General features: G+C 68.5%; 102 protein-coding genes and 2 pseudogenes (1 of these 104 cut by a window edge). 67 read left to right on the top strand and 37 right to left on the bottom strand.

The genetic code is table 11. From position 1 onward, the window contains the following. Positions 1-293: 293 nt before the first annotated feature. Positions 294-443, bottom strand: a complete 150-nt coding sequence (locus tag QZM67_RS03270) for a hypothetical protein (protein WP_235996186.1) — start codon at positions 441-443, stop codon at positions 294-296. Positions 444-633: 190 nt separating this feature from the next. Between QZM67_RS03270 and QZM67_RS03265 the strand changes: the two genes are divergently transcribed. After that, on the top strand, positions 634-1,845 hold the full coding sequence (locus tag QZM67_RS03265; RefSeq protein ID WP_301800757.1) for a CynX/NimT family MFS transporter: 1,212 nt from the start codon (positions 634-636) through the stop codon (positions 1,843-1,845). Between the two features lie 38 nt (positions 1,846-1,883). Continuing rightward, entirely contained in the window at positions 1,884-2,363 is a 480-nt protein-coding gene (locus QZM67_RS03260) for a DUF3331 domain-containing protein (RefSeq protein ID WP_301800756.1), read from the top strand. Positions 2,364-2,387: 24 nt separating this feature from the next. Here QZM67_RS03260 and QZM67_RS03255 read toward each other — a convergent pair whose 3' ends face one another. Continuing rightward, positions 2,388-3,590, bottom strand: coding sequence for a GNAT family N-acetyltransferase (locus QZM67_RS03255; protein WP_301800755.1), 1,203 nt, complete (start codon positions 3,588-3,590; stop codon positions 2,388-2,390). A 202-nt stretch (positions 3,591-3,792) separates the two neighbouring features. On the opposite strand from QZM67_RS03255, the gene QZM67_RS03250 reads away from it, so the two are divergent. Then, on the top strand, positions 3,793-5,265 hold the full coding sequence (locus QZM67_RS03250) for a PLP-dependent aminotransferase family protein (RefSeq protein ID WP_043184444.1): 1,473 nt from the start codon (positions 3,793-3,795) through the stop codon (positions 5,263-5,265). A gap of 89 nt (positions 5,266-5,354) precedes the next feature. After that, on the top strand, positions 5,355-5,759 hold the full coding sequence (locus QZM67_RS03245; protein ID WP_301800754.1) for a hypothetical protein: 405 nt from the start codon (positions 5,355-5,357) through the stop codon (positions 5,757-5,759). Positions 5,760-5,777: 18 nt separating this feature from the next. Here the strand turns inward: QZM67_RS03245 and QZM67_RS03240 are convergent, their stop codons facing one another. Beyond that, complete coding sequence (locus QZM67_RS03240; RefSeq protein ID WP_043191096.1) at positions 5,778-6,335, bottom strand: sugar O-acetyltransferase; 558 nt, start codon at positions 6,333-6,335, stop codon at positions 5,778-5,780. 369 nt (positions 6,336-6,704) lie between these two features. Between QZM67_RS03240 and QZM67_RS03235 the strand changes: the two genes are divergently transcribed. The 5 genes from QZM67_RS03235 to QZM67_RS03215 all read left to right on the top strand — a co-directional run bounded on the left by QZM67_RS03235 (position 6,705) and on the right by QZM67_RS03215 (position 12,092). After that, positions 6,705-7,295, top strand: a complete 591-nt coding sequence (locus QZM67_RS03235; RefSeq protein WP_301800753.1) for a DUF3304 domain-containing protein — start codon at positions 6,705-6,707, stop codon at positions 7,293-7,295. A gap of 53 nt (positions 7,296-7,348) precedes the next feature. After that, complete coding sequence (locus QZM67_RS03230) at positions 7,349-8,056, top strand: hypothetical protein (protein WP_301800752.1); 708 nt, start codon at positions 7,349-7,351, stop codon at positions 8,054-8,056. Between the two features lie 324 nt (positions 8,057-8,380). Then, positions 8,381-9,952, top strand: coding sequence for a trypsin-like peptidase domain-containing protein (locus QZM67_RS03225; RefSeq protein WP_301800751.1), 1,572 nt, complete (start codon positions 8,381-8,383; stop codon positions 9,950-9,952). A 227-nt stretch (positions 9,953-10,179) separates the two neighbouring features. Next, a complete protein-coding gene (locus QZM67_RS03220; RefSeq protein WP_301800750.1) occupies positions 10,180-11,391 on the top strand; it encodes an MFS transporter in 1,212 nt (403 codons plus the stop codon). A 161-nt stretch (positions 11,392-11,552) separates the two neighbouring features. Beyond that, positions 11,553-12,092 (top strand): DUF4303 domain-containing protein, encoded by a 540-nt coding sequence (locus tag QZM67_RS03215; protein WP_301800749.1) that lies wholly within the window; start codon positions 11,553-11,555, stop codon positions 12,090-12,092. A gap of 67 nt (positions 12,093-12,159) precedes the next feature. Here the strand turns inward: QZM67_RS03215 and QZM67_RS03210 are convergent, their stop codons facing one another. The 6 genes from QZM67_RS03210 to cobA form a co-directional block, all read right to left on the bottom strand. Continuing rightward, positions 12,160-12,858 (bottom strand): fumarylacetoacetate hydrolase family protein, encoded by a 699-nt coding sequence (locus QZM67_RS03210; protein ID WP_301800748.1) that lies wholly within the window; start codon positions 12,856-12,858, stop codon positions 12,160-12,162. Between the two features lie 125 nt (positions 12,859-12,983). Next, positions 12,984-13,925: a helix-turn-helix transcriptional regulator gene (locus tag QZM67_RS03205; protein WP_043191084.1), complete on the bottom strand. Its 942-nt coding sequence runs from the start codon at positions 13,923-13,925 to the stop codon at positions 12,984-12,986. 277 nt (positions 13,926-14,202) lie between these two features. Beyond that, positions 14,203-14,802: a uracil-DNA glycosylase family protein gene (locus tag QZM67_RS03200; RefSeq protein WP_301800747.1), complete on the bottom strand. Its 600-nt coding sequence runs from the start codon at positions 14,800-14,802 to the stop codon at positions 14,203-14,205. 121 nt (positions 14,803-14,923) lie between these two features. After that, positions 14,924-15,976: a CmpA/NrtA family ABC transporter substrate-binding protein gene (locus QZM67_RS03195; protein WP_301800746.1), complete on the bottom strand. Its 1,053-nt coding sequence runs from the start codon at positions 15,974-15,976 to the stop codon at positions 14,924-14,926. 5 nt (positions 15,977-15,981) lie between these two features. Next, positions 15,982-16,578, bottom strand: coding sequence for an ANTAR domain-containing response regulator (locus QZM67_RS03190; protein WP_043191078.1), 597 nt, complete (start codon positions 16,576-16,578; stop codon positions 15,982-15,984). 156 nt (positions 16,579-16,734) lie between these two features. After that, positions 16,735-17,505 (bottom strand): uroporphyrinogen-III C-methyltransferase, encoded by a 771-nt coding sequence (gene cobA, locus QZM67_RS03185; RefSeq protein ID WP_043191113.1) that lies wholly within the window; start codon positions 17,503-17,505, stop codon positions 16,735-16,737. A gap of 665 nt (positions 17,506-18,170) precedes the next feature. Here cobA and QZM67_RS03180 point away from each other — a divergent pair. From QZM67_RS03180 to QZM67_RS03165, 4 genes are read left to right on the top strand one after another with little or no spacing between them, the layout of a single operon-like run. Next, positions 18,171-19,496 carry an MFS transporter gene (locus tag QZM67_RS03180; RefSeq protein WP_175025145.1) on the top strand — a complete coding sequence of 442 codons (1,326 nt, stop codon included), beginning with the start codon at positions 18,171-18,173 and terminating at the stop codon, positions 19,494-19,496. 21 nt (positions 19,497-19,517) lie between these two features. Next, a complete protein-coding gene (gene nirB, locus QZM67_RS03175) occupies positions 19,518-22,106 on the top strand; it encodes a nitrite reductase large subunit NirB (protein WP_301800744.1) in 2,589 nt (862 codons plus the stop codon). Positions 22,107-22,144: 38 nt separating this feature from the next. Beyond that, positions 22,145-22,492 (top strand): nitrite reductase small subunit NirD, encoded by a 348-nt coding sequence (nirD, locus tag QZM67_RS03170; RefSeq protein WP_011354949.1) that lies wholly within the window; start codon positions 22,145-22,147, stop codon positions 22,490-22,492. Positions 22,493-22,508: 16 nt separating this feature from the next. Next, the gene (locus QZM67_RS03165; RefSeq protein ID WP_301800743.1) at positions 22,509-26,696 is read left to right on the top strand and encodes a bifunctional nitrate reductase/sulfite reductase flavoprotein subunit alpha; all 4,188 of its coding nucleotides are present in this window, start codon (positions 22,509-22,511) and stop codon (positions 26,694-26,696) included. A gap of 42 nt (positions 26,697-26,738) precedes the next feature. Here the strand turns inward: QZM67_RS03165 and QZM67_RS03160 are convergent, their stop codons facing one another. Continuing rightward, the gene (locus tag QZM67_RS03160) at positions 26,739-27,515 is read right to left on the bottom strand and encodes an SDR family oxidoreductase (protein WP_301800742.1); all 777 of its coding nucleotides are present in this window, start codon (positions 27,513-27,515) and stop codon (positions 26,739-26,741) included. A gap of 4 nt (positions 27,516-27,519) precedes the next feature. Beyond that, entirely contained in the window at positions 27,520-27,957 is a 438-nt protein-coding gene (locus QZM67_RS03155) for a heme-binding protein (protein ID WP_301800741.1), read from the bottom strand. 95 nt (positions 27,958-28,052) lie between these two features. Here QZM67_RS03155 and QZM67_RS03150 point away from each other — a divergent pair, with 95 nt between their 5' ends. The 3 genes from QZM67_RS03150 (at position 28,053) to QZM67_RS03140 (ending at position 33,275) form a co-directional block, all read left to right on the top strand. Continuing rightward, entirely contained in the window at positions 28,053-28,967 is a 915-nt protein-coding gene (locus QZM67_RS03150) for a LysR family transcriptional regulator (RefSeq protein WP_175025179.1), read from the top strand. Between the two features lie 436 nt (positions 28,968-29,403). After that, complete coding sequence (mprF, locus tag QZM67_RS03145; RefSeq protein WP_301800740.1) at positions 29,404-31,998, top strand: bifunctional lysylphosphatidylglycerol flippase/synthetase MprF; 2,595 nt, start codon at positions 29,404-29,406, stop codon at positions 31,996-31,998. Next, the gene (locus QZM67_RS03140) at positions 31,995-33,275 is read left to right on the top strand and encodes a virulence factor family protein (protein WP_301800739.1); all 1,281 of its coding nucleotides are present in this window, start codon (positions 31,995-31,997) and stop codon (positions 33,273-33,275) included. The genes mprF and QZM67_RS03140 overlap by 4 nt, the downstream gene beginning before the upstream one ends. A gap of 78 nt (positions 33,276-33,353) precedes the next feature. On the opposite strand, the gene QZM67_RS03135 is transcribed toward QZM67_RS03140, so the two are convergent. The 6 genes from QZM67_RS03135 to uxuA all read right to left on the bottom strand — a co-directional run bounded on the left by QZM67_RS03135 (position 33,354) and on the right by uxuA (position 40,249). Then, positions 33,354-33,785: a DUF934 domain-containing protein gene (locus QZM67_RS03135; protein ID WP_175025151.1), complete on the bottom strand. Its 432-nt coding sequence runs from the start codon at positions 33,783-33,785 to the stop codon at positions 33,354-33,356. Beyond that, on the bottom strand, positions 33,782-35,566 hold the full coding sequence (locus QZM67_RS03130) for a nitrite/sulfite reductase (RefSeq protein ID WP_301800738.1): 1,785 nt from the start codon (positions 35,564-35,566) through the stop codon (positions 33,782-33,784). The genes QZM67_RS03135 and QZM67_RS03130 overlap by 4 nt, the downstream gene beginning before the upstream one ends. Positions 35,567-35,763: 197 nt before the next feature. Beyond that, positions 35,764-36,159 (bottom strand): hypothetical protein, encoded by a 396-nt coding sequence (locus QZM67_RS03125; protein WP_175025152.1) that lies wholly within the window; start codon positions 36,157-36,159, stop codon positions 35,764-35,766. Between the two features lie 80 nt (positions 36,160-36,239). Further along, the gene (locus QZM67_RS03120; RefSeq protein WP_301800736.1) at positions 36,240-37,673 is read right to left on the bottom strand and encodes a PLP-dependent aminotransferase family protein; all 1,434 of its coding nucleotides are present in this window, start codon (positions 37,671-37,673) and stop codon (positions 36,240-36,242) included. A gap of 129 nt (positions 37,674-37,802) precedes the next feature. Then, positions 37,803-39,113 (bottom strand): MFS transporter, encoded by a 1,311-nt coding sequence (locus tag QZM67_RS03115; RefSeq protein WP_175025154.1) that lies wholly within the window; start codon positions 39,111-39,113, stop codon positions 37,803-37,805. Between the two features lie 71 nt (positions 39,114-39,184). Beyond that, entirely contained in the window at positions 39,185-40,249 is a 1,065-nt protein-coding gene (uxuA, locus tag QZM67_RS03110; protein WP_301800735.1) for a mannonate dehydratase, read from the bottom strand. Positions 40,250-40,516: 267 nt separating this feature from the next. Between uxuA and QZM67_RS03105 the strand changes: the two genes are divergently transcribed. Then, a complete protein-coding gene (locus QZM67_RS03105; protein ID WP_301800734.1) occupies positions 40,517-41,239 on the top strand; it encodes a FadR/GntR family transcriptional regulator in 723 nt (240 codons plus the stop codon). A gap of 39 nt (positions 41,240-41,278) precedes the next feature. Here the strand turns inward: QZM67_RS03105 and QZM67_RS03100 are convergent, their stop codons facing one another. Continuing rightward, on the bottom strand, positions 41,279-42,010 hold the full coding sequence (locus QZM67_RS03100) for a GntR family transcriptional regulator (protein ID WP_051890403.1): 732 nt from the start codon (positions 42,008-42,010) through the stop codon (positions 41,279-41,281). 232 nt (positions 42,011-42,242) lie between these two features. Here QZM67_RS03100 and QZM67_RS03095 point away from each other — a divergent pair, with 232 nt between their 5' ends. The 6 genes from QZM67_RS03095 to QZM67_RS03070 all read left to right on the top strand — a co-directional run bounded on the left by QZM67_RS03095 (position 42,243) and on the right by QZM67_RS03070 (position 50,919). Continuing rightward, on the top strand, positions 42,243-43,556 hold the full coding sequence (locus QZM67_RS03095) for an MFS transporter (RefSeq protein ID WP_175025157.1): 1,314 nt from the start codon (positions 42,243-42,245) through the stop codon (positions 43,554-43,556). A gap of 32 nt (positions 43,557-43,588) precedes the next feature. After that, positions 43,589-45,163 (top strand): UxaA family hydrolase, encoded by a 1,575-nt coding sequence (locus QZM67_RS03090; RefSeq protein ID WP_175025158.1) that lies wholly within the window; start codon positions 43,589-43,591, stop codon positions 45,161-45,163. Between the two features lie 31 nt (positions 45,164-45,194). Next, positions 45,195-46,127 (top strand): dihydrodipicolinate synthase family protein, encoded by a 933-nt coding sequence (locus QZM67_RS03085; RefSeq protein WP_175025159.1) that lies wholly within the window; start codon positions 45,195-45,197, stop codon positions 46,125-46,127. A gap of 84 nt (positions 46,128-46,211) precedes the next feature. Beyond that, positions 46,212-47,798 carry an aldehyde dehydrogenase (NADP(+)) gene (locus tag QZM67_RS03080; protein WP_301800733.1) on the top strand — a complete coding sequence of 529 codons (1,587 nt, stop codon included), beginning with the start codon at positions 46,212-46,214 and terminating at the stop codon, positions 47,796-47,798. 203 nt (positions 47,799-48,001) lie between these two features. Beyond that, on the top strand, positions 48,002-49,132 hold the full coding sequence (locus tag QZM67_RS03075) for an extracellular solute-binding protein (RefSeq protein ID WP_301800732.1): 1,131 nt from the start codon (positions 48,002-48,004) through the stop codon (positions 49,130-49,132). Continuing rightward, positions 49,129-50,919 carry a GGDEF domain-containing protein gene (locus tag QZM67_RS03070; RefSeq protein WP_301800731.1) on the top strand — a complete coding sequence of 597 codons (1,791 nt, stop codon included), beginning with the start codon at positions 49,129-49,131 and terminating at the stop codon, positions 50,917-50,919. The genes QZM67_RS03075 and QZM67_RS03070 overlap by 4 nt, the downstream gene beginning before the upstream one ends. A gap of 99 nt (positions 50,920-51,018) precedes the next feature. On the opposite strand, the gene QZM67_RS03065 is transcribed toward QZM67_RS03070, so the two are convergent. From QZM67_RS03065 to QZM67_RS03055, 3 genes are all read right to left on the bottom strand, one after another. Further along, entirely contained in the window at positions 51,019-51,318 is a 300-nt protein-coding gene (locus QZM67_RS03065; protein ID WP_175025163.1) for a DUF4148 domain-containing protein, read from the bottom strand. Between the two features lie 284 nt (positions 51,319-51,602). Continuing rightward, the gene (locus tag QZM67_RS03060; RefSeq protein WP_027791787.1) at positions 51,603-51,857 is read right to left on the bottom strand and encodes a hypothetical protein; all 255 of its coding nucleotides are present in this window, start codon (positions 51,855-51,857) and stop codon (positions 51,603-51,605) included. Positions 51,858-51,910: 53 nt separating this feature from the next. Then, on the bottom strand, positions 51,911-53,251 hold the full coding sequence (locus QZM67_RS03055; protein WP_301800729.1) for a D-serine ammonia-lyase: 1,341 nt from the start codon (positions 53,249-53,251) through the stop codon (positions 51,911-51,913). 88 nt (positions 53,252-53,339) lie between these two features. Between QZM67_RS03055 and QZM67_RS03050 the strand changes: the two genes are divergently transcribed. Beyond that, a complete protein-coding gene (locus QZM67_RS03050) occupies positions 53,340-54,296 on the top strand; it encodes a LysR substrate-binding domain-containing protein (RefSeq protein ID WP_301801400.1) in 957 nt (318 codons plus the stop codon). A 387-nt stretch (positions 54,297-54,683) separates the two neighbouring features. Here QZM67_RS03050 and QZM67_RS03045 read toward each other — a convergent pair whose 3' ends face one another. Continuing rightward, positions 54,684-55,532 carry a sulfite exporter TauE/SafE family protein gene (locus QZM67_RS03045; RefSeq protein WP_089452786.1) on the bottom strand — a complete coding sequence of 283 codons (849 nt, stop codon included), beginning with the start codon at positions 55,530-55,532 and terminating at the stop codon, positions 54,684-54,686. 320 nt (positions 55,533-55,852) lie between these two features. On the opposite strand from QZM67_RS03045, the gene QZM67_RS03040 reads away from it, so the two are divergent. Together QZM67_RS03040 and QZM67_RS03035 are read left to right on the top strand one after the other, a co-directional pair. Next, positions 55,853-56,749, top strand: a complete 897-nt coding sequence (locus QZM67_RS03040) for a LysR family transcriptional regulator (RefSeq protein ID WP_301800728.1) — start codon at positions 55,853-55,855, stop codon at positions 56,747-56,749. Between the two features lie 123 nt (positions 56,750-56,872). Further along, positions 56,873-57,502 carry a LysE family translocator gene (locus QZM67_RS03035; protein ID WP_175025167.1) on the top strand — a complete coding sequence of 210 codons (630 nt, stop codon included), beginning with the start codon at positions 56,873-56,875 and terminating at the stop codon, positions 57,500-57,502. Positions 57,503-57,574: 72 nt separating this feature from the next. On the opposite strand, the gene yddG is transcribed toward QZM67_RS03035, so the two are convergent. From yddG to QZM67_RS03000, 7 genes are all read right to left on the bottom strand, one after another. Continuing rightward, positions 57,575-58,519 (bottom strand): aromatic amino acid DMT transporter YddG, encoded by a 945-nt coding sequence (gene yddG / locus QZM67_RS03030; protein WP_301800726.1) that lies wholly within the window; start codon positions 58,517-58,519, stop codon positions 57,575-57,577. Positions 58,520-58,656: 137 nt separating this feature from the next. Further along, positions 58,657-60,159 (bottom strand): aldehyde dehydrogenase, encoded by a 1,503-nt coding sequence (locus QZM67_RS03025; protein ID WP_175025169.1) that lies wholly within the window; start codon positions 60,157-60,159, stop codon positions 58,657-58,659. Then, positions 60,159-61,067, bottom strand: coding sequence for a dihydrodipicolinate synthase family protein (locus tag QZM67_RS03020; protein WP_301800723.1), 909 nt, complete (start codon positions 61,065-61,067; stop codon positions 60,159-60,161). Before QZM67_RS03020 ends, QZM67_RS03025 begins: the two co-directional genes overlap by 1 nt. 76 nt (positions 61,068-61,143) lie before the next feature. Further along, the gene (locus QZM67_RS03015) at positions 61,144-62,475 is read right to left on the bottom strand and encodes an MFS transporter (RefSeq protein ID WP_301800720.1); all 1,332 of its coding nucleotides are present in this window, start codon (positions 62,473-62,475) and stop codon (positions 61,144-61,146) included. A 134-nt stretch (positions 62,476-62,609) separates the two neighbouring features. After that, a complete protein-coding gene (locus QZM67_RS03010) occupies positions 62,610-63,929 on the bottom strand; it encodes an FAD-binding oxidoreductase (RefSeq protein WP_301800719.1) in 1,320 nt (439 codons plus the stop codon). 85 nt (positions 63,930-64,014) lie between these two features. Next, positions 64,015-64,746 (bottom strand): GntR family transcriptional regulator, encoded by a 732-nt coding sequence (locus QZM67_RS03005; protein WP_175025173.1) that lies wholly within the window; start codon positions 64,744-64,746, stop codon positions 64,015-64,017. Positions 64,747-64,982: 236 nt separating this feature from the next. After that, positions 64,983-65,270 (bottom strand): hypothetical protein, encoded by a 288-nt coding sequence (locus QZM67_RS03000; protein ID WP_301800718.1) that lies wholly within the window; start codon positions 65,268-65,270, stop codon positions 64,983-64,985. A 150-nt stretch (positions 65,271-65,420) separates the two neighbouring features. Between QZM67_RS03000 and QZM67_RS02995 the strand changes: the two genes are divergently transcribed. After that, positions 65,421-65,774, top strand: a complete 354-nt coding sequence (locus QZM67_RS02995) for an energy transducer TonB (protein WP_301800716.1) — start codon at positions 65,421-65,423, stop codon at positions 65,772-65,774. 36 nt (positions 65,775-65,810) lie between these two features. After that, on the top strand, positions 65,811-66,422 hold the full coding sequence (locus QZM67_RS02990) for a hypothetical protein (protein WP_175025176.1): 612 nt from the start codon (positions 65,811-65,813) through the stop codon (positions 66,420-66,422). A 66-nt stretch (positions 66,423-66,488) separates the two neighbouring features. On the opposite strand, the gene QZM67_RS02985 is transcribed toward QZM67_RS02990, so the two are convergent. Continuing rightward, complete coding sequence (locus QZM67_RS02985) at positions 66,489-68,174, bottom strand: metallophosphoesterase family protein (protein ID WP_043190994.1); 1,686 nt, start codon at positions 68,172-68,174, stop codon at positions 66,489-66,491. 331 nt (positions 68,175-68,505) lie between these two features. On the opposite strand from QZM67_RS02985, the gene QZM67_RS02980 reads away from it, so the two are divergent. The 4 genes from QZM67_RS02980 to QZM67_RS02965 all read left to right on the top strand — a co-directional run bounded on the left by QZM67_RS02980 (position 68,506) and on the right by QZM67_RS02965 (position 70,730). Then, positions 68,506-68,805 carry a YXWGXW repeat-containing protein gene (locus QZM67_RS02980; protein ID WP_205821941.1) on the top strand — a complete coding sequence of 100 codons (300 nt, stop codon included), beginning with the start codon at positions 68,506-68,508 and terminating at the stop codon, positions 68,803-68,805. A 247-nt stretch (positions 68,806-69,052) separates the two neighbouring features. Then, on the top strand, positions 69,053-69,817 hold the full coding sequence (locus QZM67_RS02975) for an RNA polymerase sigma factor (protein ID WP_175025177.1): 765 nt from the start codon (positions 69,053-69,055) through the stop codon (positions 69,815-69,817). Beyond that, positions 69,814-70,230 (top strand): hypothetical protein, encoded by a 417-nt coding sequence (locus QZM67_RS02970; RefSeq protein WP_085037458.1) that lies wholly within the window; start codon positions 69,814-69,816, stop codon positions 70,228-70,230. Before QZM67_RS02975 ends, QZM67_RS02970 begins: the two co-directional genes overlap by 4 nt. Then, a complete protein-coding gene (locus tag QZM67_RS02965; protein ID WP_301800714.1) occupies positions 70,227-70,730 on the top strand; it encodes a periplasmic heavy metal sensor in 504 nt (167 codons plus the stop codon). Before QZM67_RS02970 ends, QZM67_RS02965 begins: the two co-directional genes overlap by 4 nt. Before the next feature lie 147 nt (positions 70,731-70,877). Here the strand turns inward: QZM67_RS02965 and QZM67_RS02960 are convergent, their stop codons facing one another. Together QZM67_RS02960 and QZM67_RS02955 are read right to left on the bottom strand one after the other, a co-directional pair. Further along, complete coding sequence (locus tag QZM67_RS02960; protein WP_301800713.1) at positions 70,878-71,879, bottom strand: alpha/beta hydrolase; 1,002 nt, start codon at positions 71,877-71,879, stop codon at positions 70,878-70,880. Continuing rightward, on the bottom strand, positions 71,876-72,241 hold the full coding sequence (locus QZM67_RS02955; RefSeq protein ID WP_301800712.1) for a hypothetical protein: 366 nt from the start codon (positions 72,239-72,241) through the stop codon (positions 71,876-71,878). Before QZM67_RS02955 ends, QZM67_RS02960 begins: the two co-directional genes overlap by 4 nt. 445 nt (positions 72,242-72,686) lie before the next feature. Between QZM67_RS02955 and QZM67_RS02950 the strand changes: the two genes are divergently transcribed. The 4 genes from QZM67_RS02950 to QZM67_RS02935 all read left to right on the top strand — a co-directional run bounded on the left by QZM67_RS02950 (position 72,687) and on the right by QZM67_RS02935 (position 76,113). Then, positions 72,687-74,081: a DUF1800 family protein gene (locus QZM67_RS02950; RefSeq protein ID WP_301800711.1), complete on the top strand. Its 1,395-nt coding sequence runs from the start codon at positions 72,687-72,689 to the stop codon at positions 74,079-74,081. Then, on the top strand, positions 74,078-75,241 hold the full coding sequence (locus QZM67_RS02945) for a DUF1501 domain-containing protein (RefSeq protein WP_301800710.1): 1,164 nt from the start codon (positions 74,078-74,080) through the stop codon (positions 75,239-75,241). The genes QZM67_RS02950 and QZM67_RS02945 overlap by 4 nt, the downstream gene beginning before the upstream one ends. Before the next feature lie 62 nt (positions 75,242-75,303). Further along, complete coding sequence (locus tag QZM67_RS02940) at positions 75,304-75,522, top strand: hypothetical protein (RefSeq protein ID WP_301801399.1); 219 nt, start codon at positions 75,304-75,306, stop codon at positions 75,520-75,522. 192 nt (positions 75,523-75,714) lie between these two features. Then, entirely contained in the window at positions 75,715-76,113 is a 399-nt protein-coding gene (locus QZM67_RS02935) for a lysozyme inhibitor LprI family protein (RefSeq protein ID WP_175023210.1), read from the top strand. A 46-nt stretch (positions 76,114-76,159) separates the two neighbouring features. On the opposite strand, the gene QZM67_RS02930 is transcribed toward QZM67_RS02935, so the two are convergent. Further along, positions 76,160-77,353: a tyrosine-type recombinase/integrase gene (locus QZM67_RS02930; protein ID WP_175023212.1), complete on the bottom strand. Its 1,194-nt coding sequence runs from the start codon at positions 77,351-77,353 to the stop codon at positions 76,160-76,162. Positions 77,354-77,738: 385 nt separating this feature from the next. Between QZM67_RS02930 and QZM67_RS02925 the strand changes: the two genes are divergently transcribed. Further along, the gene (locus tag QZM67_RS02925) at positions 77,739-78,119 is read left to right on the top strand and encodes a DUF4377 domain-containing protein (RefSeq protein WP_301800708.1); all 381 of its coding nucleotides are present in this window, start codon (positions 77,739-77,741) and stop codon (positions 78,117-78,119) included. Between the two features lie 9 nt (positions 78,120-78,128). On the opposite strand, the gene QZM67_RS02920 is transcribed toward QZM67_RS02925, so the two are convergent. Continuing rightward, positions 78,129-79,517, bottom strand: coding sequence for a DHA2 family efflux MFS transporter permease subunit (locus tag QZM67_RS02920; RefSeq protein ID WP_301800707.1), 1,389 nt, complete (start codon positions 79,515-79,517; stop codon positions 78,129-78,131). A gap of 158 nt (positions 79,518-79,675) precedes the next feature. On the opposite strand from QZM67_RS02920, the gene QZM67_RS02915 reads away from it, so the two are divergent. Continuing rightward, positions 79,676-80,536, top strand: coding sequence for a LysR family transcriptional regulator (locus tag QZM67_RS02915; protein WP_301800706.1), 861 nt, complete (start codon positions 79,676-79,678; stop codon positions 80,534-80,536). 94 nt (positions 80,537-80,630) lie between these two features. Here the strand turns inward: QZM67_RS02915 and QZM67_RS02910 are convergent, their stop codons facing one another. Next, on the bottom strand, positions 80,631-80,981 hold the full coding sequence (locus QZM67_RS02910) for a VOC family protein (RefSeq protein WP_301800704.1): 351 nt from the start codon (positions 80,979-80,981) through the stop codon (positions 80,631-80,633). Positions 80,982-81,239: 258 nt separating this feature from the next. Between QZM67_RS02910 and QZM67_RS02905 the strand changes: the two genes are divergently transcribed. The 7 genes from QZM67_RS02905 to QZM67_RS02875 all read left to right on the top strand — a co-directional run bounded on the left by QZM67_RS02905 (position 81,240) and on the right by QZM67_RS02875 (position 89,520). Beyond that, complete coding sequence (locus QZM67_RS02905; RefSeq protein ID WP_069252948.1) at positions 81,240-82,379, top strand: LLM class flavin-dependent oxidoreductase; 1,140 nt, start codon at positions 81,240-81,242, stop codon at positions 82,377-82,379. A 163-nt stretch (positions 82,380-82,542) separates the two neighbouring features. Beyond that, positions 82,543-83,736: an acyl-CoA dehydrogenase family protein gene (locus tag QZM67_RS02900; protein ID WP_301800701.1), complete on the top strand. Its 1,194-nt coding sequence runs from the start codon at positions 82,543-82,545 to the stop codon at positions 83,734-83,736. Positions 83,737-83,746: 10 nt separating this feature from the next. Then, on the top strand, positions 83,747-85,507 hold the full coding sequence (locus tag QZM67_RS02895) for an FAD-dependent oxidoreductase (RefSeq protein WP_301800699.1): 1,761 nt from the start codon (positions 83,747-83,749) through the stop codon (positions 85,505-85,507). Continuing rightward, positions 85,504-86,022 (top strand): flavin reductase family protein, encoded by a 519-nt coding sequence (locus QZM67_RS02890; RefSeq protein WP_122949524.1) that lies wholly within the window; start codon positions 85,504-85,506, stop codon positions 86,020-86,022. Before QZM67_RS02895 ends, QZM67_RS02890 begins: the two co-directional genes overlap by 4 nt. Before the next feature lie 15 nt (positions 86,023-86,037). Then, positions 86,038-87,087, top strand: coding sequence for a ferredoxin--NADP reductase (locus tag QZM67_RS02885; protein WP_301800698.1), 1,050 nt, complete (start codon positions 86,038-86,040; stop codon positions 87,085-87,087). A 40-nt stretch (positions 87,088-87,127) separates the two neighbouring features. Then, on the top strand, positions 87,128-88,714 hold the full coding sequence (locus QZM67_RS02880; RefSeq protein WP_301800696.1) for a FadD3 family acyl-CoA ligase: 1,587 nt from the start codon (positions 87,128-87,130) through the stop codon (positions 88,712-88,714). A 32-nt stretch (positions 88,715-88,746) separates the two neighbouring features. Next, the gene (locus tag QZM67_RS02875; RefSeq protein ID WP_301800695.1) at positions 88,747-89,520 is read left to right on the top strand and encodes an SDR family NAD(P)-dependent oxidoreductase; all 774 of its coding nucleotides are present in this window, start codon (positions 88,747-88,749) and stop codon (positions 89,518-89,520) included. A gap of 174 nt (positions 89,521-89,694) precedes the next feature. Here the strand turns inward: QZM67_RS02875 and QZM67_RS02870 are convergent, their stop codons facing one another. Both QZM67_RS02870 and QZM67_RS02865 read right to left on the bottom strand, forming a co-directional pair. Beyond that, complete coding sequence (locus QZM67_RS02870; protein WP_301800694.1) at positions 89,695-91,014, bottom strand: WD40 repeat domain-containing protein; 1,320 nt, start codon at positions 91,012-91,014, stop codon at positions 89,695-89,697. Positions 91,015-91,290: 276 nt separating this feature from the next. After that, on the bottom strand, positions 91,291-91,788 hold the full coding sequence (locus tag QZM67_RS02865; RefSeq protein ID WP_301800692.1) for a hypothetical protein: 498 nt from the start codon (positions 91,786-91,788) through the stop codon (positions 91,291-91,293). Positions 91,789-91,987: 199 nt separating this feature from the next. Here QZM67_RS02865 and QZM67_RS02860 point away from each other — a divergent pair, with 199 nt between their 5' ends. From QZM67_RS02860 to QZM67_RS02760, 22 genes and pseudogenes are all read left to right on the top strand, one after another. Further along, positions 91,988-92,665, top strand: a complete 678-nt coding sequence (locus QZM67_RS02860) for a hypothetical protein (RefSeq protein ID WP_367620415.1) — start codon at positions 91,988-91,990, stop codon at positions 92,663-92,665. Positions 92,666-93,046: 381 nt separating this feature from the next. After that, positions 93,047-93,167, top strand: a pseudogene (locus QZM67_RS39875) (DNA-binding protein); the annotation flags it as partial. A 552-nt stretch (positions 93,168-93,719) separates the two neighbouring features. Further along, complete coding sequence (locus tag QZM67_RS02855; protein ID WP_301800688.1) at positions 93,720-95,276, top strand: glycosyl hydrolase family 28-related protein; 1,557 nt, start codon at positions 93,720-93,722, stop codon at positions 95,274-95,276. 38 nt (positions 95,277-95,314) lie between these two features. Further along, positions 95,315-95,455: pseudogene (locus QZM67_RS02850) on the top strand (VapC toxin family PIN domain ribonuclease); the annotation flags it as partial. 115 nt (positions 95,456-95,570) lie between these two features. Further along, on the top strand, positions 95,571-96,368 hold the full coding sequence (locus QZM67_RS02845) for an FkbM family methyltransferase (RefSeq protein WP_301800686.1): 798 nt from the start codon (positions 95,571-95,573) through the stop codon (positions 96,366-96,368). A 357-nt stretch (positions 96,369-96,725) separates the two neighbouring features. Then, the gene (locus tag QZM67_RS02840; RefSeq protein WP_301800684.1) at positions 96,726-97,622 is read left to right on the top strand and encodes a VOC family protein; all 897 of its coding nucleotides are present in this window, start codon (positions 96,726-96,728) and stop codon (positions 97,620-97,622) included. 9 nt (positions 97,623-97,631) lie between these two features. Next, positions 97,632-98,525: a CoA transferase subunit A gene (locus tag QZM67_RS02835; protein WP_301800682.1), complete on the top strand. Its 894-nt coding sequence runs from the start codon at positions 97,632-97,634 to the stop codon at positions 98,523-98,525. 11 nt (positions 98,526-98,536) lie between these two features. Further along, the gene (locus tag QZM67_RS02830; protein WP_301800679.1) at positions 98,537-99,334 is read left to right on the top strand and encodes a CoA-transferase subunit beta; all 798 of its coding nucleotides are present in this window, start codon (positions 98,537-98,539) and stop codon (positions 99,332-99,334) included. A gap of 8 nt (positions 99,335-99,342) precedes the next feature. Continuing rightward, positions 99,343-100,275, top strand: coding sequence for an enoyl-CoA hydratase (locus QZM67_RS02825; RefSeq protein ID WP_301800677.1), 933 nt, complete (start codon positions 99,343-99,345; stop codon positions 100,273-100,275). Then, positions 100,272-101,360 (top strand): nitronate monooxygenase family protein, encoded by a 1,089-nt coding sequence (locus QZM67_RS02820; protein WP_301800676.1) that lies wholly within the window; start codon positions 100,272-100,274, stop codon positions 101,358-101,360. Before QZM67_RS02825 ends, QZM67_RS02820 begins: the two co-directional genes overlap by 4 nt. A 25-nt stretch (positions 101,361-101,385) precedes the next feature. After that, entirely contained in the window at positions 101,386-102,195 is an 810-nt protein-coding gene (locus tag QZM67_RS02815) for an enoyl-CoA hydratase family protein (RefSeq protein ID WP_301800675.1), read from the top strand. Further along, a complete protein-coding gene (locus QZM67_RS02810) occupies positions 102,192-103,361 on the top strand; it encodes an acyl-CoA dehydrogenase family protein (protein ID WP_301800673.1) in 1,170 nt (389 codons plus the stop codon). The genes QZM67_RS02815 and QZM67_RS02810 overlap by 4 nt, the downstream gene beginning before the upstream one ends. A gap of 35 nt (positions 103,362-103,396) precedes the next feature. Beyond that, positions 103,397-104,464 (top strand): acyl-CoA dehydrogenase family protein, encoded by a 1,068-nt coding sequence (locus tag QZM67_RS02805; RefSeq protein WP_301800672.1) that lies wholly within the window; start codon positions 103,397-103,399, stop codon positions 104,462-104,464. Beyond that, positions 104,464-105,615 carry an acetyl-CoA C-acetyltransferase gene (locus tag QZM67_RS02800; RefSeq protein ID WP_301800670.1) on the top strand — a complete coding sequence of 384 codons (1,152 nt, stop codon included), beginning with the start codon at positions 104,464-104,466 and terminating at the stop codon, positions 105,613-105,615. Before QZM67_RS02805 ends, QZM67_RS02800 begins: the two co-directional genes overlap by 1 nt. Positions 105,616-105,647: 32 nt before the next feature. Next, a complete protein-coding gene (locus tag QZM67_RS02795) occupies positions 105,648-106,526 on the top strand; it encodes an SDR family oxidoreductase (protein ID WP_301800669.1) in 879 nt (292 codons plus the stop codon). Between the two features lie 3 nt (positions 106,527-106,529). Next, a complete protein-coding gene (locus QZM67_RS02790; RefSeq protein ID WP_301800668.1) occupies positions 106,530-107,768 on the top strand; it encodes an acyl-CoA dehydrogenase family protein in 1,239 nt (412 codons plus the stop codon). Next, on the top strand, positions 107,765-108,964 hold the full coding sequence (locus tag QZM67_RS02785; RefSeq protein ID WP_301800667.1) for an acyl-CoA dehydrogenase family protein: 1,200 nt from the start codon (positions 107,765-107,767) through the stop codon (positions 108,962-108,964). Before QZM67_RS02790 ends, QZM67_RS02785 begins: the two co-directional genes overlap by 4 nt. Next, a complete protein-coding gene (locus QZM67_RS02780; protein WP_301800666.1) occupies positions 108,961-109,761 on the top strand; it encodes an SDR family oxidoreductase in 801 nt (266 codons plus the stop codon). Before QZM67_RS02785 ends, QZM67_RS02780 begins: the two co-directional genes overlap by 4 nt. Then, positions 109,761-110,246, top strand: coding sequence for a MaoC family dehydratase (locus QZM67_RS02775; RefSeq protein ID WP_301801398.1), 486 nt, complete (start codon positions 109,761-109,763; stop codon positions 110,244-110,246). Before QZM67_RS02780 ends, QZM67_RS02775 begins: the two co-directional genes overlap by 1 nt. Positions 110,247-110,264: 18 nt before the next feature. Next, positions 110,265-111,470, top strand: coding sequence for an acetyl-CoA C-acyltransferase (locus tag QZM67_RS02770; RefSeq protein WP_301800665.1), 1,206 nt, complete (start codon positions 110,265-110,267; stop codon positions 111,468-111,470). A 150-nt stretch (positions 111,471-111,620) separates the two neighbouring features. Then, the gene (locus QZM67_RS02765; RefSeq protein ID WP_301800664.1) at positions 111,621-112,592 is read left to right on the top strand and encodes a sialidase; all 972 of its coding nucleotides are present in this window, start codon (positions 111,621-111,623) and stop codon (positions 112,590-112,592) included. Positions 112,593-112,657: 65 nt separating this feature from the next. Further along, positions 112,658-113,783: the 5' end (the start) of an RND family transporter gene (locus tag QZM67_RS02760; protein ID WP_301800662.1), read on the top strand. It continues 1,337 nt past the right edge of the window; only the first 1,126 of its 2,463 coding nucleotides appear in the window; it begins with the start codon at positions 112,658-112,660; the stop codon falls past the right edge of the window.

The raw sequence follows: 113,783 nt of genomic DNA, 5'->3' as shown, positions 1-113,783 counted from the left end.
CGTCGGGCGCAGCGCGTGGCTGCCGGTGTGCCCGTCGCGCGATTGCGCGATCGACCGGTATGCAGGAACGGGGCCAGCTTGAGTGGGGGCGCCGGGTGGTGGCAGGGCGGGACGGGAATGGCGCAATGCACCATTGCTGTGTCCGCTGATGGGGAAATGTTGTGAGGGGATTGGGTGCGGAATTTGCTGCGCAAGCAAAATCGCAGGCCGGATGAGACGCTGGGACGTTCGTCTCAGCGCAATGAGACGAATTGCGAGACGCGTGCCGATGGCCGGCGCGGTTCGACGCGCGTTCAGGCAACCACTTCGTCGACCGCGACCGGTGCGAGCGGCGTGAACCCGGCGGCGCGGTACAGCGGCAGACCGGCCGCGGTCGACACGAGCCAGACACGCTGCGCGCCGCGTTGCCGGGCATGCGCGGCGATCGCGGCGAGCAGTTGCATCGCGAAGCCGACAGCTTAGATCGGGGCGGTGCACGCTGCCTTGCCGGCCCATTGCCGCGATCGACGGAACGGATCGTTGCGCACATTACCCCTTTACTTGAAGTGAACTTCAATTTGTATCATGTGCGCCAGTCCGATCGCGGACGCGTGACGTATCCCGTGGCACGCGGCCGCTTCAACCGAGGTGGAGATGACCGAATCGCCTGTCGCGGCCGATGCCGCCACGCTATCGTCGCGCCGCTACCGGGCCGCTGTCGCGAACGTCGTGCTGGCGAGCATCGTGGCGGCGTTGCACGTCGGCAAGGCGACGATCGCGTTGCCGTCGCTCCAGCACGAGTTCGGCGGCTCGCTCGCTTCGCTGAGCGGGATCATGTCGGTGTTTCCGTTCGTCGGCGTATTTGGCGGGATCGCGGCCGGCGTGCTGGTGCGGCGCTGGGGCGACCGGCTGCTGCTGATCGCGGGCCTCGTCATCCTCGGCCTGTCGAGCGTCGCCGGCGCATGGGCCGGGAGCTTCGCGCTGCTGCTGGTCACGCGCTTCGCCGAGGGGCTTGGGTTCGTGATCGTGGTGGTCGCCGCGCCGGCCGTGCTGAATCGTGTGACGCCGCCCGAGCGGCGCACGCTCGCGTTCGGGCTGTGGAGCACGTTCATGCCGGTCGGCATGGCGCTGTCGATGCTGGTCGGGCCGCTGCTCGGCGGCTGGCGCAACGGCTGGCTCGCGGCCGCGGCGTTGACGCTCGTGGCGGCGGCCGCGGTGCCCGTCACGACGTCCGCCGATGTGCCGTCGCGGCAGGCCGCCGCGCCGCGCATCGGGCCCGCGCTGCGCGACGTGCTTGCGTCGCGGTCGACCACGCTGCTCGCGCTGGGTTTCGCCACCTACAACGTGCAGTTCTTCGCCGCGATGACGTTCCTGCCGGTGTTCCTGATGCAGCGCCTCGGTGTCGCGGTCGGCGCGGCGGAGCTGATCAGCGCGGCGATCGTCGCCGCGTGCGTGATCGGCAACCTGACGGCCGGCTGGCTGCTGTCGCGCGGCGCACGGCCGGGGATCGTGATGGCCGCGACGTCGGTCGCGATCGGCGCGGCCGGCGCAGGGCTCTTCAGCGCGGCCACGCCGGCACCGCTCGCGGTCGCGCTGGGTTTTGCGTTCTCGGCGATCGCGGGGATGCTGCCCGCGACGATCCTCGCGTGCGCGCCCGGCTCCGCGCCGACGCCGTCGCTGGCGCCGCTCAGCATCGGCTGGGTCGTGCAGGGCAACTATCTCGGACAGGTGATCGGGCCGCTGGCGATCGGCGCGATCGTCGGTGCCGTCGGCTGGTCGGGCGGCATCGGGCTGATGTTCGCGGCCGCCGTCACCGGCGCGGCGATCGGCCTGTCGCTGCTGCGCGAACCGCTGGGCCGGCGCTGAGCGCGGCGCCGTTCAACCTGTACGGAAATCCGTCAAGCATGCTCAACACCATGGAAAGCCTGATTTGCGCAGAAGACCCGCCGTGCGATGCGCCGGCATGGGTCGAACACGATGCGATGCCGCCGTGTGACGGCGTCGCGCATCCGCTCGTGACGATCGGCCGGGTGCCGGCTCCCGAGCACGCGGCGTTGGCCGTCTCGCCGTTGCGTCCGCAACTGTTCGTCACGGTGCTGGAGGCCGGCGACAACGCGTTGCTGGTTCGCTGGGTCGAGAGCGGCCGTTGCCATTACGGCGAACAGCGCTGGCGTTTGCGTATCGCGCTGCAGCCGGGCCGCTGCGCGATCTCGGGGCAGTCGATCGAGCCGGGCGAGCCGGTGTTCCGGCCGGTACGGCGGCCCGTGCCGGCCAACGGCGACGAGATGATCTGCCCGGCGTCGGTGCGGGGTGCCACCGGCGCGACGTGTGGCGTCACGGCGGAGGATGACGACGCACACGCGCCGGCCGACGTTCGCGGCTGAACGCCGGCCGGCTGCAGCAGCGGGTTACTTCTTCACGTCGTGCCGGTACTGGATGAACCCGGCGTTGTTCGCGAGCTTGTCGTACAGTGCGCGCGCGGTCGTGTTGGTTTCGTGCGTGAGCCAGTACACGCGGCTCGCGCCGGCTTCGCGGGCATGGTCGTACACGGCCTCGATCAGCGCACCGCCTGCACCTTGCCCGCGTGCGTCGGGTGCGGTGTAGAGATCCTGCAGGTAGCAGTAGGGCCCTTCGGTCCAGCACGAGCGGTGGTAGATCGAATGCACGATCCCGACCAGCGCACCCGATGCGTCGAATGCGCCGAGCACGAACATCGGTTCGGCGGGATCCATCAGGCGCGCCCACGTCGTCGCGAACACCGCGTCGCTCAGCGCGGTGTCGTAGAACTGCTGATAACCCTGCCACAGCGGGCGCCACGCGGCTTCGTCGGCGGCGACGAGCGGGCGCACCGTGACGCGCGTCGCGTCCTGCGCGCGGCTGGCCGCATCGCGCTCACGCGCCTGCGCGTGACGGATCGCGATGAGCGACTGGCGCTGCTCGCCGTGCGCGTCGAAGTTCTCCGGTGCGAGCCACGCGTCGAACGCGGCGCGGACATCCGGCCATTCGCCGTCGATGATCGAGAACCACGCGGTGTCGCGATTGCGGTTGCGGTAGACGATCGCCTGCCGGAACGTGCCTTCGTAGCGGAACCCGAGCCGGGCGGCGGCCTTGCGCGACGGGATGTTCAGGTCGTCGCACTTCCATTCGTAGCGCCGGTAGCCGAGCGTGTCGAACGCGTACTTCATCAGCAGGAACTGCGCTTCGGTCGATACGGGCGTGCGCTTGAGCAGCGGCGAGAACGTGACGGAGCCGACCTCGATCACGCCGTTGGCCGGATCGATGCGCATCAGCGCGAGCGTGCCGACCGCGCGGCCGGTGGCGCGGTCGATCACCGTGTAGTGCAGCGGATCGGCGCTTGCCTGCGCGCCGCGCGCGTAGTCGCGGTAGCTCGACTCGTCGGCGTACGGTCCGTGGACGAGATAGGTCCAGTCGCTGCCGTCCGGCGCCTGGGCGTAGGCGGCGTACAAGTCGGCCGCATGGCGTTCGGCGTCGAGCGGTTCGAGCCGGCAGTAGCGGCCTTCGAGGACGATGCGCTCCGGCCGCGGGCGCGCGGACCAGTCGGGAACGGGGTGGCCGATGGGTTGCTGGAAAGCGTTGGTGAGCGTGGACAAGGTCGATCTCGCTTCGGTTGGCGGCCGGCGACATGCCGGCATGCAGACGATCGTAGTCGCAGCGAGGTACCATGAGAAGCGCCAGAGATCGGCAAATTTATGGTGCCACGCGTTACGGGGCACGAACCGCGAGCCGTGCGCCATTAGCCGTGCGCCACTGGCCGTGCGCCACCTTCCGACATTTTCACGCTGCGATGTTCCGATGACGACAGTTCTTCCTTCCGCCGACGCGCCGTTGCTGCCGCTCGACGCGCCGCTGGCGCGCACGCCGGGCGCGCCTTCGCTGCAACGCCAGTTGCTGCGCCGTGTGCGCGACGCGATTCTCGGCGGCGCGATGCCGGCCGGCACGCGGCTGCCCGGCACGCGCGCGCTGGCCGAGACGCTCGGCGTGTCGCGCAACACGACGGCCGCCGTCTACGAGCAGCTCGTCGCCGAAGGTTTCCTGCAGTCCGACCGCCGAGGCACGCGCGTGGTCGGGTTGTCGCGGCCGGCACCGCCGCGCCGGCGTGCCGCGCCGCCGGCCGTCGCGCAGCGGCTCGGCCGGATTCGCCCGAGCCGCATCGGCACCGGCGAATCGGAGGGCTTCCGGCCGGGCGTGCCCGCGTTGACGCATTTCCCGGCCGACGCATGGCGCCACGCGATCGACCGCGCGCTGCGCCGCGCCGGCCGCGACCTGCTCGGCTATGGCGACCCGCTCGGCGAGCGCGCGCTGCGCGAATCGATCGCGCGCCACCTGGCCGTGACGCGCGGCGTGCGCTGCGATCCCGAGCAGATCGTAATCACGGAAGGCGCACAGGGCGCGATCGCGCTGTGCGCGCAGTTGCTGACGAACCCGGGCGATACGGTGTGGGTCGAGGAGCCCGGCTATCGCGGCGCGCGCACCGCGATGCAGGCGGCCGACCTCGACGTCGTGCCGATGCCGGTCGACGCGGAAGGGTTGCGCGCGGATGCGGACGACTGGCGCGAGCGGACGCCGCGCCTCGTCTACACGACGCCGTCGAACCAGTTCCCGACCGGCGCGGTGCTGTCGATCTCGCGCCGGCTCGCGCTGATCGATGCCGCGCGCCGGCATCGCGCGTGGATCATCGAGGACGACTACGACAGCGAATTCCGTCACACCGGCGAGCCGATCGGCGCGATGCACGGGCTCGCACCCGATTCGCCCGTCGTCTATCTCGGCTCGTTCAGCAAGACGATGTTTCCGGCGCTGCGGATCGGCTTTCTCGTGCTGCCCGATGCGCTGCTGGCCGCGGTGCGGCCGGTGCTGCCGGAGATGCTGCGCGGCGGGACGCGCCACGTGCAGCTCGCGCTGGCCGATTTCATCGAGACGGGCGAGTACGGCCGCCATCTCGGCCGGATGCGCCGGCTGTATCGCGACCGGCGGCGGTTGCTGCTGGCCGCGCTCGACGGCAACCTGAGCGTGCCGCATGAGATCGAGGGCGGGCCGTGCGGGCTGCATCTCGCGCTGCGGCTGCCCGCGCGCTACCGCGATCGCGCGATCGTCGACGCGGCGCGCGAGCACGGCATCGGGCCGTTTCCGCTGTCGGGATTTTCGATCGATGCGGCATCGGCGGGCAACGGGCTCGTGCTCGGCTTCGGCAACACGTCGGCCGACGCGTTCGAGCCGATGTTGCGGTTGCTGTCGGCGATCGCGGAGCGGGTGGGCGGAGATTGAGGGCGGGGCGGGCACGGGAAAACCAACTCGTCGCCGGTGATTTCCGCTACCGTATCGCCTCCGATTTCCCCTTCTTTTCCTGATCGAACGTGCTCACGCCTTACAGATTCTTTGCGCTCGCCGGTACCGCATGCGCGTTGCTGGCGACCGCTGCCGCCCATGCGCAGTCCACCCAGGACGGATTCATCTGCAATACCGACAAGCATCACATCGTGATCGACCGCGCCGCGAACGGCACGCTGAACTACCGGGCCTGGAACAAGCCGCACTCGGTCGATCGCAAGCCGGACGTCGAGTTGCACGGCGGCACGGAGGAAACGGTCGGCACCGACCCGTGCGTCAATACCGACTGGACGTTCAAGCGCGGCAATGTCGAGTATTTCGTGTCGGACAACGCTCGCTGCTCGGAAGGCAAGCCGCCGCGCAATGCGAACGGGATGGTCGTCGTGTCGATCAACAAGGAATTTGCGGCGCGCTACTGGTGCGTCAAGTAGGCGTCGCGCTACCCGACCTCAATCACCAATCGACCGGATGACCTTCGCCGGATTGCCGCCCACCAGCGTATTCGGCGGCACGTCCCGCGTGACCACGGCCCCTGCGCCGATCACCGCGTTTTCGCCCACCGTCACGCCACCGATGACCGTTGCGCCGGCACCGATCCACACGTTGCGCCCGATCGCGATCGGCTTCGCGACGACGGCGGCACGCCGCTTCGACGGTTCCAGCGGATGGCCGGACGTGATGAGGCTCACGTTCGGCCCGATCATCACGTCGTCGGCGATGTCGAGCCCGCCGAGATCGTAGAACGTGCAGTTCTGGTTGACGAATACGTTGCGGCCGACCGTGATGTCGGGCCCGCCGGTCGTATAGAACGGCGGAAGCAGCAGAAAGCTGTCGTCGACCGGCTTGCCGATCAGTTCGCCGAACAACGCGCGGACTTCGTCCGCATCGTCGAACGACAGGCGGTTGAGGCGGGCGGTGAGCGCCATCGCGCGTTTGACGTTCGCGAGCATCGTCGCCGATTCGGGCGTTCGTCGGGGAATGAGGAGGGTGCGGTCGTCATGCGGCATGCATGGGGATCCTGTCGGTCGGCATTCACTGTTCCGGGTTGACGCTGCGTTGTCTCGCTGCGCAGCCCGCTTCCGGAAGGCCGGTAGCAGCAAGCCGGCAGCCGTCAACGAGCCCGTTTTTCGTACAGCGGCCAGACGCGACAACCGGAGTCCGGAGTCCGGTACGGCCCTGCGCGGATGAAGCCATGCGACCCGCAGCACGCGCATCACCTTGCGTTGTCGCGTTCGAGCCGATGTTGCGGATGCTGACGGCGATCGCGGCGAAGGCGGGCGGGGATTGACGCGCGGGTAACCTTACCCGTTGCCGGTGATTTCCGCTACCGTATCGCTTTCGATTTCACTTCGGGATTCCGACAAGAGAATCGCGTCATGAATGTGCGGACTGGCTCGGTGATAGCCGTTGTTCGTCTGGCCGTTTTCCTGGCTGCCTGCGTGACGGGAGCCGGGTGCTCTCGCGCGACGGATCATGCGGATCCGCAAGCCGCTACGGCGGCCGATGAGGCCGGGATCGGGCTGAAGCTGAACGCGCTGAACTACACGGACGTGCCGATCGGTACCTTCTATGTCGACGGTACCTGGGGCGGGAATGTGGCCGCCCGTATCGGCAGCGCCGGCGGCGGCATCACATGCTGTGTGTCCGTTCCGGAACAATGGCGCCCGGGATTGACGGTCGATGTCGAATGGCGCAACGACGAGATGTTCAAGCGCGATCCGCATGCACTGGCTAGCCGGGTCGTGCCGATCGAGCCGTATGGTTCGTTCTCGGACGGCTATCTGTGGATCGTGTTTTTCCCGGGGGACAGGATCAAGGCATACGCGTCTCCGTGGCTGCCGGGCGCACCGGAATTTCCCGAAGGATTGCAGGTTCCGAGCAAGGCGTGTCCGGGCCACTTCACGGTATTGAACAGCAGCCGTGACTGCCCGACACCGGACAAGGGAATGGCGGGGGCGGTGAGATGAGTGTTCGTGTTGCGGCCGCCGGGCGGCCCGATGCCGGCGTAGCGATTCCCGGCGTGCAGGATGCGATGCCTCGCGGGCTTCATGACGACGACAAAAATGCTACCCGGCGCGGGAGCGGTGAAATGAAAGTGCAGGTCATCGGTCTGTTGCTATGTTCCATTCTTGTCGGCGCGAGCCATGCGCAGGCGCCGGTATCGGGAAACGTCATGAGCGCGGATGAAAGAGCCGCAGCCATTCGGCGCGCCTTCAGCCCGACCGCGCGTGTCGACGCATTCAAGTCGCACATCGATTTCGACCGGAAGTTCGCGACCGACGATGGCCGGAAGATCGTCGCGTTCGACTGGGGCAAGCTCGCGACCCAGCGCGTCCCGGGTTTGAATGCGCTGAAGATCGAGCATTTCGAACAGCCTGTCGACGAAACCGGGCCGCTCAAGGATTTCCGGATGTTTGTCTTCAACGGCCGGTTCAACGGAGCACGCGTGTCGATCACGGTTGCGCAGGCCAAGGATCGCTTCAAGGCGGCGGATTACTTTCTCAACGAGACAACTTCGCCGACGATCTCGTACGTGCCGTTCGAGACGAATCCCGATCCGCTCGGAAGCGTGTCGGTCCAGAGTTCGATCCCCGGTCCCGGACTCGGACTCGTGTGGATCTACAAGAACCTGTGCCTGGTCGTGTCAGGGGCGCCCGCCGGCGCGGTCCGGGATCTGAGTCGACGCCTGCAAACGCTGGCGGAAGCCCACACGATCGATTCGATGTGATGGCGGGCGATCGCTCGCCGCCCGGGGATCGTCGGCCTCCACGTCGAGCGAAGCTCGACGTCGCGCGCATCCATGGCGCCACCTGACACGCACCGCCCATCGCCACGCACGACAATCGGACTTGTGCGGATTGACGAACCGCGCACTTTGTTCGAATCGAACGCCGTCGCGGCTCCGCGCGTGATGCGCCGCCCCGTATTCGGGTTTCGATTCGTATGTTCGAACAGGCCGCTTGGACTATAAATGGATGCGTGTACCGGGGCTTGTCGGGCGCCTGCGCGTCTCGCGCATGTCGGCGCCGTGACTTCCCGGGGGAGGTGCACCGTGGTTCGCCAGACGCTTGCTCGCGCCGTGCTTCGCACCGCGTTGATCGGGGGCGTGTTTGCCGGGTGTTTGCTGCCCCCGCCGGCCGTCCTCGCCGGAACGGTCTCGCCGCCTGTCACGCCACACCCGATGAAGCAGCGGCCGGCTGCTGCGCCTTACGCGATGCCGGTCGATTTTCCGGCGATCGTCGACCGCTACGGCCCGGCGGTCGTGACCATCATGACCGCCGCACCCGACCAGCAGGCCGGCGGCCCGTCCTTCGCAATCCTCGATCCCGACGATCCGCTCGCCGCGTTTTTCCGGCACGACGCGCCGCCGCCCGCGCAAGGCTCGCAGGCGCCGGCACAGGCGCCTGCACCCGACACGTCGCCGCGCGCGGTATCGGGCAGCGGCTCGGGTTTCATCGTCAGCGCCGACGGCCTGATCCTCACGTCGGCGCACGTGGTCGACGATGCGACCGACGTGACGGTACGGCTCACCGACCGCCGCGAATTCAAGGCGACGGTGCTGGCCGTCGATCCGCAAAGCGACGTCGCCGTGCTGCGCGTCAACGCGACGAAGCTGCCGTTCGTCCGTGTCGGCGATTCGTCGAAGGTGCGCGCGGGCGAACCGGTGATGACGATCGGCGCGCCGGACGGATCGGGCAACACGGTCACGGCCGGCATCGTCAGCGCCACGTCGCACCGGATGCCGGACGGCAGCGCGTTTCCGTTCTTCGAAACCGACATCGCGCCGAACCCCGACAACTCGGGCGGCCCCGTATTCAATCGCGCGGGCGACGTGATCGGCATCGCGGTACAGGTCTATACGGGCGCGGATCGCTACGCGAGCACGACGTTCGCGATCCCGATCGCGTTTGCCGCCAAGGTGCGTGCGCAACTGCAGAAGCAGATGCAGGCGCAACAGCCCCAGGCGCCGGACGCGTCGTCCGGCAACGCGCTCGGCGTCGACGTGCAGGATGTCGGCATCGGGCTGGCCGCGGCGTTCGGGCTGCCGCGGCCGGCGGGCGCGCTCGTCAACGGCGTCGCGCCCGGTTCGCCGGCCGCCGCGGCCGGCGTGAAGCCCGGCGACGTGATCGTGAAGCTGGGCGACAAGACGATCGGCCGCTCGGCCGAACTGAACGACCTGGCCGCCGCACTGCCGCCGGGCCAGAAGGCGCCGCTGCGGCTGATCCGCAACCGCGCGCCGGTGATGCTGACGATCACGGGCGCCGACGAGGCCGCCGGCAACGAGGGCCCGGCCGTCGGCACGGCCGCGCCGAAGGCGGCCGCACGACCGGGGCCGGGAGCCGGGGCGGGCGACGGTGGCGACCGTCTCGGGCTGACGATGCATGCGCTGAGCGACGACGAACGCCGTTCGACGGGGCTCGCGGTCGGGATGATGGTGGATGCGGTGCACGGCCCGGCAGCCAGCGCGGGGATCCAGCCGGGCGATGTCGTGCTGGAGCTCAACGACAAGCTGCTCGAGACGCCCGACGACGTGCAGTCGCTCGAAGCGACCGGCGGCAGCGTGATCGCGGTGCTGATCCAGCGTAACAACGCACGGAAGTTCGTGTCGGTGCGTGCGCGTTAGGGCGTTGACGCGTCCGCCATCGTCCGTCTACGATCATCCGATATTGCACGTAGTCAGCCAGGCATTCAGGAGCCATCCGGCATGAAAACAGCACGCTTCATCGTCGTAGTCAGCAGGCGCAGGGTCCGGTAGCGGCACCGCGCCGGCACCCATGCGCCCCCGACTCGTTCGGGGGCTTTTTTTTGCATTGCGCACGGCCGTGCGGCACGTGCGCGGAGGGCATCCGCTTGCAATCGAACCTGCCGATCGCTTCCGAACGGGCGTCGCCGAGATACGCGACGCTGATCCTGCTGTGCGCATGCTCGGTATTGCCGCTGAGTCTGTTCCTGCCGTCGCTGCCAGCGATCGCGCGCGACCTGCGCGCCGACTACGCGCTCGTCGCGCTGTCGCTCGGCGGTTACGCGGCGGTGGCCGCGTCGCTCGAGTTTGTAATGGGACCGCTGTCGGACCGGTTCGGGCGGCGGCCGGTCGTGCTGGCGAGCGTCGGCATGTTCGCGCTCGGCTCGCTCGGCTGCGCGATGGCGACCGATATTCGCGCGTTTCTGGCATGCAGGCTGATGCAGGCGGCGATCACGTCGGTCTATCCCGTGTCGATGGCGACGATCCGGGACACCGGCGGCGGTACGCGCGCGGCGAGCCGGATCGGCTATGCGGCGATGGCGGCCGCGTTCGCGCCGATGCTCGGCCCGACGCTGGGCGGCGCGCTCGATCAGACCTTGGGCTGGCGTGCGAGCTTCTGGCTGCTCGGCGCGGCGGGCATCGCGCTGTTCGTCTGGTGTGCGTTCGATCTCGTCGAAACCCACGCGAACCGGTCGTCGAGCCTCGGGCAGCAGCTTCGCGCGTATCCGGCGCTGCTTCGTGCGCGCCGCTTCTGGGCCTATGCGCTCTGCATGGCGTTTTCGACCGGCTCGTTCTACGCGTTCCTGGCCGGCGCGCCGCTCGCCGCGCAAACGGTGTTCAGTATCGCGCCCGCGGAGATCGGGTTCTACATGGGAACCATCACGGCCGGCTTCGTGTGCGGCAGCTTCCTGGCCGCGCGTTACGCGCGTCGCTACGCGCTGGCCACGACGATCCTGTGCGGACGGGTCGTCGCGTGCGCAGGGCCGTTGATCGGCCTCGCGCTGATGTTCGGCGGCGCGACGCAGGCGATCGCATGGTTCGGGCCGTGCGTGCTGGTCGGCATCGGCAACGGGCTGACCAATCCCGGTGCGCATGCCGGCGCGGTGTCGGTGCGCCCGGAACTGGCAGGCAGCGCGTCCGGGCTGGCCGGCGCGATGACGATCGCCGGTGGCGCCGCGCTTTCGTCGTTGACGGGCGCGGTGCTGACGGCCGGCAACGCGGGCTATGCGCCGCTGGCGATGATGCTGCTGTCGGCCGCGATCGCGCTGGCGGCGGCCGTCTGCGTGCGGGTGTTCGACGCGCGGGAGGTTGGGCGGTGAACGCAGGCGTGGTATCGCGCCGCGTGGAACCGGGCACGGGTGTGGGCACCGCTACCGTGTCGCGCGCGATTGGCGGACAATCGGCCGGACACCGGGAGACGACGAACCCGCCGCGCACCGCGTGCTCCCCGGCGCGCGAAGGGCGACTGGACGAGGATGGGATGAGCGACTTTTCTGATTTCCAGCGGGAAATTGCCGACGCCGCAAGAGCGACATTCCGGGCGCTGCGGGCGCAGCACCCGGACGAGCATTTCTACGCGTTCGCGCTGTACACCGACAGCGGCGCGATGACGGTGGTGCCGGCGGCCAATTCGGTCGAGGGGCTGCGCCGGATCCGCGAGCAACAGGCCGTTCCGGACGACGACCCGTGGTATGCGTGGGGCTTTTCCGAATGGGCGTATGCGGCCGCGGAAGCGTCGCCGTTCAATGCAATCTGCGGCAAGCTCGCCGATGACTTGCTGAGCCCGCAGTTTGTCCGGTCGAGGTTCTCGGAATTTTCGCGACAACTGCACGCCGAGATGATCGGAGCATTGCGCCTGCTCGACCGCGAAGGCCTGTTCGGCACGGGCGACGAAAGGGCGGCGATCACGCTGTTCGTGTCGATCAGCGACGACGATGCTGCCGAGGCGCTCGAAAACGAATCGGCGAAAGCGCTGAATCCGCCGGCCGTCGTCGACGCATTCGTGCGCCGCTACGACTGACGGCGATCGGGATATCGCACGGCGGCCCGAGGCGGGCGGCCGCCATGCGTGCAGCGTGAGTTACGGCTTACGGCTTCGCGCCCACGACGAACTCGAACGTCGCGACGCCGTCGACGCCGCCCGTGACGCGGTCACCGGGCTGCAGCGCGCCGACGCCGGCCGGCGTGCCGGTGAAGATCAGGTCGCCGGCCTTCAGCGCGACCGAGCGCGACACATACGCGATGACGTCGGGAACGGCCCAGATCATGTCGGCCAGGTCGCCTTGCTGGCGCGTTTCACCGTTGACCGCGAGCCAGATGCGGCCCGTCGCCGGGTGGCCGGTGGCTGACGCCGCGCGCAGCGCGGTCACCGGGCCCGATGCGTCGAAGCCCTTCGCCCAGTCCCACGGACGGCTCAGCTTCTTCGCTTCGGCCTGCAGGTCGCGGCGCGTGAGGTCGACGCCGACGCCGTAGCCCCATACGTGCGACAGCGCGTCGGCCGGGTCGATCGACCGGCCGTCCTTGCCGATCGCGACGACTAGCTCGATTTCGTGATGAAGGTCGTTCGTCAGCGGCGGATAGGCGACGGTGCCGCTGGCCGGGACGATCGCGTCGGCCGGCTTCGTGAAGAAGAACGGCGGCTCACGGTCGGGATCGGCGCCCATTTCGCGCGCGTGGTCGGCGTAGTTGCGGCCGACGCAGAAGACGCGGCGCACCGGAAAGCGCGCGGACGTCTGTTCGACTTCGACGGAAGGACGCTCGGCAGCGTCGATGACATATTCGGACATCGGATGGCCTCGTTCGGTGGGAAGACGGATGCGGCGCCCGTGCGGCGCACGGGCCGGCATGCGTGCAACGATACCCGACGCCCGTGCGGCCGGATGCGACGCAACTGCGTTTTACCGGGACAAAACTACGCGTCGGCGGCTGCCGGTGCGTCGTCGCCGTCCGGCAGCGCGGCATTCGCGTCGCGATACGCCTTCGGCGACACGCCGACCCGCGCGCGGAAGCGCCGCGCGAAATACCCTTCGTCGCGGAAGCCGACCGAGCGTGCGATGTCCGCGATGCGCCGGCTCGTGTGTGCCAGCAGCGACTGCGCGAGCGCGATCCGGCGCTCGGTCACGAGATCGGTGAAGGTGCTGCCGGTTTCCTTGCGGACCAGGTGCGCGAGGTAGTTGGGCGACAGGAACGCGGCCTCGGCGGTCGCGGCGAGCGTCAGGTCCTCGCGGGTCAGATTGGCGCGCACATGCCGCAGCACGCGCGCGAGCGCGTCGCGCCGGCCCGCGCGCTGGGCGCCGCGCTGCGCGAGCTTGTCGAGCGCACCCGCGTACTGCGTGCAGACGAGCCCGATCAATTGCAGCAGATAGCCGCGCAGCAACGTGGTCGAGCCGAACGTGCGCACGCGATCGGTGTCGAGCATGCACAGCGCGAGGCGGCGCGCTTCGTCGTAGGTGTCGCCGGTCAGGATGAAGTCGAGGTGTTCCTGAAAGCGGAACGGCGTCAGCTCGGGAAAGCGGTGCGCGGGCACATCCTCGAGATCGAGCGGGTCGACGTCGAGATCGGCGCGCAGGAACGCCTGGCTGAAGTTGATCACGATGAAGTGCGCACCTTCCGGATGCGGGATCAGGTGCTCGCGGTGCGGCAGCACGAACGCGAGCGCGCCGCGCGGAAACGGCCGCGTGACACCGCCGATCCGCTGCTCGGTGTCGCCGCCGAGATTGAACTGGATCTGGAAGTACGCGTGCCGGTGCGGCTCGGTGATCGCCTGGCGCGACGCCTGGTCGCGGATGTAGAAGTCGAGCCGGTCGCTGCGTTCGGGCATCCCGTACAGGCGCGGCGGGGCGGTGGAGGGCATGAAGGATTCTGCTGTTCGTGACGCGGTTGAGCCGCGATGGTACAGCGAACCGGGCGCGACGGCGATCCGTGCGGCCGTGCGGCTTGGCCCGGGGTCGGTCGCGGCGTGCCGCGCGGCGGTCGTGCTTTCGGGGGAAGCCGGGATAACGGGCACGCGGACTGCCGCCGCCGCCCAGCCCGCTTGCCGTGCCGACCGGCGCGAGCGTCTCCACCTTCGTCGCGCGGTTCGATATCAGTGATCGGGCGATGGCGCTGGCTGGCGCCGGCGCGCCCGGATCCTACCGGGCAACCAGCGGCGCGACCCGGCGCCGCAGCTCGGGCACGACCTCGGCGTCGAACCACGGGTGGTGCTTGAACCACGCCTGGTTGCGCGGCGACGGATGCGGCAGCGGCAGCACGTCGGGGCCGTAGTCGCGCCATGCGTGCACGGTGTCGGTCAGCGTGGCCTTGCGCGTGTCGCGCAGGAAATGCCGTTGCGCATACTGGCCGATCAGCAGCGTGAGCCGGATCGACGGCAACTCGGCGAGCAACCGGTCGATCCACAGTGGCGCGCATTCGGGGCGTGGCGGGTTGTCGCCGCTTGCGCCGCGGCCCGGGTAGCAGAAGCCCATCGGCACGATCGCGAAGCGCGTCTCGTCGTAGAACGTGTCGGCGTCGACGTCGAGCCAGCCGCGCAGCCGCTTGCCGCTTGCGTCGTCCCACGGGATCCCGCTCGCATGGACACGTGCGCCCGGCGCCTGCCCGACGATCAGGATCCGCGCGTCGCGATGGGCACGCACGACCGGGCGCGGGCCGAGCGGCAGGTCGGCTTCGCAGACACGGCACGCGCGGATTTCAGTGAGCAGCACGTCGAGCGGCGCGCGCGTGGGTTTCGGCATCGATTCTGAGCGGGGACGGAGTGGTCATGCGGCGTCGCCCGGGGGCGCGTGCCGGGCGCCGACAGGCGACCCGGACAAGCAGGGCGCGGGCGCGCGCGCCGCCGGCATCACGCGGCCCGCATCACGCCCGCGACGGGCCCGCTGCGCCGCTTTCGGCGACCGCAGCATCATACAACGCAGTTTGCGCGATCGCGCGGGCGATCCCCGCGTTGTCGTGCGAACCGTCGAGCATGCCCCAGCGCCGGTACTGGGACAGGAACCACTCGCCTTCGCGCGGATCGGGGCGGTTCACGGCGCCGCCGTCGTGGAAGCGGATCGGCAGCGGCGGTACGGCGAATGGCCCCGAGCCGTAGTCGCCGAGCAGGCGCGGCGCGATCAGCCGGGCCGGCACGCCGAGCGCGTCGGGCGACGCGAGCCAGTCGGCCGCGTCGCGACGGTGCGCGGCGCTGTCGAGCCACGCGCAGGCATCGACGAGCGTGCGGATCAGCGCGCGGGCCGTGGCCGGGTACAGCGCGACGAAATCGCGCCGGGTCGCGAGCACTTTCTCCGGATGATCGGGCCAGATCTCGCTCGTGACGGCGACGGTTCGCCCCGCGCCGCAGGCGTCGGCCACCGCATGCCACGGCTCGCCGGCGCAGAAGCCGTCGAGCTCGCCGCCGGCCAGCGCGGCCACCATTTCGGGCGGCGGGATCACGACGCTGCGCACGTCGCGCAGCGGATCGACGTCGTGCGACGCGAGCCAGTGGTTCAGCCACATCGCGTGCGTGCCGGTCGGGAACGTCTGCGCGAGGAGCGGCTTGCGGCCGAGCGTCGCGAACGCGTCGCGCACGCTGCCGCTGTCGCGATACGCGTCGGCGAGGCCGCGCGACAGCGAGATCGCCTGGCCGTTGCGGTTCAACACCATCAGCGCGGCCATGTCGGCCTGCGGGCCGCCGATCCCGAGCTGCAGCCCGCAGACGAGCCCGTACAGCGCATGCGCGGCGTCGAGCTCGCCGCTCAGCAGCTTGTCGCGGACGGTCGCCCACGACGGCTGGCGGCTGAGTTCGAGCGTGAGACCGTGCCGCGCGCCGAGGTTCAGGCGCTGCGCGACGACCAGCGGGGCTGCGTCGCTCAGCGCGACGAACCCGAGGCGAAGATGCGCGCGTTCCGGCGCGGCGGGAAGTGAAGTATCCATGGCGGTCATGACTGGGGTGACGCGTCGAGCAGTTGTCGCGCGACGTCGACGATGCGCAGGCCCTGATCCATCGCGCGCTTGCGCAGCGCCGCATACGCGTCGTGTTCGGACAGCTTGCGCTGGTCCATCAGCAGGCGCTTCGCTCGGTCGATCAGCTTGCGCTCCGCGAGTTCGCGCTCGACGTCGGCCAGCCGGCGGCGCAGCGCATCGTCGTGGGAAAAGCGGGCGAGCGCGACTTCGAGGATCGGCGCGAGGCGCTCGGCCGACAATCCTTCGACGAGATACGCGCTGACGCCCGCGCCGACCGCCGCGCGAATCAGCGACTGGTTCGCGTCGTGGCTGAACATCAGCACGGGGCGCGGCGCGGTGGCGTGCATCACCGCGAGCTGCTCAAGCGTGTCGCGCGACGGCGAATCGGTATCGATGATCACGACGTCGGGATGCTGCTCCTCGACGGCGGCCGGCAGGCGCGCGGGCGTCGCGACGTCGTTCAGCATTTCGTAGCCGAGGTGCGCGAGCGCGTCGCCGAGCTCGCCGATCGGCTTGTCGGTATCGGTGACGAGCAGCACGCGCAGGCGGGCGGAGGAAGCAGGCGTACTCATGACGCGAACGGCGGCGGCGAAATCGTGGCGCGATGCACGGATCGGGGGCGGTGGCCCCGCGCGCGCATCGGGTCAGTGCCGGGCGCGATGGCCCGGCGGCCGGTGCCGCTGTCTTCATGATAGGTGGGCGGCCGGTGCCGCGTGGTGTCGCGCATGCTATGCGGCCCGGGACAAGGCCGTTTCGAGCGCGGCGCCCGCGTCCGGCACGTGCTGCACGGCCGCTTCGCCGATCGCGCCGCCGACGAGGATCACGGCCGGGCTGCCGAGCCGCGCTTCGTCGATGCCGCGCGCGAGATGGCCGAGCGTGCCGGTCCAGCGGCGTTCGTCGGGCGTGCCGGCCCATTGCACGGCTGCGGCCGGCGTCGAGGGCGGCAGCGCGGCGAGCAGGCCGGCGGCGATGCTGTCGACGCGGCTCATCCCCATGTAGATCGCGAGCGTGGTACCGGTTGCCGCGAGACGCGCCCAGTCGGGCTCGCCGTGGTCCTGACGGTGCGCGGTGACGAACGTGACGCCGTGGCAATGCTCGCGATGCGTGAGCGAGATGCCGAGGCTCGCGGCGGCGGCGAAGCCTGACGAGATGCCGTTGACGATCTCGACCGGAATCGCGGCGGCGCGCAGCGTCGCGAGTTCTTCGCCGGCACGCCCGAACAGCAGCGCATCGCCGCCTTTCACGCGCACCACGTGCGCGCCGCGCAGCGCGTAGCGGCGCATCAGCTTCTCGATGAATGCCTGCGGCGTGGAGCGGCAGCCGCCGCGCTTGCCGACGCGGATCACGCGTGCCTGCGGCGCGAGTTCGACGATGCCGGGCGCGACCAGATCGTCGAGCAGCAGCACGTCGGCAGCGGCCAGCGCCTTCGCGGCCTTCAGCGTGAGGAGATCGGGATCGCCGGGGCCGGCGCCCAGCAGCGTGACTTTGCCTGTCGTCATGTCGTGTTCCTGTGCCGCCTGCATGCGGCGGTCGATAGCGCGTTGTCTGCGCGGCGGCGGCGGGCGGTCGAAACGCACCGGCATCCAGCCGTGCCGCGCACGGAGGGACACCGTTGTCCTGATCGGCCCGTCGGTAAGACGGGCATGGTTTGCGGGGACTGCCCACCGGCGCCGTTGCCGGTGTCATGCATCGAGTTCAGCAATATCCGGGCCAACCGGCATGGCACGTCGTGCCGGCACGGCGGGAACGGCGCGCACCGCGCCGCACGAGGGCCCCGCGCGTGCATGCAGCCGCCGCGCGCGGGCAACCGCAATGCCGCATCGGCGTGCATCGTGCCCCGTCAGCGCGCACCGCGATGTCGCACGGCGACAGTGCTGCAGCGCACCACATCTGTGCCTCGCTGCATCACGGCGCATCGCGTGCCACATGTCGCCGCGCGCCGCACGACACCCGGCGAGCCTTGCTCGACGGGGCTGCGGGCTCGATTCGCATCAACATGGCACGGCGTTTGCGTTAGGAGGTTCGGGCGGATCAACGGCGATTCGTCCGGCAGTACCGATTACTAGACGCGCCCGGCAACGGGCTTCATGGGCAACGGCGTCCTACGCATCGGGTCTCGACGAGACCGGGTGCGCAGGACGCCGTTTTTCGTTTGGCGGATGACATGACCGACAAAGCTACCCGTATCGATCTCTTCAGCTTCCGCACCGCGCCGATGCGCGCGTTCCACCTGACGTGGATGGCGTTCTTCGTGTGCTTCTTCGCGTGGTTCGCGTGCGCGCCGCTGATGCCGCTGATCGCACGCGAATTTCATCTGACGGCGGCCCAGGTCGCCAACATCAACATCGCCGCGGTGGCCGCGACGATCGCCGTGCGGCTGCTGGTCGGCCCGCTGTGCGACCGCTTCGGCCCGCGCCGCGTGTACGTCGGCCTGCTGCTGCTCGGCGCGATCCCGGTGTTCGCGGTGTCGTTCACGCACGACTACCTGTCGTTCCTGATCTGCCGGCTCGGCATCGGCGCGATCGGCGCGGGCTTCGTGATCACGCAGTACCACACATCGGTGATGTTCGCGCCGAACGTGGTCGGCACCGCGAACGCGACGACGGCCGGCTGGGGCAACGCCGGTGCAGGTGCCACGCAGGCGCTGATGCCGCTGTTGGTCGCCGCCGGCCTGATGCTCGGTGTCGGCGAGGATTCGTCGTGGCGCATCGCGCTGGTCGTGCCGGGCGTCGCGATGCTGGCGATGGCCTGGGCGTACTGGCGCTTCACGCAGGATTGCCCGCAAGGCGACTTCGTCGCGCTGCGCAAGGAAGGCGTGACGGTCGACAGCGGCAAGAAGGGCGGCTGGGCGAGCTTCGTCGCGGCCTGCGGCAACTATCGCGTGTGGATGCTGTTCGTCACGTACGGCGCGTGCTTCGGCGTCGAGGTGTTCATCCACAACATCGCCGCGCTGTACTACGTCGATCACTTCAGCCTGTCGCTGAAGGACGCCGGTTTCGCGGTCGGCCTGTTCGGGCTGCTCGCGCTGTTTGCCCGTGCGCTCGGCGGCTGGCTGTCCGACAAGATCGCCGCGCGCCGTAGCCTTGACGTGCGCGCCGCGCTGCTGTGCGCGCTGATCGTCGGCGAAGGGCTCGGGCTGATCTGGTTCTCGCATGCGCAAAGCATCGGCGTCGCGCTTGTCGCGATGCTCACGTTCGGCCTCTTCACGCACATGGCCTGCGGCGCGACCTACGCGCTGGTGCCGTTCATCGACCGCAAGGCGCTCGGCGGCGTCGCGGGGATCGTCGGCGCGGGCGGCAACGTCGGCGCGGTGGCCGCGGCCTTCCTGCTGAAGGGCGTCGGCGACGTGCAGCACACGCTGAGCCTGCTCGGCCTCGCCGTCACCGCGACCGCACTGTGTGCGATGGCCGTGCGCTTCAGCGAAGAACACAAGGCACGCGAAGCCGAGTTGCGCGACCGCGCACTGGCTGCCAGCAGCGCCGCGAACTGATCGACCGAAGGAAACGTCACCATGAAACTCATCGTCATCGGCCACGGCATGGTCGGCCACAAGCTCCTCGAATGCATCGCAGCGGAAGCGGGCGCGCTGCAGGTCACCGTGCTCGGCGAGGAACCGCGCCCGGCCTACGACCGCGTGCACCTGTCCGAATTCTTCGCGGGCAAGTCGGCGGACGACCTGTCGCTCGTCGAACCCGGCTTCTTCGAACGTCATCCGCAGTTCGACCTGCGCCTGAACGCGCAAGTCGCGTCGGTCGACCGGGCCGCGCATACGGTCACGCTCGCGTCCGGCGAAACGCTCGCGTACGACAAGCTGGTGCTCGCGACAGGTTCGCGCCCGTTCGTGCCGCCGATGCCGGGGCACGATCGTGACGGCTGCTTCGTGTACCGGACGATCGAGGATCTCGAAGCGATGCAGGCGTGCGGCACGCACGCGAAGCGCGGCGTCGTGGTCGGCGGCGGGCTGCTCGGCCTCGAATGCGCGAAGGCGCTGCGCGACATGGGGCTCGACACGCACGTCGTCGAATTCGCACCGCGGCTGATGGCCGTGCAGGTCGACGACGGCGGCGGCCGGATGCTGCGCGCGAAGATCGAGGCGCTCGGCGTGACCGTGCATACGGGCAAGAACACGCTCGAGATCGTCGATGGCGAGGAAGGCACGCACCGGATGGCGTTCGCCGACGGCTCGCACCTCGATGCCGACATGATCGTGTTCTCGGCCGGCATCCGCGCACGCGACGAACTGGCCCGCGCATGCGGGCTCGACATCGGCCCGCGCGGCGGCGTCGCGATCGACGACGCGTGCCGCACGAGCGACGCCGACATCTACGCGATCGGCGAATGCGCGGCCTGGAACGGCATGGTGTACGGCCTCGTCGCCCCCGGCTACGACATGGCGCGCGTGGTCGCAAAGCAGCTTGGCGGCAATGCGAACGGCGAGGTCGAGGCCGCGTTCGCGGGCGCCGACATGAGCACGAAGCTGAAGCTGATGGGCGTCGACGTCGCGAGCATCGGCGACGCGCACGGCACGACGGCCGGCAGCCGCACCTACCAGTACGCGGACGAGCGCCGCCAGGTCTACAAGAAGCTCGTGGTGTCCGACTGCGGCAAGTTCCTGCACGGCGCGGTGATGGTCGGCGATGCGGCCGAATACGGCACGCTGCTGCAGATGATGCTGAACCGCATCGAGCTGCCGGAGTCGCCGGAATTCCTGATCCTGCCGTCGTCGGACGGCGTCGCGAAGCCGGCGATCGGTGTCGAGGCGCTGCCCGCGGCCGCCCAGATCTGCTCGTGCAACAACGTGTCGAAGTCGCAGATCTGCACGGCGGTCGCCGACGGCGCGACGAGCCTCGGCGCGCTGAAGACGTGCACGGGCGCCGGCACGTCGTGCGGCGGCTGCGTGCCGCTCGTCACGCAGATCATGAAGGCCGAGATGAAGAAGCAGGGCCTCGCGGTCAACAACCATCTGTGCGAGCACTTCCCGCATTCGCGCCAGGAGCTGTTCCACCTGATCCGCGTCGAGCGCATCACGACTTTCGACGAACTGCTCGCGAAGCATGGCCACGGCCTCGGCTGCGACGTGTGCAAGCCGGCGGTGGCGGGCATTCTCGCGTCCTGCTTCAACGAATTCGTGCTGAAGAAGGAGCACGCCGGGCTGCAGGATTCGAACGACTACTACCTCGCGAACATCCAGCGCGACGGCACGTACTCGGTCGTGCCGCGCATGCCGGGCGGCGAAGTCACGCCGGAAGGGCTGATCGCGGTGGGCCAGGTCGCGCAGAAGTACGGGCTCTACACGAAGATCACCGGCGGCCAGCGCGTCGACCTGTTCGGCGCGCGCGTCGAGCAATTGCCGTCGATCTGGGAAGAACTGATCGCGGCCGGTTTTGAATCGGGCCACGCGTACGGCAAGGCGCTGCGCACCGTGAAGTCGTGCGTCGGGTCGACGTGGTGCCGCTACGGCGTCGACGATTCGGTCGGTCTCGCGATCGACCTGGAGAACCGCTACAAGGGGCTGCGCGCACCGCACAAGATCAAGTTCGGCGTGTCCGGCTGCACGCGCGAGTGTGCGGAAGCGCAGGGCAAGGACGTCGGCATCATCGCGACCGAGAAGGGCTGGAACCTGTACGTGTGCGGCAATGGCGGGATGAAGCCGCGCCACGCGGAACTGCTCGCGTCCGATCTCGACCGTGCCACGCTGATCCGCTACATCGACCGCCTCCTGATGTTCTACGTGCGCACCGCCGACCGGCTGCAGCGCACGAGCGTGTGGCGCGACAACCTCGAAGGCGGGCTCGACTACCTGATCGACGTCGTCGTGCACGACCGGCTCGGGATCGGCGCCGAACTCGAAGCCGACATGCAGCACGTGGTCGACACCTACGAGTGCGAATGGAAGAAGGCCGTGACGGATCCCGACACGCGCAAGCGCTTCCGCCACTTCGTGAACAGCGACGCGCCGGACACGACCATCGAATTCGTCGAGACGCGCGGCCAGATCCGGCCTGCGACGCCCGGCGAACGCGCGGGCGGCAAGCCCGTGTCGATTCCCGTCGTGGCTGAAGGCGTGACGCAAGCCGCAACCGAACCCGCAACCGTTTGACCCTGACCGACACCAGCGTCTTTTCCAAGGAGCCCATCATGAACGATCGTCTTCCGCTGTCCTGGACCCGCGTGTGCCCGCTCGACGACATCGTGCCGAACACCGGCGTGTGTGCACTCGTCAACGGCGAGCAGGTCGCGGTTTTTCACGTCGCACATGCCGAAGAAGGCGGCGTGTTTGCGATCGACAACGTCGATCCGGTATCGCAGGCGGCCGTGATGTCGCGCGGGCTGATCGGCAGCCTCGGCGAGCGTGTCGTCGTCGCGTCGCCGCTGTACAAGCAGCATTTCGACCTGCGCACCGGCGAATGCCTCGAGGCGCCCGAGCAGTCGGTGAGCGCGTATCCGTCGCGGGTCGAGGACGGCTTCGTGTGGATCGCAGCCTGACCGCCCCGGAGCGCGCATGACCGCCACCCCCGTCAAGAGCGTGTGCCCGTACTGCGGCGTCGGCTGCGGGATGGTGCTGCACGTCGAGGAAGGCGAAGTCGTCAAGGTGTCCGGCGACTCCGACCATCCGACCAACTTCGGGCGGCTGTGCACGAAGGGCTCGTCGGCGCACGTCGCGCTGCGCCGCTCGGGGCGGCTCGACCGCGCGTTCGTGCGCCGCGCGCGCGAGGACGACCTGGTGCCGCTGCCGGCCCGCGACGCGATCGCCGACACCGCGCGCCGCCTGCGCGCGGTGCTCGATACGCACGGGCCCGACGCGCTGTCGTTCTACGTATCGGGGCAGATGTCGATCGAGGCGCAGTACCTCGTCAACAAGCTTGCGAAGGGCTTCGTCGGCACCAACAACATCGAGTCGAACTCGCGCCTGTGCATGGCGAGCGCGGGCACCGGCTACAAGCAGTCGCTCGGCGCGGACGGCCCGCCCGGGTCGTACCAGGACTTCGACCGCGCGAACCTGTTCTTCGTAATCGGCGCGAACATGGCCGACTGCCATCCGATCCTGTTCCTGCGGATGATGGATCGCGTGAAGGCCGGCGCGAAGCTGATCGTCGTCGATCCGCGCCGCACCGGCACGGCCGACAAGGCCGACCTGTTCCTGCAGATCCGGCCGGGCACCGATCTCGCACTGACCAACGGGCTGCTGCACCTGCTGCACGCGAACGGGCGGACTGATGCCGCATTCATCGACGCGTACACCGAAGGCTGGGACGCGATGCCCGCGTTCCTCGCCGACTACACGCCCGAACGTGTCGCGGCGATCACCGGGCTCGCGGAAGCCGACCTGCGCACGGCCGCGCAGTGGATCGGCGACGCGCAGGAGTGGATGAGCTGCTGGACGATGGGGCTCAACCAGAGCACGCACGGCGTGTGGAACACCAACGCGATCTGCAACCTGCACCTCGCGACGGGCAAGATTTGCCGCACCGGCAGCGGGCCGTTCTCGCTGACCGGCCAGCCGAACGCGATGGGCGGGCGCGAGATGGGCTACATGGGGCCCGGGCTGCCCGGCCAGCGCTCGGTGGCGTCGGACGATGATCGCCGTTTCGTCGAGAACCTGTGGCGCGTGCCGGCCGGCACGCTGCGCAAGGAGACGGGGCAAGGCACGGTCGACATGTTCGCGCGGATGGCTGCGGGCGACATCAAGGCATGCTGGATCATCTGCACGAACCCGGTCGCCACGGTGCCGAACCGGCAGAACGTGATCGCCGGCTTGCAGGCCGCCGAGCTCGTGATCGCGCAGGACGCGTTCCTCGATACCGAGACCAACCGCTACGCGGACATCCTGCTGCCGGGCGCGCTGTGGGCCGAGGGCGACGGCGTGATGATCAACTCCGAGCGCAACATGACGCTGATGCGCGCGGCGGTCGCGCCGCCGGGCGACGCGCTGCCCGACTGGCGCATCGTCGCGGAAGTCGCGCGCGCGATGGGTTTTGGCGATGCGTTCGACTATGCGTCGGCGGCCGACGTGTTCGACGAGATCGTCCGCTTCTCGAATCCGGCGACCGGCTACGACCTGCGCGGCGCGAGCCACGCGGCGCTGCGCGACGGGCCCGTGCAATGGCCGGTTGCGCCGGGCACCGCGCGCGAGCGGCACCCGATCCGCTATCTGAACGACGGCGTGAGCCAAACGCTGCGTCCGGCCGCCGACGGCGACGATGCACCGCGCCTCGCGTTCCCGACACCGTCGGGCAAGGCGCGCTTCTTCGCGCGGCCGCATGTCAATCCGGCCGAGCTGCCCGACGACACGTTCCCGATCGTGCTGAACACCGGGCGGCTGCAGCATCAATGGCACACGATGACGAAGACGGGCAAGGTCGCGATGCTGAACAAGCTCAACCCGCGCCCGTTCGTCGAACTGCACCCGGACGATGCGAGCGCGCTCGGCATCGCCGCGAAGGACAGCGTCGAGATCCGCTCGGCGCGTGGCCGCGCGGTGCTGCCGGCTGTCGTGACCGAGCGCGTGCAGCGCGGTAACTGCTTCGCGCCGATGCACTGGAACGATGTGTACGGCGACGACCTGTGCATCAACGCGGTGACGAATGACGCGATCGATCCCGAATCGCAGCAACCTGAATTGAAATATTGCGCGGTCGCGCTGCGACGCGTCGAGACCGATGCGTTCGCATCCGCCGACGACGAGACGACGCAACCCGATGCACGCGCCGACGACGCGCGGCCCGCGCCGGTGCTGGCGCAGGCGACTGCTTCACAGGAATCCGACATGGCAGATATCGACACTTTCGCGGCCGCGCTCGGCGTGGCCGATCTCGCGCCGCCGCCGTTGACGGACACCGAACGGCTGTACGTGGCCGGGCTCGTCAGCGGGCTGAAGGCGAGCGCCGGCCGGCGCGAGGGCAGCGTGCCGGTGCTGCCGGCTGGCGCGCCGCTCACGCCGCCGGTGCGGTTCTGGCTCGACGGGATGCTCGCGGGGCTGTTCAGCCGCGCGCTGCCGGCGAGCTTGCCGGGTGCCGCGGCGCCCGCGCTGCCGGCCGATGCCGGCGCGTCCGGTGGCGTGCGGATCGTGCGCACGCGGCCGAAGGTCGTGCTGTTGTGGGCGTCGCAGACCGGCAACATCGAATCGCTGACCGAGGATTACGCGACGCAGCTGATGAACGCGGGCTTCGAGATCCGTACCGCGTGCATGTCCGACTATCCGCTCGCTTCGCTCGCCGGTGCACAATACGTGCTGTTGATGACGAGCACGTTCGGCGACGGCGATGCACCCGACAACGGCAGCGAATTCTGGGAAGCGCTGCAGGCCGGCAGCGCCGCGCGCCTCGACGGCGTGCACTTCGCGGTGCTCGCATTCGGCGATCGCAACTACGACCAGTTTTGCGGCCACGGCCGCCGGCTCGACGCGCGGCTCGCGGAACTCGGCGCGGCGCGTCTCTGCGCGCGCGTCGATTGCGACGTCGAATTCCAGCGCGACGCCGACCAGTGGCTCGAACGCGTCGTCGCGCGGATCAAGGAGGCCGATGCCGCGCTGCACGCGGTGCCGTCCGGCGGGATGAGCCCGTCGGGACTGCTGCCGACGAAGGCGCATCCGGCGCCGTCGAAGCTCGTCGCGAACCTGCGGCTCAACCGTCCGGGCGCGGCGAAGGATACGCGCTACGTGTCGCTGTCGACCGAAGGCGCGAACCTCGAATACGAAACCGGCGACGCGCTCGGCGTGTGGCCGACCAACTGCCCGGAACTGGTCGACGAACTGCTGTCCGTCACCGCGCTGAAGGCCGATGCACCTGTGTCGGTGGCGGGTGTCGGCGACGTGCGCCTCGGCGACGCGCTCGCGCGTCACTTCGACATCACGCGCCCGCATCCGGACACGCTCGCCTTGATCGCGTCGCGCAGCGCGAACGGTGCGCTGAAGTCGCTGCTCGGCGACGACCGCAAGGGCGACCTGAAGCAATGGCTGTGGGGGCAGCAGCTCGCGGATGTGCTGCACGAATTTCCGGTCGAGCTGTCGGGCACGGAACTGGTCGGGATGCTGAAGCGCATGCAACCGCGCCTCTATTCGATCGCGTCGAGCCCGAGCGCGCACCAGGGCGAGATCCACCTGACCGTGTCGGCCGTGCGCTATCACAACGGCCGGCGCGCGCGCAAAGGCGTTGCGTCGACGTTCCTCGCGGATCGCGCGGACGACGGCCGCGTGCCGGTGTTCGTGCAGAAGTCCGCGCATTTCCGGCCGCCGGTGAACGGCGACGTGCCGATCGTGATGGTCGGCCCCGGTACCGGCGTCGCGCCGTTTCGCGGCTTCCTGCACGAACGGCAGGCGCGCGGCGCGCGTGGGCGCAACTGGCTGTTCTTCGGCGAGCAGCACGCACAGACCGATTTCTACTACGGCGACGAACTGGGCGCGATGCACGACAGCGGCTTCCTGACGCGGCTCGACCTGGCGTTCTCGCGCGACCAGGCCGACAAGATTTACGTACAGGACCGGATGCGCGAGCAGGGCGCAGAGCTGTTCGCGTGGCTGGAGGAAGGCGCGCACTTCTACGTGTGCGGCGATGCCGCGCGGATGGCGAAGGACGTCGACACGGCGCTGAAGGCGGTGGTCGCCGAGCACGGCGGCATGTCGGACGAGGCCGCGAACGACTACGTCGCGCGGCTCTCGAAGGCGCGCCGCTACATGCGGGACGTGTACTGAACGCGCGAGCGGCGGCGTGCCGTCCGCCGCTCCGCCGGCGGGTTACTGCTGCCGCTCCCACGCACGTGCCTGTTCGGCGCGCACGAACGCTTCCGACGATTTCGGCAGCAGGTTGCGGAACGCGCCGCCGTCGCTGTCGATCACGTCGACCATCTTCGCGATCATTTCCTCCGGATCGTGCTGTTCGAGCGGGAACGTCAGCCGCTCGGGCGTCACGGTGTGCGCGGCCGGATCGCGCCAGCGTCGCGCCGTTTCCATCATCCGGTCGTTGAAGCCCGTGCTGTACGGGCCGGGGTTCACGACCGCGACCTTGATTCCGTGCGGGGCGAGTTCCGCGTGCATCGCCTCGGCGACCGATTCGATCGCATGCTTCGACGCGCAATAGGCGCCCGTGAACGGCCCCGTGATCAGGCCCGCGATCGACGACACGAACACGATCTTGCCGTGCCGGCGCGCGAGCATGCCGCGCGCGATCTGCTGCGTGAGTTCGAGCGGCCCGAACACGTTGACGTCGAACAGCTCGCGGACGATCTCGACCGGCAGGTCCACCAGCGCGCCGGCCTCGCCGACGCCCGCGTTGTTCACGAGCACGTCGATATCGAGCTCGGCCGCGCGGGCGCGATCGTGAGGCGACGTCACGTCGAGCTTGATCGCGTGCAGCGCGGTGCCGCGCTGCGTGGCCGCGGCCGTCAGTGCGTCGATTTCGGCGGTGACGCGTACGCCGGCCGTCACGTCGTGACCGCGTTCGGCGAGGCGCAGCGCGACTTCGTGGCCGAAGCCGGTGCCCGCGCCGGTGATGAGGATGCGTTTCTGTGCCATGTGCTTACCTTGTGGAGTGGAACGTTGCCGGAAAGCGGTCGCGGCAGTGCTGCGCGATCGCGGTGTCTTCGTCGACGCTGCCGCCCGAGATGCCGATCGCGCCGACGCAGCGCCCGTCGCCGTCGACGAGCGGTTCGCCGCCGCCGAACGTGACGAGCCCGCCGTGGCTGTGTTCGATGCCGCGCAGCGGACCGTCGCCCGACATCGCACCGAGCGCGCCGGTCGATGCGCGGAAGCGGATTGCCGTCAGCGCCTTGCGTTGCGCGAGATCGATCGCGCCGAGAAAGCAGTCGTCGGTGCGCGCGAACGCGAGCAGGTTCGCGCCGGCATCGACGATCGCGACGGCGATGCCGGCGACCTGCAGCGATGCGGCATGCGCAAGTGCCGCGTCGATCGTGCGGCGGGCGGCTGCGAGCGGCAGCGCGGCGGTGAGCGGGTTCATGCAAGGCTCCGGTAGGACGACAGTGCCAGTGTAGGCAGTTGCGGTATATGGGAGAATCCGCATTCCGCTCGAAGGAGTTTCAAGTTTTTTTAATGATGAGCAGACGCGATCCGATGGCCGGGCTGCACGTGTTCATGACCGTCGCGACGGCCGGCAACTTCACGCGTGCCGCCGCCGCGCTGGGCCTGACGCCGGCGGCCGTCAGCCTCGCGATCGGGCAGCTCGAGGGCGAGCTGAACGTGAAGCTGTTCAACCGCAGCACGCGCGGCGTGAGCCTGACGGAAGCCGGCCAGCGCTACTGGCGGCAGACGGAGCCTGCTTACCGGCAGGTCATGCAGGCCCGCGACGAACTGAAGGATGCACGCAGCGAGCCGAACGGGTTGTTGCGTGTGACCGCGCTGCCGCTGGCGCGAGCGCTCGTGATCGCGCCGGTGCTCGCCACGTTTCGCGAACGCTACCCGAAAGTCCGGCTCGAGATCCGCTACGAGAACGAACTGGTCGATATCGCGAAGGACGGGTTCGACGCGGGGATTCGCCTGGCCGACCGGCTGCAGCCGGGCATGATCGGCGTGCGGATCGCGCCGGCGTTGACGTGTGCGCTGGTTGCGTCGCCCGGTTATCTGGCACGGTATGGCGCGCCTGAGTCGATTGCGGCGCTCGAGCGGCATGCGTGCATCCGTTTCCGGTTCTCGGAGAGCGGACGCCTGCACAAATGGCTGTTGCGCGACGGGCAGCGCGACGTCGATCTCGATCCGGACGGCGTGTTCGTGACGAACGATGCCGACGCGGTGATCGATGCGGCGCGCGCGGGCGTCGGCATCGCGTTCGCGTTCATGCGCGAGCGGATCGAGCAGGACGTGCGCGACGGCACGCTCGTCGAGGTGCTGCCCGGGGCATGCCGCACGCTGCCGCCGATGTGGCTTTACTACGTCAATCGCAAGCACGTGCCGGCCAAGCTGCGTGCGTTCATCGACGTGCTGCGCGAACGCAACGGTGCGGACGACGCGTAGCCGCAGTAACGGGGGCCGAGTGTTCCCGGGGCGGAACAGGGCAAGCGCCGGTCACGCAGGCTACCCCGTCCCCATTTCCGAAGGGCCGCGCCAGCAGGTGAATCTGTCCTCGCCCGTGCCGTCCGGCCGGGAGAATTTCTCCCCAATCCGCCACCGGCCATTCATCCGATGAAAAATCGTGTCCGGTTCCCGGTATGATGCGCACCTTGCGTTTGTCGACGCACTATTTTTGATGCGATTTTTACGCACGCGGCACGACAAATCCGCACAATCCGAACCTGAAAGATTCTGTAATATAAATTCCGTATACTCGTAAGTTCTGATCCAGGCGCCACCTGCCCATTCCTTCGGCCGACCGCCCACGCAGAACAACCAGATACGTCGCCGCCTGGCCGCCTTGCGCCGCGACACGCTATGCACCACCACTGAACACGCTATGTCTTCCCGCCACTCTGGTTCGCCCGGCCGCGCCGCGGCGGTGATCGCCCGTGTCCGGGCGCTGATCCGCAACGAGCGTCTGCTGTCGCCGCTGCTCGCGCTCGGCATCGGCCTGCTGCTGATCGTGGTTTTCCAGCACCTGTCGGAATCCGTCGACTACCGGTCGGTGATCCGCGAATTGCGTCACATGTCCGTCGGCGAGTGGGGCGCGTCGCTGGCCGCGACGGCTCTCAGTTATCTCGCGCTTGTCGCCCGCGACGCGGTCGGCCTGCGCTATGTCGCCGCGAAGGTGCCGCGCGTCGCGTTGTGGATCGGCGCCATCGCCGGGTCCGCACTCGGTAACGCGACCGGCTTCGGCGCGCTGACGGGCGGCGCGGTGCGCGCCCGCGTGTACGGCGTGTCGGGCGTCACGCCCGCGCAGATCGGCCGGATGACGGTGTTCACGAGCGGCACGCTGGCGCTCGCGATGGTGTGGATGACGGCGATCGGCATGGTCTGCGTGCCGGAGGCGCTCGCCGCGATGCTGCACGTCGCGCCCGGCGTGCTGACGTGGACCGGTGCGGTGCTGCTGGTTGGGCTGGCCGCGATGGTCGTGATGTGCGGCAACACCGCGCGCCCGGTCGTCACGCGCTTCAAGTGGCTGTCGTTCGACGTGCCTGCGCGACGCGATCTCGTCGCGCAGGTCGTCTATGCGGTCCTCGACGTCGTCGCGGCGGGCCTGACGCTGTGGGTGCTGCTGCCGGCCGCGCCGGTCGGCTTCCCGACCTTCATTACTGTTTACGCCGCCGCGTTGCTGCTCGGGATGATCGGCCACACGCCGGGCGGGATCGGCGTGTTCGAAGCCGCGATGGTCTTCACGCTCGGCCGCGAAGTGCCGCCGCACGCGATGGTCGCCGCGCTGATCGCGTACCGCGCGATCTATTTCGGCGTGCCGCTCGTGCTGTCGGCCGGCCTGCTGGCGGGTTTCGAAGGCCGCGCGCTGCGGCGCCGGCTCGTGACGCGGCAGGCCGTGCGCGTGTCGCAGCTCGCCCCGGTGTTCCTGAGCCTCGTGACGTTCGCGGTCGGCGGGATGCTGGTGATCTCGAGCGCGACGCCCGCGTTCTGGCACCGGATCGCGATCCTGCGCCACCTCGTGCCGCTGTGGGTGCTCGAAGGTTCGCAGGTGATCTGCAGCGTGCTCGGCGTCGCGCTGCTGTTCGTCGCGCGCGGGCTGCTGCGCCGTCTCGACGGCGCATGGTGGATGACCTTCGCGCTGACGCTCGCCAGCCTCGGGCTGTCGCTGGTGAAGGGCCTCGCATTCGTCGAGGCCGGCGTGCTCGGCACGCTGCTGGTGCTGCTGCTCGTCAGCCGTCGCCGTTTCAACCGCCATTCGTCGCTGCTGGCCGAGCGCTTCACCGTAAGCTGGTTCGTGTCGGTGGCGATGGTGCTGATGCTGGCCGTGTGGGTGCTGTTCTTCGCGTTCCGCGACGTGCCGTACACGCGCGAGCTGTGGTCGCATTTCTCGTTCGACGCGCGTGCGCCGCGGGCACTGCGCGCGACGCTCGCGTCCGGCGTGTTCGTCGCGCTGTTCGCGCTGTGGCAACTGCTGCGCCCGGCCCCCGGCCGTTTCGTGAAGCCCGTGGCGCAGGATCTGTCGGATGCCGAACGGATCATCCGCGCGCAGGAATGCAGCGATGCGGGCCTCGCGCTGATGGGCGACAAGTCGTTCCTGTTCTCGGAGTCGCGCCAGGCATTCCTGATGTATGCGAAGAACGGCCGCACGTGGGCCGCGCTCCACGACCCGGTCGGGCCGCGCGAGGAATGGCCGGCACTGATCAGCAAGTTCATCGCGCTCGCGCATGCGCATAGCGGCCGTGCGGCGTTCTACCAGGTGCGTGCGAACGCGCTGCCGCTGTATCTCGACGCGGGGCTCACGCTGATGAAGCTCGGCGAGGAAGCGCATATCGCGCTCGACCAGTTCGACCTGAAGGGCTCGAACCGGTCGCACCTGCGCTACGCGCTGCGTCGCGGCGACAAGGACGCGCTGACGGTCGAGGTGATCGCGCCGTGCGACGTGCCGGCCGCGCTGCCGGCGCTGCGCGACATCTCGGACGGCTGGCTCGACAGCCGCGACGCGCGCGAGAAGAGCTTCTCGGTCGCCGCGTTCCACGACGGCTATCTGGCGACCCAGTCGGTGATGCTCGTGCGTCAGGCCGACAAGCCGATCGCGTTCGTCACGTTCATGACGACCGACCTCAACACCGAGGCAACAGTCGGCGTGATGCGCCATCTGCCGGACGCGTCGCCGTATGCGATGGAATACCTGTTTACGCAGCTCGCGCTGCATCTGAAGGAAGCGGGCTTCCGCAAGCTGAGCCTTGGCATCGCGCCGTTCTCGGGGATGGGGGCGGCGAAGATGCCGTCGCCGTTGCACCGGATCGGCCTGATGGTCTGGCGCTTCGGCGGCCGCTTCTACAACTTCCGCGGCTTGCGCGCATTCAAGAGCAAGTTCGAACCGCACTGGGAGCCGCGTTATCTCGCGGCCTCGGGCACGGTCGGCGTGTTCGTCACGCTGGCGGATCTGTCATTGCTGGCTGGAGGTCGGCGCTCATGATGTTGAAGAAGGGAATCGCACGGGCGGCAGCCGCCTGCGCGGGAATGATGCTGGCCGGCGCCGCGTGCGCCACGCAGCCAGCCGCAGTGAAGGCCGAAACCGTATCGGGCGGCCGCTATGGGCCCGTTACCGTCACCAAACCCAGCGGGCCGTTGCGCGGCTTCGTCGTGCTGTTCTCGCGCGAGGCCGGCTGGAATGCGGCCGACCAGCAGGCCGCCGATGCGCTGGCGAAGGCCGGTGCGATGACGGTCGGCGTCGATTCCGAGCGGTATGCGATGAATCTCGCCGCGAAGCAGGAGACCTGCCACCACCTCGACGGCGACGCCGAAGCGGTCAGCCACCAGCTCGAACGCCTTGCGCAATCGTCGCGCTACTTCACGCCGATCGTCGCGGGCGTGGGCCAGGGCGGCGCGATCGCGAAGCAGATCCTGTCGATGGCGCCGGAGAACACGATCGCCGGCGTCGTATCGGTTGATCCGGCTGCCAAGCTCGATCCGCGCTTCAAGCCGTGTCCGCCCGATCCGACGATCGTGCGCCGCGCGATGCCGGGTTTCGTCGAAACGGCTGCCGCGGGCGATAGCACGAAGCTCGTGTCGCTGGTCACGTCGCATCTGCGGGACACCACCAGCGGCGACGAGCTCGACGTGTCGGACCTGCCGCTCGTCGAGCTGCCGGCCAAGGGCGGCAGCGACCGGCTCGCGATCGTGATCTCGGGCGACGGCGGCTGGCGCGATCTCGACAAGACGATCGCCGAGGCGCTGCAGCGCGACGGCGTGTCGGTGGTCGGCATCGACAGCCTGCGCTATTTCTGGAGCGAGAAGCCGCCGGCACAGGTGAGCCGCGATCTCGCACGCGTGATGCGTACCTACACGGCGCGCTGGCATGCGAATCGCGTGGCGCTGGTCGGCTATTCGTTCGGCGCCGACGTGATGCCGTTTGCGTACAACCGGCTGCCGGCCGACCTGCGCGACAAGGTCGCCGTGATGTCGCTGCTCGGCTTCGCGCCGGCCGCCGATTTCCAGATCCGCGTGACGGGCTGGCTCGGCATGCCGGCGAGCGACAAGGCGCTGAAGGTCGCGCCGGAAATGGCGAAGGTGCCGCCGCAGCTCGTGCAGTGCTTCTATGGCGCGGAAGAGAAGGACACGCTGTGCCCGGCGCTGGTGAACACGGGCGTCGACGTGATCAAGACGCAGGGCGATCACCACTTCGGCCGCGACTACATCGCGCTCGAGAAGAAGATCCTCGGCGCGTTCGGCAAGCCGGTGGCGGCGCGCTGAACGCCGGCGCCCGCTTCGCGGCGGGCACCGGCCGGTAGCGTCCGGTGCATCGTACGGGCGGCCTGCGGGCCGCCCGTTTCATTTTCCGGCGGGCGTGGCCGCGTCCTGCTGCGGCAGTGCCGTTCTCGCATCGCGCTGATAGAAGCCCGGGAACCGGTCGAGCTGCCGCCGTGCGGCCGTGATGTCCGTACCGTCGCCGAGCACCGCGCTCGAAAACCCCGTGCGCTCCATCAGCAGCACCTGGTCGACCAGCACGTCGCCGGTCGCGCGCAGGTCGCCGGCGAAGCCGTAGCGCTTGCGCAGCAGGTACGCCTGGCTGTACGCGCGGCCATCGGTGAACGACGGAAACTGCAGGTCGATACGCGCAGCCTGCGCGATCTGCGCGGCGAGCGGCGGCAGTTCCTCGTCGTTGCCGATCGTCAGCGTCGCGGCGTCGTGCTGCTGCGTGTCGCCGGTGTGTTCGGCCGGCGTCAGCAGCCGGATGCGTGCGGTCGGGTGTGCTTGCTTCATGCGTGCTCCGCGTGGTGGCGCGCGTCGTTCGCGGCGGCCTTGAAGGGTTCCGCGCCGATGCGGCGCACCGTGTCGATGAATCGTTCGCTGCGGCCGTCCTCATCGATCCGCGCGTCGAGATAGGCGTTGACGATCGCATCGACGACATCGACGATCTCGTCCGCCGAAAACGACGGGCCGATCACCTTGCCCGGCCGCGCGGGGCCGCTCGCGGTCGAGCCGTCCGAACCGCCGAGCGTGACCTGGTACCACTCGGCGCCGTCCTTGTCGACGCCGAGGATGCCGAGGTGGCCGCTGTGATGATGGCCGCACGAGTTGATGCAGCCGCTGATGTGCAGGTCGATGTCGCCGACGTCGTGCAGCATGTCGAGATCCTGGAAGCGCTCGGCTATCGCATCGGCAATCGGGATCGAGCGTGCATTCGCGAGCGCGCAGAAGTCGCCGCCCGGGCACGCGATCATGTCCGTCAGGAGTCCGACGTTCGCGCTGGCGAGCCCGATCGCGCGCGCGTTTTCCCACAGCAGGAACAGATCGTCGACATGCACCCACGGCAGCACGACGTTCTGCGTGTGCGTGACGCGGGCCTCGCCGGCCGAGAAGCGGTCGGCGAGATCGGCGAGCGCATCGAGCTGGTCGGGCGACGCGTCGCCCGGCGCCTGCAGGCGGCGCTTGAACGACAGCGTGACGATGCGCAGCGCCGGGTCGCGGTGGCCGGCGACATTGCGGGCGAGCCAGCGCGCGAAGGCCGGATGGCGTGCCGCCTGGGCGGACACGCGCAGGTTCGCGTCGCGCAGGCTGGCCGTGCGCGGCTTGAGCCGCGGCGGGACGAACGACGCGGCGACGCGGTCGAACTCGACCTGCGGAATCGTGTGCGGCGCGCCGTCGTGATCGACGATCTGGCGGAACTCCTCCTCGACGTCGTCGAGGTAGCGCTGCCCCTCGGTCTTGACGAGGATCTTGATACGCGCCTTGTACTTGTTGTCGCGCCGTCCGTAGCGGTTGTACACGCGGACGATCGCCTCGATGTAGTTCATCACGTGTTGCCACGGCAGGAACGCGCGCAGCAGCGTCGCGATCGTCGGCGTGCGGCCCATCCCGCCGCCGACGCTCACGCGGAAGCCGAGCGCGCCCGCGTCGTCGCGCACGAGCTTCAGCCCGACGTCGTGCCAGTCGGTGGCCGCGCGATCTTCGGCCGCGCCCGTGATCGCGATCTTGAACTTGCGCGGCAGGAACGCGAATTCGGGGTGCAGCGTCGTCCACTGGCGCATCACCTCGGCGAACGGGCGCGGATCGGCGATCTCGTCCGGCGCGACGCCGGCGCGCTCGTCGCACGAGATGTTGCGGATGCAGTTGCCGCTCGTCTGGATGCCGTGCATGTCGACGGTCGCGAGCAGGTCCATCACGTCGGCTGCTTTCGCGAGCGGAATCCAGTTGAACTGCACGTTGGTGCGCGTCGTGAAGTGCGCGCTGCGGGTCGGCAGGCGCAGCGTGCCGAGCAACGCCTGCGCGTCGCATGCGGCGCGGTAGGTGGCGTCGTCGGGCACGTCGTAGTCGCGCGCGATCCGCGCGAGCACGCGCAGCTGCGCGCTCGACAGTTCGCCGTACGGCACGGCGACGCGCAGCATCGGCGCGTGGCGCTGCACGTACCAGCCGTTCTGCAGGCGCAGCGGCCGGAACGCGTCTTCGCTCAGCGTGCCGTGCTGCCAGCGTTCGAGCTGGTCGCGAAACTGGGCGGCGCGGCTGTGCACGAGCGCCCGGTCGAAAACGGTATATCGATACATGACGTGATACGCGAGAGGCGCCGCGGCGCGAAGCGCGCGGCTTGGGACAGACGTTGCGACGGGTGTCAGGCAACCAGAGACAGCGTAGGGAACGCGGTGCGGTGGGACAAGCAGCAGATCGGGACGAAAAGGGCGCAGCAGATGGCCGGCGTGGCGCCGGCGCGGGATGGGCATGCGTGCATGCCCGTGGCGGGTGGTTATGCGTCGGCGTCGACGACGCGCGCCGGATCGAGCGCGCGGATGCGCTGGTCGATGAAGTAGCCGCCGCCTTCCTGGTAGCGCAGGAACAGGCGTGCGCACGAGCGGCAGCGATTGACGGTGCAGCGGTTGTACGGGAAATGGCGCAGGGCGATCGGCGCGTCGTCCGACGCGTAGTGCGTGCCGCCCGGATGATATTCGGCGTAGGTCGGCTCCGTCTCGCCGGGCGGCGCGAGCGTGGCAACTTCGATCAGTTGCGCGTCCTGCAGCGACAGCGGCAGGGTCGTCCAGCCAGCGAGCGGCGTTTTCGTGCAGGTGCACGATTGCGTGACGTGCGCGGCTTCAGCCGTCAGTTTCAACAGCGCGTCGTGATCGAGGTAGGGCAGTTGACTCATGGGAATTCATGAAGGGCGGCGGGATCAGCACTGTAACCCGCAGGTGGATTGCGTGCATCGCCATGCGCACCGTGTGCGATTCAAGCGCCCTTGCGCACCGAAGGCTGCGCGACGAGCTCGCCGAGCACGCGGATCGCATGCTCGATGTCGCGGCTCCACGGATGGCCGAAGTTCACGCGCACGCAACGCTCGAAGCCGTGCGCGGCCGAAAACAGCGGCCCCGGCGCGAAGCTGATCCCGCGTGCGATCGCCTGGCGATGCAGTTCCATCGCGTCGATCGCGTCGGGAAACGCGAGCCACAGAAAATAGCCGCCTTCGGGCCGTACCCACTCGACGCCGGCCGGCAGCCAGCGCCGCAGCGCGTCGTCCATCCGGTCGAGCTGCGTGTGCAGCGCGCCGCGCAGCTTGCGCAGGTGCCGGTCGTAGCCGCCATGCTCGAGATAGTTCGCGATGCCGACCTGCGCGGGAATGCTCGCCGACAGCGTCGTCATCAGCTTGAGCCGCTGCACCTTCTCCGCGAACCGGCCGGCGGCGGCCCAGCCGATCCGGTAGCCGGGTGCGAGCGTCTTCGAGAACGAACTGCAGTGCATCACGAGGCCGTGCCGATCGAACGCGCGCGCGGGCAGCGGATAGTCGGGGCCGAAGTGCAGCTCGCCGTACACGTCGTCCTCGATCAGCGGCACCTCGCGCGCGGCGAGCAACTCGACGAGCGCGCGCTTTTTCTCGGCGGACAGCGTGACGCCGGTCGGATTCTGGAAATTGGTCATGAACCAGCACGCGCGGATGTCGTGCCGGTCGAGCGCGTTCGCGAGCGCTTCGAGGTCGAGGCCCGTGCGCGGATCGACGGGAATCTCGACCGCGCGCAGGTCGAGCCGCTCGATCGCCTGCAGTGCCGCATAGAAGCCGGGCGCTTCGACGGCCACGACGTCGCCGGGCCGCGTGACGGCCATCAGGCACAGGTTCAGCGCTTCGAGCGCGCCGTTCGTGACGACGATCTCGTCGATCGGCTGCGAGATGCCCGTCGCGAGATAGCGCCGCGCGATCTGCTGGCGCAGCGCCTCGTTGCCGGGCGGCAGGTCGACGACCGTGCTCCACGGGCTGACGAGCCGCGTGGCTTGCGCGAGCGATTTCGCGAGACGCGGCAGTGGAAACAGTTGCGGCGCCGGGAAGGCGGAGCCGAGCGGCACGATGCCGGGTTGCGTGGCCGCGTCGAGGACGGAGAACACGAGGCTGCTGATGTCGACCTTGCGCGTGGCGCCGGCACGGCTTGCGCGGCGCTTGGCAACCGGGCTCGCCGCCGGCGTGGCGCCCGGCGCGACGTAGTAGCCCGAGCGTTCGCGCGCGCGGATCAGCCCCCACTGTTCGAGCAGGTAGTACGCGCGAAATACCGTCGACTGGCTCACGCCGTGCTGCGCAATGATCTGCCGTAACGATGGCAGGCGCGTGCCGACGGCGAGGTTGCCGTTGCGGATGTCGTCGGCGATCGTGTGGGCGAGGGTTTCGTAGCGTTTCATCGGCGAGGGTGGCGCGCGCCGTCGCCACGCGCGGGCCGGAGCGGCGCCGCGCCGGCGGGCGCGGCTCATTGTCCGATGCGCGGCCCGAAAAGGAAAGCGCAGGCGCGTCGGCCGCGCTTTCCCGTTGTGTCAGGCCGCGTTCGGCTCGACGGTCTGCCCGTTTGCGGCGCCGCGCAGCGGCGGCAACGGCTCGACCTTGCCGACGATGAACAGGTACGACAGCGCGCCGACCACGCACAACGCGCCGGCCACCGCGAGCGGCACGACGAACGAGCCCTTCGTGATCGACAGCATTACGCCCGTGAACGTCGTGATGAAGATCCCCGCGAGGTTGCCCGCGAAGTTCTGGATGCCGCCGAGCGACGCGACATGCGCGGGCGTCGGTGCGACTTCGCCGACGAGCGTCCACACGTTGGCGCCCGCGAACGACAGGCTCGCATAAGCCAGCGCAAACAGGCCGAGGCAGGCCCACACGTTTTCGACGAACGCCGACAGCGCGATCGACGAAGACAGCAGCATCCCGATCACGAGGCAGGTCTTGCGCGCGGCGGTCGCGCTCCAGCCGCGGCGGAACAGGCTGTCCGACACATAGCCGCCGAGCCAGCCGCCCGGAATCGCGAGCAGCGCAGGCAGCATCCCCCACGTGCCGAGCGACGCGAGCGAGAAGCCGCGCGATTGCAGCAGGTAGCTCGGGAACCACGTGATGAAGAAGTAGATCGCGAAGTTCAGGCAGAACAGGCCGATCATCATCCCCCACACGGTGCGGTAGCGGAACAGGTCGAGCCACGACACCTTCGGGCCGTCGGTTGCGGCCGCAACGGTTGGGGCGCCGCGTTGCGCGAGCAGCGCATCGACTGCGTCGGGCGCAATCGCGCGATAGCGTTCCGGGTCGCGATAGACGAACCACCATGCCAGTGCCCACACGATGCCGATGCCGCCCGTGATCGCGAACGACCCGCGCCAGCCGACGATCGAGATCAGCCACGCGACGAGCGGCAGCGACAGCGCGGAGCCGACGCGCGAGCCGCTGTCGAAGATGCTGCTCGCGAGCCCGCGTTCGCTGCGCGGGAACCAGTTGAACGCGACCTTCGCGAACGACGGGATCGCGGCCGCTTCGCCGACGCCGAGCATCAGCCGCACGCCGACGAGCTGTGCGAGGCCGCGCGCGGCGCCCGTCGCGACGGTGAACACCGACCACCAGCCGACCGCGAGCGCGAGGCTCACGCGCACGCCGACCTTGTCGATGAACCAGCCGGCCGGCAGTTGCAGGAACGCGTAGGTCCAGAAGAACGCGCTCAGCACGAGCCCCATGCCGACCGCGTCGAGGCCGAGATCGGCGCGGATGCTGGGCGCCGCGATCGCGAGGTTCGCGCGGTCGATGAAGTTAATGACGTTGGCCAGGAAGCACATCAGGATCATGGCCCATCGGATGCGTGGCATGTGGTGTCTCCGCGCGGAATGTCGTGACGGGCGGCCGGCGATCCGCTGCGCCGGCCGCCTCGATGGGCGGGTTATCGGGTGGTGTGCGGCGGCGTGCGGTCGAACTTCGCGAGCGCTTCCCACAGGCCGTTCAGGTAGACCGCGCCGAGCGCGCGGTCGTAGAGGCCGTAGCCGGGCTTGCCCGTCTCGCCCCAGATCATGCGGCCGTGGTCGGGGCGGACGTAGCCGGTGAAGCCGGTGTCGTGGTAGGCCTTCACGATCGCGGCGATGTCGAGCGAACCGCAGCTCGACAGATGCGCGGTTTCCTCGAAATCGCCGTTCGCGTCGACTTTCACGTTGCGGATGTGCGCGAAGTGGATACGGCCCATCGCGCCGAATTCGCGCACGAGTGCCTCGACATCGTTCTGCGGGCCCGCGCCGAGCGAGCCCGAGCACAGCGTCAGCCCGTTCGCGGGCGTGTCGACGATGCGCAGGATCCGCGCGAGATCGTCGCGGTTCTTCACGATGCGCGGCAGCCCGAAGATCGGGCGCGGCGGATCGTCGGGGTGGATCGCCATCTTCACGCCGGCTTCCTCGGCGACGGGGACGATCGCCTTCAGGAAGTATTCGAGGTTCGCCCACAGCGCGGCCTCGTCGACGTCACGATACTCGGCGAGCAGCGCCTTCAACTGGTCGGGCTGGTAGCTCGAATCCCAGCCCGGCAGCGCGATGCCGTCGTCCGGATCGATCCGGTCGACCGCGTCGGTGCTGAACGCGAGGCAGGTCGAGCCGTCGTCGAGCGTCTTCGACAGCTCGGTGCGCGTCCAGTCGAACACGGGCATGAAGTTGTAGCAGATGACGCGCACGCCGGCCGCGCCGAGATGACGAATCGTCTGACGGTAGTGGTCGATCAGGCGGTCGCGGCCCGGCTTGCCGAGCTTGATGTCCTCGTGGACGGGCACCGATTCGACGACTTCGAACTGCAGGCCGGCGCGCTCGATCGTCGCCTTCAGCGCATCGATCTTGTGCGCGGGCCAGACTTCGCCCACCGGTTCGTCGTAGATCGCGGACACGATATGCGTGACGCCCGGGATCTGGCGGATGTATTGCAGCGAGACCGGATCGGACTCGCCGTACCAACGGAATGACATCTTCACTGGAGCGGCTCCTGGCTGGCGGTTGTTGCATCGGGCGGACGGGCGGCAGCGGCCGGCCCGTCTCCGGTGAGCGGATTATGATTGGTATGCCAGTTTGACGGGATAGTGGTTTACCAGTTGTCGGAGTCTGAACTGGCTGGCCTCCCGCTACAGGAAAGGCCCAGGCACGCCGGCCAACACGGCAATCCGGATGCGGGCCGGAATTGGTGTACCATTTTGGCGATCCGGCGCCGCGACGGCGCCGGCCAGCCCGTTGCGAGCCTTTCGATGACCGATCTTTCCAGCCTGCCCGCCAGCCGCGATACCGATGCCGCGGACCGCTCCTATATCGGCCTGGCGCGTCAGATTCACGCGATGGTGGCCGCCGGCGCGTTCGAGGCCGGCGCGCGGCTGCCGTCCGAGCGCAGCCTGGCCGACCAGTTCGGCGTGAGCCGCACGCAGGTGCGCGAGGCGATCATTGCGCTCGAAGTGCAGGGGATCGTCGAGGTGCGGATCGGTTCGGGTATCTATGTGTCCGCGGCCGATGCCGCGCGACCGGTGACGTTCGAGGTGCCGCGCGGCCCGGGGCCGATCGAGACGCTGCGCGCACGCGGGCTGATCGAGGCGGAAGTCGCGGCGCTCGCGGCGACCGAACGCAAGGATGCGGATCTCGACCGGCTGTTCTTCTCGTTGACGACGATGCGCGAGCAGATGGACGACAAGGCCGCCTACGACGCGGCCGATCGCCAGTTCCACCTGCGTATCGCGGAAGCGACCGGCAACACGGTGCTGCTGCACATGGTCACGGCGATGTGGGACTGCGCGCGCAGCGATCCGCTGTGGGACAAGATCGAGGAGCATTTTCACTCGACCGCGCTGCGCGAGGCGTCGCAGGACGATCACCAGCGGATCTTCGCGGCGATCATGGCGCGCGACGCGGCCGCCGCACGCGATGCGATGGCTGCGCACCTGTCGCGCGTGGTCGCGGAATTCACTCAGGCGTGGCGTTGACGCGCCGGCTGCTGGCCGCCGGCCGCCGCTAGACCACCTTCAAATCCCTTCGAACAACCCGACATGCTGGTCGTACGCGCGCTGCTGCCGTGCGTACGCATCGTCGAGATGCTCGTGCAGTGCGCGCTCGGCCGCATCGGGGTCGTGCCGCTCGAGCGCATCGAGCACTTTCTGGTGCTGCGCAAGCGTGACCTCGCCGACGATCGGATCGCGGACGGTGACGTGCCGCACACGGTCGATCGGCGCGCGCACGATTTCGACGAGCTGCTGCACGCGCGGTAGCCGCGCGGCCGCGCTGACGGTGGCATGAAACGCGTTGTCGCACGCGATCGCCGCGACCGCGTTGCCGCGTTCGATCGCGCGCCGGTGCGCGTCCTGAATGTCGTGGAGCTGTTCGAGCTCGCGCGCGCTGATGACTTCGGCCGCGCGGCGGATCGCGGCCGTCTCCAGCACCTTGCGGATCAGCGCGCTCTCGACGAACTGCTCGCGCTTCACGGGCGCGACGAAGGTACCCGATTGCGCGGCGATCAGCACGAGCTCCTCGCGTGCGAGCTGCAGCAGCGCCTCGCGCACGGGCGTGCGCGACACGCCGAGCGCCTCCGCGATGGCGCGTTCGTAGATGACGTCGTTCGGAAGCAGCGTCATCGTCACGATCGCGTCGCGCAACAGCGCGTGAATCTGCACGGACAGGGCCTGCGAGCGGTCCAGTGTGAAATCGGCGGGGATCAGACGGGCGATGAAGGTGTCCTGGGTGGTGCGTTCTGACTTCATGAATTGGCTAGAGGGTGGCAGGCATGCCGGCATGCTCGATGGACGCCGGTCGATCAGTATATTAATGCGCATATCGATTCAGGCGGATCGGCGGGGATCGCCGGTCGACCGATTCCGGGGTTTACCCCCGTATCGACACCGGGAGGCATCTCTATAATTGCCAACTAATATATTAGTTGGCCGACGCTTCGAAGAAGGCGTGACCGGCGACTCATCCCCACAGGAGACACGTATGCACCTCGAAGACTCAGCAGGCCCCCGCCCGACGGCCCGGGCCTCGACCGCCGCGCCGACCGCCGTGCGCTGGCGGATTTTCTGGCTGCTGTTGTTGCTGTCGTCGATCAACTACATCGACCGCGCGTCGCTGTCCGTCGCGCTGCCGATCATCTCGACCGAATTCAGTCTGTCGCCCGCGATGGAAGGGGTGCTGCTCAGCGCATTCTTCTGGACGTATGCACTGATGCAGATCCCGAGCGGGCTGCTGGTCGACCGCTACAAGGCGCGCACCATCGTCGGCCTCGCGACGATCGGCTGGGGCGCCTGTCAGGCCGTCGCGGCCGTGTGCTTCAGCTGGGTGCCGCTGCTGCTGACGCGGCTCGGACTCGGCATCGCCGAATCGCCGATCATGCCCGCCGGCGCGAAGCTCGCGGGTTCGTGGCTCACGCCGGCCGAGCGCGGCCGCGGCGCCGCGCTGCTCGATGGCGGGGCACCGCTCGGCTCGGCGTGCGGCGCGATCATCATCACGGCGCTGATCGCGGGCCTCGGATCGTGGCGGCTCGCGTTTGTCGTCGCGGGGGCGGGCACGATCGTGGTCGGCATCTTCGCGTGGTGGTACATCCGCAACCATCCGTCCGAGCACGCCGGCGTGAACGCGGCCGAGCTCGAGCACGTGACCGTGCATGCGGCCGCGGCCCGCGCCGGCGAGCCGAAGGCGAGCGTGCCGTTTCGCGAGCTGCTGCGCGACCGTTCCGTGCTGTTCATGTTCGCGAGCTGGGCCTGCTACAACAGCGTGTTCTACGGGCTGATGACGTGGATGCCCAGCTACCTGCACAAGGCGCACGGCTTCGACCTCAAGCAGATGGGCGGTGCGACTTTCATCATCTTTATGTGCGGTTTCGTCGGCGAGCTGTTCGGCGGCTGGCTGGCCGACAAGTGGCGCGCGGCCGGCGGCGCGCCGAATCGCGTGATGCGCGTGATGTTCTCGGTCGCGGGCCTCGCGTCTGCCGCGGCGATCCTCGCGGTGAGCTTCGCGACGGGGCTCGTCAGCGTCGTCGTGCTGCTGTCGATCGCGTTGTTCTTCATCCGCTGGTGCGGGATGTTCTGGGGCGTGCCCGCGACGCTCGGCGGCCAGTCCCGTGCGGGCCTGCTCGCGGGCGCGATGAACTTCGGCGGCAATATCGTCGGCGTCATCGTGCCGATCCTGATCGGCCTCATCGTGCAGTTCACCGGCACCTATTTCCTTGCGCTGATGTTTTTCGTCGTCGCGGCGTTCGGCCTGGCCGTCTGCGCGAGCCTCATCGATTACCGCGACCGGGGCCTCGACTGAAGCCCGTCGCCCGATTCAACCGGAACCGAATCATGTCGTCATTTCCCACCGAAACCCGTCAGGCGCCGGCCGCGTCGCGCGCACGCACGATCCGGCTCGATCCCGCCGACGACGTCGTCATCGCCGTCGAGCAGCTCGTCAGCGGCACGCGCCTCGATGACGAAGGCGTGAGCGTCGCGGGGCTGATCCCACCTGGTCACAAGGTCGCGACGCGCGCGATCGACGCCGGCGCGCCCGTGCGCCGCTACGGCCAGATCATCGGCTTCGCGAGCCAGCCGATCCGGCCCGGCCAGCACGTCCACACGCACAACCTCGACATGGGCGAGTTCGCGCGCGATTACGCGTTCGGCGAAGGCACGCGCGACACCGCGTTCGTGCCCGACGCGCAGCGCGCGACGTTCGACGGCATCGTGCGCGCCGACGGCCGGGTGGCGACGCGCAACTACATCGGCATCCTGACGTCGGTGAACTGCTCGGCGACGGTCGCGCGTGCCATTGCCGATCATTTCCGCCGCGACATCCACCCCGACGCGCTTGCCGCGTATCCGAACGTCGACGGCGTGGTGGCGCTGACGCACGGCGTCGGCTGCGCGGTCGATCCCGACGGCGATGCGCTCGCGATCCTGCAGCGCACGCTCGGCGGCTATGCGTGCCATCCGAATTTCGCGGCGGTGCTCGTGATCGGGCTGGGTTGCGAAACCAACCAGATTCCGCGCCTGCTCGAAACCCAGGGGCTGACGGAGCACGCGCGACTGCGCACGTTCACGATCCAGGACAGCGGCGGCACGCGCAAGACGATCGAGAAGGGCATCGCGCTCGTCGAGTCGATGCTCGCCGCCGCGAACGACGTGCGGCGCGAGCCCGTCGACGCGAGCCACCTGACGGTCGGCCTGCAATGCGGCGGCTCCGACGGCTATTCGGGCATCACCGCGAACCCTGTGCTCGGCGCGGCGGTCGACCTGTTGGTGAAGCACGGCGGGACCGCGATCCTGTCCGAAACGCCGGAGATCTACGGCGCCGAGCATTTGCTCACGCGTCGCGCGGTGTCGCGCGACGTGGGCGAGAAGCTGGTCGAGCGCATCCGTTGGTGGGAGGACTATTGCGCGCGGCATCACGCGGCGATGAACAACAACCCGTCGGCCGGCAACAAGGCCGGCGGCCTCACGACCGTCCTGGAGAAATCGCTCGGCGGCATCGCGAAGGCCGGCAGCACGAATCTCGTCGACGTCTACGAATACGCGATGCCGGTTCGCTCGAAAGGGCTGGTGTTCATGGATACGCCAGGCTACGACCCGATCTCCGCGACCGGGCAGGTCGCGGGCGGCGCGAACCTGATCTGCTTCACGACGGGGCGCGGCTCCGCATACGGCTGCGCGCCGACGCCATCGCTGAAGCTGGCGACCAACAGTGCGCTGTGGCGGCGGCAGGCCGACGACATCGACTTGAACTGCGGCGACGTGCTCGACGGCGGTGTGCGCATCGACGCACTCGGTGCGACGCTGTTTCGGATGATGCTCGATGCGGCGTCCGGCCACGCGACGCGCAGCGAGTTGCATGGCTACGGGCAGAACGAATTCGTGCCGTGGCAGATCGGCGCGATCACCTGATTTGAATTCCCTGCGGCAAGGAGTGCCATTGATGCAATCGAACAACTCATCCACGCGCTATCGGGGCGTGTTTCCCGTCGTACCGACGATCTTCACCGACGATGGCCGTCTCGACCTCGACGGACAACGCCGCTGCGTCGACTTCATGATCGATGCGGGATCGAACGGCCTGTGCGTGCTCGCGAACTTCTCCGAACAGTTTTCGCTGGCCGACGACGAGCGAGACGCGGTGATGCACTGTGTGCTCGAGCACGTGGCCGGTCGCGTGCCGGTGATCGTCACGACGTCGCATTTCGGCACGACCGTGTGCGCGCAGCGCAGCCGCCGTGCGCAGGACGCGGGCGCCGCGATGGTGATGGTGATGCCGCCGTATCACGGTGCGACGTTTCGCGCGGGCGAGGCGGCGATCGTCGAGTTCTTCCGCAGCGTCTCCGATGCGATCGACATCCCGATCATGATCCAGGATGCGCCGGCGAGCGGCACGTATCTGCCGGCCGCGCTGCTCGCGCGGATGGCGATCGAGATTCCGAACGTGTCGTACTTCAAGATCGAGGTGCCGCAGGCGGCCGCGAAGCTGCGCGAGTTGATCCGGCTCGGCGGCGACGCGATCGTCGGGCCGTGGGACGGCGAAGAGGCGATCACGCTGATGGCCGATCTCGAAGCGGGCGCGACGGGCGCCATGACGGGCGGTGCGTATCCGGACGGGATCCGCCGGATCGTCGACGCGTGGGCTGCCGGCCGTGCGGACGAAGCCGAGCGCGAGTACGCGCACTGGCTGCCGCTGATCAATCACGAGAACCGCCAGGGCGGCATCGCGACCGCGAAGGCGCTGATGAAGGCGGGCGGCGTGATCGCGTCGGACGCCGTGCGTCATCCGCTGCCGACGATGCACCCGGACACGCGGGCGAGCCTGCTGCGGATCGCCCGCTCGCTCGATCCGCTCGTGCTGCGCTGGGGCCGCTGAGCGCGGCGCGCGACGGCACGGTTCGACGCTTTCACGATTCAACGATGTTCAATGATGTTCAATGATGTTCAACGAGGACGATTCATGCAGATTTCTGGCGCTTCCCTGATCGGTCGGCGCAGCGTGGTCGGCGCCGCGGGATTCCAGGCGATCGACCCGGCAACCGGCGCGGCGCTCGCCCCCGTGTTCGGCCGCGCGTCGGCGCAAGACGTCGACGCGGCCTGTGCGCTGGCGGCGCAGGCATTCGATGCGTATCGACATACGTCGCTGCACGCGCGCGCGGCGTTGCTCGACACGATCGCCGAGGGGCTGCTCGCGCTCGGCGATTTACTGATCGAGCGCTGCGTCGCGGAAAGCGGCCTGCCGCGCGCGCGCATCGAGGGCGAGCGCGCACGCACCGTCGCGCAGCTTCGAATGTTCGCGCAGGTCGTGCGGGCGGGCGATTTCCTCGGCGTGCGCATCGATCCCGCGCAGCCGGCGCGTCAGCCGCTGCCGCGCGTCGACCTGCGCATGCAGCACGTCGCGCTGGGCCCGGTCGCCGTGTTCGGTGCGAGCAATTTCCCGCTGGCGTTCTCCGTCGCTGGCGGAGACACGGTGTCGGCGCTGGCGGCCGGCTGCCCGGTGATCGTGAAGGTGCATCCCGCGCATCCGGGCACGTCGGCACTCGTCGGCCGTGCGATTCGGGATGCCGTGGACGCATGTGCGATGCCGGATGGCACGTTCTCGCTGCTGTTCGACGACGGTTACGACGTGGGCGCCGCGCTCGTGCGCGATCCGCGCATCCAGGCGGTGGGCTTCACGGGCTCGCGCCACGGCGGCGTTGCGCTGATGGCGCTCGCGGCTGCGCGACCGCAGCCGATACCCGTCTACGCGGAGATGAGCAGTGTGAATCCGGTGTTGCTGTTTGCGCATGCACTCGACGCACGCGCGGAGGCGATCGGCCGCGCGTTCGCGGCGGCGCTGACGCTCGGCGTCGGTCAGTTCTGCACGAATCCGGGGCTGATTCTCGGCGTCGACGGCCCCGCGCTGCGACGCTTCGAGGCCGCGGCCGCCGCCGCGCTGACCGATCTGCCCGCGGCCGCGATGCTCACGCCAGGCATTCACCGCGCGTACGACGAGGCGGTCGCGCGGCTGGGCGCGCAGGCCGGTGTCGAACTGCTTGCGCGCGGCGCGGCGGCCGGTGACGGGATCCGTCATGCGGGCCGCGCCGCGCTGTTCGCCACGCAGGCCGACCGGTTCGCTCGTCAGCCCGAGTTGCACGACGAAGTGTTCGGCCCCGCCTCGCTCGTCGTGCGCTGCCCGGATCTCGACACGATGCATGCGCTCGTTGAGCGGCTCGACGGGCAGCTCACGACGGCGCTGCATGTCGACGACGGCGATCACGCCGCGGCGCGCGCCTTCATGCCGCTGCTCGAGCGGCGCGCAGGGCGCATTCTCGTGAACGGCTTCGGCACGGGCGTGGAGGTCGGGCATGCGATGGTGCACGGCGGTCCGTATCCGGCGACGTCGGACGGACGCTCGACGTCGGTGGGCAGCCTCGCGATCGGTCGTTTCCTGCGCCCGGTCTGCTATCAGGACGTGCCCGACGCGCTGCTGCCCGATGCGCTGCGCGACGCGAATCCGCAGGGCGTGCCGCGCACCATCGACGGGCATCGCGCCGCGCAGGCGTGACGGGTCCGTTCCCGAACGGGCGACGCGGCGATGGCGTACTTTCGACTGATGATTGGCCGCTTGCCCGACGGCCTTTGATGCACGTGCAACGAAGCCGGTGAGGCGGCGCCGTCGCCGCCGTATACGGCTTCTTCCGATTGCGCGACCGTAGGTTTTATGGTCTTGTTGCGGGATATCGCATCGACTCGAAAAAGGACAGTCGAATGCAGCCGGGCGATTCACACGGGGACCGATTGATCAGGGGAATCGGCGCACGTACGCGCGTACGTATCGCCGTGTTCGGGCTGCTCATCATTTTGACGGCGGGCTTGGTTGCCGCTGCGCTTGCGGCGTTCGCCGCCCCTCCCGAAGCCGTCAACGACAACGTGCTGCGCGTGCTTGCATGGCCGGGCTATGCGGACAGCGACGTCGTCAGCGCGTTCGAGGTGCAATTTCACGTACGCGTCGAAGTGACGTTCGTCGATTCCGACGAGGCACTGTGGACGCGGATGCACAGCGCCGCGCCACCGCCGTACGACGTGCTGGCCGCGAACACGGCCGAGATCCAGCGCTACGCGCACGAACGTCTGCTCGCGCCGATCGACCTGTCGCGCATCCCGAACCGGCGGCGGCAGTTGCCGAACTTCCAGCAGCTCGCGACGATCGGCGGGCTCGTGGAAGAGGGCGCCGCGTACGCGATCCCGTTCACGTATTCGTCGATGGGGCTGATCTACGACCGCAAGCAGGTGCCGGTTGCGCCGCACTCGATGCGGGAATTGTGGAATCCTCGCTACCGCGGCAAGGTGCTCGACTTCAACAGTGCGCAGCACAATTTTTCGTTCACGGCGCTGGCGCTCGGCTATTCCGATCCGTTTCGCCTGTCGCCCGCGCAGACGCTCGTGGTCGCGCACAAGCTGATCGACCTGCGCCGCAACCTGCTGACGTACTACACGCTTCCTGAAGAGGCGACCGCGCTGTTCGTCCAGCATCGCGCGGCGCTGATGTTCGGCAACTACGGCACGCAGCAGGTCGAACTGCTCAGGCGCGCCGGCGCGGACGTCGGCTACGTGATCCCGGACGAAGGCGCGCTCGCGTGGCTCGACTGCTGGGCCGTCACGCGCGGCGCGCAGCATCCCGAGCTCGCGTTCGCGTGGATCAACTACATGCTCGAACCGGCGATCGGCGCGCTGCTGACCGAACGCCAGGGCCTCGCGAACACGCTTGCGCCGCCGCCGGGCCTCGACACCGGGCACCAGCATCTCGTCTGGCTCCAGCCCGTCGAGGACATCGCGCGACGCGAAACGTTGTGGAGCCGCATCGTGTCGGGCGACCGTCCGGAGCGATTCGAAAAATGATCCGGCTCGGACTCACGTCGAAACTGTCGGTGCTGTTCGCATGCATCGGCGTGATCGCGTCCGGCGCGACCGGCTATTACACGTATCGCGCGAACCGCGCGATGCTCGTGCAGGAAGCGCAGCACAGCTTGCTGATGTCGACGCAACTGCTCGGGCAGCGCTTTACCACTGCGCTGTCCGACGTTGCGGACGATGCGCTCGTGCTCGCGCAGTTGCCGTCGTGCGCGCTGGTCTCGGACGGCGACAACCGGGATGGCGCGCCACGCGCACGGCTCGAGCAGGTGTTCTACAGCTTCATGAGAAATCACCCCGAATACCTGCAGATCCGGCTGATCGCGCGCGGGGATTTCGGGCTCGAACGCATCCGCATCGATCGCGACGCGCACGGCATCGTCGTGCTGCCGGACAGCGTGTTCCAGGAGAAAGGACAGTTTTCCTATGTATTCGATACGCTCGCGACCGCGCCTGGCCATATCTACCTGTCGCCGATCGTGATCAACCACGAGACGGGGTCGCACGCAGCCGAAGGGCTGCCGATCCTGCGCGTGGGCACGCCGGTCGTCGACACGTCGGGCCAGACGGTTGGCGCGCTGGTCGTCGACGTCGAGCTGTCGCGCGTGTTCGACCGGCTCGAGCGCGATCTGCCGGAAGACTATGGGGTGTATCTCGCGAACGAGTGGGGCGATTTCCTCGTGCATCCCGATCCGTCGCAGACGTTCGGCTTCGATCGCGGCCGGCGCGTGCTGATGCAGGACCGCTTTGCCGTCACGCGCGCGCTGTTCGACAGTACGCGCGTCAACGCTACGGTCAATGGCCTTGCCAATCCGGCCGAGGCACCGGGGCAGATGTTCGCCTTCGCGCGCACGCCGTTCGGGCACGACGAGGGCAACCGCTTCGTCGTGCTCGGGATGGCGCGCCCGCTGGGGGACGTGCTGGCGCCGGCCGGCATGCTCGGCGAACGGATCGTCCGGATGGTGCTCGTATCGAGCTTGTTCGCGGTGATCCTCGCGATCCTGTTCGCGCGTGCGATCACGCGGCCGCTGCAGACGCTCGCGCGCGCCGCGACGCACGTGTTCGACGATCCGGCCGCCGAGCAGCTGCCGGTCGGGCGTGCCGACGAGATCGGCGTGCTCGCGCGCTGTTTCGACAGCATGCGCGTCGAGATCCGCACGCAGGTCGCGATGCTGCGCGCGAAGCAGCTGGAGCTCACGCACCTCGCGGGCCACGATGCGCTGACCGCGCTGCCGAACCGCCTGCTGTTCATGGAGCATCTCGACGCCGCGATCCGGCGCGCGGCCGCGATGCACGAAGGGCTGGCCGTGATGTTCGTCGATCTCGACCGCTTCAAGCAGATCAACGACCAGCATGGGCATTCGGCAGGCGACCGCGCGCTCGTCGCGGTCGCCAAGCGGCTGAGCCTCGTACTGCGCGGCGGCGACATGGTCGCGCGGCTCGGCGGCGACGAATTCATCGTGTTGATTGCGGACGTGCGTTCACCGGCGGTGATCGGCGACGTCGCGTCGCGCATCCAGCTCGTGATGGCCGAGGAACTGGAATTCGGCGACCGGCGCATGGCCGTCGGCGCGAGCATCGGCGTCAGCGAGTTTCCGGCAGACGGCGCGTCGGCCGAGGAACTGCTCGTCAAGGCCGACGCGGCGATGTACGCGGCGAAGGCGTCCGCGCAGCGCGCGTTCGTGCGTTATCAGGAACTGGTCGGCAGCGGGAGCGGCACCGGCAGCGGGACGGACGAAGCGGCCGGCCGGGTCGCGTCGGGCGGCAGCCGGTGACGGCCGGCCGCTGATACGCGCGATGCAAACGCGACGAGCCCGTCGCGGGACGGGCTCGTGGCCGGTGCGGACTGCGCGCGAAGGCGCGCAGTGGCGGGCTTAGTGGCCGAAGTAGATCGAGTCGCGCGGGTTTTGCACCTTCACGGCCGGTGCGCCGCCCTGGACGGCTGCGGCCGGTTGCGCACCGTAGCCGCTGTTGTCGGCGCCGTGCACGCGGGCTTGTGCAGCCTGGATGTCGGCCGGATAGTGCGGGCTCGACTGGCTCGGCTTGTAACCGACGCTTTCAAGCTGGACCAGTTCGTTGCGCACTTGAGCGCGGGTCACGGTGCTTTGGGCGAATGCGCCGAACGAGGCGGACAGGGCGACAGCGGCAACGACTGCGGAAACGAGCGATTTCATGATGACCTCCGATGTTTATTGGCTTCCGCGTTCGACACCATGTCGTAAGCGGTTGATTACATCGTAGGCGCCGGGTGACCTAGGGTAAACGTGGGTTTTAGTGAAAGATCGTTGCAACCGGGGCAATAATTCCGAGACAAACGCCTTCTGTCCCTATTCGGTGTTGCCGGATTTGCAAGGGCGAGGGGGCGGATGCGCGCGGCACGGGGGGGCGTGCACGGATGGGCGCCCGGCGGCGAAGGCGCGGGCGGAGAGGACGAGGCCGGGGCTGCGATGCTGCCGCGTCAGACGTCGTCGTCGATTTCCTTGCGTTCCCGGCGTTCCTCGTTGCCGCGGCGTGCGCGCAGGCGCTGGCGCGACAGCACGGCGATCACCTGCTGGGTCGGCGCGCCGGACGGCAGTTCGTTGCGGATGCGATCGGGCACCATGGGCAGGCCCGCACGCTGCCGGCGCAGCGCCTTGGCGATTGCCCGGCGGCATTCGTCACCGTGGCAATCCCATTCATCGCGGATTCTCTGGCAATAACGGCATTGTTCCATCCGGACAGTCTAACGCGTCTTCGGGATCGGGGCGGGGCGCCGGCCCCAACGTGTCACGCGCCGGGTGCGGTAGCGGCGAGCGCTTGTGCATGCGACTGGAAGCGGTGGTGTTCTTCCGGCGGCACGAGCGAGCCGCCCGTCGCCCAGATCACGTGCGTCGACCGGCGCAGGTCGATCGCGTGGCGATGCACGTAGTCGCGACCGGCCGGGGACTGCGCCAGCCAGCCGGGACCGCCGACGGCAGCGGCGGCCGACGGCTCGAGTGCCACGCCCGTCGCGTGCTGAACCGCGAGCAACTGGGCGTAGAGCTGCGCGTCGCTGACGGTGAAGATGCCCGACAGCAACGACGCCATCAGCGGACTGACGAGGTGCGATGCCTGCGCGACGGCGAGGCCATCGGCCTCGGTCCGATTATCGAGCCCCGCGTCGTAGACGGACACCGGCTTGCCAGGGCCGGCGGCCAGCTGGACCAGCATGCACGGCGAAGCAACGGGTTCGGCAAAGAAGCAATGCACGTGCTCGCCGAACAGTGCCTTGAGACCGTACGCGATGCCGCCCGGTGCGCCGCCGACGCCGCACGGGATATGGACGAAGAGCGGGTGCGCCGCGTCCACGCGGCGGCCCGCCGCGGCGAGCTGCGCGGCGAGAGGCCGGGCGCTGGCCGCGTAGCCGAGGAACAGCAGCAGCGAGCCTTCGTCGTCGACGAAGTGGCTGCGCGGCTGATTGCGTGCCTGCGCGCGTCCGGCCGCGACGGCTTGCGCGTAGTCGCCGTCATGCTCGATCACGCGAACGCCGCGTTGTCTCAGGCGCGCCTTCTTCCACGGCTTCGCGTCGGTCGACATGTGGACGACCGACGCGAACCCCAGCGCGGCGGCCATCACGCCGATGCTCAGGCCGAGATTGCCGGTGCTGCCGACGATGACGGTGTGCGCGGCAAACCGTTCGCGTGCGGCGGCCGATGCGAGGATCCGGCGGTCGCCCGCGGATTCGAGCAGTCCGTGCTCGATCGCGATCGACTCCGCGAGCGCGAGCACTTCATGAAAGCCGCCGCGCGCCTTGATCGAGCCGGCGACCGGCAACGCGTCGTCGCGCTTGATGAACCAGGCGCCGTGTGCGTCTGCCAGGAGCGACAACCTGCGCTGCAGGCTGTCGGCCGGCATCAGCGGCGACTCGATTTTTCCCGCGCTCGCCGCGAGTTCGGGAAACAGCTCGGCCATCAGCGGTTCGCAACGCGCCAGCCGCGCTTCGGCCATCGCAATCGCGTCGAGCGCCGGCGCGTCGGGCGGCAGCGGGCTGCCGGCATGGGGATTCAGCCACAACAATGGGTGGCGGGCTTGCAGTTGGGCTAATAGATCGGCGGGTTGGATCGTGATGGTCATGGGTCGGTCTTGCATTGGATAAGCAGGGAGAATGGCGGGAATGCTACGATTCCGGCAGCCTGCGCAAAAGCGCCGATTTCTAATGAATCCATTAGCCTGACTGATATCTATGCGACTCGACGGTTCGCTCCTGGGGGCGTTGCTCTGCTTTGAAACGGCGGGCCGGTTGCTGAGCTTCACGAAGACGGCGCAGGCGTTCAACCTGACGCAAAGCGCGGTGAGCCAGCAGATCCGGAACCTGGAGGACCGGCTCGGTTATCCGCTGTTCGTGCGCCAGGCGCGCGGCCTGACGTTGACCGAGAAGGGCGGGATCCTGCTCGGGACGATGTCGGGCGCGTTCGTCGACATCAATCGCACGCTTCAGACGCTTGGCATGTCGGATGCTCCGCTGCAGGTCAGTTGCCTGCCGTCGCTCGCGCTGCAATGGCTGATGCCGCGCCTGTCCGAATTTCACCGGCAACAACCGAACGTGCCGGTTCGCGTGAAGGCCGAGTTTCAGGTGCTGGATCGCCAGGCGATGGAGACCGACGACATCGATGTGGCCGTGCGCTACGACCCGGGGCACTACGCGCGGCTGCATGCCGAGGCGATTCTCGACGAAATCCTGTTTCCGGTCGCGACGCCCGCGTATCTGGCGCAGCATCCGTTCTTTGCGAGCGGGGAATCGCTGGACGGCGTCGTTCTGCTGCACGACGCCGCACCGTGGGGCGGCGCACCCGAGTTCGTGGAGTGGCGCACGTGGCTGGAGGAGGCCCGTCCGGTGTGGACGGCGCATCTCGACGGCCCGCAGTTCAATTTCTCGAGCCTTGCCATCACGGCTGCGCTGAACCATCAGGGTGTCGCGATGGGGCGCGCCGCGCTGGTGCACGACGAAATCGCGAGCGGACGGCTCGTGGATGTCTTCGGCACACACGTGCGTGCGCCGGCGCGCTACATGCTGTTGTCGCGCAATCCCGACGATCCGCGTACCGCCGTTTTTTCGGAGTGGCTCAAGGCCGAGTGCGCGCGCTTCGGTGCCGCACGCTCGCGCTTGCTGTCGAACGGAAGCCGGCACGAGTAGGCGATGCTGCCGGACAGGTGGGTCGGAGTGCGAAATAGTTGGGCGGAGGGTACAGCCGTCAACTACAATTTCCCGTCCATCTCCCTACGGATGGCTTGCGCGCGGACGGGCCTGGCGAGCGTTACTTGAGCTGCCAGATACCCCAGATGGCGATCAACAGGCCAAGGCCGAATCCGCAGCCGAGCAACACGTAGGTTTCCATTTCATGCCTCTGAAAGCGCGGCAGTGCCGATGTGGATATCGGCGTGCGAGCAGCAAAGTCGGTGACGTATCGTCCGCACCGTTGGGCGGGGCGATACGCCGGGTCCGCGAATACTACGCTTCGCAGCTTTCAGAACGCATGCGCGATCGATGGCGGAGCGCCACCGGCTAGGGCGTGAACAGGCTCTAGTGCTTGCCCGTTTGCGCGTTGTTCATCTGGGTAACGTGCGATCCGCCGTGCCGGAGCACGCCCGATTTCCAGATCATCTGCGACGCCGCGGCGAGCACGAACAGCAGCACGACCATCCTGAAGATCCGGGGCGACATCTTGTCCCGCAGCGGGCGAACGAGCCACATGCCGGCAATGGCCGGCAGGCTGGCCGCCGCCGAGATCGCGAGGTCGGCGCCGCTCGCGTGCGCGGCGCCGCTGAACGTCGTGATCAGCGTGACGATCGACACCACCAGGATGATCGCGATCTGCTTCGTGAAGACACGCCCGGTCGCGCCGGACGAAATCAGGTACGTGGCGAGCAGCGGGCCCGGCACCGACGCGATGCTTTCCATCAGCGCGGCGCCGAAGCCGAGTGCGAAGCCGACGGGCTTTTGCCATGCATCCGGCAGGTTGAGTTTCGGCGCGGCGAGCATCAGTGCCGCGGCCACGATCAGCAGCGCGCCGGACGCCGCTTGCGCATGACCCGGGTTGAGCGAGAGCAGGATTGCGACACCGACGATATTGCCGATCACGGTGCCCGCGATCGGCGCGGCGATCTTGCGTGCCGTCGCCAGCACCTGGCCGCCTTCCAGCGCCTGCGGGATGTTGCCGAGGATGATCGGCATCGACAGCAGCAGCACCGCATGCCGGATCGGCAGGAACTGGCTGAGAATCGGCATCGCGATCAGCGGCACGCCGATGCCCGTGATTCCCTTGGCCATGCCGCCCAGCAGCAGCGCGACGGCGATGCCGGCCAGATCGAACGCGCTGAGCCCCTGCAGGCTGGAGACCAGCACACCTTCAGTCAGATTGAAATGCATCATGGAATGGCAAGTCGCGGCCTATCCGGCAGCGAGCGCTGCCGACGGAGCCTGTTGCGGTCGCGTGCATGTTGCACGCATTTGTTCTGGTTGGGCTCGAACCGGAAGTTGATCGCATGGCGCCGCGCCGTTGTGCGGCCGGGGCCGCAGGCAATCGGCACGCGGTTCGAGGATGCATCTTACCTGAGCGGCGCGGCGGACATTCGACGCGGGTCGCGGCGCACCACCGGTATCGTCGGCCCGATCAGGTTCGCGGTTCAATATAATTCACGACAGCTTGCCGCATCATGCACAACATACATATCCCGGAATGAGGAGACCCGATGACCCTTGCCCAGTTGCAGGCCCTGGCGGCCGTGGTCGAACTCGGTTCGCTCACGGCCGCGGCCGACCGGTTGAACCGCAGTCAATCCGCGATCAGTCATGCACTGACCGAGCTGGAAGACCTCACGGAGGTCAAGCTGCTGTGGCGCGACCGGCAGCCGGTCGTCCTGACGGCGGCGGGCGAACGCCTGTGGCCGTCCATCCAGAACGTGGTGCGCGAAGCGCAGCTGTTGCGCCAGCAGTTCAGCCTGTCGCGCGGCAAGCTGGAAGGGAAGCTGGTGGTCGCGTCGCTGCCGAGCGTGTCGCTGGCGTTCGTCGTGCCCGCGCTCGAGGCGTTGAAGGAGATGCACCAGGGCGTATCGGCGGTGCTGCTCGAAGGCACGGACAGCGAAGTCGAAGGGTGGATCGACGACGGGACGGCCGATATCGGCGTGGTGGCCGGCACGAAGACGTTCGCGCACAATCTGCCGCTGCTCGACGAGGACTTTGTCGCGGTGGCGGCGGACGGCATGTTCGCCAACCGCAAGAGCGTGTCGGCAAAGCAGTTGTCCACGGCCCCGTTCATATTCTCGAAGGCAGGATGCGGGCCGGTGATCGCGGATTACTTCGCGCGCAGCGACGCGCCGCTGCGGGCCGCGTTCAACGTGGTCGAGATGCGCACCATCCTGTCGATGGCAGAGGCCGGCATGGGCGTGTCGATCGTGCCGCGCATCACGCTCACGTACACACCATTCGGTGGCCGCGTGCTGGAGCTGTCGCCGAGGCTGCATCGTTCGGTGCGGTTGTCGTGGAATACGGCGGGTAATGCGGTCGCAGACGAGTTCGTGCGGCTCGTCGACGCACAGCGTGCGAAGGCAGGGAAGGCGCTTCACACGCGCGCGAAAAAGGGCAGGTAGCGTGCGGCCGGTGCGATGAACAGCGTTCATGAGCCGCTTGCAGTTTATTCATGACGATGCCGATCGAGATGCAGTACATTGTTCGAACTCGCCCCTGACCGCTTTGCCCCGAAGGAGATTGCCGTGCCGGCCTTGCCCACCTTGCTTGCTTTCGGACTCGTGTCGCTCGGCATGGTGCTGACGCCCGGGCCGAACATGATCTACCTGGTTTCGCGTTCGATCTGCCAGGGCCGCCGTGCCGGGCTGGTGTCGCTCGGCGGCGTCGCGCTGGGGTTCGTGTTCTACATGGTGTGCGCGGCGTTGGGCATCACCGCGCTGGTGATGGCCGTGCCGTATGCGTACGACGCGTTGCGCTTTGCCGGCGCGCTTTATCTCGCGTACCTGGCGTGGCAGGCGCTGAAGCCGGGCGGTCGCTCGGCGTTCCAGGTCAGGCAGTTGCCGAATGACAGTCGCGCCAGGCTCTTCACGATGGGTTTCGTGACGAGCCTCGCGAATCCGAAGATCGCGGTGATGTATCTGTCGCTGCTGCCGCAATTCATTTCGCCGGGCCACGGCAGCGTACTCGCGCAATCGCTGGCGCTCGGTTGCGTGCAGATCGCGGTGAGCGTCAGCGTGAATGCGCTGATTGTGTGCATGGCCGGCGCCATCGCGGGCTTTCTGGCGGGGCGGCCGGTCTGGGCGTCGGCCCAGCGCTGGTTGATGGGCACGGTGCTGGCCGGACTGGCCGTGCGTATCGCGCTGGAGTCGCGCTAGCGCGAGTGACGGACGGTTTACAGGACCGCCGGGGGCGTTCGCGTTGCAGCGCGACGAAAGCGCCCGGTACCGTCAGCCCTGGCAATTGCCCTGCGCATCGTTGCCGACCCGAACGGGCGCGGCTTTTTCACGGCGCCGGCCGCGCGTCGCGAGCCAGCACAGGATCGACCCGCCGCATACCATCGATGCGCCTTGCCAGAATTCGATCGACAGCGGCGCATGCAGCAGCGTCGCGGCGAGCATGGCGGCGAGCACCGGGGTGAAGTACGACGCGCCGACGATGACCGTCACGTTGCCGTGCATGATGCCGGTGTTCCAGGCCGCATAGCCGAACCCCAGCGCCGATGCCGCCAGCACGATGTAAATGACCGCATGCAGGCTGAACGTCATGCCGCCGCCGCCTTCGATCGCGAACTTGATCCAGAGCACCAGCGCAACCAGCATGAAGAACGGCGTGACACCGTTCTTGCCGTCGGCGATGCGCGCCGTCACCGTGCAATAGGCGGCCCAGATCAGCGCGCCGACGAACGCGAGGCCGTAACTCAGCGGATTGTCCGTGACGTTGTGCAGCATGCCGGCCGGATCGAGGCCCTGGTCGCCGCCGAGCACCCGGCAGATGCCGAGCATCGACAGCAGGACGCCGGGCACGACCAGCAGGTTGGCGCGCTGCTTGTTGAACACAATCGCCGCGACCAGCGTGAAGCTCGGCCACAGATAGTTGACCATCGCGACTTCGATCGCCTGCTGGCCGTTGCTTGCATAGCCAATCGACAGCGACAGGCACAGCTCGTACGCGACGAACAGCAGCCCGCCCCACAGCAGATAGTTTCTCGGGAACCGGCTCAGATCGGGGAAGCCGACCGAAAACAGCAGAAGCACGGATGCCACCGTGTAGATCATCGCGGCGCCGCCGGTCGCGCCGAGACTTTCGCTCACGCCGCGAACGAGAGCGACGACGGAGGCCCACAACAACACCGCGCCGAGCCCGGCGAGCGTTGCCTTATTCTTGCGCTTCATGCTTCCTGCCTGTTTCAACATTCAAATTCGATTTCAGATGATTCGGTTCTGCCCGCACGTACCGCGATGGCGGACGGAATGAGCCGGTTGCCGCCGTCCCGCGGGGCGGCGCCAACCGGCAATCCCATGCAGCCCGCTTACGCGGGGTCCACGGGTACGTCGATCCAGATGGTCTTGATCTCGGTGTACTGGTCGTGCGCCCAGATCGACTTGTCGCGGCCGCCGAACCCGGATGCCTTGTAACCGCCGAACGGCGTCGTCACGTCGCCTTCGCCGAAGCAGTTGACGGTCACGACGCCCGCGCGGATCTCGCGCGACAGCCGGATCGCCTGGTTCAGGCTGCCGGTGTAGACCGAAGCGGCGAGCCCGTACACCGAGTCGTTGGCCAGCGTGATCGCCTCACCGATGTCGGTGAACGTCGTCACCGACAGGACCGGGCCGAAGATCTCCTCGCGGAACAGCCGGCTGTGCGGGCTCACGCCGTCCACGACGGTCGGCTCGACGAAAATGCCGCCGTCGGTCTGGCCGCCGAACGCAACCTTCAAGCGTTCCGCACCGGCCTGCTCGAGGTACGAGCGCACTTTTTCGAAGTGGGCCTTGCTGACCATCGCGCCGATCCGGTGCGCCGGGTCGAGCGGGTTGCCCATCGACCATTCGCGCATGTGCGTGCCGATACGCAGCAGCAGTTCGTCCTTGATGTCGGCATGGACGATCAGCCGCGACGACGCCGAGCAGTTTTCGCCCATGTTCCAGAACGCGCCGTTGACGATGTGCTGCGCGACCGCGTCGAGATCGGGCGCATCGGGCAGCACGACCGCCGGATTCTTGCCGCCGCACTCTAGCACGATGCGCTTCAGGTTGGATTCGGCTGCGTACGTGAGGAACTTCCGCCCGGTATCCGTCGACCCGGTGAAGCTCACCATGTCGACGTCCGCATGACGGCCCAGCGGCTCGCCGACTTCCTTGCCGCCGCCCGGCAACACGTTGAAGACGCCGGCCGGCACGCCGGCTTCGTGAGCAAGTTCCGCGACGCGCAGCGCCGTGAGCGTGGTTTCCTTGGCCGGCTTGACCACGATCGAGCAGCCGGCCGCGAGCGACGGGCCGATCTTCCACGCGAGCATCAGCAGCGGAAAATTCCACGGCAGCACGAGGCCGACGACGCCGATCGGCTCGCGCACGACGAGCGCCAGCGCGTTGCCGCCGACGGGGGCCGTGTTGTCGTAGATCTTGTCGATCAGCTCGGCGTGCCAGCGGATCGTATGAATCGTCTCCGGCACGTCGGTGTTCTGGCATTCGCGGATCGGCTTGCCGCTGTCGAGGCTTTCCATCGTCGCGAGTTCGTGCGCGTGCTGCTCGAGCAGGTCGGCAAACTTCAGCAGGACGGCCTTGCGGTGCGACGGCGCCAGCTTGCGCCAGCGACCGTCCTCGAACGCCTGCCGCGCATTGGCGACCGCGATGTCGACGTCGGCCGCATTGCATGCGCCAATCTGCGCGAGGACGGCGTCGGTGGCCGGATTGACGGTCGCGAACGTATCGCCGGAGCGGGCCGCGCGGAACGCGCCGTCGATGAACGGCCCGGTCGGGAAGCGCAACGCCGCGGCCAGCGCCGCGTACTCGGACGCGCTGAGCAGGTCGGTCATCAGTCTTCGCCTCCGGTGACGGCGGCGACTTCGCGCTTGATGCCGGCCACGATCGCGGCCAGCGCCTGCTTTTCCGGTTCGTCGAGCCCGCGCAGCGGTGCGCGCACGCCGCCCGCGCGCAGCCCCACGAGTTCGCAACCGTACTTGATCGACTGCACGAACTTGCCGCCTTCGAGGAAATCCATCAGCGGCATCATCGCGGACATGATCCGGCGGCCCTTGTCGAAGTCCTTCTCGATCGCGCATGCCTGGTACAGCGCGATATGCTCGGCCGGCAGGAAGTTCGAGCCCGCGCAGACCCAGCTGCGCGCGCCCCACGCGAAGAATTCCAGCGCCTGGTCGTCCCAGCCGCACGACACGCTGATGTTCGGGAACTCGCGTACCAGCATGTGCAGCTGGCCCGTCTGGCCCGAGCTTTCCTTGATCGCGACGATGTTCTTCGACGCGTCGCAGACGGTGCGGAAGAATTCACGATCCATCGACACGCTCATCCGGCCCGGGTAGTTGTAAAGCATGATCGGCAGGCCGGCCGCGCGATCGATCTCCAGCGCGTGCGCGGCATTCTCCTGCTGCGTGGGCAGCGCGTAGGGCGGCGAGCCGACCAGGATCGCGTCGGCGCGCACGGCCTTGGCCGCCTTCGCGTATTCGACGGAATCCTCGGTGCGCACCGCGCCGGTGCCGATCACGAGCGGCACGCGCGAACCGATCACTTCACGCGCCCAGGCGCCGAGGTCGAAGCGCTCCTGCGCGGTGTGCGCATAGTATTCGCCGGTCGAGCCGCCGATGATGATGCCGTGCACGCCGGCCGCGATCAGCGATTCGATCACGTCGGCGAATGCGGTCTTGTCGATCTGGCCGGCGGCGTTCAGGGGCGTGATGGCCGGGGTGTAGATGCCTTCGAAATTCATGATGTTCTTCCGCGAAAAGGGAAACGGTCGGGTTGACGAAAGGTGCACCGTCGTGACGGCGCACCGGTAACGGGTATCAGTGGTTGAGTGATGCGGCTTCTTGCAGGCTGAGCGAGCGCGTCTCGGGCGCCAGCGCGAGCGATGCGATCAGCCCGACGAACGAGACGGCCGCCGCCGCGTACATGGTGTTGCCGATCCCGACGGTCTGCAGCGCGATCGGCACGAGCCAGGTACCGACAGCCGCGCCGATGCGTGACAGCGAGGCGCCCATGCCGACCGCGAATGCGCGGATGTCGGTCGGGAAGATTTCATTCGGGTACACGAGCTGCAGCACCTGCGCGCCGCCGATCAGCACCGCATACGCACCGAACAGCACGAGGATCAGCACCGCCGAGCCGCCGGAGCACGCGCCTAGGCCCAGCAGCGCGAGGCCCGACCAGAGGAAGCTGTGGATCACCATCGCGCGGCGACCGAGTTCGTTGATGATCCACGTCGCGATGATGCAGCCGACCACGAACAGCAACGTGATGGCCACGGAGCCGAGCGATTCCCACTTGCCGGTCAGGTGCAGCGCTTCGAGTACGCGCGGCGCGAACGAGTAGACGGCGAACACGGGAATCACGGAGCAGCTCCAGAACACCGACACGAACAGCATCCGCTTGCCGTAGCCCGAGTGCAGCAGTGCCCACAGCGAGATCTTCTTTTCGGCTTGCTCTTCCGGCAGGTTCTTCACCGAGAACGACGGGCCGTAGACTTTCCGGATCACGCTGTCCGCTTCCGCCACACGCCCCTTGCTGAGCAGCCAGCGCGGCGATTCGGGCGTGCCGATGCGCACGACGAACAGCGCGAGACCGATCACGGCCGGGCTGGCCAGCACCCAGCGCCATGCATCGGGGCCGCCGCTGCCGAGGATGATGTTGCCGACGATGTACGCGAGCGCCGCGCCGAAGAACCAGATGATCGTCAGCATCGCGAGGCGCGGCCCGCGATACTTGCGCGGCATGAACTCGACCAGCAGCGAGCCGGCGACCGGATATTCGATGCCCACGCCGATACCGATCAGGAAGCGCAGCACGAACAGCGCTTCGCCCGACTGGACCCAAAACTGCGCGAGCGAGCAGACGAAGAAGATCACCGGGCCGAAGAAGTAGGGCTTCTGCCGCCCGAGACGGTCGCTGAGCCAGCCGCCGATAAAGCCGCCGAAGAAGATGCCGATCAGCGCGGACGCGGCGACCATGCCTTGCCAGAAGCCGGTCAGGCCAAGTGCGTCGGAAAACTGCACCATCGCGACGCCGATGATGCTCAGCACGTAGCCGTCCATGAGCCAGCCGCCGCCCGAGCGGATCGTGAGCAACTGGTGGAATCCATTGAGCGGAACATCCTCGATGGAAACGTGATGCGTTGACATTGCCTGTCTCCTTCCATGAAATTGCGCACGGAACACCGTCGCGCGATCTATTGATATGGTCTACTAAGCGTGATGCATGAATCGGTATCGTTGTTATGGTGCTTCCTGGCAGGGTTACGCTCGTTGTGGCCCGGTCAGCTTTCGAGTCCCGCCTTGCGCTGCCCCCACCAGAGCGTCGAGTTGACGCCGATCGACAGAAACGGCTCCGGCGGGGTGCGGTTCGGTCCGGATGTTTCCAGCAGGAAATCGGCCAGCTCGCTGCGCTTGCCGGCCAGCCAGTCGGCGAGCAGCGTGCCCGTCACGGTGCCGCGCGTGATGCCGAGGCCGTTGCAGCACAGCGCGCCGTAGACGCTCGGCGCAAGCTGCCCGAAGAATCCCTTGTGGTTCTGCGACAGCGCCAGCGAACCGCTCCACGTGTACTCGAACTCGACGTCCGGCAGCATCGGGAAGCGGCGTTCGAACGACAGGCGGTGCCGGTCGGCGAAACGCGGCAGGTACTTTTCGCGCGGGCGGCCGTCGGGGTTGAAGCTGAAGCTGTTGCGCACCAGGATGCGGTTGTCGTGCGTGCGACGCAGCGTGCTGCCGAACGGGTCTGCCGGAATCACGCCCCAGAACGGCTTGCCGCCCAGTTGAGCTTGTTCGGCGCCGGTCAGCGGGCGCGTCAGGCTCGCATACAGGAAGACCGGCAGCATCGTGTGCTGCAGGAAGCCGAAGCGCATGCCGAACGCGTTGTTCGCGAGCACCAGCTGGTCGACCGTGATCCGGCCGTTGCGGTGCGCGAGGACGATCCTGTCGCCGTACTCGACGTCGGTGATCGGCGTGTGCTCGTACAGCGTCACGTTCGGCGGCAGGCAGTCGGCCAGCCCCTTCACGAGCGCCGACGGCTGGATCAGCACGGTGCCCGGCGTGAACAGCGCCTTCCGGTAGAACGACGTGCCGATATGCGCAGGCAGATCCTTGCCCTCGATCATTTCGTACGGCTGGCCGAGCTTGTCGAGACCGCGGCGGTAGGCGTCGAGCACGGTGATCCCGCGTGGCTCCACGGCCGCCTGGTATTTCCCGGACGCACTCATCGCGCAATCGATGCCGTGCTCGGCGACGAGCCGGCGCAGGATCGTCTGGCCGAGCACGTTCAGCTTCAGCGTCGTCCGGGCGGTGGGGATGTCGCCGATGTAGTCGTCGGCGCCGATGTCATGCGGCAGGTCGATCGCGAAACCGGCGTTGCGCCCCGAGGTGCCGAAGCCGACTTCCTGGGCGTCGACCAGGACGATCTCGTCATCCGGAAAATTCAGCGCGAGCTGCCGCGCGGCGGCCAGGCCGGTGAAACCCGCGCCGACGACGGCCCAGCGGGCGCTGGATTCCCCGCGGTGCGATGGCCTGGGCTGACGCTGCCGGCTGGTGTGGTACCAGCCGCACATCCTGTCGTCGGCTGGAAGCGATGTGACCTTATGCATTCCTAAATCCAATATCGGTAAAGAGTCCTGATCGACGGTGTGGGAAGGCGGCGCACGTGAAAGCGTGCGCCGTCTGGTGCAGCCGTTAAAACTGGATGGGTACGTCGAGGCCTTCCGGGATCACGTACTCGGCCATGCGGCGGCGCGACAGCTCCATGTGGCTGCGGACCAGCTCGCCGGCGCGCTGCGCATCGCGCTGCGCAATCGCTTCGATGATCTCGTCGTGCTGCCTGACGGCGGTTTCCAGGTCCTGCTGCATGTCGCTCGTCTCCGGCGAGCGATAGAAAATCTTGCCGAGGCGGGCGTGATCGATCAGCACGCGGCGCAGGCTCGGCATCAGGTAGGCGTTGCGCGCGATCCGGCCGATCTCGAAGTGGAACGCATCGTTCTGCAGCACGCGCGCCTGCAGGTCGTTCTCCTCGATCGCGGTGCGAAACTGCGCCTGGATCGCCTTCAGCCGTTCCACTTCCTCCGCCGTCGCGTGGCTGGCCGCCAGCTGGGTCGTCGCGACGTAGATCAGCGGCGCAGCCAGGAAAAAGCTGCGCAGCGACTGATAACCCATCGGCGACACGCGGGCCGGCCGGTTCGGCTCGAGCTCGAGATAGCCTTCCGCCGCCATCTGGCGCATCAGTTCGCGCACCGGCGGGCGGGAGAGCCCGAATTCCTCGCTGAGCGCGAGCTCGTCGACCACGGCGCCGGGCGCGAGCTCCATGCTCACGATCCGTCGCCGCAGTGTCTCCGCCATTACGTTCTTGCGATCCGCCGAACCGCCGGATTCGGCATCCGGTGAGGCGGTCTGAAGCTTCTGTCTGGACATGATTTCATTGTCTACAAACTGTAGACACAGTTTAGGTTGAGAATAGACTTAGCAAAAATAAGGGTTTACACCTTACCTCGACGAGCGGGTGAGGTCGGTGAGGGCGCGGGGTGGCGTGCCCGGACATGCGTAGCTTAAAGGGACGAAGCAGGGAGGGGCGAACGGCGGGCATCGGCGGGGCGCCGGCTCTGCGTGCGGGGCCGATTCAGGCGAGCCCGCGAAAAAGGGGCCGCCGGTCATGCGTCGTCGATATGCCAAGCCGCGCCGATTGCGGACAACGCGCGGCCGATCGAGTCGAGCATCGTGTATCGCGTCCGCCCGAGTGTCGTGGCCAGGAAGAAGCCGTCGTCGTCGGTCCACAGGTTGACCAGCGGCCAGCCGCTGGTGTCGCCACGGACTTCAAGCTGTCGTCGGTCGGGATCGATGTCGATGTCGTCATGCGCTTGCCGCAACGCATTGGCGATGGCATCGAATGCGTCGGCCGACGGGATCGTGTGGATACGGTATTCGAAACTCATCTTCATGGGCCGGTGGGGGAGGCGGGCAGTCTAGCGCGTGTCATGGCGCAACGCCCTGCAATGGGTGTGTGACAGGCGCCTGCGCGCCGTCGCGGTATAGTCACGCAGCCGTCGTCGCATGCATCGAATCCCATAAGACCGACCAGAAGATCCATGTTGAATCGCTCACTGCTCGCCATTTCCGCCGCCGCCTTCGCCGCGCTTTCCGGCGTCGCGCGTGCCGACGCGTCCTACCTCTACGCATCCGAAGTCACGCGCTGCACCCGGATCGGGTCCCGCGACGTGCCGTACCCGGCCAGCGCGCGCCGGGCTCGGCAAAGCGGGGAGGTGACGGTCGGCGGCGTCTTGCTTCCGGACGGGACGGTGTCGGACGTGACGCTGCTGGAGAGCAGCGGGCATGCGGAACTCGACGCCGTGGTGACTGCGGCGTTCATGCGCATTCACTGTACCGCCGACGAGGGCGCACGCCCGATTCGCATGAAGGAGAAGATCACGTTCTCGCTGATGTAGCGAGCCGCCCGCATCGTGCTTTCAGAGAGGGAAGCCATGAAAGAAGTGCCGTATTTCGCGCAATGGGAATCGTCGCACCTGGTTTCGCGGTTCGTATCCCGCGAACTGCGCTCGGAGGACGACCCGTTGTGGCATCGCTCCGGCGCGAGCACGCCGGAAGAATATGCACAGTGGAGCCCGAGCATTTGCGGCATTGCGTGCCTGAAGATGCTGCTCGCGCACCGTTCGAATACGATCGTGCCGTTGCTCGAACTGGTACGCGAAGCCGTCGGGTTCGGCGTGTACCGGCCTGAACTCGGCGACACCGGCAAGCGCCTGCATTACCGGCCCTTCGTCCACTGGGTGCGCGAGCGGTATGGGATCGACGGCGACGTCGTGGAAGGGATCGATTCGGCCGCGCTTGAACCGAAGCTGCATGACGGCCACATGCTGATGGCATCGGTTCATCCCGGCATCCGGCACGACGGGTTCGAGCCGCCGTCGCGCGGCGGGCATATGGTGCTGGTGTTCGGCGCGAACCGCGACACTGGCGACTGGTTGTTCCACAACCCGTCCGGGTTCGACGTACGCACGCAGCAGAACGTAGCGATGCCGCGCGCGATGTTCGACCGCTATTTCGCGAACCGCGGCATCCTGATCGCCCCGTAACGTTGCGCATGCAACGAGTCGCGCGTGTGCCGCAGCAGGCGCCCGTTGCAGCGGGCGCCCGCCCGATCAGCGTTCGTTCCGCTTCTTGCTCAGTTCGATCGTCTCGAACAGCTCGTAGTCGGCGGTCGGGTGCTGGTCGGCGCCCGGTGCGTGGTAGTAGCGCATCGTGATCGTCGTGTGTCCGTCCGGCTTGCCCGGCTCGTAGTCGAACACGGCGATCCCGTAGCCGGTGCCGGTATCGCGCCGCGCGGACCAGATCGCATCCTCGAGCGCATCGGCCGGCTCGCGCACGAACGTATTGGGCGCCGTGCCCGGCACCGGCCGGTTCGGCTTCGTAAACACCTTCGCGCGCGCAAAGCCGGTCGCCGGGTTCTCGCCGTACACGTCGAGCGGCGCGCTGGTGCCGCCGCCGCCGAGGATCAGGTGGATCGTGCCGTGGCTCGTGTCGAACTTCGTGCGATCCGGATCGTTCGAGCCGACCGGGCGCGGCTGCAGCGTCTCGACGACTTCGCCGGTCGTCGCATCGACGCCCGCACGGTGATTGCAGCCGCGCACCGGGTAGCTGCGCTCGTAGTCGTGATCGTGGCCGCACAGCACGAGGTCGACGCCGTAGCGGTCGAACAGCGGCAGCCACGCTTCGCGGATGCCCTTGTCGGAACCGTTGCCCGTCTTCGACGAACTGAGCGCGTCCTGGTGCATCTGCACGACGATCCAGTCGATGTCGTCATCATGCGCGGCATGACGCAGCGTGTGTTCGAGCCAGCGCGTCTGTTCACCATTGCTGTAGCCGCGCACGTAGAACGACGTGCCGGGCTCGATCGGCGGGCGGCCCGTGCTCGCGGCCGGCACGAGCGGCGCGGGGCCGCCGACGAACGCGGCGGCGTCCTGGTACACGACGTCGTCGGCGTCGAGCGACACGAACAGCACCGAGCTCACGCGGAAGCTGTACCAGCGGCCCGGGAAGCGTGTGCCGTTCTCCGGCAGCGTATAGCGCGCGAGATACGAATCGAGCCCCTGCGGGCCGTTGTTGAATTCGATCTCGTGATTGCCGGGGCACGGCATCCACGGACGATTGGCGGCCGACGTCTGGTTGTTGTTGCCGAAATCGCGCCACACCTCGGGCTGGTGCGCGGGGTTCAGGTTCGCGTAGCAGAGGTCGCCGTTCAGCAGGTGGAACAGCGGCTGGAACTGCTCGACCGCCTGCACCGCGAAGCGGCTTTGCGGCGACGACAGCACCCACGCGCCGTTCGGCGTCGCGAGATCGCCGTAGCTCGTGAAGCGGAACGGCGCGCGGCCGCGCGGCGCGGTCGAGAAATTCGCGGAGAACGGCTGCGCGGCGTTGCTGTCGTTGTCGGCCGTAATCTCGTAGCGGTAGCGCGTATTCGGCTTCAGCCCGTGCACGCGCGCGTGGTACGCGAACACGGTCTCGCCGTTCAGGCCGTCGGTGTACAGGCGCTGGACGCCGTGCACGGTGCGCGGCGGCTCGCCGTCGGCGACGATGCGGGCGCGCGGATTGACGGCCGACGCGAGCGACGCCCACGAGATCACGACTTCCGACGTCGGGTCGTTGCCCCACGTCAGGTGGACCTGTTCGGGCGTGCCGTCCGGGTTCGACGCGGCGGCCCTGGCTGCCGCGAGACCGCCGGCGGCGGTGGCGAGGCCGGACACGCCGGCGAGTTTCAGGAAGCCGCGACGCGACACGGACGCGGCCGGCTCGTTCGGCTGGATCGGGGAGTTGTCCTGGTTCGACATGGTCGGTGTTTTCGTTGGTGGAGACGCGAGATGTGGAACCGCCTGACCGTGCGCAAGCGTGGCCGGGGCGTGGGCCGGAAACGAGCGGGATCCCGGTGCCGAACATTGTCGAAGGGCAGTTTTGCCGGGTTGTGACAGCGCGGCAACCCCGCGCAAGCGTCGGCACATGCCCGGGCTTGTGCATCGCGCCATCCGGCCCGCGCCGACGTGCCGACGCGCGTCCGGTCCGGTCGAAATTTTTTTGCCGACATTGCGACAGATTCCGTTCGCCCGCGCCGTTTAACGCATGAACGGCCGCTTCCGGTCGATACCCGCTACTTCGGAGTCTTTCATGAAGCTTTCCATCTCGTTGCGGTTTGCCGCGGCATGCGTGGCCGCGCTGGCTGCGTCCGCCGCGTTCGCGCAGGCCGTCATCGTCGCGCCTTACGCGCCGCCGCCGCCTCGCGTCGAAGTGATGCCGGCGCCGCGCGCGGGCTACGTGTGGGACCAGGGCCACTGGCACTGGCGGCAGGGCCGCTACGTGTGGATTCCGGGCCACTGGCAAGTGGTTCGTGTCGGTTATCACTGGGTGCCGGGCCACTGGGCCGCGCGCGGTCCGGCGTGGCGCTGGGTTCCGGGTCACTGGGCCTGATGCGCATGCCGCCGCACGGCACGCGGTGCCGGCACGGCGGCTTCTTCCCGTAACGTCATGAGTCGCAGCCATGCCTTTTCGAACCGTGGTGATCCTGACGGCCGCAGCCATCGTGCTGGCCGGCTGTGTCGTCGTGCCGGCGCGCCCGGCCTATTACCGGCCCGCGCCGGTCGTCGTATATTGAGCGCGCCGGCCGCCGCTCACGCGAACGCGTCCGGGCGGCCGGCACCCGATCGACACGATCGCCATGCGGCCTGAAACGGATGTCGATGAAACGGATCTTGCCGATGCCGTGCGCGATACGTGCGGCGATTCCGAACCGCCGGTGTGGCGGGGCCGGGTAATGGCGCGGCGCATGCAAGGAGAGCATGACGATGAACTTCAGTCTGCCGGCGGGCGCATCGACGATCGCGCCGCGGCACAGACGCGCGTTGCGCTGGAGCGCCCCGCGTTGAGCGACGGCGATCCGGACGCGGCACTGGTGGCACGGGTCGGCGCGCGCGACGCGTCGGCCGTGCGCATGCTCGTCGCGCGCAAGCTGCCGCGGCTGCTCGCGCTCGCGACGCGCATGCTCGGCGACCGCACGGAAGCCGAGGACGTCGCCCAGGAGACGTTCTTGCGGATCTGGAAACAGGCGCCGGGCTGGCGCGAAGGCGAGGCGCGGTTCGACACGTGGCTGCATCGCGTCGTGCTGAATCTGTGCTACGACCGCTTGCGCGGCCGCCGCGAGGAACCGGTCGACGTGTTGCCCGACGTGCCCGATCCGCAACCGGAGCCGGCCACCCGGGCGGAGACCCGCTCGCGCGACGCGCGCGTGCGGCAGGCGCTCGCGGCGTTGCCGGCGCGGCAACGCGAAGCGCTCGTGCTCCAGTACTATCAGGAAATGTCGAACGTGGAGGCAGCCAACCTGATGGGCATTACCGTCGACGCGCTGGAAAGCCTGCTCGCGCGCGCCCGGCGAAACTTGCGCGCGCAACTGGCCGGCGATTCACCTAGCGAGGACATCCGATGACACCCGAACGATTTCGTACCATCGTCGCCGCGTACGGCTCGGATGCGCGGCGCTGGCCGGACGGCGAGCGCGCGGCCGCCGAGGCCTGGGCGCGCGCGCATCCGGGCGACGCATTGGCGGCGCTGGACGATGCCGCCGAACTCGATGCGTGGCTCGCCAACGATACGGTCGCACCGCCCGCGCCGGCGCTCGTCGAGCGCATCGTCGCGACGGCGCCCGCACCGCGCCGCGCGCGGCGGCGGGGCGCCGTGTGGTGGTCGGGCGCGGCATTCGCGGGCGTGGGCCTGGCCGGCGCGCTTGCGGGCGCGGTGGCCGTGTCGATGCTGATGCTCGGCAGCGTGCCGCCTTCGCATGAGCCCGGCTATCTGACAACGACGTTCGGCGGACCGAGCGTGGACTGGAGTGATGAATGAGTGAGCGTGGCTGGAAATTCATCCTCGTCGGTTCGGTCGTGCTGAACGTATTCATGCTCGGCGCGATCGGCGGCGGCGCGTATCAGTGGTTCTCGACGCATCGCGACCTGCGGGCCGCGGGCGCACCGGCGTCGCGCACCGCATTGCGTTTCGCTGCGGACGAATTGCCGGATACGCGCCAGCAGGAATTCGCCGCGGCACTGAAGGCGGCGCGCAAGGACGGCCGCGATTTCGCGCGGGAAGGGCGCGACGGCCGGATCACCGTGCTGGATCTGCTCGCCGCGCCGCAACTCGATCGTACGGCGATCGACGCCGCGCTCGACCGCACGCGTGCGGCCGATACCGCGCTGCGTGCGCAGGTCGAGCGCAGCGTCGTCGATTTCGCGGCGACGCTGACGCCGGACGAGCGCGCGAAGTTCGTCGACGGGTTGCGGCGTAGCGGTAACTGGCGGCTGCCGCCGAAGTTGCAGAAGAAACAGGGCGACGCGGCGAGCAAGTAAACAAACGCCGCGCGGGAGACGTGCGGCGGCGTGCCGTTTCAGTGATGCGCAACGCGTACGCGGAAGGCATGGCCGTCCATGCTGGCAGGCAGGTGACAGCGAAGGATTACAAGAGGCAACCGCGACTGCACCACGCGGCGCGCACGTTCAACGAGCGAGCATCCACGCGGAGATCGCGTCGACCACGCCGCTCTCCAGGCCATTGAAGCCGTGATACGCAAACGCCTCGCACGGATCGCCCCGGGACGTGCCGCCCGACACGATCATCAGGTCGGATTTCGGCGACTGGTCCAGCTTCTTCATCAGCGTATCCGTTTCGGACACCGGACAATTCCTGCAGCCGTCTTTCTCGTGATGCACGACGAGCACCGGAATCCTGAGGCTGACAAGGTTCATGTCCGTGACCGCCGTACCCCCTCTGTCTTCGCGGAGGATGGTGGACGTCAGCACGATACCGTCGGGCCCGCCGCCGCCGGCCAGTGCAATCGCAATGGCGGCGGCGGACTGGGTGCCGCGGCTCGTTCCGACCAGCCAGACCGGTACGTGGAGTTGCTCTCTCAACCAGGCGATCACCGCACGCGCGTCGTCAGCATGTTCCTTCGACAGTCGAAAGCCGTTGAGGTAGGGCGCGGATTGCCGGTCGCTCGGTGCATCGATCACCGCGACAGCGATGCCGTCCTTCACGAACAGCTGCCGGGTGCGGACGAGAAAGTTGCCTCCACCCCATCCGAATCGTCCGGATGGATCCAGCTGCAGCCCGCCGTGTCCGCCGGCATAGAGAATGGCCGCGGCCTTCGGCGCGTCCGGTGCGATGAAGAGAAACCGTTGGGTCACGCCGGGACGGGTCGGAATGTCGACGACCTTGGGCGGGTTCTGCGCATGCGCCGGATAGCCGTGCAGCGTCAGTGCGACTGCAAGCAGCCACGCGCCGGTCCAGCGCGTGGGCGGACGCATCGAACCGAAGCAACGAATCCGCGCGCGCAAGCTGACGGGAAGAGTGGGCATCGTAGTGGCGGCCGGCGCATTCCACTGTGGCGGGCGGGAATGCGGCAGCTTCTCCTGGTCAATGTCGTGGCGCCACGTCGACGCGAGGTGTGCCGAACCGTGGCTGCCCGAGCGCTCGTATTCGTTCCGACGCGCGGCGTTCAATGCGATTCGACGAACTGAATGATTTCGCCGTTGTCGCGCCTGAGATAGAGTTCGTCGCCCTTCACGCGAACGTCGTTGCACGAGTACGGGATCTTGCGGCCCTTGCTGCAGACCTTGCCGTCCTCGGCTTTCCAGTCGCCGTGATCGGCGAACCCCTGGCTCGACTTGAAATCGTAGTCGCCGCCGTTGCCGTACTGGACATGCCACTGGGTACCGTCCGCCAGTTTGATGTCGAATGCCTTGCCCGCGAGACGTTGCTGGATGTCCGATGCAGCAGGCGTGGTGGACCCTTCGGGAAAGGCCGATTGAGCGGCGAAAGCGATGGCGGGAGTCAGCAGGAGGAGGGCGAGCAGCTTGGTCATGGTCAGTCTCCGGGTGTACCGAATTCTTGCTTTGGGTCAAGACGACGAAACTCCCTGACGCGCGGGGCGATACATGCCATTGAGTCTAGGTGGCTTTCGGGGAACGGCAAGCGCTGGGCACCTGCGGCCGGCAAGGCGTCATTTCAGGCGTTCAGGAGGGTTTCGGTCGACGCGCCTTCCGATCGGCGCCGTGCCGGTCAGGCTGGTGAAAGCCCTTTAACCGAATGTCGAAACGTGCCGTCCTCCGCAGGGGCACGGAATTGCGATACGGCGGCGGAGCGATCCACCGGGTCGCTGCATTCGTCAGCTGAATCCGCGACGGGAATTCGAACGGCAACACGCACGCATTCGACGCCGCGCGACGCACCAGAAATATTCGTGTTCCCGGCGACGGATTTTCCGCCGACCGGCGTTAAACACGGGTACGCATCGCGAGAGCCCCGTCATGGACCACCCGAACGACATCACACCGGCCGCCATCGCGCTGAACCGTTTCGGTCTCGGCGCGCGGGCCGACGAAGCGCCGCCTGCCGACCCGAAGGCGGCGCTCGTCGCGCAATTCGACCGTTACGACGCGCGGCCCGCCGCGTGGGCCGGCGAGCCCGACGCTGTCGCGCTTGCCACGCGCTTCGCGAACGCGCGCAACGCAATGACGGCCAACGATCCGGCAACGAAGCGCGCGACCGAGCAGTCGATCCGGCGCGACGGCAACGACACGTATCGCAGCGCCGTCGTCGCGCGGCTGAACAGCGCGCTGATCACGCCCGCGCCGTTCGTCGAGCGGCTCGTGCATTTCTGGGCGAACCATTTCGCGGTTTCGGTCGACAAGGGGCCGGTGGCGGCCTATGCGGGCGCGTTCGAGCGCGACGCGATCCGCCCGCACGTGCTCGGCCGTTTCGAGGACATGCTGGTCGCCGTCGAGCAGCATCCCGCGATGCAGCTTTTCCTCGACCAGGCGCGCTCGGTCGGCCCCGACAGCCCGGCCGCGCTGCGTGCCGAAGCACGCAATCCGTCGGCCAAACGCGGGCTCAACGAGAACCTCGCGCGCGAAATCATGGAGCTGCACACGCTCGGCGTACGCACGGGTTACACGCAGGCCGACGTGACGGAATTCGCACGCGCGCTGACCGGCTGGAGCATTGCCGGCGGGCGCGGCCCGCAGCCCGGCGACGCGGCGCCCGGCGCGTTCGTGTTCCGCCCGAAACTGCACGAGCCCGGCGCACGGACCGTGATGGGGCGCAGCTATGACCAGCCCGGCGAAGCGCAGGCGCGCGCGATCCTGCACGACCTCGCGCATTCGGAGGCGACGGGCCGGCATATCGCGTTCCAGCTGGCCCGTCATTTCGTCGCCGACAATCCGCCGCCCGCGCTGACCGACCGGCTCGCCCGCGCGTTCGATGCGAGCGGCGGCGATTTGCCGACCGTCTATCGCGCGCTCGTCGATGCACCCGATGCGTGGTCGCCGGTCAACCGCAAGTTCAAGACGCCGTGGGAGTGGGCCGTGTCGTCGCTGCGCGGGCTCGGCTGGCACGACACGGGCGACCTGAAGGCTGCGCCGCTGCTCGCGCAGCTCGGCCAGCCGGTGTGGCGGCCCGGTTCGCCGGCCGGATACGACGACGTTGCCGCGAGCTGGGCCGCGCCCGACGCGCTCGTGCGCCGCGTCGAGCTTGCGCAGCGGCTGGCCGCGCGCACCGGCGACCGGCTCGATCCGCGCGCGCTCGGCAACACGCTGCTCGCCGGTTCGTTGAGCGCACCGACCGCGACCGCGCTGTCGCGCGCCGAAAGCGCGACCACGTCGCTCGCGCTGCTGCTCGTCTCACCCGATTTCCAACGGAGATGACCATGGCACTGTCCCGCCGCCAATTCCTGAGCGTGGCCGCCGCCGGCGCAGGCGCGATCCTCGTCGCGCCGCGGATCGTGTTCGCGAACGTCGCGACCGACCGGCGCTTCGTGTTCGTGATCCAGCGCGGCGCGGCCGACGGCCTGAATATCGTCGTCCCGTATGCCGAGCCCGCGTATGCAGCGCTGCGCGGCCCGCTCGCGATCGACGCGGCGGCCGCGACGCGGCTCGACGGCACGTTCGCGCTGCATCCGTCGCTCGTGCAGACCGCGCAGTTGTACCGCGACGGGCAGGCGCTGTTCGTCCATGCGATCGCGTCGCCGTATCGCGACCGTTCGCATTTCGACGGCCAGAACGTGCTCGAGACCGGCGGCCGCGCACCGTACCAGGTGAAGGACGGCTGGCTGAACCGGCTCGCCGCGCTGCTGCCGGCCACGCGCGAAAGCGCGATCGCGTTCGCGCCGACCGTGCCGCTCGCGTTGCGCGGCACCGTGCAGGCTGCGTCGTACGCGCCGTCCGGGTTGCCGGCCGCGCCGGACGACCTGCTCGCGCGCGTGTCGGCGCTCTACGAGGCCGACGCGCAGCTCGGCCCGCTGTGGCAATCGGCGATGGACGCGCGCGGCCTCGCCGGCGATGCCCATGCGCGGCAGGATCCGGCGGGTGTCGGCAAGCTCGCCGCGACGTTCCTCGCGCGCGACGACGGCCCGCGCATCGCGATGATCGAGACGGGCGGCTGGGACACGCACAGCGCGCAGAACGCGCGGCTCGCGAATCAGCTGAAAGCACTCGACACGATGCTCGCCGCACTGCGCGACGGCCTCGGGGCCGCGTGGCAGCAGACCACGGTGCTGGTCGCGACCGAGTTCGGCCGCACGGCGGCCGCGAACGGCACCGGCGGCACCGATCACGGGCAGGCGTCGGTCGCGATGCTCGCGGGCGGTGCGGTCGCCGGCGGCCGCGTAGTCGCCGACTGGCCGGGCTTGCGGCCGGGCGACCTGTACGAAGGGCGCGACCTGAAGCCAACCGCGTCGCTCGACGCGCTGATCTCGGGCGCCGCCGCCGAAAGCCTGCGGCTCGATCCGCACCGCACCGCGTCCGCGCTGTTCGCGGAAAGCGGTGCGACGCGGCCGATGAGCGGGCTGGTTCGCGGAGCCGCGTGACGCGCGGCGTTGCCGTTTCGGCACTGAATCTATCCACTACACAACAGGGAGAATGCAAGATGTTGAAGATGCGATCCGTTTCGCTCGCCGTGCTGGTCGCGGCCGGTGCGACGCTGCTGTCCGCGTGCGTGGTCGAACCCGTGCGGCCGCCGCAACCGGCGCCGGTCGTCGAGGTACCGACTCCGATGCCCGCGCCAGGCTATCGCTGGGCGAAGGGGCATTACCGGTGGGCCGGCAATCACTGGGCGTGGGTGCCCGGGCACTGGGTGGGCGTGTACTGATCGGGCGTAACGTGCCCCGCGGCGCGGGTGCGGAAGAGGCGGAGCAGCGTATTGAAATGCGATGCGCGTTGCCCTAAGCTGCCGGATCGCGGCGACGGGCATCCGGCGACGGGCATCCGGCGACCGGCTTCCCCGTTCGTCCGTCACGGCGGGCCGATCCACGGCCGCCGTTTTCTACCTCACGGCACCCACATGAAAGCATGGCTCGTTGCGCTGGCCGTCGCGGCCGGCATGACCGGCGCGCACGCCGCGTCTTTCAACTGCGCGAAAGCGTCCACGTTCGTGGAGCGCGAAATCTGCGCCAATCCGACGCTGTCGCGTCTCGACGATGCGCTCAACGCGGATTACCAGCACATGCTCTACGACTTCAGCAACTATCCGGTCGAGGATCCGCCCGAGTATGAGCAGTTCATGGCGACCCAGAAGGCATGGCTGAAGGCGCGTAACCGCTGCACGACGACGCAGTGCCTGATCGACAGCTACCGCAAACGCATCGACGTGATGTGCGGGCAAATCGACTGGCAGGTGAAAGGCGATCGCGCGAAATGCCGCAGCAATGGCGGCCTGGGCGGGCTCGAACTCGATCACTGAGCGCGGACACGTTGCGCGAGCCGGGATCCGTCAGGCCGGTGCGGGCCTACCACCCGATCCGGTGCTTCTCCTCCGTCTCGCGATGCCGCCAGTCGTCGTCCGCGTGCAGGTACTGGCTCGTCGTCGTGAGCGACACGTGGCCGAGGTTGTCGCGCACGAGCCGCAGGTCGACGCGGCCGTCGGCCATGTGCGAGCCCGCGCTGTGGCGCAGCCAGTGCGCGGACGCCTGTTCGAGCACGCGCGCCTGCTGCTCGCCGGCTTCGCCGTTCGCGCGCAACCGGTCGGCCGCATGCCGGAACACCTGCTTCACGATCCCGTGCAGCGCCGCGCGCGTGAGCGGCTTGCGCGTCTGGCCGACCGGCAGCACGAGCGGCGTGGGCTCGCCGTCGGACGGCAACGCGGACAGGCCATGCGCACGCCGGTAGCGCGACAGCTCGGCCATCATTTCGTCGGTGGCCGGCACGAGCCGCTGCCGGCCGCCTTTGCCCGTTACGTCGAGCCACCAGCGGTCGCGCCCGTCCGCGTCGCGCCGGCAGAAGAACTGGCCCATCGTCGTGTCGGCCGCTTCGGTGATGCGCAACCCGCCGAGATACAGCAGCGTGAACAGCCAGCGCGCGCGATCCGCATGGAAGCCCGCCCGCGCGTCGTCGCGCGGCATCGCGGCGATCGCGTCCTTGACCGACTGCCACAGCGGCTGCCCGAGATGGCGCGTGACGCGCGGCGCGGGCCGGCGCTGCCGCTGCCGCGACAACGCGAGCGGATTGCCGGCCAGGTAGCCGGCCTGCACGAGCCACGAGAACATCACGTTCAGGATCACCAGCGCCTGCCGCTGGCTGGCCGCCGACAGCGGCCCGTAGAACGGCCGCCAGCGCGGATCGTCGCGCGGATGCTTGCGCCCGCCGTTCGCGCACCACAGGTCGGCCGGCGCGGGGGCGAGCAGGAACTGCCGGTACACGATCAGATCTTCGTGCGTGAGCGACGACAGCGGCTTGCCGCACGCGATCACGGCCCACAGCAGCAGGCGTTCGGCTTCCTTGCGATAGTTCTGGAACGTGGTCGGCGTATCGACGAAGCGTGCGAGCCATGCGCGCACCGCGTCGAGATCGTTGGTCGCGGCAATCTGCGGATGTGCGCTGTTCGAGCGGTTGGCGCCCGTGCGTCCGTCGAGCGCGGCCGGCACGGTCAGCGCATCGATCGGCAGCGGGCGCAGCGCGGTGTCGGACGGAACGGGTGAGGTCATGCGAAGCGGGGTGCGCTGCGCGGATCGTACGCTGGGAGCCGGGCGGACGAACGCAGCGCGATCAGGCATATCGGGAAGCGCCGATGGTACACGATTGCCACGCGGCGAACCGGCCGGCGACGATCACTTCGGTCAGCCGACGGCATGCCATTCGGCAACGTCCCGACGAGCATCGCCTGTCGCGTGACGCCGATCGGCGAAAGAATCGCTGCATGCGCGGCCCGCTGGCGGCGATGACTGCGGCCGAACCGGCCCACCGTAACGTGACGCCTCGCAAGCGACATCCGGTGAACGAGGGGCAGATCGATGACTGTAAGCTATCTGTGAACTTTCTCGTTGCACTGGCCGTCTAAACGGCCCTCCAACGCTTCCTGAGGACCATCCGATGATTCGCCCATCCAGAACGCTGCTCGGCGCGGCCGTCATTGCCGGCAGCACGCTCCTCGTCGGATGCCAGACCGACGCAGTCGCCACGTCGCCGAACGCGGCGCGCCCGGCCGATGCCAAGCCGGTGACCAGGACCGTCTATGTCGCGCCGCAATCCGCGCGCTGCACCGGCGTCGCGCCGATGGAGTGCCTGCAGGTGCGTAGCAGCCCGAGCGAGCCGTGGAGTCTGTGGTACGCCGGCATCGAAGGCTTCGCGTACCAGCCCGGTTACCTGTACACGCTTGAAATCGACGAATACCGCGTCGCGCAGCCGCCGGCCGACGGCTCGTCGATCCGCTGGGTGCTCAAGCGCGTCGTCGAGCGCCGTCCGGCGAACTGACGGCCACGCTCACGCGGACGGCCGCGCCGCCGCACTGGCCGGCGGCGCGGCCGTATCGATCCGCCGGAACACGACGGACGACAGCAGCGTCACCAAACCCATGCAGGCGAACGACAGCATGAACCCGTGCGCCATCGAGCCCCGATAGGCGGCAAACACGTTGACGAGGCCGCCGCCGATCGACACGCCGAGCCCCATCGCCAGCATCTGCATCATCGTGAACAGGCTGTTGCCGCTGCCGGCGTCGGCATGCGACAGCCCCTTGAGCGTCACGCCGTTCATCGCCGCGAACTGCATCGAGTTCGCGGCGCCGAACACGATCAGCAGCACGCCTTCCAGCACCGGCGCGGGTCGTGTCGACACCAGCGCGAACCCCGCGATCGCACACCCGACGATTCCCGTATTCACGACCAGAAATGCCGCGTAGCCGAAGCGCTTCACGAGCGGCGCGATCCAGCGTTTCGCGATGACGCCCGCGATCGCGGCCGGCAGCAGCATCAGCCCCGACTGCAGCGGCGTATAGCCGAGCTGCACCTGCATCAGCAGCGGCAGCATGAACGGCACCGAGCTCGTGCCGATCCGGCACAGCAGGTTGCCGAGCAGCCCCGAGCCGAAGTTCGGCTCGCGGAACAGCCCGAGCCGGAACAGCGGCTGCGCGCGGCGCCGCGCGTGCGGCAGGTAGGCAAGCGCGCTCGCCAGGCCGACGATGGCCAGCCCGGCCGACCACGCCGCGCGCTGCGCGGGCATCGGCGGATCGATCGCAAGCGACAGCGCGATCATCGCAACGGACAGCAGCGCGCAGCCGACGAAGTCGAACGGCGGCGGCTGCGTCAGCTGGTCGTGCGGCAGATAGCGCTGCACCGCGAGGAAGCCGACCACGCCGACCGGCACGTTGACGATGAACACCCAGTGCCACGAGATCGCCTGCGTGAGCCAGCCGCCGAGCGTCGGCCCGGCGATCGGCCCGAGCTGCGCGGCGACCGACACGAACGCGAGCGCCGACACGTACTGCTCGCCCGGCACGCGGCGCAGCACGGCGAGCCGCCCGATCGGCAGCAGCATCGACCCGCCGATGCCTTGCAGCGCGCGTGCGGCGACGAGTTGGCCGAGCGTATGCGATGCCGCGCAGCCGATCGACGCGAGCACGAACACGAGAATCGCGAGCGAGAACACGCGGCGCGTGCCGAACCGGTCGGCCAGCCAGCCGGACGCGGGCGTGAGCATCGCCATCGTCAGCGTATAGACGACCACGACGGGCTGCATCGCGAGCGGCGACGCGTGCAGGCTTTGTGCGATTGAAGGCAGGGCGGTGTTGACGATCGTCGTGTCGAGCGACTGCATGAAGAATGCAGCGGCGACGATCCAGAGCAGCGCGGTGTGTGTGGGTTCTCGGGACATGGCGAAATCGGTGGTGCAAAGGCCGGCGCGGGCGGCGCCTTGACGCGGTCGCACGGCGCCTGCCGGTCTTCAAGCGCTCGATGGTACCGATTCCGATGGTCATCGGGAAGCCGCCTGACGACGTTGACTGTCATCGGTGATGCCGATGACAATGCGGGATGCTCAATCCCGTCTGGCTCAAGACGTTCGCGACCGTCACGAACTGCCGCAGCTTCACCGAAGCGGGCCGGCAGCTCGGGCTCAATCAGTCGAGCGTCAGCGAACACATCCGTCGTCTCGAAGAGAGCGTCGGCCGGCGGCTGTTCGTGCGCGACACGCATTCGATCGCGATGACGGCCGACGGCGAGGCGCTGCTCGTGCATGCGAACGTGATCCTGCAGGCGTTGAACCGCGCGGAATCGCAATTCCGCAAGCCGAGGCTGCAAGGGCTGGTGCGGCTCGGCGCGCCGGACGATCTCGCGCTCGTCGCGTTGCCGGACGTGCTCGCCGGGTTTCGCGCCGCGCACCCGGACGTCGCGCTGGAGATCACCACCGGCATGACGAGCCGGCTCTACGAAGGGCTGGACGCGGGCGCGCTCGACCTGATGATCGGCAAGCGGCGGCTCGGCGAGCGGCGCGGCACGCCGCTCTTGCGCGCGCGGCTCGAATGGGTCGCGCGGCCCGGCACGGTCGTCGATCCGGAGCGGCCGCTGCCGCTCGTGCTGGTCGCCGAGCCGAGCGTGACGCGCGGGATCGTCCTGAACGCGCTCGCGGAGAAGGGGATCGGCTGGGAAGTCGTGTGTTCGAGCAGCAGCCAGCCGGGCTGCATCGCGGCCGCGCGCGCGGGGCTCGGCCTGACCGCGACGTCGCACTATTTGTCGACGCGCGGGCTTGCGCCGCTGGTCAACGGCGACGCGCTGCCCGTGCTGCCCGACATCGAATTCATCGCGCTGGCCGCGAAGCGGCTCAGCCAGCCGGCGCGCACGCTGCTCGAATTGCTGGAAGCGAGCGACCTGCGCGCGCCCGGCCCGGCCGCCTGACGCGGCCGACGGGCCGACGATCCGGCGCGCGGCGCCACGCGCCGGCGACCGCGAAGCCCGCCGGGCCGCGTGCGGCCATGTGCGGCCATGTGCATCAGGCGGCCCGTTTCTGCGAAATCACCAGCAGCGCGCCGTTCTTGTCCTCCAGCACCGCGCGGTATTCGTGCGGCCCGGCCTGCACGGGCACGCGCACCGATGCGCCGGCCTTCACGACCCGCGCCATCGCCGCATAGAGATCGTCGTCCTCGTCGACGCGCAGCGTCAGCGCCGGGCGCTCGACGATCTGCTCGTCGCCCGCGACCAGCGCGATCGTCAGCGGACCGCCGTCGAGTGCGCAATAGCGGTCGCCGTCGCGGAACTTCACGTTCAGGCCCAGGCCGTCGATGAACAGCGGCAGCGCCGTGTCGATGTCGGCGACCGGATACAGCAGCATGGATACCTTCATTCCCTCTCTCCCTTGTCGTTGGCCGGCGCATGCAAGGCGCCGCCGTTCGATGCTAGCGCGCGGTTCGCCGCGTCACGCAGTCCGATCGGATGACGGTGAAACCCCTCTGTCCCCGCAGGCGTACCGGTACTCCGAACAGACGATGCCCGCGCCCGTCCGCGCGCCGACACTCCCATTCGCGGACCGTCGCGCTTCGTCCGTATCGTGCGGGCGGGCTGCACGACCCCGACTCGTCCAACAACCATGGAGACGCACGCAATGAAGTTTTCCCTCATCTACGAAGCCCAGACCACCGACGCATCGCGCGAGGGCGACCACCGGGTATTCAAGGAGACGGTCGAACAGGCGCTGCTCGCCGAGCAGGTCGGCTTCGACACGATCTGGTGCGTGGAGCACACGTCGCTGACCAACTATGCGCACATGAGTGCGCCGGAAACCTTCCTTGCGTACCTGGCCGGCCGCACGACGCGCATCGGCCTCGGCCACGGCGTCGTGTGCCTGCCGCCGGCGATGAACCACCCGATCAAGGTCGCCGAGCGCGTCGCGCTGCTCGACATCCTGTCCGGCGGCCGCGTGCACTTCGGCGTCGGCAAGGGCGGCAGCCAGCAGGAGGCCGGCGCGTTCGGCTACGACCTCAACGAACTGCAGCCGATGATCGACGAATCGATGTACCTCGTGCCGAAGATGTTCGTGCAGGACGAGATCGAGCATGACGGCAAGTACATCAAGATTCCGAAGCGCCCGATCCACCCGAAGCCGTTCCAGGATCCGCACCCGCCGATGTACCTCGCGTGCACCAACACCGACGCGCTGCTGCGCGCCGGCCAGCGCGGGATGGGCGCGCTGGTGCTCGGCTTCGGCGGCCCCGACGAAGTCGCGAAGAAGAACGCCGTGTACCGCGAAGCGTGGGCGAACCGCAAGCCGGAAGACCAGGTCGGCTTCCGCCCGACCCAGCACCTCGCGGCGCTGTGCCCGACGGTCGTGATGGCAGACGGCCAGGCCGCCCGCAAGATCGGCATCCGCGGCCAGCGCTATTTCATGGAATCGCTCGCGTACTGGTACACGGGCGGCGAGCGTCCGGACCCGGCGAAGTGGGGCGACGATCTCGTGCAGGCCGACACCGGCGAGATGGTGATCCGCTCGCGCTTCGCGTCGGAGGAAGTCGTCGTGAACTTCGCCGACCCGGCGCTTGCGATGATGAACCCGAACCATGCGTACGGCACGGTGGACGACTGCATCGGCTATGTCGGCCGCCTGCAGGAAGCCGGCGTCGACGAAGTGCTGTTCCTGTGCCAGATGGGCACGGTGCCGCACGACGCGCAGATGGAGACGATCCGCAACATCGGCGAGCACGTGATCCCGTTCTTCAACCGCGAGAAGGAGCGCGCCTGCGCGTGATGCACCGGGCCGCGCCCGTCGTCCGGTCGGACGATGCGGCGCGGCGGCGCGAAGCCGACCATCGACGATGGCGAGCATCGCCCGCGGCCAGGCCGCGCCGAACAACTTTGAACGAGAGCGGGGCAGGCGCCGCGGCGCATCACCCGCTTCACAGGAGACATTCGTGCATCGCGACAACGATTCGAACGCACTGGCCGCCACGCTGATCGCCCGCGCCGAGGCGCTGGCGCCGACGCTCGCCGGCCGCGCCGCTCAGGCGGAAGCGCAGGGCCGCATCCCGGCCGAGACGATCGCCGACATGCAGGCCGCCGGCTTCTTCAAGGTGCTGCAGCCGAAACGCTACGGCGGCTACGAGCTCGATCCGCAGACCTTCTTCGACATCCAGATGGCACTGGCGCGCGGTTGCATGTCGACCGCGTGGGTGTACGGCGTCGTCGGCGTGCACAACTGGCAGCTCGCGCTGTTCGACGCGCGCGCGCAGCAGGACGTGTGGGGCAACGATCCGGCGACGCTGATCGCGTCGACCTACATGCCGGTCGGCCGCGTGACGCCGGTCGACGGCGGCTTTCGCCTGTCCGGCCACTGGAAGTTCTCGAGCGGCAGCGAGCTGTGCGAATGGGTGTTCCTCGGCGCGCTGGTGCCACCGGCCGAAGCCGGCCAGCCGCCCGAATACCGCACCTTCCTGCTGCCGGAAGCCGACTACCGGATCCAGCAGGACTGGGACGTGCTCGGCCTGCGCGCGACGGGCAGCCACGACATCGTCGTCGACGACGTGTTCGTGCCCGCGTACCGCACGCACAAGGCGATCGACGGAATGAAGGGGACGAGCCCCGGCCTGGCCGTCAACGATGCGCCGCTGTTCAAGCTGCCGTTCGCGCAGATCTTCGTGCGCGCGGTGTGCACGTCGTGCATCGGCGCGCTGCAGGGCGCGCTAGACGATTTCACCGGCTATGCGGCGACGCGCGTGTCGGCCAACAGCGGCGCGAAGACGACCGACGATCCGGGCGCGCAGGGCGCATGTGCGAACGCGGCCGTCGCGATCGACGAGATGCAGGTGCTGCTCAAGCGCAATTTCGCGGAGCTGATGGCGTCGGTCACGGGCGGGCCGGCCGTGTCGATCGAGCGCCGCGTGCATTTCCGCTACCAGTCGGCCCAGGTCGCCGAGCGCTGCGCGCAGGCCGCGAACGCGCTGCTGCGCTACGCGGGCGGCAACGGCATCTATCACCGCAATCCGCTGGTGCGCCGCTTCCTCGACCTGCACGCGGCCCGCGCGCACTACGCGAACAACGTGGACCGCTTCGGCCAGAATCTCGGCGCCGTGATGCTCGGCCGCGAGAACACCGACTTCTTCATCTGACGAGGCCGCGATGAACGACCCGCAAGCACAGCAATACGTGTTCGACGTGGTGGTGGTCGGCTCGGGCGCGGGCGCGCTGCTCGCCGCGTGCCGCGCGGCCGATCGCGGCCTGTCCGTCGTCGTGATCGAGAAGACGGCGCTGTACGGCGGCACGTCGGCCGTGTCGGGCGGCGGCATCTGGGTGCCGTGCAACCACCTTATCGCCGAGCTGGGCGCGACCGATTCGCGCGAGGCCGCGCGCGGCTACATCGAAGCGTGCGTGGCCGGCGAATCGACGCCCGAGAAAATCGACGCGTATCTCGACCGCGCGCCGGAGATGCTGCGCTACCTGGAATCGAAGACGCCGGTACGTTACCAGTCGCTGCCGAAGTACGCGGACTATTTCCAGAAGGTGCCGGGCGCGATGCCGGGCTACCGCGCGCTCGATCCGCTGCCGTTCGACGGCGGGCTGCTCGGCGACGAGTTCGACCGGCTGCGGCCGCCGTCGCCGGGCACGCTGATCGGCGGGCGCGTCGCGGTGACGTCGAAGGAAGCGCACACGCTGTTCTCGCGCGGGCCCGGCTTCATGAAGCTCGCGATCGCGCAGTTCGGCCGCTACTGGCTCGATATCGGGATGCGCCGCCGCACGCGGCGCGACCGGCGCCTGACGCTCGGCAATGCGCTGATCGGCGGGCTGCGCCGCGCGCTGCTCGACCGCAACGTGCCCATTTGGCTCGACACGCCGATGCGCGACCTGCTCGACGTGGGCGGCCGCGTGACGGGCGTGCGCGCGCAGCGCTTCGGACAGCCCGTGACGATTACCGCGCGACGCGGCGTGATCCTCGGCGCGGGCGGTTTCGAGCGCAACCAGCCGATGCGCGAGCGCTACCTGCCGCAGCCGACGCAGGCGCGGTGGAGTGCGACGCCGCCGGCCAATACCGGCGACGCGATCGCCGAAGGCCACCGGCTCGGCGGCGCGCTGGCGCTGATGGCGCACGTATGGGGCGCGCCGACGGTCGGCGTCGCGGGCGAGGAGAAGCAGCGCGCGCTGTTCGTCGAACGCAACCTGCCGGGTTGCGTGATCGTGAACCGCCTCGGCAAGCGCTTCGTCAACGAAGCCGCGCCGTATTCCGAATTCGTGCCGGCGATGTATCGCGACCACGCACATACCGGTGCGAGCGTGCCGGCGTGGATGGTGTTCGACGCACGGTTTCGCCGCAAGTATCCGTGCGGGCCGATCATGCCGGCATCGATGATGCCCGATACGAAGATTCCCGCCGCGTTTCGCGACGTGCTCGTGAAAGCCGACACGATCGACGCGCTCGCCGCGCGCATCGGCGTCGACGCGGCCGGCCTGCACGACACGCTGCGCGACATGGCGCGCTATGCGGTCACCGGGATCGACGAAGCGTTCGGCAAGGGCGACAACCTGTTCGACACGTACTACGGCGACCCGCAGAACCAGCCGAACCCGTGCCTCGGGCCGGTCGACCAGGCGCCGTTCTACGCGGTGCGGATCGACGCGGGCGACATCGGCACGAAGGGCGGGCTCGTCACCGACGAGCACGCCCGCGTGCTGCGCGCCGACGGTGAGCCGATCGATGGCCTCTATGCGATCGGCAACACCAGCGCATCGATGATGGGCGCGAGCTACCCCGGCGCGGGCTCGACGCTCGGTCCGGCGATGACCTTCGGGTATCTCGCCGCCGACCACCTGGCTGCTCGCGCAGCCGACGCCGGCGGCCAGCCCGCCCGGCCATCCACGACTGAACTTGACGGAGTCCGATCATGAGCGATCTCACCACCCATCCGCTGCGTACCGACATGCTGCTCGCGATGCGTCGCCTCGCGCGCTCCGTCACGGTCATCAGCAGCGCGCACGACGGCCGGCGCTATTCGATGTCCGCGACGGCGGTCGATTCGCTGTCGACCGATCCGCCTTCGCTGCTGATCTGCATCAACCGCAGCGCGTCGCTGTATCCGCCGCTCGACGCGGGCGCCGGGTTCTGCGTGAACGTGTTGTCGGCGGCCCACGAAGGCATCGCGATCGACTGCAGCGGCCGCCTGAAGGGCGAGGCGCGCTTCACGACCGGCGACTGGCACACGTCGGCGCACGGCGTGCCGTATCTGCGCGACGCGCAGGCGAACCTCGTGTGCGAGCAGGACGGCCGGTTCGAATACGGCACGCATACGGTGTTCATCGGCCGCATTCGCGAGGTGCTGATGAGCGGCGACGTCGATCCGCTCGTCTACCTCGACGGTGCGTACACGACGCCCGGCGCGCCGCTGGCCCGTGCGGCCGCGTGACGTGAGGAGCCGGCCATGAGCGATTCGCGCTTCCATCGGCTGACCGTGGCCGACGTGATTGCCGAAAGCGACGACGCGTGCTCGTTCGTGTTCGACGTGCCGGCCGCGTTGCGTGATGCATTCGCATACCGGCCCGGTCAGTTCCTGACGCTGAACGTGCCCTGTGCGGATGCGACCGTCGCGCGCTGCTACTCGCTGTCGAGCGCGCCCGGCATCGACGCCGCGCCGAAGATCACCGTCAAGCGCGTGCGCGACGGCCGCGCATCGAACTGGCTGTGCGACCGTGTGAAGGCAGGCGACGCGCTCGACGTGCTGCCGCCGGCCGGCGTGTTCACGCCGCGCACGCTCGATGGCGACCTGCTGCTGTTCGCGGGCGGCAGCGGCATCACGCCGGTGCTGTCGATCCTGAAATCGGCGCTCGTGCACGGACGCGGGATGCTGACGCTGATCTATGCGAACCGCGACGAACGCTCGGTGATTTTTCGCGACGAACTGCAGCAGCTCGCGCAGCGCCACCCGGGCCGCATGCGCGTGATCCACTGGCTCGACAGCGTGCAGGGCATCCCGCAGCAGCGCCATCTCGAGGAACTCGCGCGGCCGTTCAGCCAGCAGGAGACCTTCATCTGCGGGCCGGCGCTGTTCATGGAGAATGCGCTGGCCGCGATGCTCGGCCTTGGATTGCCGCGTTCGCGCGTGCATGTGGAGCGTTTTGCGTCGCTGCCCGATGCGCCGGCACAGGCTGCTGATACGGCTACGTCGAGCGCAGCGGGGGCCGCAGCGTCCGGCGACGGCGCGGCGATCGAGACGGTGCTCGACGGCGACGCGTTCGCGTTCGACAGCGCGCCCGGCGAAACGCTGCTCGACGCGATGCTGCGCGCGGGCGTGCCGGCGCCGAATTCGTGCCGGATGGGGCAATGCGGCGCGTGCATGTGCCGGATCGAGCGCGGCGAGGTGGCGCTCGACAGCAACCACGTCCTCGACGCCGACGAGATCGCGGCCGGCTGGACGCTCGCCTGTTGTGCACGGCCTGCGAGTGACGCGCTGCGCGTGGTGTTTCCCGACTGAGCCGTGGCGCGCCGGCGGCGCGCACGGCCACCTGATGCCTATGACGATGGACAACGAAATCCTGACCACGCCCGCGCTGATCGCACGGGCAGCCGCGCGCCACGGCGCGCATCCGGCGATCGAATCGGCGCATGGCCGGCTGACTTACGCGGAACTCGACGCGGCACGCGTCGACGCGGCCCGCGCGCTGCTCGCGAGCGGCATCGCGGCCGGCGACCGCATCGCGGTGTGGGCGCCGAACCTGCCGCAATGGATCGTCGCGGCGCTGGCGATCCACACCGTCGGCGCGATCCTCGTGCCGGTCAATACGCGGATGAAAGGGATGGAGGTGGGCGGCATTCTGCACGACGGCGGTGCACGGCTGCTGTTCTGCTGCGGCACCTTCCTCGGCGAATCCTACCCGGCGATGCTCGCGCCGCACCGGCCCGCGACGCTCGAGCGCGTCGTCGTGTTCGATGGCGAGCCGCCTTCAGGCGTGAGCGACGAAACCTGGAGCGCGTTCCTCGCGCGTGGCGCCGACGTGCCGCTGGCCGCGGTGCGCGAACGCGAGGCCCAGGTGACGCCCGACACCGTGATGGATCTGATGTTCACGTCCGGCACGACGGGCCGCCCGAAGGGCGTGATGACCGCGCACGGCCAGAACCTGCGCGCTGCGCAGGCATGGGCGGCAATCGCCGGCGTGCGGCCCGACGACCGCTACCTGATCGTCAATCCGTTCTTCCATACGTTCGGCTACAAGGCCGGCTGGCTCGCCGCGCTGGCGAGCGGTGCGACCGTGCTGCCGCACCTCGTGTTCCAGCCGGCCGACGTGCTGCGGCGCGTCGCCGACGACCGCATCTCGGTGCTGCCCGGCCCGCCGACGCTGTACTACGCGCTGCTCGACGCATCCGATCGCGCGACGCGCGACCTGTCGTCGCTGCGGATCGCGGTCACGGGCGCGGCGGCGATCGCGCCGAGCCTGATCGAGCGGATGCGCGCGGAGCTCGGCTTCGAGACGGTGCTGACCGGCTACGGGCTGACCGAATCGTGCGGTTTCGCGACGCTGTGCCGTCAAGGCGACGATGCGGAGACGGTCGCCTATACGTCTGGCCGCCCGATGCCGGATGTCGAATTGCGCATCGCGGGGCCGGGCGGCGCGCCGCTCGGGCCGGACGAGACCGGCGAGATCTGGGTGCGCGGCTACAACGTGATGCGCGGTTACTTCAACCAGCCGGACGCAACGCGCGAGACCGTCGATGCGGACGGCTGGCTGCATACGGGCGATCTCGGCTGTGTCGATGCGAACGGCAACCTGAAGATCACCGACCGCATCAAGGACATGTTCATCGTCGGCGGCTTCAACTGCTATCCGGCCGAGATCGAGCGGCTGCTCGCCGCGCACCCGGCGATCGCGCAGGTGGCGCTGGTCGGCGTGCCCGATACGCGGCTCGGCGAAGTCGGGCACGCGTATGTCGTGCTGCGGCCGGGCGCGCATGCGGACGCCGGCGAACTGAACGACTGGGCGCGCCGCAACATGGCGAACTACAAGGTGCCGCGGCATTTCACGTTCGTCGAGCAACTGCCGACGAGCGCGGCCGGGAAGGTGCTGAAGTACCGTCTGCGGACGGGGATCGAGGCGGCGGCCTGAGCGCCGCCGCGACACACGAACGGGATGAACGCATGAACGACAACGGGTTTCCGCCGGGCGCGGTGCTGGTGTTCGGCGGCAGTGGCGGGATCGGGCAGGGGGTTGCGCTCGAGTTTGCGCGCGCCGGCGTGCCGGTCGCGGTGGGCTACCGCAGCAAGGCGGACGTGGCCGAGCGCGTCGCGCGCGACATTCGCGGCGCAGGCGTCGCGGCCACCACGCACTGCGTGGACGTGACCGATTCCGCCCAGGTCGACGCGGCGCTCGCGGCTGCAATCGGCGCGCACGGCCGCGTGCACACGGTCGTCTGGGCGGCCGGGCCGTTCGTGAACCAGCGTCATATCGGCGACATGACGCACGACGATTGGCGCCGCGCGATCGACGTCGAGACGATCGGCTTCTTCGTGGCGGCGAAAGCCGCGCTGCCGCACTTCCGCGCGTCGGGCGGCGGATCGTTCGTGACGCTCGGGTCGGCCGGGCACCTGCGCTGGCCCGACCGAGACGGGCTGTCGGTCGCGCCGAAGGCGGCGAACGAGGCGCTGGTCAAGGGGCTGGCACGCGAGGAGGGGCGTTACGACATTCGCGCGAATTCGATCCTGGTCGGCGTGATCGAGGCCGGGATGTTTCCGGTGCTGCTCGAACAGGGACAGTTCGACCAGGCGTGGATCGACGAAACGCAGAAGATGCTCGCGCTCAAGCGCTGGGGGAAGGCGCACGACGTCGGGCGGGCGGCGGTGTTCCTGGCGTCGGACCGGGCCAATTACATTACCGGGCAGCAGTTGAATGTGTCAGGCGGGTATGGGCTGTGACGGTTGAGGTGCTGCGGGCAAGGCAGTGCGCGCCCGCGATTCCGATAGGGCGCTGCAGCGATGCCTGCCCCATGAGCGAGGAGCAGGCATCGTGTGCCCGTCATGTCGGCTTGCGTATTTCAGTGACAGACCGCTTCGTGTCAGCGTCGACGCGGGGAAACCCGAGGGTCGCGATCACCACGCCAGCGGTGCCGGCTCCGTTTTCCAGAACAGCCAGCGCCGGCGTTCGAGATGCATGCCGTTGCCGATCTGGTATGGCTGCTGCCGCCCGGCATCCAGTTCGATAATCGACACGTAGCCCGCACAGGTCGAGACGACGAGCGTTCGGCCGTCGTCCGATAGATCCATGTCGCAGATCGTCGAGCCGACGAAATGTTGCCAACGGGCGTTGCCGTCCGTGTCGACCGCGCGCAGATAGCCGCCGGCATCGCCGAGGATGAATTCGTCGCGACGCGCGGCAGACGCGTAGACGCGTGCGTTGCCCTCGATCACTTTTACGCCGTCTGCGTCCTCGTAGAAATCCGAGTGCAGCCCGGGAAGCTTGTCGACCTGTACGCCGATCGTTGCGCCGTTGTAAAAGTGGCAGGCGTTCAGCGCGAGCACGCTGCCGTCGGCGCTGAACACGGCATGGTGCGGATACTCGCCGTGCGGGCCGACTGTCGCGATGCATTGCAAGCGGGCGTCGAATACCCGATGCTCGCCGTCCTGCGCACCGACTGCAATGAGCGATCCGTCCGAAGACAGCGCGCCGTGCTCCATGTCGAGCGACACGTCGGGCGCGTCGTCCGGATAGTTCTTGCGGAGCCAGTCGAAATGCTCCTGCATTTGCTCTTGGGTCGGCAGGAGCAAATGCGCGCGTTGTTCGTCCAGAACGTATGTGCCGTCGGCGGAGACCAGCAGCACGCGCTTGCCGTCCGGAAACGGGATGAGCCGGGTCGGCTTCGGGTGCGTTTCGCGCGGCGGGACGTCGAACCCCTCCGGTACGCCTTCCTGGCCCGTCGGCCAGGGGCACCATGCAACACGCGGCCCTTGCCAGCCGTCCGTCACCTCGACGCCTTGCTCGCGTGCGACGGCGAAGAAACGCCGGCGCGGGCAGCGGCCGAAGAAGAGGACGTCCGGGATGTCGGTGATCGTGTCGCCGTCGATATGCAGAACCTTGCCAGGTTCGTACGTTGCACCGAGGCGCACGAGGATGCCACCGTCACGCAGCGCGAGCACGGCCGCAATGCTCTGCGCGTTTTCCTCCAGCAACGGCATCAACGGTTCATGCGCGAGCGGCCATTGTGCCCGGATGTCCTTTCGCTCGGAGGACGCATTGGCTTCGCGAAGCGATGCCAGCAAGGCAGGCAGCAGGTCGTCGCTGTTCGCGAATTCGGGGGCATCGCCGGCCTCGTCCCAGCCTTTGGCGAGCCCGGTTGCCACGTAACGGTTGATCTCTTCGGCGTAGTCGAGCACGCGGTGTTGCCATAGCGCTTGCGCTTCGTCCTGGTTCATTCGGTTTCTCTCGGATTGGATCGGCGTTGGTTCGACGCCGTTGGTTTTTTGTAGACGGGTTCAGCCATTCGGACAACCGGCGTGGCCCGTTGCGACATGCGCCGGCCGATTCTACCGTCATGCCGTGACATTCAATTCGATGGACTTGCCCAGGGCACGCTCTCGGCCCGGGTATGGGGTGTAGCGGGGTGCGGAAATGCGTGGTCGAGCGATTGCGCTCCCGTATCGAGCTTCATCGGCGCCGACATTACCTGTCTTTCCCGCTCTTGAAATCGTTTACGACACGGGTCGATCTGTCGACCGGTTCCCGCCCATCGTTTCGGCTCGCTTATCTCCCCGGTGCACGGCGCGGACAAGATGGATGCGCACGCATCGGTATTCACCCTGCATCGCCACGCGCGATCGCACATCGGCCTCGCGCGCGACCGGCGCGAGGTCACATTCTTGCAACGCATTCTTCAATGCATTGCGCCGCACGCGTTCGACGACAACGACGACACGCATGCGCTGAAGGCCGTCCCGCCTCGTTCGGCACGCGTTGCGGCACCGATGCGCGGCGCGGCGGATCGCGTGTCCCGGCATCGACCGCCGAATATGGATGCGCGCCTGAAACATTTCCTCCTGTTGCAGCCCGCGCGACCTTCCGTGTTTTGCGGTGACGCTTGTCCCGCATCGGTTTGCGCCGCATGGCACGCGCTTTGCGGTTGACCCGGTGCCGCCGGTGCAAACGAAATGGGCAACAACGATGAACGCATCGTCGGCATGCAACGACATCGAAACAATCGGGGAATCGGATCGGGCCGCGGGCGCCGCGTGGGGTGGCGCACCTGCCGCGCATGTCGTATCGGCCATGTGCACGGGGCAACGCGTGCCCGATCCGTAGAACAGCAAGCGTGCTTGCAAGGTGTCGTGTCGGGGTTCGCATCACGCAGGGCGGCGCAGGCCGCATGCGTTGGCGAGGCGCGCCCGGCACATGTCGGGGGAGGCGCCCGTGAAAATGACGGTGAACCAATGGGCAGCGGTCGCGGTGATGTGCGCCGCGAGCGCGCATGCGCAGGAGATCTACCTGCAGGGCGGCACGCAGGGCGTCGGTATCGGCGCGGCCGTGAGCTTCAATTCGATCCTGGGGGCGCATGCGGACTTCAATGCGATCGATCTTTCGCATGACTTCACGGTGGCGGGCAATCGCTATCAGGACGACCTGAAGCTGCGCCAGGGCGGCTTGTACGCGGACATCTTTCCGTGGCGCGGCAGCGGCTTTCGGGCGACGCTCGGGATGCGCTTCAACGACGACGATATCCGCGGCGTATCGGTGCCGACCAACGGCACCTATGTGTTCGGCGGCAAGCGCTATCCGGCAATGCCGGGGATGTATGCGGTGGCGGAAGCGCGCTATCCGACCGTGATGCCGTACGTCGGGATCGGCTACGGGCATCGGCCGGCGTCGAAAGGGCTGGGATTCGTCGCCGATCTCGGCGTTGCGTACGGGATCCCGAAATGTTCGTACACGCTGTCGCCGGAACTGGCCGCCGCGGCCGGGCCGGCGAAGAGCCAGGTTCTGGTCTCGAGCGGGCTGGATTCGCTGCGGCAGGTGATGTCGCGCTATCGGTGGTATCCGGTTTTGCAGATCGGGATTTCGTATCGGTTCTGAGCGGTTGCGCTCCCGTTGCGCTCCCGTTGCGTGTGCCGGGCGGGGGATGGCCGGCAGCGCCGATACGGGCGGGACAACGGGTGCCGGCAAGGTGGGCAGTTGACGACCGTCGCGAGCGCGACGCGCGGCGGCGGTTTGCGCGTGCCTTCAACGGATGGGACGACTGGCTGATCGGCCGTCTTTCCCGCCGGACCGATCCGGCTTGCCTTGCACCCAGCGGTTCGACGTGTCGGGCGAGCTGCGCATGTCGAAAGGATTCATGCGCCCCGTTGCCGTTCGCCGACGCCAACCACCGTCCTCTCTCCGCCAATGGTGGTGATAGCCGTGATTGCAACGGGTGTCATGGCACTATCATTGATATCAGCCTGGATGGAGGGAATCATGGCAAATCTACTGGTGCGTAACGTGGACGATATCGTTCAGCGCCCGCGCGAGCAGGCTGCGGCCAATGGGCAGGCGTGCGGAGGCTGAACATCGGGCCATTCCGGCCGCTGCGCTCGGCCGGAAACCGTTGGCGCACAAGGGCATGTTCTGAATCTGTTCAGAATTCGTCTAGAACTCACCTTCACCTGAATCGTCGTGACGCCTCGCGCATCTGCATAGCTTTCGGCCGACGTGTCCGACATGTGGCCGAGTAGCGCCTTCGCATCACGTCTTCATGGAACTTACGCGATAGCGCCTCGAAGATCGGCATCGAGCCGCTCCGCCCGGTTTTGAATTCGGCCGTTTCCACGTCGATGTCGGCGGACGATTCGAACGCGTTTCACCTCGTTCCGCGCTTCTCCCGATCGCATTCCCGAATGCCTGATTCATGTCGAACGACAACGACACGTCGGCGACGGAGGGAAGACGATTGGCCTCGGTGAAAACGGCAACAGTCAGTTTTCCGTGAATGCGTTGCGGAACAAAGTGTGGCAATCCGGTGTCATCGTCGGTCGGGACGCGATGGGTTGGTCGCCGGGATAAAGCAGGTGAACACGGGAACAACCATTCAAGCAATGCAGGGTGCCGTTTGAGCGGCACCGAGCGGCTCGTAACAAGGAGTGCAACAAGCATGAAAATTTTCCGCACGAGGCTTCGCAGCATCGCAGGCCTCCTGGTTGCAGCGGCAGTGTTCGATTCAGCGTATGCACAGGGTGTGCCTGGGCAGCTTCTGACTGCAACGCAGCTTAACGATGCGTTGCGGACGGCCTCGATCCAGGGCGGTGCGATCAACGGCGCGACGATCGGGAGTGCTCGTCCGGCTTCTGGCAAGTTCACATCGCTTGCGGCGTCTGCATCGAATCCGTCGTTACTGTTCAATTTCGGTGGGGTGGGCGAAAGCGATCGCGCGTTGCAGGCGATTCTGCGGGAACAGAAAATTTCGGTGATCGCATTCGGTGCGGACCCGACCGGCACACGACCGAGCGCGACGGCGATTCAGAATGCGATCAACTACGCGTGTGCGTCGCCGTCGCAGAAGACGGTGTATGAGCCGCCGGGCACATATCTCTGGGACCACAACGTGACGATCAACTGTCCGGCCGTCAAGCTGATCGGTTCTGGAGGGGGTGGATACAACGACAATGCGCCGAAGATCAACGCGACGACGATCAATCGCTGGGTCGGCCCGCGGGGCGGCACTGCGCTGACGATCGCCCCGTCCGGCGATCAGAAGACAGAAGACAACAGCGTCATGGGGATCTTCTGGGACGGCAACAATTCCCGTGGCGGTATCGCTGTCAATCTGATTTCAGCCCGGTACGGGACTTACGACATTCGTGCAGCCCACTGGGCTACCGCTTTTGTGCAGACGGACATTTCGCCGGCGGCAACGGAGAACTCGGACGTCACGGGAAACATTTTCTACAATATTTCCGGGTATCAAACGCTGCCGACTGACGGGTCGGCGCTCATCACGCACAGTGCTTACGATCACAATGCCTGCTGGAATCACTTCTTCCTGATTCAAGCCGTTTATTTCAATTCGCCCGGTATCGTGCTGAATGGCGACGACAGCGAACGGTTTGACGTGATCAATCTATACAACGCGAAGGATGGAACAGCAAAAGGGCTCGTGCTGAATGGCTCGAATACGTCGCCGTATGCCAATACGCGTCACAACACGTTCTATCTGGTTGGCACGGGGGGCAGCCAGCACGGCAACCAGGGCGGCGTTTATTCGCAGGGGGTTGACGCGTCCGGCAAGCCGCTCGCCTATCCTGCGGTGGGAAACAATATCGTCTGGTACGACGCCGAGAACTCGCAAGCGATGCCGACGGTCGATCCCGGGTCGACGCTCTGGTGGAGTGAGGACAATGCGCCGGCCGGGATGAGGCAGTTCTATTTCACGAAGAGCCCACCCGGATATGTCCAGGTCGACAATTCGGGAAAGATCACGCAGGCCGGGCAGATCACGATCCCGGCGGGCGCGACGAGTGGTTCATTCACATTCCCCACCTATCAAGGCAACCGGACGGCAGGGTTTCCGCATGCCGTCGTCAGCGTTCAGGCTACGCCAACGACGGCTGCGGTTCCATTTTGGGTGTCGGCGACGAACAAGGCTGTGACGATCACGTCGGGATCGCCGCATACCGCGCTCACGTTCTCTTTCAAGGTCGAGGGGTATTGAGCCACGCTGAAGAGGATCCTTGCGGGTTTCGCGCTTGGCTGCGCGTGCCCGATCCAACGCACGAACTCGACAAACCGATCGCGGCCGCCGCGCTGATCAACGATCTCACCACCGTGGTCACGCGCAACGTCGACGATTTCTCGCACACCGGCGTGCGGTTGCCGAATCCGTTCGACTAGCCGCGCGGCCTGTCCGAACCGTTTTTTTTACCCCGTATAATCGCGCGGAAAACCAATCAAAACGAACGGGGACGCGATGACGCCTTACGCACAACAACGATGCCGATACGGCACGATGCTGTTCAATTCGAATGATGAATTTGTGGGGCGCAGCCTGTCGTTGTACGGCGAGTGGTCCGAGCCCGAGTCGTTCCTCTTCGCGCAGATGGTCCGCGAAGGCGACACGGTCGTCGAGGCCGGCGCGAATCTCGGCTCGCACACGGTGATGCTGTCCCGGGCGGTCGGGGAGCGCGGCGCGGTGTACGCGCTCGAGCCGCAGCGTCATACGTTCCAGTTGCTCTGTGCGAATCTCGCGCTGAACCAGCGGTTGAACGTCCGCGCGCTGCAGTGCGCGGTCGGCGATGCGGAAGGCTCGGTGCCGTTCCCGGTCTTCGATCCGCGTTCGCCGAACAACTTCGGCGCGTCGTCGCTGCTCGGCACGAATCGCGACACCGAACCGGTACCGCTGCGCACACTCGACTCGCTCGACTTGCCGCGGGTCGATTTCCTGAAGGCGGACGTCGAAGGTTTCGAGCCGAACCTGATCCGCGGCGCGGGCGACACACTCCGCCGGCATCGTCCGATCGTCTATCTGGAATACTTGAATCACTACACGGGTGACAGCTCGAAGGCGTTTCTCGAGCGCTTCGCGGCGCTCGACTACCGCGTCTGGTATTTCATCACGCCCGTGTTCAACCGCCTCAACTTCCTCGGCAATCCGGAGAACGTGTTCGACGGCATCTGGTCGTTCGACCTCGTGTGCATTCCACGCGAACGCGGCGAAATGCACGGGCTCGTCGAAGTGACGCCGGACAACGAAGGCGTGTGCATCGATCCGGATACGTGGCGGCGCGTGCGGTTCGCGCCGGCGTGAACCGCAGCGCGGGGATCGGGGCATAGCGCCCCGGCTCCCCGTGTCGACCGCCGGATGCGTATCGAAGGCCGCACCGGCGTGCGCGTGATGACCTTCCTGCCGCTGCGAATGCGCGGGGCAGACGGTCGATGAACTGATCCCGTTTCCGGTTCGCAAGAATCCGGCACAACCCGGCAACAACCCGACGGCAACCCGTCCGGGTTTTCCCGGCCCTCCCGCATGCCCGCGTCGTCCCGCCGGGCTTTCGCGAACCTCCCGTTCCCCGCTGCCTCTCGTCCCAACAGACGATGTGACGCCATCCCCGACCGGCCAGAATCCTTTCACGAACAACGGATTCTGAACGAGGAGGAGGCCGACATGATCGATGTCCGTGCACTCGGCTATGTGGTCGTCGAAGCGACCCGCGTCGACGCGTGGCGCCGCTATGCGGAGGACGTGCTGGGCATGCAGGCGATCGACGCGTCCGACGGCGCGTTGTACCTGAAGATGGACGAACGCGATCTCCGCTACGTGATCGTCCCCGGCCAGGCCGACCGCTATTTCGCGTCGGGCTGGGAACTGCCCGACGGCGCCGCGTTCGACGCCGCGCTTGCGGCACTGCAGCGCGCGGGTGTCGAACCCGTGCGCGCCACCCGCGACGAAGCCGCGTTGCGCCGCGTGCAGGCGATGGCGTGGTGCACCGACCCGTCCGGCAACCGCCACGAACTCTACTGGGGGCCGCGCTGCGACTTCCGCCGCTTCGTGTCGCCGCTCGGCGTGCCGCGCTTCGTCACCGGCGACATGGGGCTCGGCCACGCGGTGCTGCCGGCGCCGCAGTTCGACGCGACCGACGCGTTCGTGCGCGGCGTGCTCGGCTTCGAGCTGTCCGACATCTACCGCGTGAAGTTCACGCCCGATCCGGCCGAGCCGGAGAAGCGCATCCATTTCATGCATTGCCGCAACGCGCGCCATCACAGCCTCGCGCTGTTCGAGATGGCCGTGCCGTCGGGCTGCGTGCACGTGATGGCCGAAGTCGACTCGATGGACGAGGTGGGCCGCGCGCTGGATCGCGTGGCTGCCCACGACGTGAAGCTGTCCGCGACGCTCGGCCGTCACTGCAACGACCAGATGATCTCGTTCTACATGAAGACCCCCGGCGGCTTCGATCTCGAATACGGCTTCGGCGGCCTCACGGTCGACTGGTCGCAGCACGCGGTGTTCGAGGCCACCCAGGTGAGCCAGTGGGGCCACGACTTCAGCATCGGATACCGGTAAGCCAGCACGATGACGATGAAACCTCTCGACAAGACGATGTCCGCGCGCGACGTGGTCGCGCAACTCGCCGACGGCATGACGATCAGCATCGGCGGATGGGGGCCGCGGCGCAAGCCGATGGCGCTGGTGCGCGAGATCGCGCGCTCGAACCTGAAGGACCTGACGATCGTCGCGTACGGCGGCGCCGATGTCGGCCTGCTTTGCGCGGCCGGAAAGGTGCGCAAGGTGGTGTTCGGCTTCGTGTCGCTCGACGTGATTCCGCTCGAACCGCATTTCCGCCGCGCCCGCGAACAGGGCCGCGTCGACGTGCTCGAACTCGACGAAGGCATGCTGCAGCTCGGCCTGCGCGCGGCCGCCGCACGCCTGCCGTTCCTGCCGACGCGCGCCGGGCTCGGCACCGCGCTGCTCGATCACGCACCGCAATTGCGCACGGTGCAATCGCCGTACGACGACGGCGAGACGCTGCTCGCGATGCCCGCGATCGAACTCGACGTCGCACTGCTGCACGTGAACGCGGCCGACCGGATGGGCAACACACGCATCGACGGTCCCGATCCGTTCTTCGACGCGTGGATGGCCCGTGCGGCGCAGCGCTGCTACGTGTCGGCGGAAACGGTCGACGCGTCGCTCGCGAGCGACGACCTCGACGCCGCCAAACGCAACCCGTTCGAGCGCTCGCTCGTCACCGGCGTCGTGCACGCGCCGGGCGGCGCGCACCCGACCTCGTGCGGGCCGGCCTACGGCTGGGACCTGCCGCACCTGCGCGCGTACTGCACGAGCGCGGAAGACGACGCGAAGACGGCGGCGTACCTGCGCGACGTGGTCGGCCAGGACGAACGCCAGTACCTCGAAGGCGTCGGCGGGCTGTCGCACGTGACGACGCTGCCGTTGCCGATTCTGTAAAGGAGCGCCTTGTGAGCGAATCTCTCGACCATTCCCTCGCGGAACTGATGATCGTCGCGTCCGCGCGGCTCTGGCGCGATGACGGCGAAGTGCTGGCGACCGGCATCGGCACGGGCCCGAGGCTCGCGGCCGGCCTCGCGCGCCTTGCATATAACAACGGGCTGATGCTGACCGACGGCGAAGCGTATCTCGTCGAGGAGCCGGTGCCGCTAGGGCCGCGTCCCGACGGCTATCGCGTGAAGGCAAGCGGCTGGATGACCTACGAGCGCGTGTTCGACTGCCTGTGGCACGGCCGCCGCCATGCGCTCGTGATGCCGACGCAGATCGACCGCTTCGGCCAGGCCAACATCTCGTGGCTCGGCGACGACTACGCCCGCCCGAAAACCCAACTGCTCGGTGCACGCGGCTTCCCCGGCAACACGACGAACCACGCGAACTCGTTCTTCGTCAGCGGCCACGGCAAGCGCACGTTCGTCGAACACGAAGTCGACATGGTGTGCACGGTCGGCTACAACCCGGCGCGCCGGCTGCCCGGGATGAAGACCTTCGTCGACCTGCGCAGCATCGTCACCGACCTGTGCGTGATGGATTTCGGCGGGCCCGACCATGCGATCCGCGTGCGCTCGCTGCATCCGGGCGTGAGCTTCGACGAGGTGCAGGACGCGACGGGCTTCCCGCTGGTCGCCGCACCGGACCTCGGCACGACGGCCGCGCCGAACGCCGACGATCTGCGCATCGTCCGCTCGCTCGATCCGCACAACCTGCGCGCGACGATCGTGCGCAACAATCCGGCGCCGCGCCGGGGATGAGGTCAGACATGGAAGCGACCCAGGTGACCTTCGGCGACGGTGTCGTCGACTACGCGGTCGAAGGCGGCATCGCGACGATCACGATGAACCGCCCCGAGTACCACAACGCGCAGAACTCGAAGATGACCTACGCGCTCGACGCGGCATTCCGGCGCGCCGCGCACGACGACGCGGTGAAGGCGATCGTGCTCGCGGGCGCCGGCAAGCATTTCTCGGCGGGCCACGACATCGGCACGCCGGGCCGCGACATCCACGAGTCGTTCGAGCGCGCATCGCTGTGGTACGACCACGTCGACAAGGAAGGCGGCGAATTCCTCTATGCCCGCGAGCAGGAGGTGTACCTCGGGATGTGCCGGCGCTGGCGCGAACTGCCGAAGCCGACCATCGCGATGGTGCAGGGCGCATGCATTGCCGGCGGGCTGATGCTCGCATGGGTGTGCGACCTGATCGTCGCGTCGGAGGATGCGTTTTTCGCGGACCCGGTCGTGCGGATGGGGATTCCGGGTGTCGAGTATTTCGCGCACGCCTACGAACTGAACCCGCGCATCGCGAAGGAATTCCTGTTCCTCGGCGAGCGGATGCCGGCGGAACGCGCGTACCAGATGGGGATGGTCAACCGCGTCGTGCCGCGCGAGCGGCTGCGCGACGCGACCTACGCAATTGCCGCGAAGATCGCGACGATGCCGCGCCTCGGGCTCACGCTGACCAAGCAGGCGCTGAACCACGTCGAGGAACTGCAGGGCAAGCGCGCGGCGATGGATGCGGCGTTCGCGTGGCATCACTTCGCGCATGCGCACAACGAGCTGGTGAGCGGCGACCGCCTCGGCGGATACGACGCCCGCAAGATGGCCAGCTCGCAGCGCCAGCCGAACGGCGCGGACCGCAGCGACGCGCAGGCGCCGGCACCGGCACCGGCCGCCGTCAACGGAGCCGCCGCATGAGCACGACGCTGCATACGCCCTTGTGCGACCTGCTCGGCTGCCGTTACCCGATCGTGCAGACCGCGATGGGCTGGGTGGCCGATGCACAGCTCGTCGCGGCCACCGGTAACGCGGGTGGCTTCGGCTTCCTGGCTGGCGCGACGCTCGAACCGGAGCAGGTCGAGGCCGAGATCCTGAAAGTGAAGTCGCTGACCGACCAGCCGTTCGGCATCAACTTCCACATGTTCCAGAAGAACGCGCAACAGGTCGTCGAGCTGGCGATCAAGCACCGGCTGCGCGCCGTCAGCTACGGCCGGGGGCCCGACGCGAAGACGATCCGCCGCTTCAAGGACGCCGGAATCGTCTGCATGCCGACCGTCGGCGCGCCGAAGCATGCGGCGAAGGCGGTCGAGCTCGGCGCGGACATCGTCACCGTGCAGGGCGCGGAAGGCGGCGGCCACACGGGCGCGGTGCCGACCACGCTGCTGCTGCCGAAGGTGCTCGACGCGGTGCGGGTGCCGGTCGTCGCGGCCGGCGGCTTCTTCGACGGGCGCGGGCTGGCTGCCGCGCTGGCTTACGGCGCGGCCGGCATCGCGATGGGCACGCGCTTCCTGATGAGCGCCGAATCGCCGGTGCCGCGCGAGACGCTCGAACGCTACGTCGCGGTCGGCGACCCGGCGCGCATTCGCGTGTCGGACGCGCTCGACGGGCTGCCGCAACGGATGATCGACAACCCGTATCTGCTGAAGCTCGAACGCTTCGGCCCGCTGCGCCGCACGTGGTTCGCGTTGAAGACAGCCGAAGCGTGGCGGCGGCAGAACGGGCTGAGCACGGGCGACATGCTCGGCCTCGCGATCAAGGCGCTGCGTTCGCAGGACTACACGGCGAGCCAGACGCTGATGGCCGCGAACGCGCCGTTCCTGATCCAGCGCGCGATCGTCGAGGGGCGCCCCGACGAAGGCGTGCTGCCGAGCGGCCAGGCGGCCGCGATGATCGGCGCGATCGAATCATGCGATGCGTTGATCGCGCGGATCGTCGCGGAAGCGGGCGAGCGGCTCGATGCGCTGGCCGTATTGCGCGGCGCGGCAGCGGCACAGGCTGCGTAAAAAACATCACAGGGAGGCTTTGGAGATGACTACATCCAATCAACCGGCCGGCGCAACGCCGTTCCGGATCGATCGCGCCGACGGCATCGCCGAACTCGTGATCGCTCATCCGCCCGTGAACGCGCTCGACGCGCAGGGCTGGCACGCGCTCTCGCGTGCGCTCGACGCGCTCGGCGAGGACGACGACGTGCGCGTGATCGTCGTGCGCGGCGAAGGCCGCGGCTTCTGCGCGGGCGTCGACATCAAGGAACTGGCCGCGCATCCGGAGCGGATCGTCGCAGTCAACGCAGGCAACTACGAGACGTTCCGCGCGGTGCACCGCAACCCGAAACCGGTGATCGCGGCCGTACACGGCTTCGTGCTCGGCGGCGGGATCGGCATCTGCGGTGCGGCGGACATCGTCGTCGCGGCCGATTGCGCGCGCTTCGGCGTGCCCGAGATCGACCGTGGCGCGATGGGCGGCGGCGCGCATCTGCAGCGGCTGTTCGGCGTGCAGAAGGTGCGCATGATGTATTTCACCGGCGACATGATCGACGCGGCCGAAGCGTATCGGCTCGGCGCGGTCGAGCAGGTCGTGACGCGCGACACGCTGCGCGACGCGGCGCTCGCGATCGCCCGCAGGATCGCCGAGAAGAGCCCCGCGATGGTGCGGCTCGCGAAGGAGGCGCTGAACGGCGTCGAGGACGGCGATCTCGAGGACAAGTACCGCTGGGAGCAGGGCTTCACGCTGCAGGCATACATGACGAACGATTCGACCGAGGCACGGGCCGCGTTCGTCGAGAAGCGCGACGCGCGCTTCGACGCGCAGGCCGCCGCCGAGGAGGCACGCGCATGAACCTGACCTATACGCCGCAACAGCAGGCGTTCCGCACGGAAATCCGCGACTGGCTCGCCGCGCACGTGCCGCGCGAGCGGCTGCCGAGCTTCGACACGGAAGCGGGCTTTGCCGCGCACCGCGAATGGGAGCGCACGCTGCACTCGGGCCGCTGGAGCATGGTCACGTGGCCGCGCGAGCTGGGCGGGCGCGGCTGCGACCTGATCGAGTGGCTGATCTTCGAAGAGGAATACTGGCGCGCCGACGCACCGATGCGCGTGAACCAGAACGGCATCTTCCTGCTCGGCCCGACGCTGATGGATTTCGGCACGGCGGAGCAGAAGGCGCGCTTCCTGCCCGCGATGGCGGCCGGCGAACACGTGTGGGCGCAGGGCTGGTCGGAGCCGAACGCGGGCTCGGACATGGCCGCGATCCGCACGACCGCTGCCCGGATCGGCGACGAATACGTGCTGAACGGCCAGAAGATCTGGTCGACCCGCGCGGTGTGGGCCGACTGGCTGTTCGGCCTGTTTCGCAGCGACCCCGAATCGTCGCGCCACCACGGGCTCACGTTCCTGATGGTGCCGCTGTCCGCGCCGGGCATCACGGTGCGGCCGATCCGCCAGCTGAACGGGCAGACGGGCTTCGCGGAAATCTTCTTCGACGACGTGCGCGTGCCGGTCGAGAACCGTCTCGCGGCCGAAGGCGCGGGTTGGCAGGTCGCGATGGCGACGGCCGGCTTCGAGCGCGGGCTGATGCTGCGTTCGCCGGCGCGCTTCCAGCGCACCGCGCAGGCGCTGCGCGACCTGTATCTCGCGCATCGCGACAGCGCGGACCGCGATCCGACGCTGCGCGAGCGCGTGGTGCAGGCATGGATGGATGCGCAGGCCTACGCGCTGTCGACCTACGCGACCGCGAGCCGGCTGCTGAAGGGCGGCCACATCGGCGCGGAGTCGAGCACCAACAAGGTGTTCTGGTCGGAACTCGACCTGCGCATGCACCAGACGGCGCTCGACATCCTCGGCGCGCACGGCGAGGTCGTTCCGCAGACGGCCGCGCAGCACGCGACGCTCGGCCACTGGCTCGACGGCTTCCTGTTCGCGCAGGCCGGCCCGATCTACGCGGGCACCAACGAGATCCAGCGCAACATCGTCGCCGAACGGATGCTCGGCATGCCGCGCGCGTAAGCGCGCCGGCGACTCTCTCACTGAACGGACATCGTATGGATTTCGTATTCGATGAAGACCAGGAAGCGCTCGCGGACAGCGTGAAGCGCCTGCTGATGACCGAGATGACACCCGAGCTGATCCGCGAGCTGTGGGCTACGCCGACCGGGCGTTCGGACGACCTGTGGGCGCTGTTCGCGTCACAGGGGCTGACCGCCGTGTCGGTGCCGGAAGCGCACGGCGGCCTCGGCCTGACCGAAGTCGAATGGGCGCTGCTCGCGCAGACCTACGGCTACTTCGGCAGTCCCGAGCCGCTGCTCGACACGGCGCTCGTGTCGGCCGGCGTGCTGGCGCGGCTGCCCGCCAGCGACTGGCGCGACGCGCTGCTGAACGACATCGCGGAAGGCCGTGCGCGCGTCGCGCTCGTGCATCCGGTGAACCCGTATGCGGCCGACGTGCACGTCGCGCAGACGCTGCTGTGCGAGCACCGCGGCGAGCTGCACCGCGTCGATCCCGCGGAGTGCGCATGGCGCGCGGTCGACAGTGTCGACCCGTCGCGGCGCCTGTTCACGCTCGACTGGGAACCGTCGGCGGCTACGCGCATCGCGAGCGCCGACGACGCCGCGCCGCTGCTCAATCGCGCGCTCGACCACGGCGCGTTCGCGGTCGCCGCGCAACTGCTCGGCCTCACGCAGCGCGTGCTCGACGTTGCGATCGACTACAGCGCGCAGCGCAAGCAGTTCGGCAAGGCGATCGGCTCGTACCAGGCGCTCAAGCATCTGCTGGCCGACGTCGCGATCCGCTACGAGTTCGCGCGGCCGGTGGTCGCGCGTGCGGCACAGGCGATCGCCGACGACCACCCGCAGCGCGCGGTGTTCGTGTCGCACGCGAAGCTCGCGGCGATGTCGGCCGCGCAACTGGCCGCGCGCCACTCGATGCAGGTGCATGGTGCGATCGGCTACACGTGGGAACTCGACCTGCAGATCTTCATGAAGCGCATCTGGGCGCTCTCCGGAAGCTGGGGCGACGCCGCATTCCACAAGGCGCGCGTGGCCGACGCGATCTTCGGCGACGCATTGCCGATCGGCCCCGCGCAGACCTTCGACCTCGAGGAATCGAACTAATGAAACAAGCCTATATCGTCGACGCGCTGCGCACGCCGACCGGCCGCCGCAAGGGCGGGCTCGCACACGTGCATGCGGCGGACCTCGGCGGCTTCGTGCTGAAGTCGCTCGTCGAACGCAACGCGATTCCGGCCGACGACTACGACGACGTGGTGTTCGGCTGCGTCGACACCATCGGCCCGCTCGCGGGCAACATCGCGCGCACCTGCTGGCTCGCGGCCGGGTTGCCGCTGAAGGTGCCGGGCGTGACGGTCGATCGCCAGTGCGGCTCGTCGCAGCAGGCCGTGCACTTCGCTGCGCAGGCCGTGATGAGCGGCGTGCAGGACGTGGTGGTGGCCGGCGGCGTGCAGACGATGACGCAGATCCCGATCTCGTCCGCGATGACCTGCGCGGCGCCGCTCGGCTTCACCGATCCGTTCTCGGGCAGCACCGGCTGGCGCGCGCGCTTCGGCGATGCGCTGGTGTCGCAGTTCGTCGCCGCGCAGCGGATCGCCGATCACTGGAACCTGTCGCGCGACGCGATGGAGCGGTATGCGCTCGAAAGCCATCGTCGCGCGGTCGCGGCGATCGAGGCCGGTCATTTCAAGCGGGAAATCGTGCCGCTCGAAGGCGTGATGCACGATGAAACGCCGCGTCCCGATACGTCGCTGGAGAAGATGGCGACGCTCGAGCCGCTGACGCCGGGCGGCTCGCTGACGGCGGCCGTCGCGAGCCAGACCTGCGATGCGGCTGCCGCGCTGCTGATCGTGTCGGAGGATGCGTTGAAGCGCTACGGCCTCACGCCGCGCGCGCGCATCCATCACCTGAGCGTGCTTGGCGACGATCCGTTGTGGATGCTGACCGCACCGATTCCCGCGACGAAGGCTGCGCTCAAGAAGGCCGGCCTCGACTGGTCGCAGATCGACGTCGTCGAGATGAACGAGGCGTTCGCATCGGTCGCGCAGGCGTGGCTCGCCGATACGCGCTTCCCGCACGAGAAGACCAACCCGAACGGCGGCGGGATCGCGCTCGGCCATCCGCTCGGCGCGACCGGCGCGCGGCTGATGACGACGCTGCTGCACGAACTGGAACGCACCGGCGGCCGCTACGGGCTGCAGACGATGTGCGAAGGCGGTGGCCTCGCGAACGTCACGATCATCGAGCGCCTGTGAGCGCCATCTTTCACGATCCACGAGGCATGAGCATGGGAATCTGTAACGGACGCACCGTCATCATCACCGGCGCGGGCGGCGGGCTCGGGCGCGCATACGCGCTCGCGTTCGCGGCCGAAGGCGCGGCGGTCGTCGTCAACGACATCCGGCACGATGCCGCGCAGGCCGTCGTCGACGAGATTGCACGACGCGGCGGGCGAGCGCTCGCGAACGCGGACGACATCACGCAGGTCGACACCGCGCAGCGGATCGTCGACGCGGCACGCGATGCATTCGGCGACGTGCACGTGCTCGTCAACAACGCAGGCATCTGCCGCGACAAGATGTTCACGAGCATGACCGAAATCGACTGGGACGACGTGATGCGCGTGCATCTGCGCGGCCACTTCTGCCTGTCGAACGTGCTGGCGCGCGTGTGGCGCGACGCGGCGAAGGCCGGCCACCCGGTCGATGCGCGGATCGTCAACACGAGTTCGGGCGCCGGGCTGCAAGGCTCGATAGGCCAGTCGAACTACGGCGCGGCGAAGGCCGGGATCGCCGCGCTCACGCTGATGCAGGCGGCCGAGCTGCAGCGCTACGGCGTGCGCGTGAACGCGCTTGCACCGGCCGCGCGCACGTCGATGACCGAAGGTGTGTTCGCCGACATGATGAAGAAGCCCGAGGACGGCGGCTTCGACTATTTCGATCCGGCCAACGTTGCGCCGCTGGTCGTGTGGCTCGGCAGCGCGCTGTCGGCCGACGTGACAGGCCAGGTGTTCGAGGTCGCGGGCGGGATGATCGCGGTCGCGGAAGGCTGGCGCACGGGCCCGAGCGTCGATCGCGGCGCGCGCTGGGCGGCGGCCGAGGTCGGCCCGGCGGTGGCGCGGCTGATGGCCGAGGCACGGCCCGCGCAGCGCGTGTACGGGAGCTGAGCAATGGATCTGGCGCTCACCGACGAACAGGCGATGATCCGCGACGCGGCGGCCGACGTGCTCGTCGAGCGCAGCGCGTCCGCGGACGTGCGCCGCGCGCTCGAGCAGTCGGCCGGCCGTGACGATGCGTTGTGGGCCGCGCTCGCGGGCGAGCTCGGCTGGAACGCGCTCGCGCTGCCCGAGACGGCCGGCGGGCTGGGGCTCGGCGCGGTCGAGCAGACGGTGCTGATGGAGCAGCTCGGCCGGCGCGTGGCGTGCGTGCCGTATTTTTCGACCGCGTGCCTCGCGGCGACCGCGCTCGCGGGCTGCGCTGGCACGTCGCTGGCAAACGGATGGCTCGCGAAGATTGCCGAAGGCGCATGCAGTGCGACGCTGGCGCTGCCGCTCGATGCGCCGGCGGGCGCATGGCCGCTGCCGGTCGTCGCGGAAGAAACGGCCGGCGGCTATGCGCTGACCGGCACGATTCCCCAGGCGATCGACGGCGCGCGCGCCGACCTGCTGCTGGTGCCCGCGCGGATCGCGAACGAAGGGCAGTCGATCGGTTTGTTCGCGATCGATGTCGCAACGGCGTCGGGCCTCAAAGTCACGCCGCTCGACACGCTCGACGCTACTCGGCCGATCGCACGGATCGTGCTCGACGAAGCCCGTGTGAGCCGCGACGCGCTGCTCGCGTGCGGCACGGCGGCTACACAGGTGCTGGAACGCACTGCCTGGTTCGCGGCGCTCGCGCTGGCTGCCGAACAACTCGGCGGCGCCCAGCAATGCCTCGACCTGACGCTCGACTACACGAGCCAGCGCGTGCAGTTCGGTCGCGCGGTCGCTTCGTTCCAGGCCGTCAAGCACCGTTGCGCACAGATGATGGTGCTGATCGAATCGGCGCGTTCGGCGGTGCTCGGTGCCGCGCATGCGTGGGACGCGGAAGCCGGCAGCGCGGTGCCCAGCGAGGCGCTGCGGGCCGATGTCGCCGCTGCGAAGGCCGCTGCGAACGACGCCGCTGCGTTCTGCGCACAGGAAGCGATCCAGTTGCACGGCGGCGTCGGCTTTACGTGGGAATACGACCCGCATCTCTATTTCAAGCGCGCACAGGCGTCGGGTGCGCAGTTCGGCAGCACGCCGCAACTGCTCGAATGGATCGCGTCCCACGCGATCGACGGCGGCGCGTCGTATCGCGACGAAGCGTTCTCACCACCCGCCACGGTGGTATCTCGACCATCCGCCGCACGCGCAGGAGCCCTCCAATGAACAGCGAAACGCGCGAACAGCAATTGCGGCACGAAGTGGCCGACTGGGTGCAGTCGCACCTGACCGGCGGCTTCGCGTGCCTGAAATACCGCGGCGGCCCCGGCGACGAGGAAGCGTGGCCCGAACTGCGCAAGGCGTGGGAACGCGAACTGGCGCAAGGCGGCTGGACCGGCCTCGGCTGGCCGACGGATGCCGGCGGGCGCGGCTTCTCGGTCGCCGAGCAGGTGATCTTCCACGAGGAATACGCACGCGCGGGCGGCCCCGGGCGGATGGGCCACATCGGCGAAGGGCTGCTCGGGCCGACGCTCGTCGCATGCGGCACCGACGACCAGCGCGCGCGCTTCCTGCCCGGCATCCTCGCCGGCACGCAGTTCTGGTGCCAGGGTTATTCAGAGCCGGGCGCGGGTTCCGATCTGGCCAACGTGCGCACGCGCGCCGAGCAGGACGCGGATGGAACGTGGCGCGTCCACGGCCAGAAGGTGTGGACGTCGCTCGCGCACGATTCCGACTGGATCTTCGTGCTGGCGCGCACCGACCCCGTGTCGAAAGGCAACAAGGGGCTGTCGTTCCTGCTGATGCCGCTCGACCAGCCGGGCATCGAGATCCGGCCGATCAAGCAACTCAACGGCGGCGCGGAATTCAACGAAGTGTTTTTCGACGGTGCGCGCGCGGATGCGCGCGACCTCGTCGGCGCACCCGGCGACGGCTGGCGGATCGCGATGACGCTGCTCGGCTTCGAGCGCGGGATGTCGACGCTCGGCCAGCAGATGCAGTTCGTCCGCGAGCTCGAATGGGTGATCGACGCCGCGCGCGAAGCGGGCACCGACCGCGACCCGGTGCTGCGCCAGCGGATCGGCCGCGCGTGGGCCGGGCTGCGCGTGATGCGCTACAACGCGCTGCGGATGCTGTCCGGCGCGGACGACGTCGACGGCGGCTCCGCACCGCTGCGCCGCGAGGCGCTGATCTACAAGTACTCCTGGTCGAACTGGCATCGCGACCTCGGCCAACTCGCGATGGATGCGCTTGGGTCCCGCGCGAACGTGATCGATCCGGCCGACGAAAAACTCACTCATCTGCAGCGCGTATTCCTGTTCTCCCGCGCGGACACGATCTACGCGGGCACCAACGAAATCCAGCTCAACATCATGGCCGAGCGCGGGCTCGGCATGCCCAGGGAACCGCGAGGACAAGCATGACCGAACCCACCATCCAGAAGGCACCGGCCTACGTACCGGGCCATCAGTTGCTCGCCGGCAAATCGGTGCTGATCACGGCTGCCGCCGGCGCCGGCATCGGCTTCGCAGCCGCCCGCCGCTGCGCGGAAGAAGGCTGCCGCGCGCTGTTCATCTCCGACATCCACGAAAAGCGCCTCGAACAGGCGGTCGAGACGCTGCGTGCCGAAACGGGGCTGCAACAGGTGTACGGCCGCCTGTGCAACGTCGCGGCCGAGGCCGACGTGCAGGCGCTGGTCGCGCAAGCGCAGGACAAGCTCGACGGCGTCGACGTGCTGATCAACAACGCGGGGCTCGGCGGGTCGACCCGCATCGTCGATATGGACGATGCCGAATGGTCGCGCGTGATCGACATTAGCCTCACCGGGACGTTCCGGATGACGCGCGCGATGCTGCCGCACATGCAGGCCCGCGGCCGCGGCGCGATCGTCAACAACGCATCGGTGCTCGGCTGGCGCGCGCAGGCGGAACAGGCGCACTACGCGGCCGCGAAAGCGGGCGTGATGGCGCTCACGCGTTGCGCGGCGCTCGAGGCGTCGCCGTACGGCGTGCGCATCAACGCGGTCGCGCCGAGTATCGCGATGCACGATTTTCTGAAGAAGTCGGCGCCGGCCGACTTGCTGAATCAACTGGCGTCGCGCGAAGCCTTCGGGCGCGCCGCCGAAGTCTGGGAGGTCGCGAACGTGATGGTGTTTCTTGCAAGCGATTACGCGTCGTACATGACGGGCGAAGTGCTGTCGGTCAGCAGCCAGCACGCATGATGAGCGCGACCCTCGACCCCGTGCGCGCGACGCCCCGTGTGTTCGCGCATCCCGGCCAACTCGCGGCGGCCGTCGGCGACACGCTCGGCGCGAGCGCATGGCTCGCGATCGACCAGATCCGCATCGACGGCTTCGCGGATGCGACGGGCGACCACCAGTGGGTGCACGTCGATCCGGTGCGCGCGAAGGACGGCCCGTTCGGCGCGTGCATCGCGCACGGCTACCTGACGCTGTCGCTCGTCAATTATTTCCTGCCGCAGATCGTGCGGATCGACGGCGCGCGGCTCGGCGTCAACTACGGCTGCGACAAGATCCGTTTCCCGGCGCCGGTGAAGGTCGGCGCGCGCGTGCGCGGCGTCGGCGAATTGCTGCGCGTCGAGCCGCTCGAAGGCGGCGTGCAGGCGTGGATCCGCGTGACCGTCGAGATCGAAGGCGAAGCCAAGCCCGGCTGCGTCGCCGACACGATCAGCCGTTACACCTTCTAGTTCGAGAGAGCCACACACATGGAAGACGCAGTCATCGTTTCCGTCGCACGCACGCCGATCGGCAAGGCGTTTCGCGGCATGTTCAACGACACCGAGGCGCCCGCGCTCGGCGGCCACGTGGTGCGCACCGCGCTCGAACGCGCGGGCGTCGCGCCGGCCGACGTCGACGACGTGGTGATCGGCTGCGCCGCGCAGCAGGGCACGCAGGGCTACAACATCGGCCGCCTGTCGGCTGCGGCGGCCGGGCTGCCGGCGTCGGTGCCCGGCATGGCGATCGACCGCATGTGCTCGTCGGGGCTGATGTCGATCGCGAGCGCCGCGCGCAGCATCGGCGCGGGCGACGCGCGGATCGTCGTCGCGGGCGGCATCGAGTCGATTTCGCTCACGCAGAACAAGCACAAGAACGCGTATCGCGCGCGTTCGCAGGCCGTGCTCGACCATCAGCCGGCTGCGTACATCGCGATGATGGAAACGGCCGAGATCGTGTCGCGCCGCTACGGCATCTCCCGCGCGGCACAGGACGAATTCGCGTTGCAGAGCCACCAGCGCACGGCGCAAGCCCAGGCGGCCGGCCGCTTCGACGCGGAAATCGCACCGCTCGACGTGCGGCGCGCGCTGTTCGACAAGGAAGGCAATCCGGCCGGCCACGAGGACGTGAACGCCGCGCGCGACGAAGGCGTGCGCGCCGACACGACGGCCGAACGGCTCGCGGGGCTGAAGCCGTCGTGGAGCGGCGGCAAGGTCGTCGAGCAGGGCGAGTTCGTGACGGCCGGCAACGCGTCGCAGCTGTCGGACGGCGCGGCGGCCGTGGTCGTGATGTCGCGTGGCGAGGCCCAGCGCCGCGGCCTGACGCCGCTCGGCGCGTTCCGCGGCCTCGCGGTGGCCGGCTGCGAGCCGGACGAAATGGGTATCGGCCCGGTGTTCGCGATCCCGAAGCTGCTGGCGCGCTTCGGGATGACCGTGGCCGACGTCGGGCTATGGGAGCTGAACGAGGCGTTCGCGTGCCAGGCGCTGTACTGCCGCGACACGCTCGGCATTCCGGACGCGCGGCTGAACGTCGACGGCGGGGCGATCGCGCTTGGCCATCCGTTCGGGATGTCCGGCGCGCGGATGACGATGCACGTGCTGCTCGAAGGCGCGCGGCGCGGCGTGCGGCACGCGGTCGTGACGATGTGCATCGGCGGCGGGATGGGTGCCGCCGCGCTGTTCGAGGTCGGCGCGTAGCGGCACGCGGACGGGCCGCGCCGCTCGAGCGGCCCTCCATTCAGGACCATTCGAGGCCGCGGCAACGACCGACGGCCCGGAGACTTGCAGGCGACGGCGGTGGGCGCCATGGCGTGAACCGTCGTCGAACGCAGACACAGGAGACAAGCGATGAAACGAACTTTGCCCGGACTCGCGATGTCGGCACTCGTGCTCGGCGCCGCGCTGTTCGCGTTTTCGCCGCGCCCGCTGCCGGCGTTCCCGGTCACCGCGATCCATGCGGAGCGCCTGCAGATCAACGGGCTGGCGAAGGCCGGCGCGCGCATCGTCGCGGTCGGCGAGCGCGGCGTGATCCTGCTCAGCGATGACGCGGGCGCGCACTGGCGACCGGCGTCGGTCACGCCCGACCAGGGCTCGACGCTCACGCAGGTGCGCTTCGTCACGCCGACGCTCGGGATCGCGGTCGGCCACGACGGCCGGATCGTCCGCAGCGACGACGCCGGCGCGCACTGGCGCGAGGTGTACATGGATCACGCGCATTCCGATCCGTTGCTGTCGATCTGGGGCACGGCCGACGGCCCCCTGTTCGCGGCCGGCAGCTTCGGCCAGCTGCTGCGCTCGGACGATGCTGGCCTCGATTGGCAGACCGTGAAGACCCCGGCCGGCGACCGCCACCTGAACGCGATCGTCGGCGACGGCCACGGCAGCCTGCTGATCGCGGGCGAGAGCGGCACGCTGCTGCGTTCGACCGACAACGGCGCGACCTGGGACAAGCTGCCGTCGCCGTACGCCGGTTCGCTGTTCGGCGCGCTGATGCTCGCGAACGGCGACTGGGTCGCCTACGGGATGCGCGGCAACGTCGTGCGCAGCACCGATCGCGGCGCGACCTGGACGCACGTCGACAGCCATGTACCAGTGTCGTACTTCGGCGCAACGCAGCTCACCGACGGCGAGCTCGTGCTGGTCGGGCAGGGTGGCGCGATCGTCGCGTCGCGCGACGGCGGGCTGACCTTCGACGTGCGCAAGCTCGGCGGCGTGCAGAGCCTCGCGGCCGTACTCGACATGGGCCACGGCGCGCTGCTGCTCGGCGGTGAGGCCGGCGTCGCGCCGCTCGCCGGCTTGCTTGCCGCCAGGCCGTCCTGACGCGCGGCGGTCCTGCTGCCTGCTTCCGTTCATTTCGCATCGTCTGCATCGACAAGAGAATTCCCATGAACGACCTGTCACGTCCCCCTGAAGCCGTTCCTGCGTCGCGCCTCGCCGCGTTCGTCGAGCGCTGCGCCGACACCATCGTCCGCCGCCGCCGGCTGCTGCTGGTGCTGTGCGTCGCGGTGACGCTCGCGCTCGGCCTGTCCGCGACGCGCCTGAAGCTCGATCCGGGCTTCAACAAGATGATCCCGATGGAGCATCCGTACATGCAGGTGTTCGAGCGCTACGCGGGGGCATTCCCCGGCGCGAACACGATCCTCGTGAGCCTGCGCTGGAAGGGTGACGGCGACATCTACAACCAGACCTTCATGGACGCGCTGCGCCACGCGACCGACGACGTCTTCTTCATCCCCGGCGTGAACCGCTCGCGCGTGTTCTCGCTGTTCACGCCGAACGTCCACTACACCGAGGTGACCGAGGCCGGCTTTCGCGGCGACGTGGTCGTGCCGGGCCAGTTCTCGAGCGCGAACCCGGACGATCTCGCGAAGGTGCGCCGCAACGTCGCGCGCTCCGGGCAGATCGGCCGCCTCGTCGGCAACGACCTGAAATCGGCGCTGATCCGCGCGGAGCTGCGCGAGACCGATCCGGCCACCGGCAAGCGGCTCGACTACAGCGCGGTCGCGCGCCAACTCGAGGAGATCCGCGCGAAATACGCGAAGCAGGGCATCGATGTGAACATCATCGGCTTCGCGAAGCTGGTCGGCGACGTCGAGAACGGCATCGCGGGCGTGATGGCGTTCTTCGCGCTCGCGTTCCTCGTGACGGCCGCGCTGCTGTTCGCCTACACGCGTTCGTTGAAGACCACCGTGCTGGCGCTCGTCGTCGCGCTGCTGCCGGTCGTGTGGCTGCTCGGCGCGCTGCCGCTGCTCGGGCTCGGCATCGATCCGATGTCGATCCTCGTGCCGTTCCTGATCTTCTCGATCGGCGTGTCGCACGCGGTGCAGATGACCAATGCGTGGAAGCAGGCGCTGGTGCGCGGCGCATCGTCGGCCGATGCCGCGCGCGACGCGTTCCGCAAGCTGTTCGTGCCGGGCACGGTCGCGCTGCTGACCAACGCGCTCGGCTTCATGGTGATCATGCGGATCCGGATCGACATCGTGCGCGAGCTCGGCATCACCGCGTGCCTCG

Origin of the sequence: Burkholderia sp. AU45251 (genome assembly GCF_030482905.1) — a bacterium.
GTDB lineage: Bacteria > Pseudomonadota > Gammaproteobacteria > Burkholderiales > Burkholderiaceae > Burkholderia > Burkholderia aenigmatica.
Note: the sequence above shows the minus strand (reverse complement) of the source record. Positions and strands in the feature narration are given on the sequence as shown.

What these genes read in the sequence shown, in the direction of transcription:
- QZM67_RS02950 (WP_301800711.1), top strand. Translation starts at nt 72,687, where the DNA reads ATGGACCACCCGAACGACATCACACCGGCCGCCATCGCGCTGAACCGT.
- QZM67_RS02885 (WP_301800698.1), top strand. Translation starts at nt 86,038, where the DNA reads ATGAGCGATTCGCGCTTCCATCGGCTGACCGTGGCCGACGTGATTGCC.
- QZM67_RS03125 (WP_175025152.1), bottom strand. Translation starts at nt 36,159, where the DNA reads ATGAGTCAACTGCCCTACCTCGATCACGACGCGCTGTTGAAACTGACG.
- nirB (WP_301800744.1), top strand. Translation starts at nt 19,518, where the DNA reads ATGAAACTCATCGTCATCGGCCACGGCATGGTCGGCCACAAGCTCCTC.
- QZM67_RS03120 (WP_301800736.1), bottom strand. Translation starts at nt 37,673, where the DNA reads ATGAAACGCTACGAAACCCTCGCCCACACGATCGCCGACGACATCCGC.
- QZM67_RS02910 (WP_301800704.1), bottom strand. Translation starts at nt 80,981, where the DNA reads ATGAAGGTATCCATGCTGCTGTATCCGGTCGCCGACATCGACACGGCG.
- QZM67_RS02845 (WP_301800686.1), top strand. Translation starts at nt 95,571, where the DNA reads ATGCTGTTCAATTCGAATGATGAATTTGTGGGGCGCAGCCTGTCGTTG.
- QZM67_RS03150 (WP_175025179.1), top strand. Translation starts at nt 28,053, where the DNA reads ATGAGCAGACGCGATCCGATGGCCGGGCTGCACGTGTTCATGACCGTC.
- QZM67_RS03235 (WP_301800753.1), top strand. Translation starts at nt 6,705, where the DNA reads ATGAATGTGCGGACTGGCTCGGTGATAGCCGTTGTTCGTCTGGCCGTT.
- QZM67_RS03000 (WP_301800718.1), bottom strand. Translation starts at nt 65,270, where the DNA reads ATGAAGATGAGTTTCGAATACCGTATCCACACGATCCCGTCGGCCGAC.
- QZM67_RS02875 (WP_301800695.1), top strand. Translation starts at nt 88,747, where the DNA reads ATGAACGACAACGGGTTTCCGCCGGGCGCGGTGCTGGTGTTCGGCGGC.
- QZM67_RS02795 (WP_301800669.1), top strand. Translation starts at nt 105,648, where the DNA reads ATGGGAATCTGTAACGGACGCACCGTCATCATCACCGGCGCGGGCGGC.
- QZM67_RS03240 (WP_043191096.1), bottom strand. Translation starts at nt 6,335, where the DNA reads ATGCCGCATGACGACCGCACCCTCCTCATTCCCCGACGAACGCCCGAA.
- QZM67_RS03195 (WP_301800746.1), bottom strand. Translation starts at nt 15,976, where the DNA reads ATGGATACTTCACTTCCCGCCGCGCCGGAACGCGCGCATCTTCGCCTC.
- QZM67_RS02790 (WP_301800668.1), top strand. Translation starts at nt 106,530, where the DNA reads ATGGATCTGGCGCTCACCGACGAACAGGCGATGATCCGCGACGCGGCG.
- QZM67_RS02810 (WP_301800673.1), top strand. Translation starts at nt 102,192, where the DNA reads ATGAACCTGACCTATACGCCGCAACAGCAGGCGTTCCGCACGGAAATC.
- QZM67_RS03160 (WP_301800742.1), bottom strand. Translation starts at nt 27,515, where the DNA reads ATGGCACAGAAACGCATCCTCATCACCGGCGCGGGCACCGGCTTCGGC.
- QZM67_RS03090 (WP_175025158.1), top strand. Translation starts at nt 43,589, where the DNA reads ATGTCGTCATTTCCCACCGAAACCCGTCAGGCGCCGGCCGCGTCGCGC.
- QZM67_RS03135 (WP_175025151.1), bottom strand. Translation starts at nt 33,785, where the DNA reads ATGAAGCAAGCACACCCGACCGCACGCATCCGGCTGCTGACGCCGGCC.
- mprF (WP_301800740.1), top strand. Translation starts at nt 29,404, where the DNA reads ATGTCTTCCCGCCACTCTGGTTCGCCCGGCCGCGCCGCGGCGGTGATC.
- QZM67_RS02780 (WP_301800666.1), top strand. Translation starts at nt 108,961, where the DNA reads ATGACCGAACCCACCATCCAGAAGGCACCGGCCTACGTACCGGGCCAT.
- QZM67_RS02935 (WP_175023210.1), top strand. Translation starts at nt 75,715, where the DNA reads ATGAAAGCATGGCTCGTTGCGCTGGCCGTCGCGGCCGGCATGACCGGC.
- QZM67_RS03005 (WP_175025173.1), bottom strand. Translation starts at nt 64,746, where the DNA reads ATGTCCAGACAGAAGCTTCAGACCGCCTCACCGGATGCCGAATCCGGC.
- QZM67_RS02970 (WP_085037458.1), top strand. Translation starts at nt 69,814, where the DNA reads ATGACACCCGAACGATTTCGTACCATCGTCGCCGCGTACGGCTCGGAT.
- QZM67_RS03205 (WP_043191084.1), bottom strand. Translation starts at nt 13,925, where the DNA reads ATGCCCTCCACCGCCCCGCCGCGCCTGTACGGGATGCCCGAACGCAGC.
- QZM67_RS02890 (WP_122949524.1), top strand. Translation starts at nt 85,504, where the DNA reads ATGAGCGATCTCACCACCCATCCGCTGCGTACCGACATGCTGCTCGCG.
- QZM67_RS03165 (WP_301800743.1), top strand. Translation starts at nt 22,509, where the DNA reads ATGACCGCCACCCCCGTCAAGAGCGTGTGCCCGTACTGCGGCGTCGGC.
- QZM67_RS03155 (WP_301800741.1), bottom strand. Translation starts at nt 27,957, where the DNA reads ATGAACCCGCTCACCGCCGCGCTGCCGCTCGCAGCCGCCCGCCGCACG.
- QZM67_RS02920 (WP_301800707.1), bottom strand. Translation starts at nt 79,517, where the DNA reads ATGTCCCGAGAACCCACACACACCGCGCTGCTCTGGATCGTCGCCGCT.
- QZM67_RS03095 (WP_175025157.1), top strand. Translation starts at nt 42,243, where the DNA reads ATGCACCTCGAAGACTCAGCAGGCCCCCGCCCGACGGCCCGGGCCTCG.
- QZM67_RS02855 (WP_301800688.1), top strand. Translation starts at nt 93,720, where the DNA reads ATGAAAATTTTCCGCACGAGGCTTCGCAGCATCGCAGGCCTCCTGGTT.
- QZM67_RS03215 (WP_301800749.1), top strand. Translation starts at nt 11,553, where the DNA reads ATGAGCGACTTTTCTGATTTCCAGCGGGAAATTGCCGACGCCGCAAGA.
- QZM67_RS03100 (WP_051890403.1), bottom strand. Translation starts at nt 42,010, where the DNA reads ATGAAGTCAGAACGCACCACCCAGGACACCTTCATCGCCCGTCTGATC.
- QZM67_RS02805 (WP_301800672.1), top strand. Translation starts at nt 103,397, where the DNA reads ATGGATTTCGTATTCGATGAAGACCAGGAAGCGCTCGCGGACAGCGTG.
- QZM67_RS02930 (WP_175023212.1), bottom strand. Translation starts at nt 77,353, where the DNA reads ATGACCTCACCCGTTCCGTCCGACACCGCGCTGCGCCCGCTGCCGATC.
- QZM67_RS03180 (WP_175025145.1), top strand. Translation starts at nt 18,171, where the DNA reads ATGACCGACAAAGCTACCCGTATCGATCTCTTCAGCTTCCGCACCGCG.
- QZM67_RS02955 (WP_301800712.1), bottom strand. Translation starts at nt 72,241, where the DNA reads ATGACCAAGCTGCTCGCCCTCCTCCTGCTGACTCCCGCCATCGCTTTC.
- QZM67_RS02895 (WP_301800699.1), top strand. Translation starts at nt 83,747, where the DNA reads ATGAACGACCCGCAAGCACAGCAATACGTGTTCGACGTGGTGGTGGTC.
- QZM67_RS03080 (WP_301800733.1), top strand. Translation starts at nt 46,212, where the DNA reads ATGCAGATTTCTGGCGCTTCCCTGATCGGTCGGCGCAGCGTGGTCGGC.
- QZM67_RS02975 (WP_175025177.1), top strand. Translation starts at nt 69,053, where the DNA reads ATGCGGCCTGAAACGGATGTCGATGAAACGGATCTTGCCGATGCCGTG.
- QZM67_RS02980 (WP_205821941.1), top strand. Translation starts at nt 68,506, where the DNA reads ATGAAGCTTTCCATCTCGTTGCGGTTTGCCGCGGCATGCGTGGCCGCG.
- QZM67_RS03115 (WP_175025154.1), bottom strand. Translation starts at nt 39,113, where the DNA reads ATGCCACGCATCCGATGGGCCATGATCCTGATGTGCTTCCTGGCCAAC.
- QZM67_RS03130 (WP_301800738.1), bottom strand. Translation starts at nt 35,566, where the DNA reads ATGTATCGATATACCGTTTTCGACCGGGCGCTCGTGCACAGCCGCGCC.
- QZM67_RS03015 (WP_301800720.1), bottom strand. Translation starts at nt 62,475, where the DNA reads ATGTCAACGCATCACGTTTCCATCGAGGATGTTCCGCTCAATGGATTC.
- QZM67_RS02840 (WP_301800684.1), top strand. Translation starts at nt 96,726, where the DNA reads ATGATCGATGTCCGTGCACTCGGCTATGTGGTCGTCGAAGCGACCCGC.
- QZM67_RS02825 (WP_301800677.1), top strand. Translation starts at nt 99,343, where the DNA reads ATGGAAGCGACCCAGGTGACCTTCGGCGACGGTGTCGTCGACTACGCG.
- QZM67_RS03065 (WP_175025163.1), bottom strand. Translation starts at nt 51,318, where the DNA reads ATGAAATCGCTCGTTTCCGCAGTCGTTGCCGCTGTCGCCCTGTCCGCC.
- QZM67_RS02820 (WP_301800676.1), top strand. Translation starts at nt 100,272, where the DNA reads ATGAGCACGACGCTGCATACGCCCTTGTGCGACCTGCTCGGCTGCCGT.
- QZM67_RS02835 (WP_301800682.1), top strand. Translation starts at nt 97,632, where the DNA reads ATGACGATGAAACCTCTCGACAAGACGATGTCCGCGCGCGACGTGGTC.
- QZM67_RS02785 (WP_301800667.1), top strand. Translation starts at nt 107,765, where the DNA reads ATGAACAGCGAAACGCGCGAACAGCAATTGCGGCACGAAGTGGCCGAC.
- QZM67_RS03140 (WP_301800739.1), top strand. Translation starts at nt 31,995, where the DNA reads ATGATGTTGAAGAAGGGAATCGCACGGGCGGCAGCCGCCTGCGCGGGA.
- QZM67_RS03045 (WP_089452786.1), bottom strand. Translation starts at nt 55,532, where the DNA reads ATGATGCATTTCAATCTGACTGAAGGTGTGCTGGTCTCCAGCCTGCAG.
- QZM67_RS02880 (WP_301800696.1), top strand. Translation starts at nt 87,128, where the DNA reads ATGACGATGGACAACGAAATCCTGACCACGCCCGCGCTGATCGCACGG.
- QZM67_RS02770 (WP_301800665.1), top strand. Translation starts at nt 110,265, where the DNA reads ATGGAAGACGCAGTCATCGTTTCCGTCGCACGCACGCCGATCGGCAAG.
- QZM67_RS03265 (WP_301800757.1), top strand. Translation starts at nt 634, where the DNA reads ATGACCGAATCGCCTGTCGCGGCCGATGCCGCCACGCTATCGTCGCGC.
- QZM67_RS02765 (WP_301800664.1), top strand. Translation starts at nt 111,621, where the DNA reads ATGAAACGAACTTTGCCCGGACTCGCGATGTCGGCACTCGTGCTCGGC.
- cobA (WP_043191113.1), bottom strand. Translation starts at nt 17,505, where the DNA reads ATGACGACAGGCAAAGTCACGCTGCTGGGCGCCGGCCCCGGCGATCCC.
- QZM67_RS03020 (WP_301800723.1), bottom strand. Translation starts at nt 61,067, where the DNA reads ATGAATTTCGAAGGCATCTACACCCCGGCCATCACGCCCCTGAACGCC.
- nirD (WP_011354949.1), top strand. Translation starts at nt 22,145, where the DNA reads ATGAACGATCGTCTTCCGCTGTCCTGGACCCGCGTGTGCCCGCTCGAC.
- QZM67_RS02775 (WP_301801398.1), top strand. Translation starts at nt 109,761, where the DNA reads ATGAGCGCGACCCTCGACCCCGTGCGCGCGACGCCCCGTGTGTTCGCG.
- QZM67_RS03085 (WP_175025159.1), top strand. Translation starts at nt 45,195, where the DNA reads ATGCAATCGAACAACTCATCCACGCGCTATCGGGGCGTGTTTCCCGTC.
- QZM67_RS02925 (WP_301800708.1), top strand. Translation starts at nt 77,739, where the DNA reads ATGATTCGCCCATCCAGAACGCTGCTCGGCGCGGCCGTCATTGCCGGC.
- QZM67_RS02870 (WP_301800694.1), bottom strand. Translation starts at nt 91,014, where the DNA reads ATGAACCAGGACGAAGCGCAAGCGCTATGGCAACACCGCGTGCTCGAC.
- QZM67_RS02815 (WP_301800675.1), top strand. Translation starts at nt 101,386, where the DNA reads ATGACTACATCCAATCAACCGGCCGGCGCAACGCCGTTCCGGATCGAT.
- QZM67_RS03250 (WP_043184444.1), top strand. Translation starts at nt 3,793, where the DNA reads ATGACGACAGTTCTTCCTTCCGCCGACGCGCCGTTGCTGCCGCTCGAC.
- QZM67_RS02965 (WP_301800714.1), top strand. Translation starts at nt 70,227, where the DNA reads ATGAGTGAGCGTGGCTGGAAATTCATCCTCGTCGGTTCGGTCGTGCTG.
- QZM67_RS03070 (WP_301800731.1), top strand. Translation starts at nt 49,129, where the DNA reads ATGATCCGGCTCGGACTCACGTCGAAACTGTCGGTGCTGTTCGCATGC.
- QZM67_RS03075 (WP_301800732.1), top strand. Translation starts at nt 48,002, where the DNA reads ATGCAGCCGGGCGATTCACACGGGGACCGATTGATCAGGGGAATCGGC.
- QZM67_RS03200 (WP_301800747.1), bottom strand. Translation starts at nt 14,802, where the DNA reads ATGCCGAAACCCACGCGCGCGCCGCTCGACGTGCTGCTCACTGAAATC.
- QZM67_RS02985 (WP_043190994.1), bottom strand. Translation starts at nt 68,174, where the DNA reads ATGTCGAACCAGGACAACTCCCCGATCCAGCCGAACGAGCCGGCCGCG.
- QZM67_RS03025 (WP_175025169.1), bottom strand. Translation starts at nt 60,159, where the DNA reads ATGACCGACCTGCTCAGCGCGTCCGAGTACGCGGCGCTGGCCGCGGCG.
- QZM67_RS02915 (WP_301800706.1), top strand. Translation starts at nt 79,676, where the DNA reads ATGCTCAATCCCGTCTGGCTCAAGACGTTCGCGACCGTCACGAACTGC.
- QZM67_RS03010 (WP_301800719.1), bottom strand. Translation starts at nt 63,929, where the DNA reads ATGCATAAGGTCACATCGCTTCCAGCCGACGACAGGATGTGCGGCTGG.
- QZM67_RS02865 (WP_301800692.1), bottom strand. Translation starts at nt 91,788, where the DNA reads ATGTCGTTGCATGCCGACGATGCGTTCATCGTTGTTGCCCATTTCGTT.
- yddG (WP_301800726.1), bottom strand. Translation starts at nt 58,519, where the DNA reads ATGAAGCGCAAGAATAAGGCAACGCTCGCCGGGCTCGGCGCGGTGTTG.
- QZM67_RS03260 (WP_301800756.1), top strand. Translation starts at nt 1,884, where the DNA reads ATGCTCAACACCATGGAAAGCCTGATTTGCGCAGAAGACCCGCCGTGC.
- QZM67_RS03210 (WP_301800748.1), bottom strand. Translation starts at nt 12,858, where the DNA reads ATGTCCGAATATGTCATCGACGCTGCCGAGCGTCCTTCCGTCGAAGTC.
- QZM67_RS02800 (WP_301800670.1), top strand. Translation starts at nt 104,464, where the DNA reads ATGAAACAAGCCTATATCGTCGACGCGCTGCGCACGCCGACCGGCCGC.
- QZM67_RS03105 (WP_301800734.1), top strand. Translation starts at nt 40,517, where the DNA reads ATGACCGATCTTTCCAGCCTGCCCGCCAGCCGCGATACCGATGCCGCG.
- QZM67_RS03270 (WP_235996186.1), bottom strand. Translation starts at nt 443, where the DNA reads ATGCAACTGCTCGCCGCGATCGCCGCGCATGCCCGGCAACGCGGCGCG.
- QZM67_RS02990 (WP_175025176.1), top strand. Translation starts at nt 65,811, where the DNA reads ATGAAAGAAGTGCCGTATTTCGCGCAATGGGAATCGTCGCACCTGGTT.
- QZM67_RS03190 (WP_043191078.1), bottom strand. Translation starts at nt 16,578, where the DNA reads ATGAGTACGCCTGCTTCCTCCGCCCGCCTGCGCGTGCTGCTCGTCACC.
- QZM67_RS03060 (WP_027791787.1), bottom strand. Translation starts at nt 51,857, where the DNA reads ATGGAACAATGCCGTTATTGCCAGAGAATCCGCGATGAATGGGATTGC.
- QZM67_RS03040 (WP_301800728.1), top strand. Translation starts at nt 55,853, where the DNA reads ATGACCCTTGCCCAGTTGCAGGCCCTGGCGGCCGTGGTCGAACTCGGT.
- QZM67_RS03055 (WP_301800729.1), bottom strand. Translation starts at nt 53,251, where the DNA reads ATGCAAGACCGACCCATGACCATCACGATCCAACCCGCCGATCTATTA.
- QZM67_RS02860 (WP_367620415.1), top strand. Translation starts at nt 91,988, where the DNA reads ATGTCGGGGGAGGCGCCCGTGAAAATGACGGTGAACCAATGGGCAGCG.
- QZM67_RS02945 (WP_301800710.1), top strand. Translation starts at nt 74,078, where the DNA reads ATGACCATGGCACTGTCCCGCCGCCAATTCCTGAGCGTGGCCGCCGCC.
- QZM67_RS02905 (WP_069252948.1), top strand. Translation starts at nt 81,240, where the DNA reads ATGAAGTTTTCCCTCATCTACGAAGCCCAGACCACCGACGCATCGCGC.